At 62.0% G+C, this 109,104-nt stretch carries 126 protein-coding genes, 6 tRNA genes, 2 pseudogenes and 1 riboswitch (2 of these 135 only partly in view); of the genes and pseudogenes, 89 read left to right on the forward strand and 45 right to left on the reverse strand.

Features of this window, described 5'->3' with window-relative positions; genetic code table 11:
• The 3 genes from DS839_RS02435 to DS839_RS02445 all read left to right on the forward strand — a co-directional run.
• A protein-coding gene (locus DS839_RS02435; RefSeq protein WP_119268678.1) for a PLP-dependent cysteine synthase family protein crosses the window boundary here: on the forward strand, positions 1–200 show its final stretch. Its footprint begins 730 nt before the window's first position; the window shows 200 of its 930 coding nt (coding positions 731–930); its start codon lies off the left edge, out of view; the stop codon is at positions 198–200.
• Between the two features lie 125 nt (positions 201–325).
• Positions 326–751 (forward strand): YybH family protein, encoded by a 426-nt coding sequence (locus DS839_RS02440; RefSeq protein ID WP_119268679.1) that lies wholly within the window; start codon positions 326–328, stop codon positions 749–751.
• Between the two features lie 122 nt (positions 752–873).
• Complete coding sequence (locus DS839_RS02445; RefSeq protein WP_119268680.1) at positions 874–1,137, forward strand: hypothetical protein; 264 nt, start codon at positions 874–876, stop codon at positions 1,135–1,137.
• A 160-nt stretch (positions 1,138–1,297) separates the two neighbouring features.
• On the opposite strand, the gene DS839_RS02450 is transcribed toward DS839_RS02445, so the two are convergent.
• The 3 genes from DS839_RS02450 to DS839_RS02460 form a co-directional block, all read right to left on the reverse strand.
• Entirely contained in the window at positions 1,298–1,846 is a 549-nt protein-coding gene (locus DS839_RS02450; RefSeq protein ID WP_162918244.1) for a hypothetical protein, read from the reverse strand.
• 400 nt (positions 1,847–2,246) lie between these two features.
• Positions 2,247–2,495: a hypothetical protein gene (locus DS839_RS02455; RefSeq protein WP_119268682.1), complete on the reverse strand. Its 249-nt coding sequence runs from the start codon at positions 2,493–2,495 to the stop codon at positions 2,247–2,249.
• Between the two features lie 380 nt (positions 2,496–2,875).
• Positions 2,876–3,118, reverse strand: a complete 243-nt coding sequence (locus DS839_RS02460; RefSeq protein ID WP_119268683.1) for a hypothetical protein — start codon at positions 3,116–3,118, stop codon at positions 2,876–2,878.
• A gap of 262 nt (positions 3,119–3,380) precedes the next feature.
• On the opposite strand from DS839_RS02460, the gene DS839_RS02465 reads away from it, so the two are divergent.
• The 4 genes from DS839_RS02465 to DS839_RS36255 all read left to right on the forward strand — a co-directional run bounded on the left by DS839_RS02465 (position 3,381) and on the right by DS839_RS36255 (position 5,227).
• Positions 3,381–3,572, forward strand: a complete 192-nt coding sequence (locus DS839_RS02465) for a hypothetical protein (protein WP_119268684.1) — start codon at positions 3,381–3,383, stop codon at positions 3,570–3,572.
• A gap of 31 nt (positions 3,573–3,603) precedes the next feature.
• Entirely contained in the window at positions 3,604–3,840 is a 237-nt protein-coding gene (locus DS839_RS02470) for a hypothetical protein (protein WP_162918245.1), read from the forward strand.
• 121 nt (positions 3,841–3,961) lie between these two features.
• On the forward strand, positions 3,962–4,864 hold the full coding sequence (locus DS839_RS36250; RefSeq protein ID WP_162918246.1) for a hypothetical protein: 903 nt from the start codon (positions 3,962–3,964) through the stop codon (positions 4,862–4,864).
• Between the two features lie 153 nt (positions 4,865–5,017).
• Positions 5,018–5,227, forward strand: coding sequence for a hypothetical protein (locus DS839_RS36255; RefSeq protein ID WP_162918247.1), 210 nt, complete (start codon positions 5,018–5,020; stop codon positions 5,225–5,227).
• A gap of 297 nt (positions 5,228–5,524) precedes the next feature.
• On the opposite strand, the gene DS839_RS36260 is transcribed toward DS839_RS36255, so the two are convergent.
• The 3 genes from DS839_RS36260 to DS839_RS02485 all read right to left on the reverse strand — a co-directional run bounded on the left by DS839_RS36260 (position 5,525) and on the right by DS839_RS02485 (position 7,031).
• Entirely contained in the window at positions 5,525–5,752 is a 228-nt protein-coding gene (locus DS839_RS36260; protein WP_162918248.1) for a hypothetical protein, read from the reverse strand.
• Between the two features lie 38 nt (positions 5,753–5,790).
• Entirely contained in the window at positions 5,791–6,363 is a 573-nt protein-coding gene (locus tag DS839_RS02480; protein ID WP_119268687.1) for a KTSC domain-containing protein, read from the reverse strand.
• A gap of 592 nt (positions 6,364–6,955) precedes the next feature.
• A tRNA-Asn gene (locus DS839_RS02485) sits at positions 6,956–7,031 on the reverse strand.
• A 174-nt stretch (positions 7,032–7,205) separates the two neighbouring features.
• Here DS839_RS02485 and DS839_RS02490 point away from each other — a divergent pair.
• Together DS839_RS02490 and DS839_RS02495 are read left to right on the forward strand one after the other, a co-directional pair.
• Positions 7,206–7,421 (forward strand): PGPGW domain-containing protein, encoded by a 216-nt coding sequence (locus DS839_RS02490; RefSeq protein WP_438816489.1) that lies wholly within the window; start codon positions 7,206–7,208, stop codon positions 7,419–7,421.
• 73 nt (positions 7,422–7,494) lie between these two features.
• The gene (locus tag DS839_RS02495; RefSeq protein WP_119268689.1) at positions 7,495–7,713 is read left to right on the forward strand and encodes an amphi-Trp domain-containing protein; all 219 of its coding nucleotides are present in this window, start codon (positions 7,495–7,497) and stop codon (positions 7,711–7,713) included.
• Positions 7,714–7,837: 124 nt separating this feature from the next.
• Here the strand turns inward: DS839_RS02495 and DS839_RS02500 are convergent.
• Positions 7,838–7,911: transfer RNA gene (locus tag DS839_RS02500), tRNA-Cys, on the reverse strand.
• Between the two features lie 92 nt (positions 7,912–8,003).
• Between DS839_RS02500 and DS839_RS02505 the strand changes: the two genes are divergently transcribed.
• The 3 genes from DS839_RS02505 to DS839_RS02515 all read left to right on the forward strand — a co-directional run bounded on the left by DS839_RS02505 (position 8,004) and on the right by DS839_RS02515 (position 10,993).
• Positions 8,004–8,660: a protein-L-isoaspartate O-methyltransferase family protein gene (locus DS839_RS02505; protein WP_162918250.1), complete on the forward strand. Its 657-nt coding sequence runs from the start codon at positions 8,004–8,006 to the stop codon at positions 8,658–8,660.
• 110 nt (positions 8,661–8,770) lie between these two features.
• Positions 8,771–10,114, forward strand: a complete 1,344-nt coding sequence (locus DS839_RS02510; RefSeq protein WP_162918251.1) for a TolC family outer membrane protein — start codon at positions 8,771–8,773, stop codon at positions 10,112–10,114.
• A 162-nt stretch (positions 10,115–10,276) separates the two neighbouring features.
• Positions 10,277–10,993 carry a DUF2497 domain-containing protein gene (locus tag DS839_RS02515; protein ID WP_119268692.1) on the forward strand — a complete coding sequence of 239 codons (717 nt, stop codon included), beginning with the start codon at positions 10,277–10,279 and terminating at the stop codon, positions 10,991–10,993.
• A 4-nt stretch (positions 10,994–10,997) separates the two neighbouring features.
• On the opposite strand, the gene DS839_RS02520 is transcribed toward DS839_RS02515, so the two are convergent.
• From DS839_RS02520 to DS839_RS02530, 3 genes are read right to left on the reverse strand one after another with little or no spacing between them, the layout of a single operon-like run.
• Positions 10,998–12,290: a c-type cytochrome gene (locus DS839_RS02520; protein WP_119268693.1), complete on the reverse strand. Its 1,293-nt coding sequence runs from the start codon at positions 12,288–12,290 to the stop codon at positions 10,998–11,000.
• Positions 12,287–12,856, reverse strand: coding sequence for a (2Fe-2S)-binding protein (locus DS839_RS02525; protein WP_119268694.1), 570 nt, complete (start codon positions 12,854–12,856; stop codon positions 12,287–12,289). The genes DS839_RS02520 and DS839_RS02525 overlap by 4 nt, the downstream gene beginning before the upstream one ends.
• Positions 12,853–15,675 carry a xanthine dehydrogenase family protein molybdopterin-binding subunit gene (locus tag DS839_RS02530; RefSeq protein WP_119268695.1) on the reverse strand — a complete coding sequence of 941 codons (2,823 nt, stop codon included), beginning with the start codon at positions 15,673–15,675 and terminating at the stop codon, positions 12,853–12,855. Before DS839_RS02530 ends, DS839_RS02525 begins: the two co-directional genes overlap by 4 nt.
• Before the next feature lie 196 nt (positions 15,676–15,871).
• Here DS839_RS02530 and DS839_RS02535 point away from each other — a divergent pair, with 196 nt between their 5' ends.
• The gene (locus DS839_RS02535) at positions 15,872–18,544 is read left to right on the forward strand and encodes a valine--tRNA ligase (RefSeq protein ID WP_119268696.1); all 2,673 of its coding nucleotides are present in this window, start codon (positions 15,872–15,874) and stop codon (positions 18,542–18,544) included.
• Here the strand turns inward: DS839_RS02535 and DS839_RS02540 are convergent, their stop codons facing one another.
• Genes DS839_RS02540 through DS839_RS02555 form a run of 4 tightly spaced genes read right to left on the reverse strand, consistent with a single transcriptional unit; the run spans position 18,545 to position 20,098 of the window.
• Positions 18,545–18,943 carry a hypothetical protein gene (locus tag DS839_RS02540; RefSeq protein ID WP_119268697.1) on the reverse strand — a complete coding sequence of 133 codons (399 nt, stop codon included), beginning with the start codon at positions 18,941–18,943 and terminating at the stop codon, positions 18,545–18,547.
• A 1-nt stretch (position 18,944) separates the two neighbouring features.
• Positions 18,945–19,250, reverse strand: coding sequence for a hypothetical protein (locus tag DS839_RS02545; protein WP_119268698.1), 306 nt, complete (start codon positions 19,248–19,250; stop codon positions 18,945–18,947).
• Positions 19,237–19,632 (reverse strand): phage holin family protein, encoded by a 396-nt coding sequence (locus tag DS839_RS02550; RefSeq protein WP_119268699.1) that lies wholly within the window; start codon positions 19,630–19,632, stop codon positions 19,237–19,239. Before DS839_RS02550 ends, DS839_RS02545 begins: the two co-directional genes overlap by 14 nt.
• Positions 19,633–19,642: 10 nt before the next feature.
• Positions 19,643–20,098: a hypothetical protein gene (locus tag DS839_RS02555; RefSeq protein ID WP_119268700.1), complete on the reverse strand. Its 456-nt coding sequence runs from the start codon at positions 20,096–20,098 to the stop codon at positions 19,643–19,645.
• Between the two features lie 161 nt (positions 20,099–20,259).
• Here DS839_RS02555 and DS839_RS02560 point away from each other — a divergent pair, with 161 nt between their 5' ends.
• On the forward strand, positions 20,260–20,862 hold the full coding sequence (locus tag DS839_RS02560; RefSeq protein WP_119268701.1) for a DUF1989 domain-containing protein: 603 nt from the start codon (positions 20,260–20,262) through the stop codon (positions 20,860–20,862).
• A gap of 200 nt (positions 20,863–21,062) precedes the next feature.
• Here the strand turns inward: DS839_RS02560 and DS839_RS02565 are convergent, their stop codons facing one another.
• Positions 21,063–22,673 carry a DUF1254 domain-containing protein gene (locus DS839_RS02565; RefSeq protein WP_119268702.1) on the reverse strand — a complete coding sequence of 537 codons (1,611 nt, stop codon included), beginning with the start codon at positions 22,671–22,673 and terminating at the stop codon, positions 21,063–21,065.
• Positions 22,674–22,736: 63 nt separating this feature from the next.
• Here DS839_RS02565 and DS839_RS37190 point away from each other — a divergent pair.
• Together DS839_RS37190 and DS839_RS02575 are read left to right on the forward strand one after the other, a co-directional pair.
• Positions 22,737–22,947, forward strand: a pseudogene (locus DS839_RS37190) (IS481 family transposase); the annotation flags it as partial.
• Between the two features lie 375 nt (positions 22,948–23,322).
• Entirely contained in the window at positions 23,323–23,964 is a 642-nt protein-coding gene (locus tag DS839_RS02575) for an integrase arm-type DNA-binding domain-containing protein (protein WP_119268703.1), read from the forward strand.
• Here DS839_RS02575 and DS839_RS02580 read toward each other — a convergent pair.
• Together DS839_RS02580 and DS839_RS02585 are read right to left on the reverse strand one after the other, a co-directional pair.
• Positions 23,961–24,350, reverse strand: a complete 390-nt coding sequence (locus DS839_RS02580) for a hypothetical protein (protein ID WP_119268704.1) — start codon at positions 24,348–24,350, stop codon at positions 23,961–23,963. The genes DS839_RS02575 and DS839_RS02580 overlap by 4 nt on opposite strands.
• 644 nt (positions 24,351–24,994) lie before the next feature.
• Positions 24,995–25,069 (reverse strand) — tRNA-Thr (locus DS839_RS02585).
• Positions 25,070–25,189: 120 nt separating this feature from the next.
• On the opposite strand from DS839_RS02585, the gene nadE reads away from it, so the two are divergent.
• Positions 25,190–26,020 carry an NAD(+) synthase gene (gene nadE / locus DS839_RS02590; RefSeq protein WP_119268705.1) on the forward strand — a complete coding sequence of 277 codons (831 nt, stop codon included), beginning with the start codon at positions 25,190–25,192 and terminating at the stop codon, positions 26,018–26,020.
• On the opposite strand, the gene DS839_RS02595 is transcribed toward nadE, so the two are convergent.
• Together DS839_RS02595 and rlmB are read right to left on the reverse strand one after the other, a co-directional pair.
• Positions 26,012–27,241, reverse strand: a complete 1,230-nt coding sequence (locus DS839_RS02595; RefSeq protein ID WP_368911072.1) for an MFS transporter — start codon at positions 27,239–27,241, stop codon at positions 26,012–26,014. The two genes, nadE and DS839_RS02595, sit on opposite strands and share 9 nt — an antisense overlap.
• 63 nt (positions 27,242–27,304) lie before the next feature.
• Positions 27,305–28,054 carry a 23S rRNA (guanosine(2251)-2'-O)-methyltransferase RlmB gene (rlmB, locus tag DS839_RS02600; RefSeq protein ID WP_119268706.1) on the reverse strand — a complete coding sequence of 250 codons (750 nt, stop codon included), beginning with the start codon at positions 28,052–28,054 and terminating at the stop codon, positions 27,305–27,307.
• A 160-nt stretch (positions 28,055–28,214) separates the two neighbouring features.
• Here rlmB and DS839_RS02605 point away from each other — a divergent pair.
• The 12 genes from DS839_RS02605 to rpoC all read left to right on the forward strand — a co-directional run bounded on the left by DS839_RS02605 (position 28,215) and on the right by rpoC (position 41,516).
• Positions 28,215–28,299: transfer RNA gene (locus DS839_RS02605), tRNA-Tyr, on the forward strand.
• A gap of 65 nt (positions 28,300–28,364) precedes the next feature.
• A tRNA-Gly gene (locus DS839_RS02610) sits at positions 28,365–28,438 on the forward strand.
• A 39-nt stretch (positions 28,439–28,477) separates the two neighbouring features.
• The gene (gene tuf, locus DS839_RS02615) at positions 28,478–29,668 is read left to right on the forward strand and encodes an elongation factor Tu (protein WP_119268707.1); all 1,191 of its coding nucleotides are present in this window, start codon (positions 28,478–28,480) and stop codon (positions 29,666–29,668) included.
• Positions 29,669–29,682: 14 nt separating this feature from the next.
• A tRNA-Trp gene (locus tag DS839_RS02620) sits at positions 29,683–29,758 on the forward strand.
• A 22-nt stretch (positions 29,759–29,780) separates the two neighbouring features.
• Positions 29,781–29,975 (forward strand): preprotein translocase subunit SecE, encoded by a 195-nt coding sequence (gene secE, locus DS839_RS02625; protein WP_119268708.1) that lies wholly within the window; start codon positions 29,781–29,783, stop codon positions 29,973–29,975.
• A gap of 4 nt (positions 29,976–29,979) precedes the next feature.
• The gene (gene nusG / locus DS839_RS02630; protein WP_119268709.1) at positions 29,980–30,513 is read left to right on the forward strand and encodes a transcription termination/antitermination protein NusG; all 534 of its coding nucleotides are present in this window, start codon (positions 29,980–29,982) and stop codon (positions 30,511–30,513) included.
• Positions 30,514–30,595: 82 nt separating this feature from the next.
• On the forward strand, positions 30,596–31,030 hold the full coding sequence (rplK, locus tag DS839_RS02635; RefSeq protein WP_119268710.1) for a 50S ribosomal protein L11: 435 nt from the start codon (positions 30,596–30,598) through the stop codon (positions 31,028–31,030).
• Position 31,031: 1 nt separating this feature from the next.
• Positions 31,032–31,727: a 50S ribosomal protein L1 gene (gene rplA, locus DS839_RS02640; protein ID WP_119268711.1), complete on the forward strand. Its 696-nt coding sequence runs from the start codon at positions 31,032–31,034 to the stop codon at positions 31,725–31,727.
• A gap of 326 nt (positions 31,728–32,053) precedes the next feature.
• Positions 32,054–32,572: a 50S ribosomal protein L10 gene (gene rplJ / locus DS839_RS02645; protein ID WP_119268712.1), complete on the forward strand. Its 519-nt coding sequence runs from the start codon at positions 32,054–32,056 to the stop codon at positions 32,570–32,572.
• Between the two features lie 52 nt (positions 32,573–32,624).
• Positions 32,625–32,999 (forward strand): 50S ribosomal protein L7/L12, encoded by a 375-nt coding sequence (rplL, locus tag DS839_RS02650; RefSeq protein WP_119268713.1) that lies wholly within the window; start codon positions 32,625–32,627, stop codon positions 32,997–32,999.
• A gap of 142 nt (positions 33,000–33,141) precedes the next feature.
• Positions 33,142–37,239 carry a DNA-directed RNA polymerase subunit beta gene (gene rpoB, locus DS839_RS02655; protein WP_119268714.1) on the forward strand — a complete coding sequence of 1,366 codons (4,098 nt, stop codon included), beginning with the start codon at positions 33,142–33,144 and terminating at the stop codon, positions 37,237–37,239.
• 107 nt (positions 37,240–37,346) lie between these two features.
• The gene (gene rpoC, locus DS839_RS02660; protein ID WP_119268715.1) at positions 37,347–41,516 is read left to right on the forward strand and encodes a DNA-directed RNA polymerase subunit beta'; all 4,170 of its coding nucleotides are present in this window, start codon (positions 37,347–37,349) and stop codon (positions 41,514–41,516) included.
• Positions 41,517–41,860: 344 nt separating this feature from the next.
• Here rpoC and DS839_RS02665 read toward each other — a convergent pair whose 3' ends face one another.
• Positions 41,861–42,592, reverse strand: a complete 732-nt coding sequence (locus DS839_RS02665; protein WP_119268716.1) for an SDR family oxidoreductase — start codon at positions 42,590–42,592, stop codon at positions 41,861–41,863.
• A gap of 140 nt (positions 42,593–42,732) precedes the next feature.
• Positions 42,733–43,554, reverse strand: coding sequence for a class I SAM-dependent methyltransferase (locus DS839_RS02670; protein WP_119268717.1), 822 nt, complete (start codon positions 43,552–43,554; stop codon positions 42,733–42,735).
• A 77-nt stretch (positions 43,555–43,631) separates the two neighbouring features.
• On the opposite strand from DS839_RS02670, the gene DS839_RS36855 reads away from it, so the two are divergent.
• The gene (locus DS839_RS36855) at positions 43,632–43,871 is read left to right on the forward strand and encodes an SDR family oxidoreductase (protein ID WP_368911075.1); all 240 of its coding nucleotides are present in this window, start codon (positions 43,632–43,634) and stop codon (positions 43,869–43,871) included.
• Positions 43,872–43,883: 12 nt separating this feature from the next.
• Here DS839_RS36855 and DS839_RS02680 read toward each other — a convergent pair whose 3' ends face one another.
• The 7 genes from DS839_RS02680 to DS839_RS02710 form a co-directional block, all read right to left on the reverse strand.
• Positions 43,884–44,609: a haloacid dehalogenase type II gene (locus DS839_RS02680; RefSeq protein ID WP_119268718.1), complete on the reverse strand. Its 726-nt coding sequence runs from the start codon at positions 44,607–44,609 to the stop codon at positions 43,884–43,886.
• 75 nt (positions 44,610–44,684) lie between these two features.
• A complete protein-coding gene (locus DS839_RS02685) occupies positions 44,685–45,413 on the reverse strand; it encodes a helix-turn-helix domain-containing protein (protein WP_119268719.1) in 729 nt (242 codons plus the stop codon).
• A 39-nt stretch (positions 45,414–45,452) separates the two neighbouring features.
• Complete coding sequence (locus tag DS839_RS02690) at positions 45,453–46,205, reverse strand: sulfite exporter TauE/SafE family protein (protein ID WP_119268720.1); 753 nt, start codon at positions 46,203–46,205, stop codon at positions 45,453–45,455.
• Positions 46,206–46,216: 11 nt separating this feature from the next.
• Entirely contained in the window at positions 46,217–47,521 is a 1,305-nt protein-coding gene (locus DS839_RS02695) for an aspartate aminotransferase family protein (RefSeq protein WP_119268721.1), read from the reverse strand.
• 123 nt (positions 47,522–47,644) lie between these two features.
• Positions 47,645–48,040: a VOC family protein gene (locus DS839_RS02700; protein ID WP_119268722.1), complete on the reverse strand. Its 396-nt coding sequence runs from the start codon at positions 48,038–48,040 to the stop codon at positions 47,645–47,647.
• Positions 48,041–48,147: 107 nt separating this feature from the next.
• Complete coding sequence (locus DS839_RS02705; RefSeq protein WP_368911077.1) at positions 48,148–48,543, reverse strand: PIN domain-containing protein; 396 nt, start codon at positions 48,541–48,543, stop codon at positions 48,148–48,150.
• Between the two features lie 12 nt (positions 48,544–48,555).
• Positions 48,556–48,822 (reverse strand): antitoxin, encoded by a 267-nt coding sequence (locus tag DS839_RS02710; RefSeq protein WP_119268724.1) that lies wholly within the window; start codon positions 48,820–48,822, stop codon positions 48,556–48,558.
• A gap of 369 nt (positions 48,823–49,191) precedes the next feature.
• On the opposite strand from DS839_RS02710, the gene rpsL reads away from it, so the two are divergent.
• The 32 genes and pseudogenes from rpsL (at position 49,192) to DS839_RS02870 (ending at position 67,912) form a co-directional block, all read left to right on the forward strand.
• A complete protein-coding gene (gene rpsL / locus DS839_RS02715) occupies positions 49,192–49,563 on the forward strand; it encodes a 30S ribosomal protein S12 (protein WP_119268725.1) in 372 nt (123 codons plus the stop codon).
• Positions 49,564–49,578: 15 nt separating this feature from the next.
• Positions 49,579–50,049, forward strand: a complete 471-nt coding sequence (gene rpsG, locus DS839_RS02720; protein ID WP_119268726.1) for a 30S ribosomal protein S7 — start codon at positions 49,579–49,581, stop codon at positions 50,047–50,049.
• Positions 50,050–50,070: 21 nt separating this feature from the next.
• Positions 50,071–52,143 carry an elongation factor G gene (fusA, locus tag DS839_RS02725; protein WP_119268727.1) on the forward strand — a complete coding sequence of 691 codons (2,073 nt, stop codon included), beginning with the start codon at positions 50,071–50,073 and terminating at the stop codon, positions 52,141–52,143.
• Between the two features lie 30 nt (positions 52,144–52,173).
• Positions 52,174–53,364, forward strand: a complete 1,191-nt coding sequence (gene tuf / locus DS839_RS02730; RefSeq protein WP_119268707.1) for an elongation factor Tu — start codon at positions 52,174–52,176, stop codon at positions 53,362–53,364.
• 13 nt (positions 53,365–53,377) lie between these two features.
• The gene (gene rpsJ, locus DS839_RS02735) at positions 53,378–53,686 is read left to right on the forward strand and encodes a 30S ribosomal protein S10 (RefSeq protein WP_119268728.1); all 309 of its coding nucleotides are present in this window, start codon (positions 53,378–53,380) and stop codon (positions 53,684–53,686) included.
• Positions 53,687–53,709: 23 nt separating this feature from the next.
• Positions 53,710–54,426 (forward strand): 50S ribosomal protein L3, encoded by a 717-nt coding sequence (gene rplC, locus DS839_RS02740; RefSeq protein WP_119268729.1) that lies wholly within the window; start codon positions 53,710–53,712, stop codon positions 54,424–54,426.
• An 11-nt stretch (positions 54,427–54,437) separates the two neighbouring features.
• The gene (gene rplD, locus DS839_RS02745) at positions 54,438–55,058 is read left to right on the forward strand and encodes a 50S ribosomal protein L4 (RefSeq protein ID WP_119268847.1); all 621 of its coding nucleotides are present in this window, start codon (positions 54,438–54,440) and stop codon (positions 55,056–55,058) included.
• The gene (locus DS839_RS02750; RefSeq protein ID WP_119268730.1) at positions 55,055–55,348 is read left to right on the forward strand and encodes a 50S ribosomal protein L23; all 294 of its coding nucleotides are present in this window, start codon (positions 55,055–55,057) and stop codon (positions 55,346–55,348) included. Before rplD ends, DS839_RS02750 begins: the two co-directional genes overlap by 4 nt.
• Before the next feature lie 20 nt (positions 55,349–55,368).
• Positions 55,369–56,193 (forward strand): 50S ribosomal protein L2, encoded by an 825-nt coding sequence (gene rplB / locus DS839_RS02755; protein WP_119268731.1) that lies wholly within the window; start codon positions 55,369–55,371, stop codon positions 56,191–56,193.
• Between the two features lie 11 nt (positions 56,194–56,204).
• On the forward strand, positions 56,205–56,501 hold the full coding sequence (gene rpsS, locus DS839_RS02760) for a 30S ribosomal protein S19 (protein ID WP_119268732.1): 297 nt from the start codon (positions 56,205–56,207) through the stop codon (positions 56,499–56,501).
• Positions 56,498–56,887, forward strand: a complete 390-nt coding sequence (rplV, locus tag DS839_RS02765) for a 50S ribosomal protein L22 (RefSeq protein WP_119268733.1) — start codon at positions 56,498–56,500, stop codon at positions 56,885–56,887. Before rpsS ends, rplV begins: the two co-directional genes overlap by 4 nt.
• Positions 56,887–57,600: a 30S ribosomal protein S3 gene (gene rpsC / locus DS839_RS02770; RefSeq protein WP_119268734.1), complete on the forward strand. Its 714-nt coding sequence runs from the start codon at positions 56,887–56,889 to the stop codon at positions 57,598–57,600. Before rplV ends, rpsC begins: the two co-directional genes overlap by 1 nt.
• Before the next feature lie 18 nt (positions 57,601–57,618).
• Positions 57,619–58,032, forward strand: coding sequence for a 50S ribosomal protein L16 (rplP, locus tag DS839_RS02775; protein WP_119268735.1), 414 nt, complete (start codon positions 57,619–57,621; stop codon positions 58,030–58,032).
• 12 nt (positions 58,033–58,044) lie between these two features.
• A complete protein-coding gene (gene rpmC, locus DS839_RS02780; protein ID WP_119268736.1) occupies positions 58,045–58,245 on the forward strand; it encodes a 50S ribosomal protein L29 in 201 nt (66 codons plus the stop codon).
• 12 nt (positions 58,246–58,257) lie between these two features.
• Positions 58,258–58,506 carry a 30S ribosomal protein S17 gene (rpsQ, locus tag DS839_RS02785; protein WP_119268737.1) on the forward strand — a complete coding sequence of 83 codons (249 nt, stop codon included), beginning with the start codon at positions 58,258–58,260 and terminating at the stop codon, positions 58,504–58,506.
• 63 nt (positions 58,507–58,569) lie between these two features.
• Complete coding sequence (rplN, locus tag DS839_RS02790) at positions 58,570–58,938, forward strand: 50S ribosomal protein L14 (protein WP_119268738.1); 369 nt, start codon at positions 58,570–58,572, stop codon at positions 58,936–58,938.
• Positions 58,939–58,943: 5 nt separating this feature from the next.
• Positions 58,944–59,261: a 50S ribosomal protein L24 gene (gene rplX, locus DS839_RS02795; protein WP_368911105.1), complete on the forward strand. Its 318-nt coding sequence runs from the start codon at positions 58,944–58,946 to the stop codon at positions 59,259–59,261.
• Positions 59,254–59,829: a 50S ribosomal protein L5 gene (gene rplE / locus DS839_RS02800; protein WP_119268740.1), complete on the forward strand. Its 576-nt coding sequence runs from the start codon at positions 59,254–59,256 to the stop codon at positions 59,827–59,829. The genes rplX and rplE overlap by 8 nt, the downstream gene beginning before the upstream one ends.
• A gap of 26 nt (positions 59,830–59,855) precedes the next feature.
• Positions 59,856–60,161: a 30S ribosomal protein S14 gene (rpsN, locus tag DS839_RS02805; protein ID WP_119268741.1), complete on the forward strand. Its 306-nt coding sequence runs from the start codon at positions 59,856–59,858 to the stop codon at positions 60,159–60,161.
• 25 nt (positions 60,162–60,186) lie between these two features.
• On the forward strand, positions 60,187–60,585 hold the full coding sequence (rpsH, locus tag DS839_RS02810; RefSeq protein ID WP_119268742.1) for a 30S ribosomal protein S8: 399 nt from the start codon (positions 60,187–60,189) through the stop codon (positions 60,583–60,585).
• A 10-nt stretch (positions 60,586–60,595) separates the two neighbouring features.
• A complete protein-coding gene (gene rplF / locus DS839_RS02815; RefSeq protein ID WP_119268743.1) occupies positions 60,596–61,129 on the forward strand; it encodes a 50S ribosomal protein L6 in 534 nt (177 codons plus the stop codon).
• A gap of 11 nt (positions 61,130–61,140) precedes the next feature.
• Entirely contained in the window at positions 61,141–61,503 is a 363-nt protein-coding gene (rplR, locus tag DS839_RS02820; protein ID WP_119268744.1) for a 50S ribosomal protein L18, read from the forward strand.
• Positions 61,504–61,524: 21 nt separating this feature from the next.
• On the forward strand, positions 61,525–62,091 hold the full coding sequence (gene rpsE, locus DS839_RS02825; protein ID WP_119268745.1) for a 30S ribosomal protein S5: 567 nt from the start codon (positions 61,525–61,527) through the stop codon (positions 62,089–62,091).
• A gap of 12 nt (positions 62,092–62,103) precedes the next feature.
• A complete protein-coding gene (gene rpmD, locus DS839_RS02830; RefSeq protein WP_119268746.1) occupies positions 62,104–62,298 on the forward strand; it encodes a 50S ribosomal protein L30 in 195 nt (64 codons plus the stop codon).
• Positions 62,299–62,310: 12 nt separating this feature from the next.
• A pseudogene (gene rplO, locus DS839_RS02835) lies at positions 62,311–62,793 on the forward strand (50S ribosomal protein L15); the annotation flags it as partial.
• Positions 62,794–63,002: 209 nt separating this feature from the next.
• Complete coding sequence (secY, locus tag DS839_RS02840) at positions 63,003–64,334, forward strand: preprotein translocase subunit SecY (RefSeq protein WP_119268748.1); 1,332 nt, start codon at positions 63,003–63,005, stop codon at positions 64,332–64,334.
• The gene (locus tag DS839_RS02845; RefSeq protein ID WP_119268749.1) at positions 64,331–64,981 is read left to right on the forward strand and encodes an adenylate kinase; all 651 of its coding nucleotides are present in this window, start codon (positions 64,331–64,333) and stop codon (positions 64,979–64,981) included. Before secY ends, DS839_RS02845 begins: the two co-directional genes overlap by 4 nt.
• Positions 64,982–65,185: 204 nt before the next feature.
• Entirely contained in the window at positions 65,186–65,554 is a 369-nt protein-coding gene (gene rpsM / locus DS839_RS02850) for a 30S ribosomal protein S13 (protein WP_119268750.1), read from the forward strand.
• A gap of 9 nt (positions 65,555–65,563) precedes the next feature.
• Positions 65,564–65,953 carry a 30S ribosomal protein S11 gene (gene rpsK, locus DS839_RS02855; protein WP_119268751.1) on the forward strand — a complete coding sequence of 130 codons (390 nt, stop codon included), beginning with the start codon at positions 65,564–65,566 and terminating at the stop codon, positions 65,951–65,953.
• 92 nt (positions 65,954–66,045) lie between these two features.
• Complete coding sequence (locus DS839_RS02860) at positions 66,046–67,068, forward strand: DNA-directed RNA polymerase subunit alpha (protein ID WP_119268752.1); 1,023 nt, start codon at positions 66,046–66,048, stop codon at positions 67,066–67,068.
• Between the two features lie 19 nt (positions 67,069–67,087).
• Positions 67,088–67,522 (forward strand): 50S ribosomal protein L17, encoded by a 435-nt coding sequence (gene rplQ, locus DS839_RS02865; RefSeq protein ID WP_119268753.1) that lies wholly within the window; start codon positions 67,088–67,090, stop codon positions 67,520–67,522.
• Positions 67,523–67,609: 87 nt separating this feature from the next.
• Complete coding sequence (locus DS839_RS02870) at positions 67,610–67,912, forward strand: DUF6958 family protein (protein ID WP_119268754.1); 303 nt, start codon at positions 67,610–67,612, stop codon at positions 67,910–67,912.
• 17 nt (positions 67,913–67,929) lie between these two features.
• Here DS839_RS02870 and DS839_RS02875 read toward each other — a convergent pair whose 3' ends face one another.
• Positions 67,930–69,711, reverse strand: a complete 1,782-nt coding sequence (locus DS839_RS02875; RefSeq protein ID WP_119268755.1) for a tetratricopeptide repeat protein — start codon at positions 69,709–69,711, stop codon at positions 67,930–67,932.
• Between the two features lie 272 nt (positions 69,712–69,983).
• Between DS839_RS02875 and DS839_RS02880 the strand changes: the two genes are divergently transcribed.
• The 3 genes from DS839_RS02880 to DS839_RS02890 all read left to right on the forward strand — a co-directional run bounded on the left by DS839_RS02880 (position 69,984) and on the right by DS839_RS02890 (position 73,303).
• Entirely contained in the window at positions 69,984–70,421 is a 438-nt protein-coding gene (locus tag DS839_RS02880; RefSeq protein WP_119268756.1) for an Lrp/AsnC family transcriptional regulator, read from the forward strand.
• Between the two features lie 9 nt (positions 70,422–70,430).
• The gene (locus DS839_RS02885; RefSeq protein ID WP_119268757.1) at positions 70,431–71,828 is read left to right on the forward strand and encodes a DegQ family serine endoprotease; all 1,398 of its coding nucleotides are present in this window, start codon (positions 70,431–70,433) and stop codon (positions 71,826–71,828) included.
• A 161-nt stretch (positions 71,829–71,989) separates the two neighbouring features.
• Complete coding sequence (locus DS839_RS02890) at positions 71,990–73,303, forward strand: replication-associated recombination protein A (protein ID WP_119268758.1); 1,314 nt, start codon at positions 71,990–71,992, stop codon at positions 73,301–73,303.
• Positions 73,304–73,318: 15 nt separating this feature from the next.
• Here DS839_RS02890 and DS839_RS02895 read toward each other — a convergent pair whose 3' ends face one another.
• Positions 73,319–74,053 (reverse strand): SDR family NAD(P)-dependent oxidoreductase, encoded by a 735-nt coding sequence (locus DS839_RS02895; RefSeq protein WP_119268759.1) that lies wholly within the window; start codon positions 74,051–74,053, stop codon positions 73,319–73,321.
• Between the two features lie 390 nt (positions 74,054–74,443).
• Here DS839_RS02895 and DS839_RS02900 point away from each other — a divergent pair, with 390 nt between their 5' ends.
• Genes DS839_RS02900 through DS839_RS02910 form a run of 3 tightly spaced genes read left to right on the forward strand, consistent with a single transcriptional unit; the run spans position 74,444 to position 77,553 of the window.
• Complete coding sequence (locus tag DS839_RS02900) at positions 74,444–75,409, forward strand: hypothetical protein (protein ID WP_162918252.1); 966 nt, start codon at positions 74,444–74,446, stop codon at positions 75,407–75,409.
• Positions 75,410–75,442: 33 nt separating this feature from the next.
• Entirely contained in the window at positions 75,443–76,282 is an 840-nt protein-coding gene (locus DS839_RS02905; RefSeq protein ID WP_119268761.1) for an NAD(P)H-binding protein, read from the forward strand.
• Between the two features lie 2 nt (positions 76,283–76,284).
• Positions 76,285–77,553 carry an MFS transporter gene (locus tag DS839_RS02910; protein ID WP_119268762.1) on the forward strand — a complete coding sequence of 423 codons (1,269 nt, stop codon included), beginning with the start codon at positions 76,285–76,287 and terminating at the stop codon, positions 77,551–77,553.
• Between the two features lie 4 nt (positions 77,554–77,557).
• Here the strand turns inward: DS839_RS02910 and uvrA are convergent, their stop codons facing one another.
• Positions 77,558–80,485 (reverse strand): excinuclease ABC subunit UvrA, encoded by a 2,928-nt coding sequence (uvrA, locus tag DS839_RS02915; RefSeq protein ID WP_119268763.1) that lies wholly within the window; start codon positions 80,483–80,485, stop codon positions 77,558–77,560.
• 617 nt (positions 80,486–81,102) lie between these two features.
• Complete coding sequence (locus DS839_RS02920) at positions 81,103–82,266, reverse strand: MFS transporter (protein ID WP_119268764.1); 1,164 nt, start codon at positions 82,264–82,266, stop codon at positions 81,103–81,105.
• Positions 82,267–82,353: 87 nt separating this feature from the next.
• On the opposite strand from DS839_RS02920, the gene DS839_RS02925 reads away from it, so the two are divergent.
• A complete protein-coding gene (locus tag DS839_RS02925) occupies positions 82,354–82,980 on the forward strand; it encodes an AraC family transcriptional regulator (RefSeq protein WP_162918253.1) in 627 nt (208 codons plus the stop codon).
• Here the strand turns inward: DS839_RS02925 and hisD are convergent.
• From hisD to gcvA, 3 genes are read right to left on the reverse strand one after another with little or no spacing between them, the layout of a single operon-like run.
• Positions 82,977–84,302, reverse strand: a complete 1,326-nt coding sequence (gene hisD, locus DS839_RS02930) for a histidinol dehydrogenase (protein ID WP_119268766.1) — start codon at positions 84,300–84,302, stop codon at positions 82,977–82,979. The two genes, DS839_RS02925 and hisD, sit on opposite strands and share 4 nt — an antisense overlap.
• Positions 84,299–84,676, reverse strand: a complete 378-nt coding sequence (locus DS839_RS02935; protein WP_119268767.1) for a YkgJ family cysteine cluster protein — start codon at positions 84,674–84,676, stop codon at positions 84,299–84,301. The genes hisD and DS839_RS02935 overlap by 4 nt, the downstream gene beginning before the upstream one ends.
• A gap of 3 nt (positions 84,677–84,679) precedes the next feature.
• A complete protein-coding gene (gcvA, locus tag DS839_RS02940; protein WP_119268768.1) occupies positions 84,680–85,606 on the reverse strand; it encodes a transcriptional regulator GcvA in 927 nt (308 codons plus the stop codon).
• A gap of 121 nt (positions 85,607–85,727) precedes the next feature.
• Between gcvA and DS839_RS02945 the strand changes: the two genes are divergently transcribed.
• Positions 85,728–85,871, forward strand: a complete 144-nt coding sequence (locus DS839_RS02945) for a hypothetical protein (RefSeq protein ID WP_162918254.1) — start codon at positions 85,728–85,730, stop codon at positions 85,869–85,871.
• A 168-nt stretch (positions 85,872–86,039) separates the two neighbouring features.
• On the opposite strand, the gene DS839_RS02950 is transcribed toward DS839_RS02945, so the two are convergent.
• A complete protein-coding gene (locus DS839_RS02950; protein WP_162918255.1) occupies positions 86,040–86,435 on the reverse strand; it encodes a RidA family protein in 396 nt (131 codons plus the stop codon).
• Between the two features lie 75 nt (positions 86,436–86,510).
• Between DS839_RS02950 and DS839_RS02955 the strand changes: the two genes are divergently transcribed.
• Positions 86,511–87,536 (forward strand): S1 family peptidase, encoded by a 1,026-nt coding sequence (locus tag DS839_RS02955; protein ID WP_119268771.1) that lies wholly within the window; start codon positions 86,511–86,513, stop codon positions 87,534–87,536.
• Here the strand turns inward: DS839_RS02955 and DS839_RS02960 are convergent.
• Complete coding sequence (locus tag DS839_RS02960; RefSeq protein ID WP_162918256.1) at positions 87,487–88,368, reverse strand: IS1595 family transposase; 882 nt, start codon at positions 88,366–88,368, stop codon at positions 87,487–87,489. The two genes, DS839_RS02955 and DS839_RS02960, sit on opposite strands and share 50 nt — an antisense overlap.
• A gap of 196 nt (positions 88,369–88,564) precedes the next feature.
• Here DS839_RS02960 and DS839_RS02965 point away from each other — a divergent pair, with 196 nt between their 5' ends.
• From DS839_RS02965 to DS839_RS02985, 5 genes are all read left to right on the forward strand, one after another.
• Positions 88,565–89,053: a single-stranded DNA-binding protein gene (locus tag DS839_RS02965; protein ID WP_119268773.1), complete on the forward strand. Its 489-nt coding sequence runs from the start codon at positions 88,565–88,567 to the stop codon at positions 89,051–89,053.
• Between the two features lie 81 nt (positions 89,054–89,134).
• The gene (locus DS839_RS02970) at positions 89,135–89,467 is read left to right on the forward strand and encodes a type II toxin-antitoxin system RelE/ParE family toxin (protein WP_119268774.1); all 333 of its coding nucleotides are present in this window, start codon (positions 89,135–89,137) and stop codon (positions 89,465–89,467) included.
• A complete protein-coding gene (locus tag DS839_RS02975; protein ID WP_119268775.1) occupies positions 89,460–89,771 on the forward strand; it encodes a helix-turn-helix domain-containing protein in 312 nt (103 codons plus the stop codon). Before DS839_RS02970 ends, DS839_RS02975 begins: the two co-directional genes overlap by 8 nt.
• A gap of 148 nt (positions 89,772–89,919) precedes the next feature.
• On the forward strand, positions 89,920–91,701 hold the full coding sequence (locus DS839_RS02980; RefSeq protein WP_119268776.1) for an adenylate/guanylate cyclase domain-containing protein: 1,782 nt from the start codon (positions 89,920–89,922) through the stop codon (positions 91,699–91,701).
• A gap of 57 nt (positions 91,702–91,758) precedes the next feature.
• The gene (locus DS839_RS02985; RefSeq protein WP_162918257.1) at positions 91,759–92,049 is read left to right on the forward strand and encodes a hypothetical protein; all 291 of its coding nucleotides are present in this window, start codon (positions 91,759–91,761) and stop codon (positions 92,047–92,049) included.
• Here DS839_RS02985 and DS839_RS02990 read toward each other — a convergent pair.
• The gene (locus DS839_RS02990) at positions 92,027–92,350 is read right to left on the reverse strand and encodes an antibiotic biosynthesis monooxygenase family protein (RefSeq protein WP_119268778.1); all 324 of its coding nucleotides are present in this window, start codon (positions 92,348–92,350) and stop codon (positions 92,027–92,029) included. The two genes, DS839_RS02985 and DS839_RS02990, sit on opposite strands and share 23 nt — an antisense overlap.
• Positions 92,351–92,447: 97 nt before the next feature.
• Here DS839_RS02990 and DS839_RS02995 point away from each other — a divergent pair, with 97 nt between their 5' ends.
• From DS839_RS02995 to DS839_RS03005, 3 genes are all read left to right on the forward strand, one after another.
• Positions 92,448–92,990 carry a pyridoxamine 5'-phosphate oxidase family protein gene (locus DS839_RS02995; RefSeq protein WP_119268779.1) on the forward strand — a complete coding sequence of 181 codons (543 nt, stop codon included), beginning with the start codon at positions 92,448–92,450 and terminating at the stop codon, positions 92,988–92,990.
• 228 nt (positions 92,991–93,218) lie between these two features.
• Entirely contained in the window at positions 93,219–95,945 is a 2,727-nt protein-coding gene (gyrA, locus tag DS839_RS03000) for a DNA gyrase subunit A (RefSeq protein ID WP_119268780.1), read from the forward strand.
• Between the two features lie 40 nt (positions 95,946–95,985).
• Positions 95,986–96,624, forward strand: a complete 639-nt coding sequence (locus DS839_RS03005; protein WP_368911087.1) for a class I SAM-dependent methyltransferase — start codon at positions 95,986–95,988, stop codon at positions 96,622–96,624.
• On the opposite strand, the gene bluB is transcribed toward DS839_RS03005, so the two are convergent.
• On the reverse strand, positions 96,608–97,327 hold the full coding sequence (gene bluB, locus DS839_RS03010; RefSeq protein ID WP_119268781.1) for a 5,6-dimethylbenzimidazole synthase: 720 nt from the start codon (positions 97,325–97,327) through the stop codon (positions 96,608–96,610). The two genes, DS839_RS03005 and bluB, sit on opposite strands and share 17 nt — an antisense overlap.
• Before the next feature lie 46 nt (positions 97,328–97,373).
• A riboswitch (cobalamin riboswitch) is annotated at positions 97,374–97,638 on the reverse strand.
• A gap of 90 nt (positions 97,639–97,728) precedes the next feature.
• On the opposite strand from bluB, the gene DS839_RS03015 reads away from it, so the two are divergent.
• Positions 97,729–98,337, forward strand: a complete 609-nt coding sequence (locus tag DS839_RS03015; RefSeq protein ID WP_119268782.1) for a LysE family translocator — start codon at positions 97,729–97,731, stop codon at positions 98,335–98,337.
• Between the two features lie 56 nt (positions 98,338–98,393).
• On the opposite strand, the gene DS839_RS03020 is transcribed toward DS839_RS03015, so the two are convergent.
• On the reverse strand, positions 98,394–98,816 hold the full coding sequence (locus DS839_RS03020; protein ID WP_119268783.1) for a VOC family protein: 423 nt from the start codon (positions 98,814–98,816) through the stop codon (positions 98,394–98,396).
• Positions 98,817–98,901: 85 nt separating this feature from the next.
• Here DS839_RS03020 and coaD point away from each other — a divergent pair, with 85 nt between their 5' ends.
• Genes coaD through DS839_RS03055 form a run of 7 tightly spaced genes read left to right on the forward strand, consistent with a single transcriptional unit; the run spans position 98,902 to position 103,624 of the window.
• Positions 98,902–99,405 carry a pantetheine-phosphate adenylyltransferase gene (coaD, locus tag DS839_RS03025; RefSeq protein ID WP_119268784.1) on the forward strand — a complete coding sequence of 168 codons (504 nt, stop codon included), beginning with the start codon at positions 98,902–98,904 and terminating at the stop codon, positions 99,403–99,405.
• 36 nt (positions 99,406–99,441) lie between these two features.
• Entirely contained in the window at positions 99,442–99,984 is a 543-nt protein-coding gene (locus tag DS839_RS03030) for a peptidylprolyl isomerase (protein WP_119268785.1), read from the forward strand.
• Positions 99,984–100,457 (forward strand): peptidylprolyl isomerase, encoded by a 474-nt coding sequence (locus DS839_RS03035; RefSeq protein WP_119268786.1) that lies wholly within the window; start codon positions 99,984–99,986, stop codon positions 100,455–100,457. Before DS839_RS03030 ends, DS839_RS03035 begins: the two co-directional genes overlap by 1 nt.
• Before the next feature lie 7 nt (positions 100,458–100,464).
• A complete protein-coding gene (locus DS839_RS03040; RefSeq protein WP_119268787.1) occupies positions 100,465–100,869 on the forward strand; it encodes a hypothetical protein in 405 nt (134 codons plus the stop codon).
• A 13-nt stretch (positions 100,870–100,882) separates the two neighbouring features.
• Entirely contained in the window at positions 100,883–101,956 is a 1,074-nt protein-coding gene (gene queA / locus DS839_RS03045) for a tRNA preQ1(34) S-adenosylmethionine ribosyltransferase-isomerase QueA (RefSeq protein ID WP_119268788.1), read from the forward strand.
• Positions 101,953–103,080, forward strand: a complete 1,128-nt coding sequence (gene tgt, locus DS839_RS03050; protein WP_119268789.1) for a tRNA guanosine(34) transglycosylase Tgt — start codon at positions 101,953–101,955, stop codon at positions 103,078–103,080. Before queA ends, tgt begins: the two co-directional genes overlap by 4 nt.
• A gap of 37 nt (positions 103,081–103,117) precedes the next feature.
• Positions 103,118–103,624: an SRPBCC family protein gene (locus DS839_RS03055; protein WP_119268790.1), complete on the forward strand. Its 507-nt coding sequence runs from the start codon at positions 103,118–103,120 to the stop codon at positions 103,622–103,624.
• Here DS839_RS03055 and DS839_RS03060 read toward each other — a convergent pair.
• Genes DS839_RS03060 through DS839_RS03080 form a run of 5 tightly spaced genes read right to left on the reverse strand, consistent with a single transcriptional unit; the run spans position 103,621 to position 107,752 of the window.
• Positions 103,621–103,815: a hypothetical protein gene (locus tag DS839_RS03060; protein WP_119268791.1), complete on the reverse strand. Its 195-nt coding sequence runs from the start codon at positions 103,813–103,815 to the stop codon at positions 103,621–103,623. The two genes, DS839_RS03055 and DS839_RS03060, sit on opposite strands and share 4 nt — an antisense overlap.
• A gap of 6 nt (positions 103,816–103,821) precedes the next feature.
• Positions 103,822–104,637: an ABC transporter permease gene (locus DS839_RS03065; protein ID WP_119268792.1), complete on the reverse strand. Its 816-nt coding sequence runs from the start codon at positions 104,635–104,637 to the stop codon at positions 103,822–103,824.
• Positions 104,627–105,532, reverse strand: coding sequence for an ABC transporter permease (locus DS839_RS03070; RefSeq protein ID WP_438816492.1), 906 nt, complete (start codon positions 105,530–105,532; stop codon positions 104,627–104,629). The genes DS839_RS03065 and DS839_RS03070 overlap by 11 nt, the downstream gene beginning before the upstream one ends.
• Positions 105,533–105,570: 38 nt before the next feature.
• Positions 105,571–106,584, reverse strand: a complete 1,014-nt coding sequence (locus DS839_RS03075; RefSeq protein WP_119268794.1) for an ABC transporter ATP-binding protein — start codon at positions 106,582–106,584, stop codon at positions 105,571–105,573.
• A 43-nt stretch (positions 106,585–106,627) separates the two neighbouring features.
• Positions 106,628–107,752 carry an ABC transporter substrate-binding protein gene (locus DS839_RS03080; protein ID WP_368911107.1) on the reverse strand — a complete coding sequence of 375 codons (1,125 nt, stop codon included), beginning with the start codon at positions 107,750–107,752 and terminating at the stop codon, positions 106,628–106,630.
• Positions 107,753–108,023: 271 nt separating this feature from the next.
• Here DS839_RS03080 and DS839_RS03085 point away from each other — a divergent pair, with 271 nt between their 5' ends.
• Together DS839_RS03085 and DS839_RS03090 are read left to right on the forward strand one after the other, a co-directional pair.
• On the forward strand, positions 108,024–108,809 hold the full coding sequence (locus DS839_RS03085; RefSeq protein WP_119268796.1) for an ABC transporter ATP-binding protein: 786 nt from the start codon (positions 108,024–108,026) through the stop codon (positions 108,807–108,809).
• Between the two features lie 110 nt (positions 108,810–108,919).
• Positions 108,920–109,104, forward strand: the 5' end (the start) of a protein-coding gene (locus DS839_RS03090) for a transporter substrate-binding domain-containing protein (protein WP_119268797.1). It continues 607 nt past the right edge of the window; 185 of the gene's 792 nt are visible here — the first part of the coding sequence; its start codon is at positions 108,920–108,922; the stop codon falls past the right edge of the window.

Consider the following 109,104-nt stretch of genomic DNA (forward strand, 5'->3'; position numbering starts at 1 on the left):
CGATCTCGGCCACGACCGAGGAGGCCGTGCTCATGTGCCGCCGCCTGGCGCGGGAGGAGGGCATCTTTGCCGGCACATCGTCAGGGCTCAATGCGATCGCGGCGCTGCGCGTGGCCGAACGCCTCGGCTCCGATGCGACCGTGGCGACGATCATGATCGATTCCGGTCTCAGATATCTGAGCACGGATGTCTATCGGTAAGAGGAACCGGCAATGCGGCGCCACGACCTGTGCGATCTTGCAAATTCGGGCTGCAAGATTGCGCTCTCCTCTAACGTTCATTCGTCTCCTATCTTCCGGGCATCACTGCAAGATGGAGGTAAATCATGGGTGCTCCTTCTCCCGAATTTTCCAATCTATGGCTGGCGCGCGCGTTCAATGCGCAAGATGTCGAAGCGGCGGCGGCGCTCTATCATCCGGACGCCGCGATCGTTCAGGTGGACGAGGTCCATGGCGGCACCGTCATTGCGCGCGGCGCCGACGCCATCCGCGCAACCATGGCCGCCTATATCGACCTGAAGCCGCATATGGACGTCATTACCCACCACGTCACGATCGCCGGCGACTTCGCCATGACGCGCTCGCAATGGCTGATCACCGGCGAGCACAAGGACGGCAAGCCGATCGAAGTCCATCATCACGGCATGGAGGTGCACCGGAAGGGTGCCGATGGCAGCTGGTACTTCTTCATGGATCATCCGTTCGGCGCCGACGCCGACTGGGCCGTCGCGCGACCGCCGCGCACCGATTGAGCTCGTCGGTGGAGAAATACCTGCCGGCCCATCGTCGGTACTGACGATCTGTAAGCTATTCGTAAGTCCAGCTCCATCACGCTTCGTCCGGTATGGACCCCGATGAGCGAAAGGATAATGCGATGAGCACGACGACCCGAACCCGAGGCGGCGTCTGCCAGGACTGGAACAACCGGATTCAAGCCGAAAGGCGAGAGCTCGATCGATTGCAGCGTGAGCTCGACGGCAACGTTGCCCGTCTCAAAGAGCTGGAGCAGGCGCCCCATCCGGACCTGGCCCAGATCGCGGCGCTGAAAGCGCGGATCACCGTGCTCAAAGCCCGGGTCGAGGAATTGACCGCCGGCATTGTTGCCGAGGAAGCGGACTACGAATTCTTCTGCGGTTAAGTCACATGCGGGGCGCGCTCGGCTCGTCCGGCGATAAGGTGCGTTCCGCTGCTCAGTCCCGCCGGTCCGACAGCCGGCGGGGTTTTTCTCGGAAAGCTGCCCGAAAATAACTGTGGCGAGGGCAGGCGCGACGCCTGACCCTTCATCTCGTCGTGGTTCCTCAGAACCGCTGCCCGAGCTTGCTCAGCATCCCTTTGCAGCTGGGAGACAAGTCAGGAGCGTGCGACACGAGGCAGGACAGTGCGCCACCCCCGAGGATGCGTATGCCGGCGCAGAACTTGCGATAGTCGCCGCCGCAGGCCTCGCGCATGACGAGGAGTTCCTGGCCTGGCTCCAGCACGATGACGACCGGCTTCGACTGGCTGCCGGTAGTCGCCTGTGGGGCTGCTGCTCCGCCGCTGCCGCCTGACGTCGTTGCGGAGCTGCTGGGCGCCGCAGCGCCGTTGCTACCGCCCGAGGTCGATGCCGATCCGCCGGTCGCCGCCTTCACCGCCTGCTGGCAGGAGGCGGAGAGGCTGGCGATGTTCTTTTCCAGACACTGAAGCGCGGCCGCTCCGCCTGTCGGGACGCTGGCGCAATAGGTGCGGTAGTCGCTCTGGCACGACGCGCGGATCGCCTGCTGCTGGGCCTGTGTCGGCGTCGCTTGCGCCTCAGCGATACCGCTCAGCATGGACGCGGCCGCCAGCATGATGACAATAGAGTTCCTCAAGGCTTCCTCCCTCTGGAAAGGCATGAATTGGAAGTGGTTGCGGCTCGGCCGAGGACGCGGGCGACCACTGGCCGGCGCAGCCAGACTGCACTTCTTACGTTGCGGAAGCAATACTGGATTGAGATTCAATGCTTGGAAATTTTCGGGGCGTCGCGCCGCCGCAAGGAGCAAGCTTGAAGTGAATGTTGCAGTGGTGCGGCAAAGGCAGAAATTCTCGCCGGCATCGATCTGCCTGTCCTGTGCGTTGCTCTCCGAACGACAGGCCGGAGCCGAGCTTCGGATCATCAGACAGCGCACTGACAAGTCAATCAGCGTCGGTTCTTCTGTCACAAGCGAGAAGACGGATGACGAAGAGCTCGTTTTCCCCGCCTCAGCCAACCTAATCTCGTGATGCTGCCCTCTAAGGCTGGGTCGTAGACGGCTGAGTGGTGGACGGTTGAGTGGTTGTGGTGCCCTGTTCGGTGGTCGATGGTTGGGCGGGCTGCTCGGTCGTGGTCGATGGCTGGGCCGGCTGCTCAGTCGTGGTCGTTGCGGGTGGCGCCGTTGCTTCTCTCGTGCCGCCGAACCAACCTGCGGGATAGCCGATGATGAGCAACAGGACGATGACGACAATGACGCCAATCACGATATTTCGCGTGTTAGGGTTCATGGGCTCAACTCCCTCCGTTCGCCTAACGTGACGTGAGCATTGTGGCGTTTTTCAAGTCGGCCAAGGTCCCCCCTGAACTTTTTCGTTCTCTATACGTTCTTCTGATGCTCTCTGCTCTTTCAAAACCCTGAGGCAAATAGAAAACCCCGCCGAGGGGACAGGCGGGGTTTTCCTTGTAGGGTTCCGCTCGCTTCGGGGAAAAGCTTGCGGTCGGGATTGCATAGTAACTGTAGTGCCGACGAAGAATGGGGAGATTCTTGTCCGTCAGCGTCTGGATGTTACCGAGCTTGGGATCGATATCAAACTGGACCTTGGATCGCTTTACTAAACCTTCGGATAGGTCTGACGAGGGGCCGGGAGTATGGCGGGCCAAACCCAAGTCACGATGGGTCGTCCTCGTCCGATGATGCGCGCTCCAGAGCGTTCAATATCTGCTCCATATCGGAGAGGTCGTCAGTTTGAGTGGTCTCGAGATCCTGAAGGATGCATTCCGCTTCGGTCGGGTCCTTGCCCATGGCTACCAGCGCGGCAACGATCTGCTTTTGCGCTTCGACATAAGCTGCGCTTTGCTTGGCGTGCCGCTGCGCCGCTGCCAAATACTCAAGCAGAACTGCTCTTTGCATGCGCCGGCCCTGACAGCGAGGCTCGCCAGCAACGGCCGACCGGATACGGCGCGATCCGGCGAGCCTGGCCTTTCCCGCGATCCCCGGAGAGGGATCATGTCCGGGGAATGTGAGACTGGGCGCCCTAAGGGAAGGCTGCCTTAGCATAGGTGAATCGCAGGTCCGAAATTTCGCGCCGAAGATCCGCACATGGCGCGAAGCATATTTCGGAACTTCTCGAGGAGCCATCGCGTTGGCGCACGCACGAGGGAGGGGTTGCGCCATGCATCTCACAGATGTTTCCGCAGAAGACAGCAGGCAGCTCTTGGCGGCACCCAATGCCATGTCGATTGTCGCGCTGGAGCGCCAGAACCTACATGAAAAAATCGTTCGCCTGCGCGCGCTCCGGGAAGCGGCAGGGGCCGAGGCGGAAAAGGGGCTGACGGACGAGAAAGTTTCAGTGCGCCGTAGGTGAACCGGCATCCTACCGGGGGAAGCGGCGGACCTTGAAATTCGTCACGCTGACGCCTGATGGTGTGTCGATGATTACTCGACAGGCCGACCCGATCACAACAGTCTCCGTAAATCAAGGCGTGCTCAGCGCCTCGTTTTTCCGGTCGGCTTTCGTCCGGTTCGAGCAGCGTCATGGCGAGGGTGAAGCCGATCTTGGGCACGCCGGCTGTGATCGCACCGTCGACGACGTTGCCGTGGAGCAGGGAGAGGCACGAAAGGCTGGAAGCTAGGCTGGCCAACACAAACGGTATATCGAAGAGCCCCGTCGGCCACGGCCGGCGGGGTTTCTCGTTTACCAGGCAACGGTGTAAAAGGAGGTTCTCCGGTGGCGCGTAACTCTCTGGCATCAGGATGACACTGGTCCTCACCATACAAGGACGGGAAGCGGTTTGGCTCCTTGCCGATCGCCGCCTCTCATTTGCGGGCCGACTGCCGCGGGATGACGGTCGAAAAGTGATGTGTCTCGAGACGTCCGATGGCGTCGCTATTGTCGGTTATGCCGGTCTTGGGAGCACAACTCTTGGGACAGAGCCTGCCGATTGGATGGTTTCAGTATTGAGGGGGCGCAATCTGCCGCTCGAAGAATCGCTCGGTACAATTTCGAGAGCAGTCAGGGAGCAGTTTCCGCGTCATCTACAAAATATTCCAAAGCGCTTTCCAGCGAAGCACGCGATAGTCGCAACCGCATTCGTGGGTGACCAAGTTCGCTGCTATTCGATCGAAATTGAACTTCGTGCGAGCGGTGAACCGTATTTTCTTTTTACCAGGCACATGAAAGCGAATGCCGAAGTTCCTGTGGTTGGCGTCGCCGGCAGTGGAATGCCCTATATTTTGAGGTCCGGCCCGTGGCGCCGTCCTTTGCTGAGACTGGTGCGCAGCTATGACAAGGGCAAAGTCCATGCGCGGACCGTTGCGGATCAATTGGCTAAATTGAATGACGAAGTTCACAATGGAACCCCGGATGGAACGGTTGGCCCCAGATGCGTTGTTGTGTGGCGCAATCGCGTGGATGGCATATACCAAGGTGGCGGAGGCCATCAATTTTTTATATCAGGCAAGCGCGAACGGGAGAAACCGCCGCTTCCATCGATTTCGTGCGGCATGGATGTAGAGGCCGTGTTTAATGCGCTCCTGCCCCACATGAAAGAACATCTTTCTGCGGCGCTGAAAGGTAAACCAACAGCCGTGGATGAGGCGCAAATTCATGCAGACTTAGCCAAGTTGCCTGACAAGCCTGACGAGCGCTTGCGATAGCAGAGACTGCATATGGGTATTGTGTCATCGAACGTTGGCAAACAATACTGATCACAACGCGAACGGGCAAGAGTCAAATAAATCCGTAAGCTGAACTATCTTTCTTACACTTGGCGTGCTTAGAACCGATCTCCACAACAGATCGAGGTAAACATGAAACTCGCATCCTTCGAGGTGCCAGCCAATGTTGATGTCATTCTTTGGCTCATCCACAAATGCCCTGGACTTTCTGAAAGCGAGATTGCGGACCGCCTTTTTGGTCGGGATGTACAGCAGCTTGTAAATGGCGATGTTCGCCTGCTGCTCAACAAGGAACTGATCGAACGGAGAGGTGAAGGGCCGTTTCGGCTATATCCCGTCTAAGCATCACGCTTACTAAGTCCGTCGGTTCAGTCTTCGCTTGGCGGGCTTTCTACATGAAAAAACCGTTCGCCTGCGAGCGCTGCGGGAAGCGGTAGAAGCGGAAAAGGGGCTGACTGAGAAATTGGGTTCGAGAAAAAGTGCTTGAAAAAGGTGGCTCCCCTGGCCGGACTCGGAGAGACCAGAATTCAGCATATTAACACTATCGGATACTCTGCGTGCAATTTGCCTCTATGCGTGCCCCGCACCACCTTCTTTGGCATTCAAGTCCCCTCACTCTGCTCAGCAGATTGTGTTCACTTACCCATTGCCAACGTGTCCACCTTCCGCCTTGAGTGCTTCGAGGAACTTGCTTGCTTCTTTCAAGAAGTGATGCCAGTTCGGCACTGTCTTGCCAGCGGCTTGTATGGCGATCTCACCCGTACGAATTGCGTCGACTTCACCAATACTGTCTCCATATGGATCATGGCCAGCTGCACGGCGTAGAGCTTTGGCGTCCTTCGAGACTGCCTGATCATGGCTTGTCATGCCTCACCTCTTTTCCATTGCTCATTTCCGCCCCTTCTTTAGCCCAAGCTCAACCAGCCGGCTACTCGCCGCGCCCCACAATCGAACGGACCACGTTTACCGGTACCTCGAATTCTCTCGCTGTAAAACTTGCTCATGTACTGCGCGGAGAGCAGGCCGTTCGGTATGCTGGCGCCAACCCGACAGTAGAGTCTGTAAGTGCCGTCCTGGAAGCCAAGCAGCATGCGGCGACTGCCGGCGTCATAACAGACGCGGGTGATGAACCCACTTCCAGTGTCATTCTGGCATTCGTACGGGGCGAGATCGACTTTGCCTCGGTCCGTCATAACGACAGGGTCTCTGTTGGCTGAAGGCGCACACCCGGCGACCGCGAGCGCAGCCGCAACGATCAACTGACCTCTCAATGTCGCTAGCGCTGTCATCGTTTCCCCTTCTTCAGGCACCCAACCGACCGGCCTGCGGATGCTTCCCGGACCAAGAAAGCCCAAATCCAGGCCCGTGGTCAATGGAAGGCAGCTCCCCGGGAAGGGAGGCGCTTGACGAAAAAACCAAAGAAGCAGAACGTGCCGGGCAGAGCGTGACAACTCCCGCGGATGGCCTTGCCGGGCCATTTGCACCACGGCATGGGCGGGGCGGATCCTTGCCAGGATCCAATTCTGACTACTGAAATGACCGTGCCGTTGCCGCACGCGCCAACTCGCCAACAAATTCCAAGATGGCCAGGACCGCGGCGCGGAAAGCCGGCGGAAGGCCGAGGCGTTCACAAGCGATCGACGACTTCGCGGAAGTGCTGACTGGCGATTAGGAATACTTCTGGCTGAAACCGCCGAGCTATTCGACTAGCTAGACCAGCGCTGGCGGTGCTTTCCGCGGTGCTCAACTATGGTTGCGCGCCAGCCGGGCCCTCATCGGCGCACACTGATATGGCAGCATCCTGACCCTCGTCCCTGCAGACAGAAAGGTCGGTCAGATCCGTGGGCAGGCCGTTATGCGCTTCGACCAGTTCGATAAGGTTTGGGGTTTCGTTGGAATCCATGGGTGCTCCCTCCGCCACTCGTCGTTACCATAGCATAGGCGCTCAAGGTATCAAATCCGCGCACTACCCGCGCACCTTCGCCGCCAAGCGAAATGCGAGTGCGTACAACTGGCGTACAACGACCGAATTTGGGGCCAGTAAAAGAAAAACTAAGTGCTTGAAAAAGGTGGCTCCCCGGGCCGGACTCGAACCAGCGACCCAGCGGTTAACAGCCGCTTGCTCTACCGACTGAGCTACCGGGGAATGGCGCCGCTATAGCAGAGGTTTTTCCCGGCTTCAAAGTCTTTTTGACGGCCATCGAAAAGGCGTCATGGCGACCCTATATTTCTCCCGCCAACAGACGGGTCCAGGATGCAAATCATTAAATTCGGTGGGCGGTCAATTCCTCTTCCCGGCCATCCGGTGATCAGAATCCTATTGGGATGCCTGCTCCTCCTCGGCGGCGTCCTGGGCTTCCTGCCGGTTCTTGGCTTCTGGATGGTGCCGCTCGGCCTCGTCATCCTCGCCGTCGACATCCCGATGGCCCGCCGCCTCAAGCGGCGCGTCGATGTGCGGCTCGGCCGCTGGCTGGTCAAGCGGTCGCCCAAATGGGCGCGCCGCTTCGGCTTCTCCATCGGGCAGAGGCCCGTGTGAGTTTCCCACTTCGCACAAGTATCATCGATGCGCCTCTATCCTCGCTGCGTCGCCGGATATGCGAAGGATGCCCATGAAAACCGACCGCGATATCGACAAGACCTATCCGCGTTCCGAGTTCATCGCCAAGCTCAGGCGGCTGGCCGATGCGCTGGAGGCCGATGAGCCGTTCGAAATCCAGATTGCCGGCGAGCGAATCCATGTGCCGGCGCGCGCGGTCGTCTCGATCGAGCATGAGCGCGGAGAGGGGGCTGAGGAGATCGAATTCCAGTTGCGCTGGCAGCCCTTATGAACCTGCGTGTCTGCAAGGCACCTGACGTGCACGTCGTTCTCCGACGCATGCCGGAACAGCCTTCGCAGCACTTCAGGCGTTGCTGTCACGGGACCGATGAAGTTACTGGCGTGAAAGGGGAATTTGGAGGCCTCGCCCGGAATCGAACCGAGGTACACGGATTTGCAGTCCGCTGCGTAACCACTCCGCCACGAGGCCTTGGCCGGGGCTTATAGTCGAAGCCCGCGACAACTACAATGTGTTACGATTGGCAGATGGACAGACACGACCTATTTGGTTATCAGCAGCTTATGACCGATTTTGCTCTCGCCCGCTCGAAAATGATCGAATCGCAAGTGCGGCCCAACGGCATCACCGACGGCCGCATCATCCAGGCGATGGCGTCACTGCCGCGCGAGATCTTCGTGCCGGAAGCACATCGCGGCCTTGCCTATATGGATGGGGATATCGCGATCGGCGCCGGGCGCTCCCTGATGGAGCCGATGGCACTCGCCAAGCTCGTGCAGCTCGCTGAAATCGAGGCTGGCGACCATGTCCTCCATGTCGGATGCGGGACCGGCTATGCGACGGCGCTGCTTGCCGCCCTCTGCAAGTCGGTGGTCGCCATCGACGAGGATCACGCTTTCGTCGAAACCGCGCGCGCCAATCTCGCGCGTCTGGGCATCGCCAATGCCGAAGTCCATCAGGCGCCGCATGCGGCCGGCTGGAGTGCCGGGCAGCCTTATGACGCCATCCTGATCGATGGCCGCGTGCCGATCGTTCCGCCCGCACTGTTCCAGCAGTTGCGGGATGGCGGGCGGCTGGTCGCCGTGGTCGGTGACAATGACGTCGCCACCGCGACCGCCTATAATCGTCATGATGGGGCAATCAGTTCATGGCCGGCCTTCGAAGCTTCGATCGGACGCCTGCCAGGGGTCGTTGTGGACAGGCCGGCCTTTGTCTTTTGATTGGGGTCCGATCTTGCGCTAAGATCGAAAGTCGGGCTCGAAGGGAACATAAAGTGAGTTTTGGGCAAATGGGGCGTAAGCGGGGAGTTGCGTGGGGAATCGCGGGGATCGTGGCCCTGCCGCTGTTGTTCGCATCTCCTGCCGTCAGCGCCGAAACTCTAGCCGAGGCTCTCGCCAGCGCCTATTCCGGCAATCCCACCTTGCGGGCCGAACGGGCCCGCCAGCGGGCGACGGATGAACAGACCGCGCAAGCGCTCTCCGGCTGGCGACCGCGCATCGATGCCGGTGCCGATGTCGGCGTCACCAAGACCGATACCGACCCCAATCCAACCGGAACGCAGACCGGGACGGAATATCCGGCCGATTTCTCCATCACCCTGACGCAGCCGGTATTTCGCGGCTTCAAGACCGTTAAGGGCGTCAAGCGGGCCGAAGCGACGGTCGAAGCGGGCCGGCAGAATCTGCTCGCCGTCGAGCAGCAGACCCTGTTCGATGCGGTGCAGGCCTATATGAATGTGATCCGCGACCGGCGCATCCTGGCGCTCCGCCAGCGCAATGTGACGGTGCTGCGCGAGCAGCTGCGCTCATCGCAGGAGCGCTTCAATGTCGGCGAGGTCACCCGCACCGACGTGGCCCAGTCCCGCGCGCGGCTCGCCCTCTCGGAATCGACGGTGGCGGAAGCCAAGTCCAATCTGGCTGCCAGCATTGCGACCTATGCCAGGATCATGGGCCATTCGCCGGGTTCGCTCAAATATCCGAAGCTGCCGAAGTTGCCGAAGAGCCTCGAAAGCGCCAACGCCACTGCCGAGAAGATCAATCCCAACATCCTCGCCGCCGCCTTCACCGCCGAAGCGGCGCGGTACAATGTCGGCGTGGTCAAGGGCGACCTCTTGCCGACGGTGACCCTTCAGGCCGCCGGAACGCGGACCATCCAAGACCTGGAACATGTCGATGAGGGGAATGTGAACCAGTTGAGCCTGTTTGGGCAGGTGACCGTGCCGCTCTATGAATCAGGCAGCGTTTATTCGGCGGTGCGCGAGGCCAAGCAGACCGAAAGCCAGCGGCGCATCGAAATCATCGGCGCCGCCCGCACGGTCAGGGAAGCCGTGGTCACGGCCTGGAACTTCCTGATCGCCTCGCGCGAGACCATCGTCTCGTCCAAGGCTCAGGTCTCGGCCAACGTCCTCGCGCTCGACGGCGTCAAGCAGGAATATCTGGTGGGATCGCGCACCACGCTCGACGTCTTGAATGCCGAGGCCGAGCTTCTCAATTCGCAGGTCATCCTGGCGCAGGCCGAGCGCGACCAGATCGTCGCGGCCTATCAGATCCTGGGCTCGATCGGCCAGCTGACCGCCCGCCAGATCGGCCTCGGCGTCGATTATTACGACCCGATCGAGAATTACGACAATGTCCGCGACAAGTGGTTCGGGACGGGCGTCAAAACGATCGATTGACCCTCCTTCGCTAAAGCTTCGGAGGGTTCCCCCCTTCAATCCTGCGAAGCGCGTTAGCGCGAAGCTGGATAACTTGCGGGCCTAATTTGCATGGGCGGTTGATTTGGGCAATCTTGCCCATGCGTCGGCGCAAAGTGAGTCGCCGGCGACGGGATCATTTCAATGAAGCACGGGCAGAAGCCGGTGGAGCCCAGAATGGAAGATGTGCTCGCTTCCATTAGGCGGGCCATAGACGAGAACGCGCATGGCCAAGCCCAGGACCGCCTCGGTGGATCGATGGCGGAGTTCAGGGTGAAGTTCGACAAGCCGGCCAATCAGGAAACCCGCACGCGGCGCAGCTATGATCCTGCCCCTGCGGCCGGCGCCTCCCAGCCGCAAGGTTTTGCCGGCATATTGAGCGGCAGCAGGAAGAGCTATGGTGAGCTCAGTCCCCCACGCGAGACCTTTAAGCCTTATCAGCCGATCAAGCGGCCGGAGCCTACCGCTGCGCCAAGCGCCGATGAGGGCCAACGCGTGTATGATGGCTATTATGGCGCACAGCTCGAGGAGTATCCGGAGCCGGAACCTTACCAAGCTCCCGCGCCGATAACCCCACCGCGTTATTCGCCACCGCCGCCGGCAGTCATTGCCGATCATCGTCAAAACCTCTCCCAGCCTGCAGGACTGATGTCGGAGGCGAGCAGTGACGCGACCCAGGCCGCCTTCGGCCGATTGGCCGAGACGCTCACCCGGCGCGCCCTTGGCGAGCGCCCGATCGCCGACGTGACCCAGGAGCTGCTCAAGGGCATGCTGAAACAGTGGCTCGACGAAAATCTGCCGAAGATCGTCGAACGGCTGGTGCGCGAGGAGATCGAGCGGGTCGTGCGGCGGCCGCGTTAGTCTCTTACATGCCCGCACGCAATGCGGAGACATCCTCAGGCTTCACGGCCGGCTCCTGTCCACCCCACCTGGCGCGCATCCAATTGGCGAGATCGGCCAGCTGGCGGTCGTCCAGGCGCGCTGCGAAGCCCGGCATGGGCTGCATACGCTCGAGTCCCGGGAAACGCTGGGCCGGGATACCGTTGAGCACCGTCTGAATCAGGTTGCGGGCGCTGGCGAGCCGCAGCGACGCATTGGTGGTCAAGGGCACAACCACATGCGGAATGCCCTGACCTTCGACGCCGTGGCAGCCTGAGCACAAAGCCAGATAATTGCTGCGCGCTGCCGCTTCGACCTCGGCGGCGACAGCGACCGGCTTGGGTGGCTCGGCTTCGGCGGGCTTCTCCGGCAGCTTATCGAGATCGAACAGATAGGCCGAGAGGGCCGTGAGATCGTCATCGCTCATGTATTGCGTCGAGAAATGCACGACCTCGAACATCCGGTTGGTCATGGCGCCCTGCGCCGAGATACCGGACTTCATGAAAGACGGCAGAAGAAAGGGATCGAAGCCCATGCGCTCGAGGCCCTCCTTGGTGATATCGGGCGCGACCACACCCTCGAGCACCGCGCCTTTGAGGTATTCGCGCTGATTCATCCCTTGCAGGGCGTTGCGCGGCGTGTGGCACTCGCCGCAATGGGCAAGGGCGTCGACGAGATAGCGCCCGCGTGTCCAGGTCTGCGAGCGGTCGGGGACCTTTGTCGCGGTGTCGCCCGGGAGGTTGAAGAGGTTCCAGAAGGTCAGGCTCTGCCGGATGTTGAAGGGAAAGGGCAGGTCGTTCGCCTTGTTCTGAACCTTCATCGGCTCGCGCGTCATGAGATAGGCATATACGGCATCGACATCTTCCGGAGTCATCCCGCGATAGGATGCATAGGGCATGGCGGGGTAGAGATGGGTGCCGTTCTTGCCGATGCCGTCACGCAGCGCGCGATGGAAGTCCGCCCGGCTCCAGTTGCCGATGCCATCGTCCTTGTCGGGCGAGATATTGGTCGCATAGATCGTGCCGAACGGCGTCTCGAAGGCGAGGCCGCCGGCCCAGGGAGCGCCACCCTTGTCGGTGTGGCAGGCATAGCAATCGGCGGCGACCGCGACATAGGCGCCGCGCTCGGCCAGCGCCTTCATCTGGGCTAGCGGCAAAGGCTGCTCGACATCCTTCGCCACCACGCTTCGCTCGAACAATCCGGCGAAGACGCTGCCGACAGCGACGAGAACGAGGACGACGAGCGCGATCCCGATCCACAGCAAGGTGCGTTTGTTCATGTCGACGTGCGCTTTATCGAGGGTGCCCGGACCAAGCCGGGTGTCTTCAGCACGAGGTCGCGGACCGCCTCGTAATAGCGCACATAGCCGGTGCAGCGGCAGATATGCCTGTCGAGCGCATTGGTGATGGCTTCTTCCAATTCGGCGCGGGCCACGGGCTTGCGCTTCAACTCGTCCATGAGAACGGTGGCGCCGGTGACGAATCCCGGCGTACAGTAGCCGCATTGGAAGGCGAAATGCTCGATGAAGGCCTGCTGGACCGGCGACAGTTGTGTGATCGTGCCCGTCGCATCGCGCGCCGCAAGGCCTTCGATCGTGCGCACCTTCTTGCCTTCGAACCAATGCGCGCCGGTGATGCACGTGCGCATTTCCTCGAGCGTCCCGTCGTCCTTCTCGACGATCACGGTGCAGGCATGGCAGATGCCCTGGCCGCACCCCATGCGCGATCCGGTGAGATTGAGATATTCAAAGAGGAAATCCTGCATCATCATCGTCTCGGGCACATCGACGGGTTCGATCGGCTTGTCGTTGACGGTGAGCGAGAGTTTCTTCGTAGGCGTCGTCATGCCAGCGCCTCCAGTATCTTCTCCGGCGTGATCGGCAAGTCGTAGAAGCGCTTGCCGATGGCGTGGGCCACGGCATTGGCGATCGCCGGCACGACCGCGATCATGACCACCTCGGCAATGCCCTTAGGCGCATCGGTCGCGGAAAGGGGGGCCAGGATCTCCGCCGTCTGCGACCACACCGCCACGTCCTTGGAGCGCGGCAATTCATAGCGGTTCCAGTTCCAGGTGCCGTCGCCCGGACCGTCTTCGTAGAGCGGCAGATATTCCTTGAGTGCGTGCCCGACGCCCATGGCGATGCCGCCCTGGATCTGCCCCGAGACCAGGTCGGGAACGACCTGGGTGCCGCATTCCATGATCGAATGATGCGACAGGAGCGTCACGTCGCCCGATCCCGTGTCGACGACGATCTCGGCCAGCGTCGCCATGGGAGCGTAATAAGTCACCCCGGCATTGTTGCGCTGGGTCGGCGGGTAATGGACGGTGGCCCGGTCGATAAAGTGCCAGCCGTCCAATGTCATGAGCGCTTTGCGCTCGGCCGGTGCGCCGTCGCCATATTTCACGGCGAGGGCGTCGATGGGCAGTCGGCGGCGGCCCGCGCCCTGGATGTCGAACTCGGCCTCCGCCCATTGCCAGCGATTGAAAGTGTGAACGGTGACGCCGGTGACGAGGCCTTGGGTGTGCGCTTCGGCCGCAACCTGCGCGAAAGGCAAAGGCGGCATGCCGCCGGCATTCACCATGCCCTGCGCCAGGCGCAATTCCTCGCGCCGCACGGTATAGGGCGCCAAGGCGCCGCCGCCGATGCCGCGCGACCAGAGCGCCTGCGCCGCCGGCCAAATCGCGAGATCGAGCAATGCGCGCGCCGCTTCGCGCGTCGCGTGACCCAGATAATAGACGCTGTTGGTGGCGCTCATGGGCGAGGTGAAGCTCGGCGTCCAGCGCGGATTCTGCCGGCGCTTGTCTTCCTCCTCCTGTGGCATCGTATAGGGCTCTTCGGTGGTCTCGAGCGGCATTTGCGGCCACTCGACCTTGGCGAATTCGGTCTCGTCCGGCACCCGGCCCAGAATATTGCTCACCATGATGGCCTGGGAGGTCGTGGTGCCGGTGCCGATCTCGTGGGCGACATGGGCGAAACGGAGACGGCCGGCCGCATCGAACTCGATGGTGGCGAGCGCCGCCTCGGCGCCGGTGCCATAGTCCTTCTGCACATGGCCGTAGCCCACGCCATAGCGCTTGCCGGGATTGGCGGCATCGAACTCCGCCTTCTTCGCCGCGCGTCCGGCCCACAGCGGATGCTGGCGGGCTTTAAGCAGGACCTCCTCATTGCGCAGCGCGCCCGCGGGGATGGCGCCTTGCGTGTTCTTCATGCCCGACTTGAAGACATTCTTGAGCCGGAGATCGATGGCGTCCGCACCTAAGAGCTCGGCCGCCTCATCGACCATCATCTCGGTCGCCGACATGGCCTGCAGCGTACCATAGCCACGCGTCGAGCCCGCATCGACGGCGCGCGAGGCGAGGGCGGCGGCCGAAAAGTCGCTCTTCGGCAGATAGTAGATCGATTGTGCCGCCGTCGCCCCGACAAAGGCGACGGAGAAGGAGAAGTTGGCGCGCCCGCCGCCGTCATTCTTGAAGTGGCCGGTCATGGCGCGGAATTTGTGGCTGGCGCGGTCGACCACCAGCACATTGTCCATCCAGAAAGCGTGCCGCTTGAGTCCCATCTGGAACTGCTCATAGCGGTCATTGGCGAGCCTCACCGGCCGGCCGTCGCCATAGAGGCCTGCCAGGACGCAGAAGAACGGGAAGATCGAGTGATCCTTGGTGCCGTAGCCGACGGTATAGCCGGACTTGAGGTCGACCTTGGTGAGCTTGAATTTCGATTTCGAGACGAGGATCGCCGAGACCTCGGCGACTTCATAAGGTGACTGCGTCGCCATCATGGCATGCAATATGCCGCTTGCGGGATCGTACCAGACATTGCCGTTGTCGGCTTCCATGGCCGAGGCATCGACCGACTGCGAGAAATATTTGTGCCGCAGCACGAGCGCATCGGGTCCCGTGGCGGCGATCTCCTTCTCGATCTCGCCGGCGGCCCTCATGCCGCGGGCCACCGCATCACCATCGCCGGCCGGCGGCCAGGTTGGGTCGTCGCCCCTGAAGCCGCCATAGATCACAGCGTCCTTGAGCGGCGAATAGCGGTCCTCGGCAAAGGGATCGCCGCCGTCGATGCGTACATAACGGGCAGCGCCATAATGCGCCGGATGCGAGTAAGGCGCCTTACGACCGTAGCGCACGATCGTGTCGTCGAAATGCAGCAGGCGCTTGGCGGCATCGTAGCGAGCGAAATCACGATAGACGAGCAGCGCCACCGGCTGGCCGAGGAGGCGCGGCGTCTCGCCCTTGGGCACGAAGAAGACATCGCCATAGAAGCCCGGCACGGGGATGGCGATGCCGTCGGCGACGAGATCTTCCTGGAGCACGAGCCGGTCGGGCTTGAGATCATCGCCCAGCGGTCCCAGATCGATGCCCTCGAAGATCCGGTCCGCCTTGGTCGCATGGAGCAGGAAGGCGTGCGACTGTTCCTTCGGCCATCCGTCGAGATCGCGGGCGCGATAGTCGCGGGCGAAGGTCTTCTCGCCCGTGACCTTGGCGACGGCATCGAGCCGGTATTTCGGGCTGCCGTCCGGTTTCAGCCAGTCGGGGCCGGGAAGTGGCGGTGTCTCGATCAACTGGGCTTCCGCCCAGGGCGCCGGGAAAGTTACGTTGATGGCAACCCCGGCGGCGATGCCGGTCTTGAGAAAATCCCTGCGGGAAACCCTTGTCATTATCGCTCTATTCTCCCTTCGGTCGGGATGCCTGCGTCGGAGCGCGATAAGATGTTGTCGCGATTCCGAGTATCGGTCCATTTGCCGGGCGAGGCAACCGCACCGACGCTACCCGCTCCACCGCGACACGCCTGTTGAAACCCGGGACGCACTAGTGTTTAAAGCCCGCGAATATCCTCCAGAACTTCAGAAAATCATGCTCGACAAAACCTATATCCCTGCCGAAATGGAAGCCCGCCTCTACGAGGAGTGGGAAAAGGGTGGCTATTTCAAGCCGGGGCGGAGCCCCAAGGCCAAGCCCTTCACCATCGTCATCCCGCCCCCCAATGTGACGGGCTCGCTCCATATGGGGCACGCCCTCAACAACACCATCCAGGACATATTGTGCCGTTTTGAAAGGATGCGTGGGCGCGACGTGTTGTGGCAGCCCGGCACCGACCATGCCGGCATCGCCACCCAGATGGTGGTCGAGCGCCTGCTCCAGAAAGAGAACAAGACCGACCGCCGGACCATGGGGCGCGAGGCCTTCCTGAAGCGCGTCTGGGCGTGGAAAGAGGAATCGGGCGGGGCCATCTCGCGCCAGCTCCGCCGCCTCGGCGCCTCCTGCGACTGGAGCCGCGAGCGCTTCACCATGGATGAGGGCCTGTCGCGGGCCGTTCTCAAGGTCTTCGTCCAGCTCTTTCGCGACGGGCTGATCTACAAGGACAAGCGGCTGGTCAACTGGGATCCCAAACTGCTGACCGCGATCTCCGACCTCGAAGTCGTGCAGAAGGAAATCAAAGGCCATCTGTGGCACCTCAAATATCCGATCGAGGGAACAGAAGAGCACATCATCGTCGCCACCACGCGGCCCGAGACGATGCTGGGGGACTCGGGCGTTGCCGTCCATCCCGATGACGAGCGCTACAAGCATCTCCAGGGCAAGAATGTCGTGCTGCCGCTGGTCGGCCGTCGGATCCCGATCGTTGCCGACGACTACTCCGATCCCGAGAAGGGGACCGGCGCCGTCAAGATCACGCCGGCGCATGACTTCAACGACTTCGATGTCGGCAAGCGCCACGATCTTGCCCAGATCAATGTGCTCGACCAGTTCGGCAAGATGCTGCTTCAGGACAATGAGGACTTCCTGCGCGACGCCGAAGACCCGCCCGCGACCCTGGCCTTGCACGGCCTCGACCGTTTCGAGGCCCGCAAGCGCATCGTCGCGATGCTGGAAGAGCAGGGGCTCGTCGACAAGATCGAGCCGCATGTCCACCAGGTCCCGCATGGCGACCGTTCGGACGTGGTGATCGAGCCCTGGCTCACCGAGCAGTGGTATGTCGATGCCAAGACGCTGGCCAAGCCCGCCATCGAAGCGGTCGAGAAGGGCGACACGGTCTTCGTGCCGAAGAACTGGGAAAAGACCTATTACGAATGGATGCGCAACATCCAGCCCTGGTGCATTTCGCGCCAGCTGTGGTGGGGGCATCAGATTCCCGCCTGGTACGGGCCCGACGGCGAGATCTTCGTCGAGGAATCGGAGGACCTGGCGCTGGCCGCGGCGCAACGCCATTACGGCACGCGCACGCTCCTCACGCGCGACGAGGATGTGCTCGACACCTGGTTCTCATCGGCGCTGTGGCCGTTCTCGACCTTGGGCTGGCCCGATGCGACACCCGAGCTCAAACGCCACTATCCGACCGACGTGCTGGTCACCGGCTTCGACATCATCTTCTTCTGGGTCGCCCGCATGATGATGATGGGGCTCCACTTCATGAAGGAGAAGCCCTTCCACACCGTCTATATCCATGCGCTGGTCCGCGACGAGAAGGGCCAGAAGATGTCGAAGTCGAAGGGCAATGTCATCGACCCGCTCGATCTCATCGACCAGTTCGGCGCCGATGCGCTGCGCTTCACGCTCGCCGCCATGGCGGCGCAAGGGCGCGACATCAAGCTATCGACCCAGCGGGTCGAGGGCTATCGCAATTTCGGCACCAAATTGTGGAACGCGGCACGCTTCTGCGAGATCAACGGCGCCAGGCGCGATCCCGATTTCGACCCGATCGCGGCGCGCGTCACCGTCAATCGCTGGATCGCGGGCGAAGTCGCGCGTACCCGCGATGAAGTCACCAAGGCGATCGAGGAGCATCGCTACAACGACGCGGCGGGCAGCCTCTATGGCTTCGTGTGGAACGTGTTCTGCGACTGGTATCTGGAACTGATCAAGCCGGTTCTCGCCGGCAGCGACGAGGCGGCCAAGGCCGAGACGCAGCATTGCGCGCAATGGATCCTCGATCAGATCCTCCTGCTGCTTCATCCCTTCATGCCGTTCGTCACCGAGGAACTGTGGCAGAAGACAGAAGCCGCGGGCATGCTCATCGCCGCCGAATGGCCGAGCTACAAGGGCCTTGGCGATGCGAAAGTCGATGCCGAGATGAACTGGGTCGTCGACTTCATCTCGCAGGTCCGCTCCGTCAGGTCGGAAATGAACATTCCGGCCGGCGCCCGGATCGATTGCGCGATCGTCGGCGCCAATACGGAATCGCGCCGCCGGGCGGCGACCTGGGAGCAGGAGATCATGCGGCTCGCCCGGCTCAAGGCGATCACCTTCGAGGACAAGGTGCCGGCCTCCTCGGCGCAAATGGTCCTGGGCGAAGCCACACTGGCTTTGCCGCTCGAAGGCGTCATCGATTTCGCCGCCGAGCGGGCAAGGCTCGGCAAAGAGCTCGAAAAGGTCGAGAAGGACATCGCCGTGATCGAGGCCCGCCTCGGCAATGCGGGCTTCGTCGCCAAGGCGCCAGAAGAGGTGCTGGAGGAGACGCGCGAGCGCAAGACGGCGCTCGCCGCCCAGCGCGACAAGCTCAAGGAAGCCTTGAAGCGGCTGAAGTGATCAGCCGGTTGCCGCCGTTCCGTTCTTCTTGCGCCGGCGGCGCCGCGACTTGACGGGCGCCGGAGATGCGACAGGAGCACGCCGGCCGGCGGACGTGGTTCTATTCATGCCGCGCGGGAAGAGCGTGCCAATGGCGACGCCGAGGCCCAGGCCCACCGCACCCAAAAGGAGCGGGTTGGCTTCCGTCAAATGCGCAATATCGCTGCGCCGCGGCATGCGCAAATGCCCGAGATGGGCGCCTTCCGCGGTGTCGTGGGCCCAGCCATAGGCGCGGCTGATCGTCTCCCGGCCGCGGCGAAGAGCCATGCCGGCATTGCTCTCGAGGAACTGCGCGGCCGTGGTCCTGCCGGTCTTGCGTCCGGTCTTGCTTGCTTTGCGCTTTCTCGTGGTTTTCATCATGTCATTCCTTCTTCTGCGATGCGATGAGGGATCTGCCCTTGCCGCGTTTGAGGCGCGGCCGCTTGGCGGGCTTTCGTACATTGAGGGCGAGCCAGCCGAGGCCGAGAAGCAGCGGCATGACGGGCAGCGGATTTTCGCGCAGCGAGTGGCCGACGGCGTTCATCGCCTGGCCGTGCGGATCGAGCTTGCGCAGGCCGGCGTCGGCAAGGCCCAAAGGCGTCAGCTTGCGCTTGAGCTTGCGCAGGCTCTCGGCAAAATTCGCGCGCCGACGATCGGCTTCGGCCTCGAGCGCGTCAATTCGGTTCATTGAGGGCGCTCCGAATGACTTTTGCGTGGCTCCGCACCCGTCCGCTCAGCTCCTTCGGGTGCAGCAGCGACTTGACCCAGACGATGAGAAGCGCGCCGGCGATGAGCAGGATGATGGCGACAAGGAGGCTTGCCAGGACCGGGCCGAAGGGGGGCGTCAGCATATGCACCAGCATGTTGGCCAGGGTGATCGCGGCCGCGACAGTGACCATCAGTGCGCCGACGGTGAGGAGGGCGGCAAGCTCCACGCGCCGCACGCCGTTTCTGAGACGGGCCTGCAGCAAGTCCTGCTCGGCCGAAAACCAGGCGGCGCCGTCGCGTTTCAGCTGCTCGAAGGCGGCGCTCAGAGTTTCATCGCCCGGCTTGCCGTCGTCCTTCGCCATGGCCCGGCTCCTAGTTCACAGTCTTGCGCCGCCGGCCTCGTCGCTTGACCCGCCCGTTGGTTGCCGCCCGGCGGGCCTTCATCGGCACCGGCCAGCCATGCATCAACTGGGTGAAGGCGAGACCGGCCGCGACACCCAGCGTCAAAGTGGCCACCGGCTGGCGCTTGGCGAAGCCGGCAAAGTCATCGAGCATGTCGGGAAGGTCGGTTCTGGCGATGTAATCGGCGAGGTCGTCGAGACTGGCGGCGGCCTGGTCGCTGTAATGGCGCAACTGCGGGAACTCATCGAGACTCGCGCCGAATTCGCGTGTCGCGGAAGCAATCTCGACGATGCGGTCAGCACCGGCGCGCTTGCGGCTGTCGGCCAGGGTCGAGGCGAGCGAGAGTGCGTCGTCAAAGAGGCGGTTGGCAGTGGGCTTGTGGTAGCGGCTCGCCCGCTTCGGGCGCCCCCTTTTTGCTTTTGCCACGGAAAACCTCGCATTTCAGGTTGCTGTCGATGCGGGATTGAACGTTTTGCGACGGTGAAAGTTCCATCGCTCCTGCCGTAACGGCCCTGCTGCGGCTGGATAAAAGCCCGAAATATCGATAGGCCGGATGCCGGACATGCTGCTTTCGCGAAAGGTTATCCATGACTGGACCACGCCGCGTCACGATCGCCCCGCAATCGGGCCAAGCCATCCGCGTCAAGCGCGGCGACATGATCCGGATCATCGATCCGAAAGGCCAGCAGGTCGCCGATCTCTGGGCCTTCGCGCTCGATAGGCCCAAGCTCGAGTGGCTCTCGACCTCGCAGACACGCAACGCAACCGAGCGCTTGTTTCCGCTGGTCGGCGAGAGCTTCTATAGCATGAAAGCCGAACCGATGCTTACACTGATCGAGGATGCATCGCCAGGTCCGCATGACATGCTCTATCCGGCTTGCGATCAGGCACTCTACGATCACGTCGGACTGCCCAACCATCCCAATTGCCAGGACAATCTCATCACCGCCCTGGCGCGCGAGAACATCTCGATCGATTTCGTGCCCGATCCGGTCGATCTCTTTCAAAACTCCCTGCCGCAGCCCAATGGCCGCATCGACGTCCTGCCCTCGATCAATCCGCCAGGTGCTTATGTGAGGCTCAAGGCCGAGCGCGACATCTTGCTCGTGATCACCGCCTGCGCGGTCGATTTCCATCCCACCAATGGCGGCCGATGCACCGAGATCGAAGTCGAGGTCGTGCCGGAATGACCGGGTCAGCCGGCCGCAGCGTTGGCCGCGAGCTGCGGGACAATGCGCTTTGCCGCGTCATTGTCCATCGTCGTGATGGTCTCGTAGAATTTCACGATCGCATCGCATAGCCGCGAATTGTCCAAGTTCCTCGCCGGCTCGTCGACCAATTTGAGACCGGCGTCCGTCCTGAGCTGTTGCTGCCGTCGTCGTATTTCAGCTCACTTGACCGCCTCGATTTCGCTTGGACGCCAGGTCTTGTCGAAGAAGGACGGCAGCGGGCTGTAGAGTCGCAGGATCGTGAACCAGCCCTTTTGGGGATCGGTCTGAATCCAGTTACTGCGAGCGACCCCTTCAGGTTGGGCGGGGCCGAAATACACTGTAGTGCTGCCGTCGCTGGCGGCCTCGGCGGCTGGTGAAGGGTAGCTCTGGCTACCGGCGCGCGGGTACTTCTGCGGCGTTTGCAGCATCGAGCGCGTCTGGTTGTCATAGAGCGTGAAAGACCAGAACGCTGCCGCCGGCACGTCCTTGGGCAGGGTCACCTTGTAGGTCCTCGCTCCGTCGAACGGCTTGCCGTCGGAGTCGAGAAACCCCATCAGATACTGCGAGCCGACGCCGGGGATGCGCATGATCATGCCCGGCGAATCGAGCGTGTAGCCATAGTAGAAGGCGGTACGCGAATCCAGGGTACGGGCGCCGGTCGGTGGCAGCGGCTTGAACATGCCGCCTTCGAACACCGGCGGCGGCGTCTCGAAGAAGGCTCCGCCTTCCCACAACATGTTGCCCCAGTGCGAGCCTTCGTAATAGGCCCATTCCGGATGCTTCATCGCATAGCGCCAGTTGAGCGCTCGGCCCGACGCCTGTCCGACCGCGGCTGCATCCGACAGGATCTTCTTCATCCGATCGTCCGGCTTGAACGGCTTGCCGTGTACGATGCCGATCGCGGCGAGCTGGCCGGCCAGCTCCACGTCGTAGCTGGTGGCGGGCTCGTTCTGGACGTTCTCGTTGATCAGTTCGAAAAAGCCGAAGTCACTGGGCGGGATCGTGTTGAACGAACGTCCGGTAGCTTCGATGAACTTCATCTCGGGAATCTTCGGCTCGCCGGCAATGCGCACGGTTCCGTCGAGAGCCTGGGCGATGCTGGAGCCGAAAGAGCCAGGCTCGTAGGGATAGACCTTCATGCTGCGCTTGATGTTCTCGACAGCCGGCTTCGGGTCGTTGCCGACCAGGTTCGCGCGCGCGGCATAGAGCGCGAAATTGGTCTTCGCATGGGCAACAAAGTAGCCGCCCTCGGGCAGCGGCCCCTTATAGTCCGGTCCTACGATCAGGTACTTTCCGCCAAGCCCGCGATCCGGCCCCGGCGCGCCAATGTCGACGACCCAGGAGAACCACATGTCGTTAATCGTGCCGATGCCGCCCGACGGCTGCTCGATCACTACCGGGCCCTTGCTCAAGTCGAGTCCCGTCATGTAGTAGACCGTGTCGGCATTGGCGGTCAGGAACAGCGAAGTCGAGTCCATAAGTTCGGAGAAGATGACCACTTCGCCGGGCTTGGCGCCGATCTCCTCGAATCCCTTGACAAGGGCTAGCGCGGACGCTCCCCGGAAACTGTTATTGTAGACGTTGAGCGCGTTGGTGAAATCCAGCGTGTCGTAGACCTTCTGCGCGGCTTCCTCCGTCGGCACCCCGTTCCAGAAATCGAGCTTGCCCGCCCGCGTTTCGATTACGTCGGGTGCCGATAGAGATTCCACTGTTTTAGCGGGTACGTCGGACAAAGCCGGGCCTGCCGCGAGGACGAAGGCAACGCTGCTGATCAGGATTCTGCGGATCATTGTTCAGTCCTCATGGGTTCGTGATGATGATAATTGGACCATGAAAGCGTGCCGATTTCTTTGCATTTCGCGCCAATCCTGGTCACCGCCTACGATCGCCTTTGCAACGTCTCTAACGTACCGGCCGGCCAGAAACCAGGCATCAAGCAGTGGCGACAAGGGCATTTGGCTCGTCTCGTTCATGAGCCATGATCTTGGATGTATCGATTTGGAACAGAAGATCTTGCAGGTGATCGACAACCCGTTCGGCTCGAGGTTGTCACCTATGTCTTAGGTACGTTCTGTCACCCATGTGTCCGGGTCGGACACCGGCTGGACAGACTGAAGATGGTGCCGGAAGAGGGGATTGAACCCCCGACCTTCGGTTTACAAAACCGCTGCTGACGGTCGCTTCGCTCCCTGGTGCGGTTCGCTTCGCTCACCTTTTCTACCACTTCGCTGTCATTATTCGACAGTAATTACAGGCGTTTAACGGGCTATTTGATCCATCCATCCCTTTTTCTCCCACCTTCGGTTTGGTCATTACATCGCCGCTTTCTCATTACATGGTCATTACATTTCCTACCCATTCAATCGCCGCTAGGGGCTTCCCTATCATCGTGTTGGCGAATGTGGAGGGGAGGACGACAGCAAAGGAGGCGGAGGAACCATGCTAGAGACGATCACACTCAAGACGATTGCAAAGGCCCAGAAGGCTGGGGAACCGGTCTACATCTGGGACACACAACTCTCCGGCTTTGGGGCGTATGTAACCGCCAGGGGCACATCCTGGCTGATCCAGAAGTGGCAAGGGGGGAGGGGCGGCAAAGCCCAGCGGGTTGTTATCGGATCGACAAAGAACGGAATGGCCCTGGATGACGCTAGGAAGGCTGCCAGCATAGCCCTGGGCGAGGTATCCAACGGCAAGAACCTGGCTACTCACAAAAGGGAGCAAAGGTCAAAGCTTCGGGACGATCTGAACAACACCTTGCTTTCCGCCAAGACTGCGTACCTGGATCAGGCAAAGCCATCCACCGGAACGGTTTACTACCAGGATATCGAGACTACCCTTGACTGGGCTATCTCCGAGCTGGGCAACTCAACTCCCATCTCTGGTGTCACGAAAGCAGATATCCGAAAGCTGCTCAAAGGAAAGGCAAGGCAACGCAATCGCTTCGCTATCCTTCGTCCTTTCTTCAAGTGGTGCGTCTCGGAGGACTTGATTACCGTCTCGCCAATGGCTTCCCTGCCGTCTCCAAGGCCTCCAGCCTCAAGAGACCGCCTACTGGCTGACGATGAGATCAAAGCCTAGGCGAGATAGTAGCGTGCCTCGTCACAAGTAGCTTCGTCGCGGTTTGCAATATCTCCATACTGCTCAACCAGTTGGCCGGTCATTTTCTTTCCGATGCTTTCCATCGTGACAACCAGCGCTTGGAGTGCGCCGGAGGTACGGTAGTGCGCCGGCGTTCCATTCAGATCCGCAATCGCTTCCAGGGATTTCCAGTAGCTCTTTGTCGCAACAAGCTTGTTGTGGAAGTACACAAAGTAAAAAAGAGGACCAGCCTTAAACTCCTTAATAGCGTATTCAGGCAGCAATCGTTCGCTGAACTGGGCGAAGGCCGTTTTTAATGCGTTCTTGCGCTCATCTGTCTGTAAGAACCAATCCGCGAGTATCGTCGTCTCTATGAAAGCTCGCATCCAACAAGACTCCTAGCGATGGATTAAGATGCTGACCTCTCCGGGTTTGAAGTTGGGAAAGTGCTGGTTTAGTTCATTAGCAATGGTACCGCACCGATCCCAAAGCGTGAAGGCTGGGTCGTATCGAATTTCGATCGTTGACTGGGCGAGATCAAATTGCCCGATCTCAATCATGTTCACGCTCAGGGGTCATTCGGTTGTCCTTACCTTAGGTTATCTAGTCATGGGCGACAAGCCGTTTAAGTCATCGATTTATTGCCGACAAACCGACGAAAGCCCAGAGGGGAAGCCGTTCTAGCGCTATTATGCGTCGGGAAATTTAATCCGGAATTTCTATGCGGGGATTTTTTCGATCCTTTCATCCCCAAAGGAGACCCCCCGTCACCCCTTGCACCCGGGTCCCCCGGGGGGTAGCTAGGAAAAATCTGTACACTGACGGTTCAGCCTACTGATCAGCCATGTTGTCAAAGGGAAACTTCGCTACTGATGTAGCCGGGCAGGGTGCAGGGGGTCAGGATCAGGCAGGGAGAAACCAAGGAGGGGTCGCCCCTCAAGCTTTCCCTTTTGGTCATTACAGGGTCATTACATTTCCCTGTGACTTCCCCTGAGAGGCAGCCTTAGCCCCAGCTAAGCCCTTGAAAAGATGGTGCCGGAAGAGGGGATTGAACCCCCGACCTTCGGTTTACAAAACCGCTGCTCTACCGCTGAGCTATTCCGGCAACGCGTCAGGCATATAGCGGGCAGCGTTTCACCACGCAATGTCCCCGTGGATCCGGCGCCTTTGGTGGGGCGGCCAAACAGGGTACTGATTGCTGCCGGTGTAGATAGGGGGCAGGGAGATGCTCGATCAGCAAATCAAAATCGCGCGGGATCTTGGTGTAGCGGCGACGTTCGACATCGAAGCCGAGATCGCAAGACGCATCGCCTTTCTCGGCGATTATTTGCGTGCCGCCAGGGGCCGCGCCTATGTCCTTGGCATCAGCGGCGGGGTCGATTCCCTCACCGCTGGACTCTTGGCCCAGGCGGCGGTGGAGCGGTTGCGGGCAACCGGCTATGACGCGACATTCGTGGCGATGCGGCTCCCTTATGGCGAGCAGCGCGACGAGAGCGATGCGCAGAAGGCCTTGGCCGTCATCAAGCCCGACAGGATCGTCACGGTCGATATCAAACCCGCGACCGATGCGATGTCAGCCCAGATCGTGTCCGAAGCCGCTGACATATTTGACCACCCGCGCCGGGATTTCCACAATGGCAATATCAAGGCGCGCCAGCGGATGGTCGCGCAATTCGCGTTGGCCGGCGCAATGGGTGGGCTGGTCATCGGCACGGACCATGCCGCCGAAGCATTGATGGGCTTCTTCACCAAATTCGGCGACGGGGCGGCCGATGTCGTGCCGTTGACCGGACTCAACAAGCGGCGCGTCAGGGCCATCGCCCGCCATCTCGGCGCGCCGCCTGCGCTCGTGCTCAAGACGCCGACCGCGGATCTTGAAACGGAAGCGCCGCTGAAGCCCGATGAAGACGCCCTTGGCGTCAGCTATGACGACATCGATGACTTCCTGGAAGGCAAGGAAATCAGGCCCGCCGCGCGGCAGCGCATTCTGTCCATCTATCTCGGCACCGCCCACAAGCGGACGCTGCCCGTCGCCCCGGGTCAAGGATCAGGCTGAAGCCTTTGCTTTCGACCGGCTGCCCTCGATATTGGGCAGGAACCAGGTCACGAGTCCGATCAAGGGCAGGAAGGAGCAGATCTTGTAGACATAGCCGATGCTGGTCCAGTCGGCGATCTCGCCCAGTATCGCAGCGCCAAGGCCTCCCATGCCGAAAGCCAGGCCGAAGAACAGGCCGGCGATCATGCCGGTGCGGCCCGGCACCAGCTCCTGCGCATAGACGACGATCGCCGAGAAGGCCGAGGACAGGATGAGGCCGATGATGATGGCGAGCACCAAGGTCCATTCGAGATTGGCGTAAGGCAAGAGCAGCGTGAACGGCACAGCACCGAGGATCGAGAACCAGATCACATATTTGCGGCCGAAATAATCGCCCAAGGGCCCGCCGAGAAAAGTGCCGGCGGCAACCGCGGCCAGGAAAACGAACAGATAAAGTTGCGAGTTGTGGACGGACACGCCGAAGGTCTCGATCAGGTAGAATGTGAAGTAATTGCCGAGGCAGGCCATATAGACGAATTTCGAGAAAACCAGCGCCACCAGCACCGCAATCGAGAGGGCGATGCGGCGTTCCGAGAGATGCGCGATATGGGTGCGCTTCGACGTGCTCGCGATCCGCGCGCGCCCATGTGTCGAATACCAGCGGCCGACAAAGGTCAGGAGGCCCATGGCGACAATGCCCGCGGCCATGAACCAGGCGACGCTTTTCTGGCCGTAGGGCAGGATGATGAGCGCGGCGAGCAGGGGGCCGATGGCCGAGCCGATATTGCCGCCGACCTGGAACAGCGACTGGGCGAAGCCGTGGCGGCCGCCGGAGGCGAGCCTCGCCACACGCGATGATTCGGGATGGAAGATGGACGAGCCGACGCCGACGCAGGCCGCCGCCACGAGCAGCAGCAGATAGGAATCGGCAGTCGAGAGCAGGCCCAGCCCCACGACGCTGACGCCCATGCCGACCGCCGCCGAATAAGGCTGCGGATAGCGGTCGGTAACGATCCCGACCACGGGCTGCAACAGCGAGGCCGTCAGCTGAAAGGCCAGCGTGATGAAACCGATCTGGCTGAAATCGAGCTGATAGCTGTCCTTGAGAATGGGATAGATCGAGGGCAGCAGCGACTGCATCATGTCATTGAGGAGATGGCAGATGCTGAGCGCGCTCAACACCGCGATGACGGTGTCGTGATGGGATGGGGAGTTGGTGTTGGCGTTCTCGGCAGTCGTCACGGCTGGATTCCTAAGTGTGGAACCTTCGTCCTAGCTGATCCAACCCCTCCAGGCTCACGCTTTTTAGGAAGGAGAGCTTCCCGACCGGTGCAAGGCGTAAAGGGCGATGGCCGCGGCATTCGACACGTTGAGGCTCTTGATCTCGCCCGGCATGTCGAGTCTCGCCACGGTATCGCAGGTCTGCCGCGTCAATTGCCTCAAGCCCTTGCCCTCGGCCCCGAGGACGAGTGCCAAGGGGCGGGAAAGCCGGGCATCGCCAATATCCGCCTCCGCCTCGCTGTCGAGGCCGAGGAGCAGGAAGCCGTAGCCGCGCAGTTCCTCCATGGCACGAGCGAGGTTGGTGACCTTGGAAAAGGGCACATGCTCATAGGCGCCGGAGGCCGATTTGAGCAGAACGCCCGAGGCTTCCGGGCTGTGCCGGGCGGTGGCGATGAGGGCCGTCACCCCGAAAGCGGCACAGCTCCTCATGATGGCCCCGACATTATGGGGGTCGGTCACCTGGTCGAGAAGGACAACCACGCCCTGGCGGGGGATCTGGTCGAGCCTGGGCTGGCGCAAGGGCTTGCAGTCGAGGACGAGACCCTGGTGGACGGCCTCGGGTCCCAGAAGCCGGTCGAGCTCGCGCGGCAGCGCCGGCTCCGGCGTGACGCCGGCCTCAGCGATCTCGGCCGCCAGGCGGTCGGCGGCGTTCTTGGTCGCGAGCAGCCTGATAAACTTGCGTTTCGGGTTCTTGAGGGCCTCGGCGACGGTGTGAACGCCGTAAAGGCGCTCAATTTCATCGCCCGCCGGCGGGGGCTTCTGGTGATCGGCCATGGGCGACCTTATATAGAAAGTCCGTTGCCGCTCAATCCTTGTAAGAATTGGATTAATTGAGGTTGACAGCCTTTGGTGTGACGCGCATAAAGCCGCCACTCAAGGGCCCGGGCAACCCCCGGGCTCGTTGGCGTTTGGCTCAAGCTCAATACGGTGATTCGGGGGAATGTCCCGAGCGGCAAAGGGGGCGGACTGTAAATCCGCTGGCTTCGCCTTCGTAGGTTCGAGTCCTACTTCCCCCACCATCGCTTTGGGGGCAGGGCCTGAACGCCGACTGAGTGGCCGAGGTCTGAGGAGTTCGAGTTCCCGGGCGGGTGTAGCTCAATGGTAGAGCAACAGCCTTCCAAGCTGATGACGGGGGTTCGATTCCCCTCACCCGCTCCAAATTGTTGAAGTCAGAGCCGTAGAACAGGGTTTGTAGAAATGGCCAAAGAGAAGTTCAACCGCGACAAGCCGCATTGCAATATCGGTACGATCGGTCATGTCGATCATGGCAAGACGTCGTTGACGGCGGCGATCACCAAGGTTTTGGCCGAGACGGGTGGTGCGACCTATACGGCCTATGATCAGATCGACAAGGCGCCGGAAGAGAAAGCGCGCGGCATCACCATTTCGACCGCTCACGTCGAGTACCAGACGAAGAACCGGCACTATGCCCATGTCGACTGCCCTGGCCATGCCGACTATGTGAAGAACATGATCACCGGTGCCGCCCAGATGGACGGCGCCATTCTGGTGGTTTCGGCTGCCGACGGCCCGATGCCGCAGACCCGCGAGCACATCCTGCTGGCCCGCCAGGTCGGCGTTCCGGCGCTGGTGGTGTTCATGAACAAGGTGGACATGGTGGACGATCCGGAGCTTCTGGAACTGGTGGAGATGGAAGTCCGCGATCTTCTGACGTCGTATCAGTTCCCGGGCAATGAGATCCCGATCATCAAGGGTTCGGCTTTGATGGCGCTCGAGGGCAAGAACCCCGAGCTTGGCCATGATGCGATCCTGAAGCTGATGGAAGCGGTGGACAGCTATATCCCGCAGCCCGAGCGTCCGAAGGACCAGCCGTTCCTGATGCCGATCGAGGACGTGTTCTCGATCTCGGGCCGCGGCACGGTTGTGACGGGCCGTATCGAGCGCGGCATCGTCAAGGTCGGCGAGGAAGTCGAGATCATCGGCATCCGTCCGACGACGAAGACGACGGTTACGGGTGTTGAGATGTTCCGCAAGCTTCTCGACCAGGGCGAGGCTGGCGACAATGTCGGCGCGCTGTTGCGCGGTGTCGACCGCACGGGTGTTGAGCGTGGGCAGGTCCTGGCGAAGCCGGGTTCGATCACGCCGCACAAGAAGTTCAAGGCCGAGGCCTATATTCTGACGAAGGAGGAGGGTGGCCGTCATACGCCGTTCTTCACCAACTATCGTCCGCAGTTCTACTTCCGCACGACCGATGTGACCGGGGTTGTTTCGCTGCCTGAGGGCACCGAGATGGTTATGCCTGGCGACAATGTGACGATGGATGTGGAGCTGATCACGCCGATTGCGATGGAAGAGAAGCTGCGTTTCGCGATCCGCGAAGGCGGCCGAACCGTCGGCGCCGGCGTCGTCGCCAAGATTGTCGAGTAAACGGAGGCAGGATTAGGGGTGTAGCTCAGTTGGTAGAGCGGCGGTCTCCAAAACCGCAGGCCGGGGGTTCGAGACCCTCCGCCCCTGCCAGTCTCTGAAAGCGAAAGAACAGATGGCCAAGACAAACCCACTCGAATTCCTTCAGGAAGTCCGCCAGGAGGCCAGGAAGATCACCTGGCCGACGCGGAAAGAGACGATGATCACGACCGTCATGGTGCTGATCATGGTGGTCCTGGCCTCCGTCTTCTTCCTGGTCGTCGATGCCGTCCTCAAATGGGGCGTCGAGAAGATGCTGTTCGGGATGTGAGCCGATGACAAAGCGCTGGTACATCGTTCACGCTTATTCGAATTTCGAAAAGAAAGTCGCCGAATCGATCAAGGAACAGTCGGTGGCGAAGGGCCTGGGCGAGCTGTTCGAGGCGGTCCTGGTGCCGACCGAGGAAGTGGTCGAGATCCGCCGCGGCCGCAAGTTCAAGAGCGAGCGCCGTTTCTTCCCAGGCTATGTGCTGGTGAAGATGGAGCTCACCGATCAGGCCTATCACCTGATCAAGAATACCCCGAAGGTGACGGGGTTCCTGGGATCGGACAACAAGCCGATCCCGATCACCGATGCCGAGGCCGCCCGCATCCTGAACCAGGTTCAGGAAGGGATCGAGCGGCCGAAGACATCGATCAGCTTCGAGGTCGGCGAGCAGGTTCGCGTCGCCGACGGCCCGTTCGCTTCCTTCAACGGTCTCGTCGAGGAAGTGGACGAGCAGCGGGAACGGCTCAAAGTGGCGGTTTCCATTTTCGGCCGGCCGACGCCGGTCGAGCTCGAATACGGGCAGGTCGAGAAGATTCGTTGACCTACCTGTTAACGGTGGGAGGCCTCGAAAGCCGGACCACTAACCTCAACTGCCTTCCCAAAAGGAAGGCGAGGGAAAGCAAATGGCTAAGAAAGTAGTCGGATACGTAAAATTGCAAGTTCCGGCGGGACAGGCCAATCCGTCCCCGCCGATCGGTCCCGCGCTCGGTCAGCGCGGCCTCAATATCATGGAATTCTGCAAGGCCTTCAATGCGGCCTCGCAGGGTATGGAGCCGGGCTCGCCGGTGCCGGTGATCATCACCGCCTACCAGGACAAGTCCTTCACCTTCGAGATGAAGGCGCCGCCGGCGTCCTATTTCCTGAAGAAGGCGGCGAAGATCAATGCGGGCTCCAAGGAGCCGGGCAAGGGCGCGCCGGCGGGCCGGGTGACCATGGCCCAGTGCCGTGAGATCGCCGAGAAGAAGATCAAGGGCATGAATGCGCGTGAGCTCGATGCTGCCGCGCGTGAGATTGCCGGTTCCGCCCGCTCGATGGGCCTCGAAGTGGTGGGTGACTGATATGGCCAAGATAGCCAAGCGCATCAAGAAGACGACCGAAGGCCTGAGCCGCGAGAAGTTCTATGGCCTGGGTGAGGCTGTGAAGCTGGTGAAGTCCCGCGCCATCGCCAAGTTCGACGAGACGATCGAGGTCGCGATGAATCTCGGCGTCGATCCGCGCCATGCCGACCAGATGGTCCGCGGCGTGTGCAACCTGCCGAACGGTTCGGGCCGCAAAGTCCGCGTCGCCGTCTTCGCCAAGGGCCCCAAGGCCGAGGAAGCGAAGAAGGCAGGAGCCGACATCGTCGGTGCCGATGATCTCTTCGAGACCGTCAACAAGGGCACGATCGAGTTCGACCGTTGCATCGCGACCCCCGACATGATGGGCCTCGTCGGCCGTCTGGGTAAGGTGCTCGGCCCGCGCGGCATGATGCCGAACCCCAAGGTCGGCACCGTGACCATGGATGTGACGGCAGCCGTCAAGGCGGCCAAGGGTGGTGCTGTCGAGTTCCGCGTCGAGAAGGCCGGCATCGTCCAGGCCGGCGTCGGCAAAGCGAGCTTCTCGGAAGAGCAGATCGCCGGCAACGTCAAGGCCTTCTACGACGCCGTGGTCAAGGCGAAGCCGCAAGGCGCCAAAGGCACCTTTGTCAAGAAAGTGTCCATTTCTTCGACTATGGGCCCCGGCCTCAAGCTCGATATTGCGAGCCTGACGGTCTGACGAGAAACGAGTTTCCGGCTGAAAAGCGAAAATTTTTCAGCCGGTTAGCAGGAAATCTTCGGATTTCTTGCGAACCTGTCCGAGATTGCAGGCGTGGGGATTTTCCCCACTTAAACGTGAAAGCCCGCATGAGATGGGTGTCAAAGAGATCAAAGTTCCCTCTCGGGAACGGAGATCGGTTTGAACCTAGAGACCTCCGTTTCGGCGGAGGGGACAGGCAAATGAGCGCCGCTGAAGCTCATCTGCCGCGTGCAGCCAGGTTTCGGCGGTTGGTCCACCGGCGCCTTCATCCTTGAGGGATGAGGCGTCAACTGAGGAGAGAGCAAGTGGAAAGAGCTGAAAAGAAAGAGCTCGTCACAACGCTCAACAAGGTGTTCCAAACCACCACTGTTGTCGTTGTGGCCCACAATAAGGGCCTCACTGTCAACCAGGTCAATGACCTGCGCGGCAAGATGGCCCAGGCGGGCGCGACCGTGAAGGTCGCGAAGAACCGTCTCGCAAAGCTTGCTCTGGATGGCACGCCCGCAGCCGGGATCAAGGACCTGTTCACCGGTCCGACGATGGTGGCCTATGCCGCCGATCCGGTCGCGGCGCCCAAGGTCGCGGCCGAATTCGCCAAGGGGAATGAGAAGTTCGTCATTCTCGGCGGCGCGCTCGGCAAGACCATCATGGACGCCGCTGCGGTCAAGGCTCTCGCGGAATTGCCCTCGCTCGACCAGCTGAGGGCAAAGCTCATTGGCATGATCCAGACGCCGGCCACCCGCATCGCGGGCGTGGTCCAGGCGCCTGCCGGCCAGTTGGCGCGCGTGATCAACGCCTATGCCACCAAAGACAAGGCTGCCTGACGGCTCGCCTCGAACAAACCTGGTTCAAACCGATTGAAAGTGAGAAAGTAAAATGGCTGATTTGTCGAAAATCGTTGACGAGCTGTCGAGCTTGACGGTCCTCGAGGCCGCCGAGCTGTCGAAGCTCCTGGAAGAGAAGTGGGGCGTCTCCGCCGCAGCACCTGTGGCGGTTGCCGCCGTGGGTGGCGCCGCTGCCGCCGCTCCGGTCGAAGAGAAGACCGAGTTCACGGTCGTCCTCGCCAAGACCGGCGACAAGAAGATCGAAGTCATCAAGGAAGTCCGTGCGATCACGGGCCTTGGCCTCAAGGAAGCCAAGGACCTGGTCGAGGGCGCGCCCAAGCCCGTCAAGGAAGGCGTGAACAAGAAGGACGCCGAAGAGATGAAAAAGAAGCTCGAAGCCGTGGGGGCTTCCGTCGAGCTCAAGTAATGACTATATCACGGGGTCCGGTGATGCGGACCCCGTGATCCAAAACTGGTGTGTGGCAACAGCTTTCTTGAAACCCTGAAAGAAGGGTTTGAAGTAAGCTGTTGAATTGGCTTGTAAAAGCTTTACTTACGAAGGAAGAAACATGGCTGAAGCGCAGACTGTCGCAAGTCGCAAGAGGGTTCGTAAGTTTTTCGGCAAGATCGCGGAAGTCGCGGAAATGCCGAATCTCATCGAAGTTCAGAAGGAATCCTATGATCAGTTCCTTCAGGTAAAGGAACCTGCCGGCGGGCGGGCCAATGAAGGCCTGCAGGCCGTTTTCAAATCGGTTTTCCCGATCAGCGACTTCACCGGTCAGGCCATGCTTGAATTCGTCCGCTACGAGTTCGAGCCGCCGAAATACGACGTCGATGAATGCCAGCAGCGCGGCATGACCTATGCGGCGCCGCTCAAGGTGACGCTGCGTCTGATCGTGTTCGAGGTCGACCAGGACACCGGCGCCAAGTCGGTCAAGGACATCAAGGAGCAGGACGTCTATATGGGCGACATGCCCTTCATGACGTCGAACGGCACCTTCGTCGTCAACGGCACCGAGCGCGTCATCGTCTCCCAGATGCACCGCTCGCCGGGCGTCTTCTTCGACCACGACAAGGGCAAGACCCATTCCTCGGGCAAGCTGCTCTTCGCGGCGCGCATCATCCCCTATCGCGGCTCCTGGCTCGATTTCGAGTTCGACGCCAAGGACATCATCCATGTGCGCATCGACCGCCGCCGCAAGCTGCCGATCACCACGCTGCTCTATGCGCTGGGCCTCGATAGCGAGCAGATTCTCAACTATTTCTACAAGACCGTTCCTTATACCCAGACCAAGGACGGCTGGCGCACGCCCTTCGACCCGCAGCGTTATCGCGGCCAGAAGCCGTCGGTCGACCTCATCGACGCCAAGACCAAGCAGGTCGTGGTCGAGGCCGGCAAGAAGATCACCCCGCGCCTTGCGCGCAAGATCGCCGAGGACGGCGTCAAGGAGCTCTTGGTGCGCGATGAGGATCTCTACGGCCTCTATCTCGCCAAGGAACTGGTCGATGACAGCACCGGTGAGATCTTCGCCGAAGCGGGCGACGAGATCACCGAGAAGCTGCTGAAAGGCCTGACCGAGGCCGGCTATGCCGAGCTCGACATCCTCGACATCGATCACATCAATACCGGCGCCTATATCCGCAACACGCTGAAAGCCGACAAGGTCGAGAGCTACGAGCAGGCGCTGATCGAGATCTACCGCGTGATGCGCCCCGGCGAGCCGCCGACGCGCGAAACGGCCGAAGCGCTGTTCAACGGCCTGTTCTTCGATCCCGAGCGCTACGACCTCTCGGCCGTCGGCCGGGTGAAGATGAACATGCGCCTCGAGCTCGACGCCGCCGACACGGTCAGGGTGCTGCGCCGGGAGGACATCCTCGCGGTCATCAAGACGCTGCACGAGCTGCGCGACGGCAAGGGCGATGTCGACGATATCGACCATCTCGGCAACCGCCGGGTGCGCTCGGTCGGCGAGCTCATGGAGAACCAGTATAGGCTCGGCCTGGTGCGCATGGAGCGCGCCATCAAGGAGCGCATGTCGTCTGTCGATATCGACACCGTCATGCCGCATGACCTGATCAACGCCAAGCCCGCGGCTTCGGCGGTGCGGGAATTCTTCGGCTCCTCGCAGCTGTCGCAGTTCATGGACCAGACCAACCCGCTCTCCGAGATCACCCACAAGCGCCGCCTCTCGGCACTTGGCCCGGGCGGCCTCACCCGCGAGCGCGCCGGCTTCGAAGTGCGCGACGTGCATCCGACCCATTACGGCCGCATCTGCCCGATCGAGACGCCGGAAGGCCCGAATATCGGCCTCATCAATTCGCTCGCGACCTATGCGCGGGTGAACAAATACGGCTTCATCGAGACGCCCTATCGCAAGGTGACGAACGGCAAGGTGACCGACGAGGTGATCTATCTCTCGGCCATCGAGGAGGGCAAGCACCACATCGCCCAGGCCAACGTGCCGCTCACCAAGGACGGCACGTTCGAGGAAGAGCTGGTGGTGGCGCGCCATCACGGCGACGTCCTCACCGTGCCGCGCGAGAAGGTCGACTTCGTCGACGTGTCGCCGAAGCAGCTCGTCTCGGTCGCGGCCGCGCTCATTCCGTTCCTCGAGAATGACGACGCCAACCGCGCGCTGATGGGCTCGAACATGCAGCGCCAGGCGGTGCCGCTGGTGCGCACCAACGCGCCGCTCGTCGGCACCGGCATGGAAGCAGTGGTCGCGCGCGACTCGGGTGCCGCCATCACGGCGCGCCGCACTGGCGTCGTCGACCAGGTCGACGCCAAGCGCATCGTCATCCGCGCCACGGAAGAGACCGATCCGACCAAGTCGGGCGTCGACATCTACACCTTGGCGAAGTTCCAGCGCTCGAACCAGAACACCTGCATCAACCAGCGTCCGCTGGTGCGTGTGGGCGACCAGGTGAAGGCGGGCGACATCATCGCCGACGGTCCCTCGACCGATCTTGGCGACCTGGCGCTCGGCCAGAACGTGCTGGTCGCGTTCATGCCATGGAACGGCTACAACTTCGAAGACTCGATCCTGCTCTCCGAGCGCATCGTGAAGGACGACGTGTTCACCTCCATCCACATCGAGGAATTCGACGTGATGGCGCGCGACACGAAGCTCGGCCCCGAAGAGATCACGCGCGACATCCCGAATGTCGGCGAGGAAGCGCTGAAGAATCTCGACGAAGCCGGCATCGTCTATATCGGCGCGGAAGTGAAGCCGGGCGACATCCTGGTCGGCAAGATCACGCCCAAGGGCGAAAGCCCGATGACGCCCGAGGAGAAGTTGCTACGCGCTATCTTCGGCGAGAAGGCGTCCGATGTCCGCGACACCTCGCTCAAGCTGCCGCCGGGCGTTTCCGGCACCGTCGTCGAAGTGCGCGTCTTCAACCGCCACGGCGTCGACAAGGACGAGCGCGCGCTCGCCATCGAGCGCGAGGAGATCGAGCGTCTCGCCAAGGACCGCGATGACGAGCTCGCGATCCTCGACCGCAACTCCTATGGCCGCGTGCACGACTTCCTGGTCAACAAGCCGGCGACCGGCGGGCCCAAGGGTCACAAGCTCGAAGGCAAGATTACGCCGAAGAACCTCGAGGATATTCCGCGCTCACAGTGGTGGAACATCGCGCTGTCGAACGAGAAGTCGATCGCCGAGCTCGAGGCGATGAAGCAGCAATACGAAGAGTCGAAGAAGCGCCTGGAAAACCGCTTCCTCGACAAGGTCGAGAAGCTGCAGCGCGGCGATGAGCTGCCGCCCGGCGTGATGAAGATGGTCAAGGTCTTCGTCGCGGTGAAGCGCAAGATCCAGCCGGGCGACAAGATGGCCGGCCGGCACGGCAACAAGGGCGTGGTGTCGAAGATCGTCCCGATCGAGGACATGCCGTTCCTCGAGGACGGCACGCATGTCGACATCGTGCTCAATCCCTTGGGTGTGCCGAGCCGCATGAATGTCGGCCAGATCCTCGAGACGCATTTGGGCTGGGCCTGCGCCGGTCTCGGCCGGCAGATCGGCCGGATGCTCGAAGTCTATCGCGAATCGGGCAAGGCCAAGCCGGTGCGCGATCATCTCCACGAGATCTACGGCAAAAACGAGGAGATCGATGGGCTCGACGACGATCAGGTGATCGAGCTCGCCGGCAACCTGACCACGGGTGTGCCGATCGCCACCCCGGTGTTCGACGGTGCGCGCGAGGAAGATATCGCGCATCTGCTGAAGGAAGCGGGTCTGTCCACATCCGGACAGGTCAGGCTGTTCGACGGCAGGACCGGCGAGCCGTTCGATCGCCAGGTGACGGTGGGCTATATCTACATGCTCAAGCTGCATCACCTTGTCGACGACAAGATCCATGCCCGCTCCATCGGCCCCTACAGCCTCGTCACCCAGCAGCCTCTGGGCGGCAAGGCGCAGTTCGGCGGCCAGCGCTTCGGCGAAATGGAAGTGTGGGCGCTCGAAGCCTATGGCGCCGCCTATACCTTGCAGGAAATGCTCACCGTCAAGTCGGACGACGTGGCGGGCCGCACCAAGGTCTATGAGGCGATCGTGCGCGGCGATGACGCGTTCGAAGCCGGCATTCCGGAGAGCTTCAACGTGCTGGTCAAGGAAATGCGCTCGCTGAGCCTCAATGTGGAGCTGCAGAACTCGCAGCAGCAAACGTAATCAATGGGGCAGGGCGGTCACGCCGCCCTGCCACCCTTCAAGTTTCGTCGCGTTCAGACAATCACCCTCGGCGGGGAGGCAAGCCCGCGAAAAGGAGAACAGTGTCCATGAACCAAGAGGTCATGAACATCTTCAACCCGGCTTCACCGCCGCAGACATTCGATCAGATCCGCATCTCGATCGCATCGCCCGAAAAAATCCTGTCCTGGTCTTTCGGCGAGATCAAGAAGCCGGAAACCATCAACTACCGCACCTTCAAGCCGGAGCGGGACGGGCTGTTCTGTGCCCGCATCTTCGGCCCGATCAAGGATTATGAGTGCTTGTGCGGCAAGTACAAGCGGATGAAGTACAAGGGCATCATCTGCGAAAAGTGCGGCGTCGAGGTGACGCTGTCGAAGGTCCGGCGCGAGCGCATGGGCCATATCGAGCTCGCCGCACCCGTCGCCCATATCTGGTTCCTGAAGTCGCTGCCCTCGCGCATCGGCCTCCTGCTCGATATGATGCTCAAGGACATCGAGCGCGTGCTCTATTTCGAGCAGTATATCGTGCTCGAGCCCGGCCTCACGCCGCTCAAGCCTTACAGCCTCCTGACCGAGAGCGAATATCTCAAGGCCCAGGAGGATTACGGCGAGGATTCGTTCACCGCCGGCATCGGCGCCGAAGCGGTGCGCGAGATGCTGATGTCGATCAATCTCGAGAAGTTGCGCGATGAGCTGCGCGAGGAGCTCAAGGTCGCGACCGGCGACCTCAAGCCCAAGAAGCTCGCCAAGCGCCTCAAGATCGTCGAGTCCTTCATCGAATCCGGCAACCGTCCGGAATGGATGATCCTGACCGTCGTGCCGGTCATCCCGCCGGAACTGCGCCCGCTCGTGCCGCTCGACGGCGGCCGCTTCGCGACCTCCGACCTGAACGACCTCTATCGCCGCGTCATCAACCGCAACAACCGCCTGAAGCGGCTGATCGAGCTCAGGGCGCCCGACATCATCGTGCGCAACGAGAAGCGCATGCTGCAGGAAGCGGTCGACGCCTTGTTCGACAACGGCCGGCGCGGCCGCGTCATCACCGGCGCCAACAAGCGCCCGCTGAAGTCGCTCGCCGACATGCTGAAGGGCAAGCAGGGCCGCTTCCGCCAGAACCTGCTCGGCAAGCGCGTCGACTATTCGGGCCGCTCGGTCATCGTGGTCGGCCCCGAGCTCAAGCTGCATCAGTGCGGCCTGCCGAAGAAGATGGCGCTCGAGCTGTTCAAGCCGTTCATCTATTCGCGCCTCGACGCCAAGGGCCTCTCGGCCACCGTCAAGCAGGCGAAGAAGCTGGTCGAGAAGGAGAAGCCGGAAGTCTGGGATATCCTCGATGAGGTCATCCGCGAGCATCCGGTGCTCTTGAACCGCGCGCCGACGCTCCACCGTCTCGGCATCCAGGCCTTCGAGCCGGTGCTGATCGAGGGCAAGGCGATCCAGCTCCATCCCCTGGTCTGCGCCGCCTTCAACGCCGACTTCGACGGCGACCAGATGGCCGTGCACGTGCCCTTGTCGCTGGAAGCCCAGCTCGAAGCGCGCGTGCTCATGATGTCGACCAACAACATCCTGCATCCGGCCAATGGTCAGCCGATCATCGTGCCGTCGCAGGACATCGTTCTCGGCCTCTACTATCTGTCGATCATGCGCCAGAACGAGCCGGGCGAGGGCAAGGCCTTCGGCTCGATCGCCGAGATCGATCATGCCCTGTCGGAAGGCGTCATCACGCTGCACACCAAGATCAAGGGTCGCGTCAAGGAAATGAACGCCGACGGCGAGATCAGGACACGCATCGTCGAGACCACGCCCGGCCGCATGAAGATCGGCGAGCTCCTGCCCAAGAACAAGGGCGTCAGCTACGACCTGTGCAACCGGCTGATGACCAAGCGCGACATCTCGCGCATGATCGATGCCGTCTATCGCCATTGCGGTCAGAAGGAAACGGTCATCTTCTGCGACCGCGTCATGGGCCTCGGCTTCTACAACGCCTACAAGGCGGGTATTTCCTTCGGCAAGGACGACATGGTCATCCCCGGCACGAAGGAGAAGTTCGTCAACGAGACGCGCGAGCTCGCGACCGAATACGAGCAGCAGTATATCGACGGTCTCATCACCCAGGGTGAGAAGTACAACAAGGTCGTCGATGCCTGGGCCAAGTGCACCGATCGCGTCGCCGACGAGATGATGAAGCAGATCTCCTCCGTGCAGGTGGACAAGGAGTCGGGCCGCGAGAAGCCGATCAACTCCATCTACATGATGAGCCATTCGGGTGCGCGCGGCTCGCCGGCGCAGATGAAGCAGCTCGCCGGCATGCGCGGCCTGATGGCGAAGCCGTCGGGCGAGATCATCGAAACGCCGATCATCTCCAACTTCAAGGAAGGCCTCACCGTTCTCGAGTACTTCAACTCGACTCACGGCGCCCGCAAGGGCCTCGCCGACACGGCGCTCAAGACGGCCAATTCCGGCTATCTGACCCGCCGCCTCGTCGACGTGGCGCAGGACTGCATCATCACGACGGAAGATTGCGGCACCAAGTCCGCGATCACCGCGCGACCGATCATCGATGCGGGTGAAGTCATCGCCTCGCTCGGCCTGCGTATTCTCGGCCGCACCGCGGCGGACGACATCAAGGATCCGGCGTCGGGCGATGTCATCGTCCCGGCGGGCGAGGAGATCCTCGAAGCCCATGTCGAGCAGATCGAGAAGGCCGGCATCCAGGAAGCCCGCATCCGCTCGGTCTTGACGTGCGAGACCAAGTTCGGCGTGTGCGCCAAGTGCTATGGGCGCGATCTCGCCCGCGGTACGCCCGTCAATATGGGTGAAGCGGTCGGCGTCATCGCCGCCCAGTCGATCGGCGAGCCGGGCACCCAGCTCACCATGCGCACCTTCCATATCGGCGGCACGGCGCAGGTGCTCGACCAGTCCTTCGTCGAGTCGAACCACGAGGGCAAGATCAGGTTCCGCAACAAGAACGTGGTCAGGGACTCGTCTGGCAAGCTCATCGTCATGGGCCGCAACGTCGCCATCGTCATCGAAGACGCCAAGGGCAACGAGCGCGCCGTCCACAAGGTGACCTATGGCACGCGGCTGTTCGTCGATGAGGGCGATCAGGTCAAGCGCGGCACCAAGCTCGCCGAGTGGGATCCCTATACGCGTCCGATCATGACCGAGGCCGACGGCACGGTCGAGTTCGAGGACGTCGTCGAGGGCGTGTCGGTGAACGAAATCGCCGACGAGGCGACCGGCATCACCAACCGCGTGATCATCGACTGGCGCAGCAATCAGCGGGGCTCCTCGCTGAAGCCTGCCATCGTGATCAAGGACGCCGACGGCAAGGTGGCGAAGCTCGCCCGCGGCGGCGAAGCCCGCTATCTGCTCTCGGTCGATGCCATTCTGTCGGTCGATCCGGGCGCCAAGATGAAGGCCGGCGACGTGCTCGCGCGCATCCCGCTCGAAAGCGCCAAGACCCGCGACATCACCGGCGGTCTGCCGCGTGTCGCGGAGCTGTTCGAGGCGCGCAAGCCCAAGGACCATGCGATCATCGCCGAAATCTCGGGCCGCGTCGAATTCGGGCGCGACTACAAGAACAAGCGGCGCATCCGCATCGTCCCGCAGGACGACTCGGTCGAGCCGGTCGAGTATCTGATCCCCAAGGGCAAGCATCTGCCGGTGCAGGAAGGCGACTTCATCGAGAAGGGCGAATACATCCTCGACGGCAATCCCGCACCGCACGACATCCTGGCGATCAAGGGCGTGGAGGAACTCGCCTCCTACCTCGTCAACGAGATCCAGGAAGTCTACCGGCTGCAGGGTGTGAGCATCAACGACAAGCACATCGAGGTGATCGTCCGCCAGATGCTGCAGAAGGTCGAGATCACCGCCACGGGTGAATCGACGCTGCTGCCGGGCGAGCAACTCGACCAGGTCGAGCTCGACGACATCAACGACAAGCTGATCGCCGAAGGGCGCAAGCCCGCCTCCGGCGTCCCGGTGCTGCTCGGCATCACCAAGGCGTCGCTGCAGACCCGCTCGTTCATCTCGGCGGCGTCGTTCCAGGAGACGACCCGCGTGCTGACCGAAGCCTCGGTCGTCGGCAAGGTCGACACGCTCGAAGGCCTCAAGGAGAACGTCATCGTGGGCCGCCTCATCCCGGCCGGCACCGGCGGGATGCTGTCGCGCTTCAAGCAGGTGGCCGACCGGCGCGACACGCTCATCCTCGAGGAGCAGGCCAAGGGCAACGAGGTCCTGCCCGCCGCCGAATAAGCGGCGCGCGATACGAAATCAAAAGCCCGGCGGAGCGATCCGCCGGGTTTTTTATTTGAAGAGCCTGAGTCCGTTCTCGCCCCAGGGTGCAGTGCAGCAAAGAACAGGGATTATCAGGGATTATCAGGGAATTTTTTCGAAAAGGATTCCGATCCCAGCAATATCAATGAGTTGGAAAACCGATCAGGGAATTTTGCATCACGGAGCAGGGAATTTGGCCGGGAACTTCAGTGGTTCATCGTGTGTCCCGGGACGACCCTCGGCGTGCACCTTCCCATCGTGACATTTCCCAAATCCCACGGCTTGGCCCACGATTGCAAGCAAAGAATTTCCAGCGGGCTTCGCTAAAACGCTCCACCGCCGGCTCCGATATTCTGTCCGGTGATCCAGCGCCCGGCCTCGCTTGCCAGGAACACGGCCACATCGGCAATATCCGATGGATCGCCGATACGATTGAATGGCGATATGGCGGCTGCTTTCTCGCGATAGCGGTCCTGCATCATATCCGTCTCCGTCGGGCCGGGGGAGATGATGTTCACCGTGATGTTCCGTTTGCCCAGCTCCCATGACAGGCAACGCACGAACTGCTCCACGGCACCTTTGCTGCCGAGATACAGCGACTGATCGGGGAAGAACATCCTGGTTCCACCCGTCGAAGTGACGATGATGCGCCCGCCGTCTCTCAGCCGCCTTGCCGCTTCCTTCAGCGTGAAGAACACGCCCTTCGCGTTGGTGTCGAAGATCCGGTCATAGTCCTCTTCGCTGCAGTCCATGAGCGGCTTGACGATGATGTCCGCGGCATTGGCCACCACAATGTCCAGGATGCCGACCGTTTCCTGGGCCTCGTCGAACAGGCGCGCCACTTCCGCCGGCCGCGACAGATCCGCTTTGATCGCCACGGCCTTTCCCTTCGCGGCGGCAATCGTTCGCACGACCTCCTCGGCACGCGAGGCGTTTCTGACATAACCGATCGCGACCTTTGCGCCATGAGTGGCCAGCCCGATCGCGACCGCGCGGCCGATGCCGCGAGATCCGCCAGTAACCAGGGCATTCTTATCCCGGAGCGGGCCTTGCATGTCCGAGCCCCTTGCTTCTGCGGCTCTCGCCGTTCACGAACGTGCTGAACGCTCGCCCATTCCCGCGTGCCAGTCAATGCCACGGCTGGCCGTGCGATCGTCTCGACGAGCGTAGTTTCGATTTGCCGTAGCCTACTGGGTTATGGCTGGATCCGCACCCACGCGCCAATTTCCGAGCGGCCAACAACGATGCCGCCGCCGATCGCGACCTCCTGGACCAGACGATCGGCGAGCGTATCGATGCCGATCTCGGCGGCAGTCGCCACGCCCTGTTTCTCCATTGTCGGCGCCATAACGAGGGCAAGGTCGGCCATTGCGCGCAACCATTCGGCAGCGCTCACGGCGTCGCCGATAACGGCCTGCATGCGCATCGTCGGCGGGGGCAGGCCGGCGTCGACGAAGGCACGGTGCAATCGAGCGCTCATGTCTATGTTCGTGCCGGCGCGGTCGAAGGTGTCGCTGATCCAGCGGCAGCAGCGATCATAGGTGGGCGCGGCGGGAACCGAGCGCACGAAACTCCAATCCATCTCGTGAAACACAATCACGCCGCCCGGACGCAGATGCCTGGCGAGCTTGCGCAGCATGGCATCGGGATCGGCCTGGCACCACAAGACATAGCGGCCCACGATCGCATCGAATGGGCGTTCGAACTCCATATCCGCGGGATCGCCCTGGCGAAACACCACTTGCGCAAGACCACGCGCAGCAGCAGCCTCGTTTGCTGTCGCCACGGCCGTCGGCGCTAAATCGGTTCCGACTACTTCCCCGGACGGTCCCACCAGTTCGGCAGCGAGGAAGGCAACAACGCCCGTCCCGCTGCCGACGTCGAGCACGCGCATGCCCGGCAAGATGTTAGCGTGGTGGAAGTAGTCGCGCGTTGTCGGACCTATAAGGCGTTCCTGGCGAGCTAAGCGTTCCAGCTCGAACGCTGAATGCCCGAGTACGTAGTCAGGATTCGTCATGGCTGCCGCCTTCCCCACAGGATAGTGCTCCCCATCCTATCTTGGCACGGACTCTTGCCACACGCACTCGCGAAGCGATGGGATCCACTCGTCATGCGCTACGGCTTTCACCCAAGCGTGCTCTACGATCCGGCGGCGAAATCGATACGCCCATGACCGCCGCCGGCATTGCCCACCGCTACCGCGGGCTCGCTCAGGAGCAGGGCCTGAAGCATCCCGACGAGATCGCCAACGCGGTGCTGTTCCTCGCCTCCGACGACTCGTCGTTCATGACCGGCGCTATGATGTCCGTCGATGGCGGCAGCACGGCGGCGTAGATGTTACGCCGATCAGGCGCCTTTCTCCTTGCGATGCGCCTCAGCCAGTTCAGCCAGGCTCTTGAAATGGAAATCGACCGTGGGCGGCTTTGCCACCTTCGCGGTGGCGCCGCTGCCCTGCTTGCCATAGCGCCGGTCGATCCAGGCGCGGGCGAGGCCGGCCTTCTCGGCCGGGACATGGTCATGATGCAGGCTCTGGGCGGTGTGTAGGATCTCGGCTTTGCGGATGTCGAGGTCGGCTTCGACATGATCGATCAGGTAGGCAAAATTGCGCGGGTCCGGCTTGTAGGAGCCGACATCCTCGGCGGTGTAGACGGCATCGAAGGTCACGCCGAGCTTCTTGTTGCTGGTGGCGAAGCTCTTGCGGTCGACATTCGACAGGATGACGAGCTTGAAGTGGCGCTTGAGATAGGCGAGCGCCTCCACGGAATCGGGGAAGGCCGGCCAGTCAGGGATCGAATCGCCAAAGCGGTCATGCAGGTCGGCATGCGTGTGGACGCCCCATGACTTCGCCATGCGCGAATGGATCACCGCGAGCAAGGTCGAATAGCGCAGCGACGGGGTTTCCAGCTCTTGTTCGGTCTCCAGGCGGCCGAAGATGTCGAGTGCTTCCTCGCGGCCAATATCCAGCCGGCCGGCGGTCAGGAGCGGCTGCAGTGCGTTCCACAATCCAGTCTCCCAGTCGATCAGCGTTCCATAGCAGTCGAATGTCAGCGCCTTGAAATCGCTCAGCTTCATTTCGCGATCCTCCTCATGAAGACGGCAGAGTAGCGCAAGTCCCGCCGTCTGTGATGAGCCGAAGCTCCGGCGGGCTTAGCTTAAGCTGCGACGGCCGGTGCGAAACTCGGACGGCGTCACGCCGAAGCGCTGCCGGAACAGCCGGTTGAAGGAGGAGACATTCTGGTAGCCCAGACCATAGGCGATCTCGGCGATGGGATCGGCTGTGGTGACAAGCCGGTCGACGGCGCGGTCGAGCAGCTTGCTCAGCCGATATTGCTTCGGCGATTGCCCGGTCGTCGCGCGGAACAAGGCGTGGAACTGGCTTTGACCCAGGCCGGCGGCGCGCGCCATCTCCGCCACGCCGGTCTCCTCTTGCCCTTGGGCAACGGCGAGAATGCGTTTGTCGGCGGGCGGAGCGGAAGTGGGCTTGACGAGCTGCAGGCTGGTAAGCGCCAGGCGCGCGACATCATCGGCCCGCCGCGCATCGGCCTCGACCTCGGCGCCGAGCTGGCGGAACAGACGCCACAGCCAGGGCTCCAGGCGCGTGACGATGGGGCCCTCGCCCTTGAGAACGGTGGGCAACGCGCCCTGGGCGAGCGTCGCTGCCTCGACGTCGAGCACGAACATGTTGCAATCGGCGCTCGGCATGAAGTCATGCACGCTCTCTTGTGGGATGACGGCAAGGCAATGGCTCGATACGACGCCCGACCGGCCTTCGATGTCGATGCGCATCGAACCTTTGAGCGGCACCAGGAACTGGCAATAGTCGTGGCGATGCCGGTCGCCGCCGGCATACTGCCTGATCTCGAGCTGGGCTGACATGTGGCTTCCCTGTCTTTACCGACTTGGGTGGTATTTAGCTCAAACAGCCGCGTTCCAATAAGCGGCGATGCCTTTGGCGGCGGAGAGGACTGCCAGCACGGCAAGGAGGATGAGCACCCATTTGCGGAAGCTGGCGGGATCGGCCGATTTGAAGCTGCGGGCGCCCATCCAGTTGCCGATGATGAGGGCCGGCAGGAAGAGCAGCGCCAGATAGACCGTGTCCCAGGTGATCAGGGCCTCTTGGCTCAAGAAGGCGAGGCCGATCAGATCGGTCATCAGGAAATAGGCGATGAGCGAGGCGCGGCCGGCATCATGCCCGGCGGGCGAGGCGAAATAGAACAGGATCGCCGGCGGGCCGCCAATGCCGAAGGCGCCATTGGCGAGACCTGATGCCGCGCCGACCGTGCCCGAAGCGGCGGTGCCCGGCATCGTCTTGAGCGCAAATCCCCGGAACAGGAACCAGACGGCGGTCAGAACGAAGAGAGCGAGCGCCACTTGCATCGGGGGTGCCGGCATGTTGGCAAGAAGCCAGACGCCGAGCGGCGTACCGATGGCGCAGCCGATGATCAAAGGCGCCAGCGAGCGCCAGTGGATGTCCTTCCAGATTCCGGGGAGGAGATGCAGGCTCGCCGCGATTTCAAGCATGAAGATCGCCGGGATGAAGGTCGCGGGCGCCATCAACAGGGACAGCGCGGTGATCACCAGGAGGGAGAAGCCGAAGCCCAAATAGCCGCGCACGATGGCGGCCAGGAAGACAAAGAATGACCCCAGGCCGAGGACGAGTGGTGACATGGGGGACGGGTTCAGTAGCCGGCGAAACAGCGGTCGAGCGCGTCCTCGACCAAGGCGACGTCTTCCTTCGTCACGCACATCGGCGGCACCATGCGCAGGATGTTGCGGTTGGCGCCCGACTTCGACACCACGATGCCGTTCTCGCGAGTCTTCTCGAAGATCTCGGCCGTCTCCTTGGTCGCCGGCGTCTTGCTCTTGCGGTCGGTGACGAGCTCGATCGCCAGCATCAGGCCATGGCCGCGAACATCGCCGATGATCTCATATTTCTGGTGCAGACGGTGGAGCACCGATTTGAGCTCGGCGCCCACCGTCCTGGAATTCTGCTGCAGCTTCTCCTCGTCGATGACTTGGAGCACGGCACGGCCCGCGGCACAGGCCATGGGACTTGCGCCATAGGTGTTGAAGAAGAATTTTTTGGCCAGGCTCTCGGCGACATCCCGGCGCGCCACCACCGCGGCGAGCGGGAAGCCATTGCCGATGCCCTTGGCCATGACGACGATCTCGGGGAGGACGCCGTGATGCTCGAAGGCCCAGAAATTGTCGCCGGTGCGCCCGAAGCCCGACTGCACCTCATCGATGATGCACACGCCGCCGGCATCGCGCACCTTGCGCACGGCCGCCTTGAGATAGCCTTCCGGCAATTCGACGATGCCGCCATAGCCCTGGATGGGCTCGACGATGATGCCGGCGAGCTTGCCCGGCGTCGCAAATTGGATGGTGCGGTCGATCTCGGCGAGATAGGCCTCTGTGTCGTCGTCGAAGATGCCGCGATAAGGATCGGGATTGGCGATGTGGTGGATGCCGCCGAGGAGGGGGATCGAATGGCGGAAGCCCGAGATGCCGGTCAGCGACTGGGCGCCGATCGTGGCGCCGTGATAGGCGTTGCGCAGCGCCAGCATGTCGATATTGCCGGTAAAGGTCTGGGCCATGATGAGAGCGAGATCGATGGCCTCGGTGCCGCTATTGGTGAAATGCACCACCCAGTCCTGGCCCTTGGGCATGCGTCCCGCCAGTTCCTCGGCGAAATGGGCCGGCACGGGGTGATAGAACATCGTCGTACAATGCTGGAGTGCCCGAATCTGCTCCTCGACGGCCCGAGTCACGGTAGGGTGGGCATGGCCGACCGAAATGCAGACATTCATGCCGAGGAGGTCGAGATATTTCCTGCCCTTCTCGTCCCAGAGATACTGGCGCTCGCCACGCGCGAAGATGAGCGGCGTCTTATAGGGGACGAAGGCGCGCTGCGAAGCGGCGTAATATTTGTCCCGGCGGGCGATGATTGCATCGCCCGACCAATCGGTAGCGAGTTCTGCCATGGAGACCTCCCGGATCTTGGAGAGGCAGTCTTTGCCGATTTGCGTAAGGATTCTAGGGCCAGCGTGAAATGAAAACGGGGCCATACGGCCCCGTGTTATGTTGCCTTTACGTAAGAAATTGTGTCAATTGGCCGCCACGATCGCAGCTTCGGGCTCGATCAGGCCAATGAGGGCCCCCGCTGAATCGGTCACGACCGCAAGCTTGCCGACACCCGGAACGAGGGCCGAGGCGCGCATGACCTCGCCGCCTTCGCGGACCGTATCCTCTTCGGCTTTTTCGATGTCGGCCACCGTCAGATAGGTCATCCAGTGAGACGGAATGTCGGAGAATTGGGGGGAGGTGAGCTCGAAAATGCCGCCTACAGGCTTGTTATCCTTGCGGGCGATCCAATAGCTGCCGCCATCGGGAAGCGTCGTCGAATCGAATTTCCACCCTAGGGTGCGACCATAGAAGGCGAGTGCGACTTCGGGTTCCCAGGTATTGAGTTCATGCCACCAGGCGGGCTGCGCCAGCATCATCGATAATCTCCCTCTCGAAGGTCTGGTTCCGCCGTCCGGAAGTGATCATGGCGGGGGGAATGGGCGAAGATGTGGCACGATCGGGGCAATTTACCCGTTCTGCCTACTCATTTCGCCCAGTTGACGATCGCCAATGGGGGCTTTAGCCGCTCATAGTGGCGGCTGTTGTTCGTGACGAGGACAGCTCCCGCCGCCAGGGAATGAGCCGCTATCATCATATCCAGCTCGCCGATCGGCTGACCGCTGGAGATCAGCCGGTGGCGGATATCGGCGTAATTATCGGCAGCGTCAGATCCCCAAGAAAACACTCGAATCATTTGCAGAAACCGATGTACGCCAACTTGCAGCCTGTGGCCGGATTCGAGCCGCTTCAGGCCGTAGAGCAGCTCCGCACGGGTGATGACAGAGATGCAAATGTCGGTTGGCGGTAACGCAGTGAGCTTTTCGATGATCGCGAGCGAACGTCCCTTGATGACGTAGCTCGCCATATCGGTGTCGAGCATGTGAAGCATGGTTCAGTCTTCGGCGAGGACATTGCGCTCGACAGGCAGGGTGTTCATCGGGCGTTCGGCCATGAAATCTTCCGGAACATCAATAGTCTTCATCAGTTCAAAGAAATCGGCCCAAGCATGAGCGCCGGGGCGCGCCGAAAGAATGACATCCCCGGTGCGCTCATCACGGCTGATATAGACCTCGTCACCTTCGAAGCGATAATCGGCCGGCAGCCTGACCGCTTGGCTGGCGCCGTTCTTGAAGAGCTTGGCTGTTCTGATTTCCGTCATCTGAAAATCTCCTCCATGGAGTATATACTCATGTATATACTCTCGATCCGCGACAGCTTCAATGACCAGCGGAGCCTGCGGCATAAATAGCGTAATTTTCTTGCTTTCGGGGGTTGACGGGGTGGGAGCGCGCCAGTATGTTCCGCGCGTTTTCAGGCGGCAGGCAGTAGGTGCTTCGCGCACCTAAACGCTGGCGGAAAACACACTTTGAACATTCAAGGTCAAGACCACAAGGCCTGCCGGCTGTGGTCCTCTGGTTTTGAGGCGCTGTGCACCTTCATGAGCCCGGTGCGCCAGCGCTTTTGGTCATGCGCGATGGCTACATCGTTCGGGCTCAGAACAGTTTTGCGAAGGTAGAGACAAGGCCCGATGCCGACGATCAACCAGCTCATCCGCAAGCCGCGCTCCGCGCCCACTTATCGGAGCAAGGTGCCAGCGATGCAGTCATGCCCGCAGAAGCGCGGCGTCTGCACGCGCGTCTACACGACCACACCGAAGAAGCCCAACTCGGCTCTCAGGAAAGTGGCGCGCGTCCGCCTGACCAATGGCTTCGAAGTCACGAGCTACATCCCGGGCGAGGGTCACAATCTGCAAGAGCACTCGGTGGTCATGATTCGCGGCGGCCGCGTGAAGGACCTTCCGGGCGTTCGCTATCACATCATCCGCGGCGTGCTCGATACCCAAGGTGTCGTGAAGCGCCGTCAACGCCGTTCGAAATACGGCGCCAAGCGTCCGAAATAAGGGGAGATCCAGACCATGTCGCGCCGCCATCGCGCTGATAAGAGAGAGATCAACCCGGATCCGAAGTTCGGCGATCTCATCGTTTCCAAATTCATGAACAACCTGATGTATGAAGGCAAGAAGTCGGTCGCCGAATCGATCGTCTACGGGGCCTTCGACAAGATCCACGGCAAGACCAAGCAGGATCCGCTCACCGTCTTCCACCAGGCTCTCGACAATGTGAGCCCGGCGATCGAAGTGCGCTCCCGCCGCGTCGGCGGCGCCACCTACCAGGTGCCGGTCGAAGTGCGCTCCGAGCGCCGCCAGGCCCTCGCCATCCGGTGGATCATCATTGCCGCGCGCGCCCGCAACGAGAACACCATGGTCGACCGCCTGTCGGGCGAGCTCATGGATGCCGCCAACAACCGCGGCACCGCCGTCAAGAAACGCGAAGACACGCACCGCATGGCTGAAGCGAACCGCGCCTTCTCGCACTATCGCTGGTAAGCCACCCGAGGAACCAAGATCATGCCCCGCACGCACGCCATCGAAGACTATCGCAATTTCGGCATCATGGCCCACATCGACGCCGGCAAGACGACGACGTCCGAGCGCATCCTTTATTATTCGGGCAAGAGCCACAAGATCGGCGAAGTGCACGACGGCGCCGCGACCATGGATTTCATGGAGCAGGAGCAGGAGCGCGGCATCACCATCACGTCGGCCGCCACGACGACCTTCTGGAACGGCAAGCGCCTCAACATCATCGACACTCCGGGCCACGTCGACTTCACCATCGAGGTGGAGCGCTCGCTGCGCGTGCTCGACGGCGCCGTATGCGTGCTCGATTCGAACCAGGGTGTCGAGCCGCAGACCGAGACGGTCTGGCGCCAGGGCGACAAGTACAACGTGCCGCGCATCGTGTTCTGCAACAAGATGGACAAGACCGGCGCCTCCTTCGAGCAGTGCATCAAGGACATCAAGGAACGTCTCGGCGCCAAGCCGGTTCCCATCCAGCTCCCCGTCGGCTCGGAAGCCAATTTCAAGGGCATCATCGATCTCGTCCGCATGAAAGCGGTGATCTGGGAAGAAGAGTCCCTTGGCGCCAAGTACAATGACGCCGAAATCCCGGACGACCTCAAGGATGCCGCCGAAGCGGCTCGCGCCGAGATGATCGAGGCCTGCGCCGAGCTCGACGAGCAGGCGACCGAGGATTTCCTCAACGGTAAAGAGATTTCCAACGAGACGATCAAGAAGCTGCTGCGCAAGGCGGTGGTTACCGGCGCCTTCTTCCCGGTGCTGTGCGGATCGGCCTTCAAGAACAAGGGCGTCCAGCCGCTGCTCGACGCCGTCGTCGACTATCTGCCTTCGCCGCTCGACCGTCCCTCGATCAAGGGCATCGACGTCAAGACCGGCGAAGAGACCGTGCGCAAGGCGTCGGATTCCGAGCCCCTGTCCATGCTCGCCTTCAAGCTCATGGACGACCAGTATGGCGTCCTGACCTTCTGCCGCCTCTATTCGGGCTCGCTCTCCAAGGGCACATCGCTCCTCAATTCGACCCGCGAGAAGTCCGAGCGCGTCGGCCGCATGGTGCTCATGCATGCCAATACGCGCGAGGAAATCTCGGAAGCCTATGCCGGCGACATCGTGGCACTTGTCGGCCTCAAGGACACCCGTACCGGCGACACGCTGTGCGATCCGGCGAAGGCCGTCATCCTCGAGAAGATGGAATTCCCCGATCCCGTCATCGATATGTCGATCGAGCCCAAGACCAAGGGCGACCAGGAGAAGATGGCAATCGCGCTGCACAAGCTCGCGGCCGAGGATCCGTCTTTCCGGGTCACCACCGATGCCGAATCGGGCCAGACCATCATCAAGGGCATGGGCGAGCTTCATCTCGATATCAAGGTCGACATCCTGAAGCGCACCCACAAGGTCGAAGTGACCGTCGGCGCCCCGCAGGTGGCCTATCGCGAAACCATCACCCGCAAGGCGGAAGTCGACTACACCCACAAGAAGCAGACCGGCGGCACCGGCCAGTTCGCGCGCGTGATCCTCGAGATCGAGCCGAACGAGAAGGGCAAGGGCTACGAGTTCGAATCCAAGATCGTCGGCGGCTCGGTGCCGAAGGAGTTCATCCCCGGCGTCGAAAAGGGCCTCAACTCGGTCATGTCCTCGGGCGTGGTCGCGGGCTTCCCGGTTCTCGACGTGAAGGTCGCCCTCACCGATGGCGCCTATCACGAGGTCGACTCGTCTGCGATCGCCTTCGAAATCGCCGCGCGCGCCGCTCTGCGCGAGGGCCTGCAGAAGGCGGGATCGGTCCTGCTCGAGCCCGTCATGAAGGTCGAGGTCACGACGCCGGAGGAATATCTCGGCGGCGTCATCGGCGACCTCAATTCCAGGCGTGGCCAGATCATCGGCACCGGTAATCGCGGCAATGCGCAGATCGTCAATGCGATGGTCCCGCTCGCCAACATGTTCGGCTATGTCAACAACCTGCGCTCGATGAGCCAGGGACGCGCCAGCTACACGATGCAGTTCGACCACTATGAGCAGGTGCCGCAGGCGGTTGCTCAGGAAGTCCAGAAGAAATTCGCTTAATCAAGTTAAGATCCAAGACGGAGTAGTCCGATGGCCAAAGAGAAGTTCAACCGCGACAAGCCGCATTGCAATATCGGTACGATCGGTCATGTCGATCATGGCAAGACGTCGTTGACGGCAGCGATCACCAAGGTTTTGGCCGAGACGGGTGGTGCGACCTATACGGCCTATGACCAGATCGACAAGGCGCCGGAAGAGAAAGCGCGCGGCATCACCATTTCGACCGCTCACGTCGAGTACCAGACGAAGAACCGGCACTATGCCCATGTCGACTGCCCTGGCCATGCCGACTATGTGAAGAACATGATCACCGGTGCCGCCCAGATGGACGGCGCCATTCTGGTGGTTTCGGCTGCCGACGGCCCGATGCCGCAGACCCGCGAGCACATCCTGCTGGCCCGCCAGGTCGGCGTTCCGGCGCTGGTGGTGTTCATGAACAAGGTGGACATGGTGGACGATCCGGAGCTTCTGGAACTGGTCGAGATGGAAGTCCGCGATCTTCTGACGTCGTATCAGTTCCCGGGCAATGAGATCCCGATCATCAAGGGTTCGGCTTTGATGGCGCTCGAGGGCAAGAACCCCGAGCTTGGCCATGATGCGATCCTGAAGCTGATGGAAGCGGTGGACAGCTATATTCCGCAGCCCGAGCGTCCGAAGGACCAGCCGTTCCTGATGCCGATCGAGGACGTGTTCTCGATCTCTGGCCGTGGCACGGTTGTGACGGGCCGTATCGAGCGCGGCATCGTCAAGGTCGGCGAGGAAGTTGAGATCATCGGCATCCGTCCGACGACGAAGACGACGGTTACGGGTGTTGAGATGTTCCGCAAGCTTCTCGACCAGGGCGAGGCTGGCGACAATGTCGGCGCGCTGTTGCGCGGTGTCGACCGCACGGGTGTTGAGCGTGGGCAGGTCCTGGCGAAGCCGGGTTCGATCACGCCGCACAAGAAGTTCAAGGCCGAGGCCTATATTCTGACGAAGGAGGAGGGTGGCCGTCATACGCCGTTCTTCACCAACTATCGTCCGCAGTTCTACTTCCGCACGACCGATGTGACCGGGGTTGTTTCGCTGCCTGAGGGCACCGAGATGGTTATGCCTGGCGACAATGTGACGATGGATGTGGAGCTGATCACGCCGATTGCGATGGAAGAGAAGCTGCGTTTCGCGATCCGCGAAGGCGGCCGAACCGTCGGCGCCGGCGTCGTCGCCAAGATCGTAGAATAACGGATACTGGAAGATGCAAACGAACAACATCCGCATCCGTCTCAAAGCGTTCGATCATCGTATCCTCGATACGTCGACGCGCGAGATCGTGAACACGGCTAAGCGTACGGGCGCGCAGGTGCGCGGGCCCGTTCCGCTGCCGACCCGCATCGAGCGTTTCACGGTGAACCGCTCGCCGCATGTCGACAAGAAGAGCCGTGAGCAGTTCGAGATGCGGACGCACCGGCGTCTTCTGGATATCGTGGATTGGAATCCGCAAACGGTCGATGCGCTGATGAAGCTCGACCTGGCAGCGGGTGTGGACGTCGAGATCAAGCTCTGATCGGGCTTATGAGGAGTGAAGCGATGCGTTCTGGCATCATCGCACAGAAATTGGGCATGACCCGCATTTACACGGATGAAGGCACCCAGGTGCCGGTCACCGTGCTGAAGGTGGATAATTGCCAAGTGGTCGCCCACAAGACCGCCGAGAAGCACGGCTATACCGCGCTGCAGCTCGGCGTGGGCACGCCCAAGATCAAGCGCTTGACGGCGGCTCAGCGCGGCCATTTCGCCGCGCAGAAAGTCGAGCCGAAGCGCAAAGTGCAGGAGTTCCGCGTCAGCCCCGATAACGTGATCGCGGTTGGTGCTGAAATCACCGTCGACCATTTCGTCCCGGGGCAGTTCGTCGACGTGACGGGCACCTCGATGGGCAAAGGCTTCGCCGGCGGCATGAAGCGCTGGAACTTCGCCGGCTTGCGGGCCACGCACGGCGTCTCGATCAGCCACCGCTCGATCGGTTCGACCGGCAACCGCCAGGACCCGGGCAAGGTGTTCAAGAACAAGAAGATGCCGGGCCATCTCGGCGCCGAGCGGGTGACGACGCAGAATATCGAAGTCGTCAAGACCGACAAGGATCGCGGCCTGATCATGGTCAGGGGCTCGGTCCCGGGCGTCAAGGGCGGCTGGGTGTCGGTGCGCGATGCGGTCAAGCGCAAGCTGCCGCAGCAGGCGCCCAAGCCCGGCGCGTTCAAGGCTCCGGTCCAACAAGCTCCCGCGGCTGAAGCCGCGGCCAAGGAATAAGGATGCCTGTCATGAAAGCCGACATCCAAACCATCGAAGCCAAGAAGGCGGGATCGGTCGACCTCGCCGAGCATATCTTCGGTCTCGAGCCGCGCGCCGATATCCTGCATCGCGTCGTTCAGTGGCAGCTCAACAAGCGCCAGGCCGGCACGCACCAGGCCAAGACCCGTGGCGAGATCAACCGCACCGGCAAGAAATATGGCAACCAGAAGGGCTCCGGCGGCGCCCGCCACGGTTCGCGTCGTTCCGGCATCTTCGTCGGCGGCGGCAAGGCCTTCGGCCCGCGCTCGCACAGCCACGAGACGGATCTGCCCAAGAAGGTGAGGGCGCTCGGCCTGCGTCATGCGCTCTCTTCCAAGGTTAAGGCTTCCGAGCTCGTCATCCTCGACAAGGCGGAAGTCGGCGAGGCCAAGACCAAGGCGCTGAAGTCGGCCTTCGTCAAGCTCGGTCTCGACAATGCGCTGATCATCGACGGCGCCGAAGTGAACAAGGGTTTTGCCGCCGCGGCGCGCAACATCCCGAATATCGACGTGCTGCCGGTGCAAGGCATCAATGTCTATGACGTGCTGCGCCACAAGAAGCTCGTGTTGACGAAAGCGGCCGTCGAAGCGCTGGAGGCGCGGTTCAAATGAGCAAGGAACATTTCTTCGACGTGATCCGGGGTCCGGCGATCACCGAAAAGGGCACGCTGGTTTCCGAGAAGAACCAGGTCGTCTTCAACGTGGCCTCGACCGCGACGAAGCCGCAGATCAAGGCCGCCGTCGAAGGCCTCTTCGGCGTCAAGGTCAAGGCCGTGAATACGCTGGTGCGCAAAGGCAAGCTCAAGAATTTCAAGGGCAAGGCCGCGCGTCTCAGCGATGTCAAGAAAGCCTTCGTGACGCTGGCCGAAGGCCAGAAGCTCGATGTGACGACGGGTCTCTAAGGTTCAAGGATTGCTGAAACATGGCACTCAAAACATTCAACCCGACTAGCGCCGGCCGCCGCCATATGGTGATGGTCGACCGCAGCCATCTGTGGAAGGGCAAGCCGGTCAAGACCCTGACCGAAGGCCTGACCAAGAGCGGTGGCCGCGGCAATTCGGGCCGCATCACGTCGCGCCGCAAGGGCGGCGGCCACAAGCAGGCCTATCGCCTGGTCGACTTCCAGCGCGGCAAGGCCGATGTCGCCGCGACCGTCGAGCGTCTCGAGTATGATCCGAATCGCACGGCTTACATCGCGCTGATCAAGTACAGCGATGGCGAGCAGGCCTATATCCTGGCGCCGCAGCGTCTCGCCGTCGGCGATACTGTGATGTCGGGCGCCTCGGTCGACGTGAAGCCCGGCAATACCATGCCGCTCTCGGCCATGCCGGTCGGCACCATCATCCACAATATCGAGACCAAGCCCGGCAAGGGCGGCCAGCTCGCGCGTGCCGCCGGCACCTATGCGATGCTCGCCGGCCGCGACCAGGGCTATGCGCTGCTCAAGCTCAAGTCGGGCGAGACCCGCATGGTGCGCGCCGAATGCAAGGCGACCGTCGGCGCCGTCTCCAATCCCGACCATGTCAACGAGATCGTCGGCAAGGCCGGCCGCGCCCGCTGGAAAGGCGAGCGTCCGGTTTCGCGCGGCATCGCCCGCAACCCGGTCGACCATCCGAACGGTGGCCGCACCAATGGCGGCAAGCACTGGGCCACCCCCTGGGGCAAGCCGACCAAGGGCAAGAAGACCCGCAACAACAAGGCGACGCAGAAATTCATCCTGCGCAGCCGTCATGCCAAGAAAGCTTAAGAGGTAGTCCGGTGTCACGCTCGCTATGGAAAGGCCCGTTCGTCGACGGGTATCTCTTGAAGAAGGCGGATGCGGCGCGTTCGAGCGGCCGCAACACTCCGGTCAAGACCTGGAGCCGCCGGTCGACCATCCTGCCGCAATTCGTGGGCCTGACCTTCCAGGTCCATAACGGCAACAAGTTCGTGCCGGTGCTCGTGTCGGAAGACATGGTCGGCCACAAGCTCGGCGAATTCGCGCCGACCCGGATTTTCCACGGCCACAGCGTCGCCGACAAGAAGGCGGCGCCAGCTAAGGACGCGAAGAAATGAGCAAGAAAGCCAGAAAGCGGTCGCTTGCCGAGAACGAGGCGCGGGCAGTCACCTGCTCGATCCGCATCTCGCCGCGCAAGCTCAATGACGTCGCGGCCGGCATTCGCGGCATGAAGGTCGACAAGGCGTTGGCGCACCTCACCTTCTCGCGCCGCCGCATCGCCGGCACGATCAAGAAGACGCTCGAATCGGCGATCGCCAATGCCGAGAACAACCATGACCTCGACATCAATCAGTTGGTCGTCTCCGAGGCCCATGTCGGCAAGAATCTCGTGATGAAGCGGTGGACGCCGCGCGCCCGCGGCCGCGTCGGCCGCATCGAAAAGTTCTTCAGCCAGCTGACGATCGTCGTGCGCGAAGTGCGTGAAGAGAAGGAGGCCGCCTGATGGGTCAGAAAGTCAATCCGGTCGGCTTTAGGCTCGGTATCAACCGCACCTGGGATTCGCGCTGGTTCGCCAACCGCCGCGAATACGGCAAGCTGCTGCATGAGGACATGAAGATCCGCAACTACCTGCGCGAGCAGCTCAAGCAGGCGGGCGTCTCCAAGGTCCTGATCGAGCGGCCGCACAAGAAGTGCCGGGTCACCATCTTCTCGGCGCGCCCCGGTGTCGTCATCGGCAAAAAGGGCGCCGACATCGAGAAGCTGCGCAAGAAGGTCGCCGAGATGACGAGCTCGGAAGTGCACCTCAACATCGTCGAGGTGCGCAAGCCCGAGATCGACGCGACGCTGGTGGCCGAGAACATCGCCCAGCAGCTCGAGCGCCGGGTGGCGTTCCGCCGCGCCATGAAGCGCGCCGTGCAGTCGGCGCAGCGCATGGGTGCGGAAGGCATCAAGATCACCTGCGCCGGCCGTCTCGGCGGCGCGGAAATCGCGCGCACCGAGTGGTACCGCGAGGGCCGCGTGCCGCTGCATACGCTGCGCGCCGATGTCGACTACGGCACCGCGACCGCCATCACCGCCTATGGCACCAACGGCGTCAAGGTGTGGATATTCAAGGGCGAGATCCTCGAGCACGATCCGATGGCGCAGGACAAGCGCAATGCGGAGAGCCAAGAGGGTCAGCGTCCGCGCCGCGAGCGCGAAGCGACGGCGGCCTGAGGATTAAGGTAACGAACCATGCTGCAACCGAAACGTACTAAATTCCGCAAGGCCCATAAGGGCCGTATTCACGGCAAGGCGACGAGCTGCGTCAATCTGGATTTCGGCGCTTACGGCCTCAAGGCCCAGGAGCCGGATCGCCTGACCGCGCGCCAGATCGAAGCGGCCCGCCGGGCGCTGACGCGCGGCATGAAGCGCGCCGGGCGCGTGTGGATCCGCCTCTTCCCGGACGTTCCGGTGTCGAAGAAGCCGGCCGAAGTGCGCATGGGCTCGGGCAAGGGCTCGACCGAATACTGGGCCTGCCGGGTGAAGCCGGGCCGGGTCCTGTTCGAGGTCGACGGTGTGAGCCGCCAGATCGCCGAGGAAGCGCTGGCGCTGGCCGCGGCGAAGCTGCCGATCAAGACGCGCTTCGTGGCGCGGCTCGGCGAGTAAGGGGAGGGCGCCATGAAGAACAGTGACGTGAAAGCCATGACCCCGGACCAGCTCAAGGACGAGCTGATCAAGCTGAAGAAAGAGCAGTTCAACCTGCGCTTCCAGAAGGCCACGGGCCAGATCGAGAACACCGCCCGCGTCCGTCAGATCCGCCGCGACATCGCCCGGATCAAGACGTCGCAGCAGCAGCGCGCCCAGAGCGCGGCGAAGTAACGGAGAGATGTGATGCCGAAACGCGTCCTTGAAGGCGTTGTGGTGAGCGACAAGAACGACAAGACCATCGTGGTCAAGGTCGAACGGCGTCTGACCCATCCGGTTCTGAAGAAGACGGTGCGCCTGACCAAGAAGTACCATGCCCATGACGAGAAGAACACCGCCAAGGTCGGCGACGTCGTGTGGATCGAAGAGACCAAGCCTTTGTCCAAGCAGAAGCGCTGGCTTCTGGTGGAGAAGACCGGCCAGGCCAAGGGTTGAAGATTGGATCGATAAGGGAATTGGGCGCGAGTTTGCTCGGCGCCAAGGAAAACAGGTGAAGCCATGATCCAGCAAGAAACAAATCTCGACGTTGCCGACAACTCCGGCGCGAAGCGCGTGCAATGCATCAAGGTGCTGGGCGGCTCGAAGCGCAAATACGCGCATGTCGGCGACGTCATCGTCGTGTCGGTCAAGGATGCCATCCCGCGCGGGCGCGTGAAGAAGGGCAATGTCATGAAGGCGATCGTCGTCAGGACCGCCAAGGACATCCGCCGTCCGGACGGTTCGGTCATCCGCTTCGACCGCAATGCGGCAGTGTTGATCAACAACCAGGGCGAGCCGGTCGGCACGCGCATCTTCGGACCGGTGCCGCGCGAACTGCGCGCCAAGAACCAGATGAAGATCATTTCGTTGGCGCCGGAGGTGCTGTGATGGCGTTGAAACTCAAAATCCGCAAGGGCGACAGGGTGGTCGTCCGCACCGGCCGCGACAAGGGCAAGGTCGGCGAAGTGCTGCGCGTCTTCCCGGAAGACAACCGCGCGCTCGTCCAGGGCGTCAACCTCGTGCGCCGGCACCAGAAGCAGACGGCCGGCCAGGAAGGCGGCATCATCTCCAAGGAGATGCCGATCCATATCTCGAACATCGCGCTTCGCGATCCCAAGGACGGCAAGCCGGTCAAGGTCGGCTACAAGGTCCTGAAAGACGGCAAGAAGGTGCGGTTCGCCAGGAAATCCGGAGAAGTGATCGATGGCTGACAAATACACGCCGCGGCTCAAGCAGCATTATGACGAAGTGATCGTCAAGAAGCTCGTCGAGCAGTTCGGCTACAAGAACCCGATGGAAGTGCCGAAGCTCGACAAGATCGTGCTCAACATGGGCATTGGCGAGGCGACGGCCGATTCCAAGCTGGTCCCGGTCGCGGTGGCGGAGCTCGAGAAGATCGCCGGCCAGAAGGCCGTGATCACCAAGGCCCGCAAGGCGATCGCGACCTTCAAGATCCGCGAGAACCTCGCCATCGGCGCCAAGGTCACCTTGCGCAAGACGCGCATGTACGAGTTCCTCGACCGGTTGATCACCATAGCACTTCCGCGCGTGCGCGACTTCCGCGGCCTGTCGGGCCAGAGCTTCGACGGCAACGGCAACTATGCGATGGGCATCAAGGAGCACATCATTTTCCCGGAGATCGACTACGACAAGATCGATCGCGTCTGGGGTCTCGATGTGATCGTGTGCACCACGGCCAAGTCCGACGACGAGGCCCGCGCGCTGCTCGAGGCATTCAATTTCCCGTTCCGCAAGTCTGCCCGCAGGCAGGCGGCGTGACGGTCAAGCTAAACTGAGGTAGCCCAATGGCGAAGACGAGTTCGGTTGAGAAGAACGAAAAGCGGCGCAAGCTGGCGAAGAAATTCGCAAGCCGGCGCGCGCGTCTCAAGGCGATCACCAAGAACCAGGCGCTTTCGATGGAAGAGCGTTTCGCGGCCCAGCTCAAGCTGGCGCAGCTGCCGCGCAACTCGGCGCCGAACCGCATTCGCAATCGCTGCGAGCTGACCGGGCGCCCGCGCGCCTATTATCGCAAGATGAAGATGTCGCGCATGGCTTTGCGCGAGCTTGGCAACAAGGGCCTGATCCCGGGCCTGGTCAAGTCGAGCTGGTAAGCGGGCGGAGAAGGAGAACAGGCAAATGAGCTTTACCGATCCGATCGGCGACATGCTGGCCCGCATACGCAACGCGCAGGAGCGCGGCAAGTCGAAAGTGACGACACCGGCTTCGCGGTTGCGCGAGCGCGTGCTGGGCGTGCTGCAGCAGGAAGGTTTCATCCGCGGCTTCGCCACCGTCCAGCATGAAGGCAGCAAGCCTGAGATCGAAATCGAGCTTAAGTATTTCGATGGAGCGCCGGTGATCCACGAGATCAGCCGGGTGTCGAAGCCGTCGCGCCGCGTCTATGTCTCGGTCGACGGGATTCCGACCGTCTATAACGGTCTCGGCATCTCCATACTTTCGACGCCGAAAGGCGTCATGTCCGATGCGGAAGCCCGCGCCCAGAACGTGGGCGGCGAAGTGATCTGCACGGTATTCTGAGGACTGAACGATGTCGCGCATTGGCAAAAAGCCTGTTCCGGTTCCGACGGGGGTCACCGTCAACCTCTCGGGACAGAATATTTCGGTCAAGGGCCCCAAGGGCGAGCTCAAATTCGCGCTGGTCGAGCATGTGCTGGCCAAGCTCGAGGACGGCAAGGTCGCGGTCAATCCGCGCGACCAGACGAAGCTCGCGCGCTCGTGCTGGGGCATGTCGCGCACCATGATCTCGAACATGATGAAGGGCGTGACCCAGGGCTATAGCCGCCAGCTCGAGATCAACGGCGTCGGCTACCGTGCCAACGTCCAGGGCAAGGTGCTGCAGCTCAATCTCGGCTACAGCCACGATGTAAACTACCCGATCCCGGAAGGCATCGAGATCAAGACGCCGAAGCCGACCGAGATCGTCATCAGTGGCATCGACAAGCAGCGTGTCGGCCAGGTCGCCGCCGAAATCCGCGAATTCCGCGGTCCCGAACCCTACAAGGGCAAGGGCATCAAGTATTCAGACGAACGCATCTTCCGCAAGGAAGGCAAGAAGAAGTAACGGGTGTCATCATGGCTTCCAAGCTCACAAAAATGGAATTCCGCCGCTCGCGCGTCCGCAAGGCGCTGAAGGCTGCCGGCAAGCTGCGCCCGCGGCTCTCGGTGTTCCGCTCGGCGAAGAACATCTATGCGCAGGTGATCGACGACCAGAAGGGTGTCACCCTCGCTGCCGCTTCGACGCTGGAAGAAGGCTTCAAGAAGGACGGCAAGACCGGTGCCGACAAGGCGGCGGCTGCCGCGATCGGCAAGCTCGTCGCCGAGCGCGCGGTGAAGGCCGGCGTCGCGGACGTCGTCTTCGATCGTGGTGCATATCTTTATCATGGCCGCGTCAAGGCGCTGGCCGACGGAGCCCGCGAAGGCGGTCTCAAGTTCTAATTTCGAGGAGCAGGCAGGATCATGGCACCGAGAGAACATGGCGGAGAGCGCGGCGGCAAAGACCGTGACGATCGCGATTCCGAGTTTCTTGACAAGCTCGTGCATATCAACCGCGTCGCCAAGGTGGTGAAGGGCGGCAAGCGCTTCGGCTTCGCGGCCCTCGTCGTCGTCGGCGACCAGAAGGGCCGTGTCGGCTTCGGCCATGGCAAGGCGCGCGAGGTGCCGGAAGCGGTGCGCAAGGCGACTGAGAGCGCCAAGCGTGGCCTGGTCCGGGTTCCGCTGCGTGAGGGCCGCACCCTGCATCATGACGTTGACGGTCGCTGGGGAGCGGGCAAGGTCGTGTTGCGTTCGGCCCCTCCGGGCACCGGCATCATCGCCGGCGGTCCGATGCGCGCGGTGTTCGAATCGCTCGGCATGCAGGACGTCGTGGCCAAGTCGAAGGGGTCTTCCAACCCCTACAACATGGTGCGCGCGACCTTCGATGCCTTGAAGAAGCAGGCGAGCCCCCGCGCGGTCGCCGCGCGGCGCGGCAAGAAGGTCTCCGACATCCTTTCCCGCCGCCGCGATCAGGATGCGACGGCCGAATAATCAGGTGTGACCATGGCGAAAGCAAAGACAGACAAGACCGTGACGGTCGAACAGATCTACAGCCCGGCGCGCCGTCCGGCCGAGCAGCGAGCAACGCTGATCGGCCTCGGCCTCAACAAGCGCCATAAGCGCAGCACCCTCCAGGATACGCCCGCAGTCCGCGGCATGATCGCCAAGGTCCAGCACCTTGTGCGCGTCGTCGAGTAAAGGATACCAGCGATGAGACTCAATCAGATTTCCGACAATGAAGGGGCACGCCGTCCGCGCAAGCGCCTCGGCCGTGGTATCGGTTCGGGTCTTGGCAAGACGGCAGGTCGCGGCGGCAAGGGCCAGACGGCCCGTTCCGGCGGCGCCAAGGCCGGCTTCGAAGGCGGCCAGATGCCGATCTATCGCCGCCTGCCCAAGCGCGGCTTCAAGAACCCGTTCCCGGTCGAATACAACGAGATCAATCTCGGCCGCATCCAGCAGGCGGTCGACGCCAAGAAGATCGATGCGGCGGCGCCCGTGACGCTCGACGTCCTGGTCAAGGCCGGGGTCGTGTCCAGGGCCCGCGCCGGTTTGCGCCTTCTCGGCTCAGGTGAGCTCAAGACCAAGCTTGCTTTCGAAGTGCATCACGCCTCCAAGGGCGCCGTTGCCGCGGTCGAAAAGGCAGGCGGCAGCGTCAAGATGCTGAAGCCGGTGAAGCCCGAGGAACCGGTGAAGGAGGCCAAGGCCCCGAAGGCTGAGACGAAGGCGCCGAAGGGCGAAGAGAAGGCCCCGAAGGAAGCCAAGGCCGCCAAGCCCGAAGCCCAGAAGGACGAAAAGCCGGCCAAGCCGGCCAAGAAAGAGAAGCCGGCCAAGCCGGAGTGAGGTTGCGGGCGTCCACCCCAGACCCCATCTAGGGGATTTGGGGCGGGGCTTAGGGAAAGCACATGGCATCGGCAGCTGAACAACTTGCAGCCAATATCAATTTCTCGGCGCTGGCCAAGGCCGAGGATCTCAAGAAGCGCATTTGGTTCACGCTCGGCGCGCTCGTCATCTATCGCCTCGGTACCTATATTCCCATCCCGGGCGTCGACACGCTCGAGCTCGCCCGCTTCGCCGCGCAGAATTCGACCGGCATCCTGGGCTGGGTCAACGGCCTCGCCGGCGGCGCCTTGGGCCGCATGGCGATCTTCGCCCTCAATATCATGCCGTATATCTCGGCATCGATCATCATCCAGCTCCTGACCACGGTTTCGCCCCATCTCGAGCAGCTCAAGAAGGAAGGTGAGTCGGGCCGCAAGAAGATCAACCAGTATACCCGCTACGGCACCGTGCTGATCGCGGCGCTGCAGTCCTATGGCATTGCCGTGGGCCTCGAAGGGCAGGGCAGCATCGTGCTCGATCCGGGCCTGTTCTTCCGGGCGAGCACGGTCATTACGCTCACCGGCGGCACCGTGTTCCTGATGTGGCTCGGCGAGCAGATCACCGCGCGCGGCATCGGCAACGGCACCTCGCTCATCATCTTCGCCGGCATCGTCGCCGGCCTCCCGTCCGGCATGGCGGCTCTGCTCGAACTCGGCCGCACCGGCCAGATGTCGACCTTCCTCATCCTCGCGATCTTCATCATCGCGCTCGCCGTCGTCGCCTTCATCGTCTTCGTCGAGCGCGCCCAGCGCCGCCTCTTGATCCAGTATCCCAAGCGCCAGGTCGGCATGAAGGTCACCCAGGGCGACAGCTCGCATTTGCCGCTCAAGCTCAACACCTCGGGCGTCATTCCGCCGATCTTCGCCTCCTCGCTGCTGCTGTTGCCGATCACGGTCGCCAATTTCACGCAAGGCCAGGGGCCTGACTGGCTCAACCGGATCACCGCCCTTCTGGGCCACGGCCAGCCGCTGTTCCTGGTCCTTTACGCGCTGCTCATCCTCTTCTTCGCCTTCTTCTACACCTCGATCATGTTCAACCCGAAGGACACGGCCGACAATCTGAAGAAATATGGCGGCTTCATCCCGGGCATCAGGCCGGGCGAGCGGACGGCGGAATATATCGACTATGTGCTGACCCGCATCACGGTGCTCGGCGGCCTCTATCTGGTGCTGGTCTGCCTTCTGCCTGAATTCCTCATCGGCTATGCCGCCATGCCGTTCTATTTCGGCGGCACCTCGCTCCTCATCGTGGTGAGCGTCACCATGGACACGGTGGCGCAAGTGCAGGGCCATCTCCTGGCGCAGCAATATGAAGGCCTGGTCAAGAAAGCGAAGCTCAGAGGTGCTCGCCGGTGAATCTGATTCTTCTGGGCCCGCCTGGTGCCGGCAAGGGCACGCAGGCGAAACTGATTGAGGAAAAGCGCGGGCTGAAGCAGCTCTCGACCGGTGACATGCTGCGGGGTGCCGTGGCCCAAGGCACCGAGATGGGCAAGAAGGCCAAGGCGGTCATGGATCGCGGCGAACTCGTCTCCGACGACATCGTCGTGTCGATCATCGCCGAGCGGCTGGACAAGCCCGACGTGAAGAAGGGCTTCATCCTGGACGGCTTCCCGCGCAACCAGGCGCAGGCGGAAGCCCTCGACCGGATGCTCGACGACAAGGGCCTCAAGCTCGATGCGGTCATCGAGATGAAGGTCGATGACGAGGCCTTGGTCGAGCGCATCGCCGGCCGTTATACCTGCGCCAAATGCGGCAAGGGCTATCACGACCGGTTCGAGAAGCCGAAAAAGGCCGGTGTTTGCGACGTCTGCGGGTCGACGGAGTTCGTCCGGCGCGCCGACGACAATGAGAAGACGGTCCGTGACCGCCTTCAGATCTACAATAAGCAGACCGCCCCGCTGGTCGACTACTATGGCCGGACCGGGGTTCTGCACAAGGTAAACGGTATGGCGGATATCGCTCAGGTGACCCGCCAGATCGAGGATGTGCTGGGACGATCATGAAGGTCAGGTGCGCTATCTAGGACGGTTGACGCCAGAGCGATTCAGCCCTAGATAACCCCCATTAGACCGACATGAAGGCTGGCTTCAGGAAGGGCAAACCCTCCCGGAGGCACGGCCTTGTGCCATTTAGGCGCCCGGTACTGCGTTCGAGTATAGGCGGAGAATTTGGGCGTAAGCCCTTGTAAGGCTTAGGAGAAAGACAAAGTGGCCCGCATCGCAGGCGTTAACATTCCGACCAATAAGCGCGTTGAAATCGCCCTTCGCTATATCCATGGCATCGGCCCGGTCAACGCCAAGGTGATCTGCAAGCAAGTCAGCATTCCGGCGTCGAAGCGCGTCAACGAGCTGTCGGACGCCGAGGTGCTGCAGATCCGCGAAATCATCGACCGCGACTATGTGGTCGAAGGCGACCTTAGGCGCGAAGTGGCCATCAACATCAAGCGGCTCATGGATCTCGGCACCTATCGGGGCCTGCGCCACCGTAAGGGCCTGCCGACGCGCGGCCAGCGCACCCACACCAATGCCCGCACCCGCAAAGGCCCGGCCAAGGCCATCGCCGGCAAGAAGAAATAAGGAAAATCCATGTCGAAAGAGCCTGTCCGTCCGCGCCGCAAAGAGCGCAAGAACATCACCTCGGGCGTCGTGCATGTGAATGCATCGTTCAACAATACGATGATCACCATCACCGATGTCCAGGGCAACACGATCTCCTGGGCCTCCGCCGGCAAGCTCGGTTTCAAGGGCTCGCGCAAGTCGACGCCCTATGCCGCCCAGGTCGCCGCCGAGCAGGCCGGAAAGTCGGCCATGGAGCACGGCATGAAGACCGTCGAGGTGGAAGTGAGCGGGCCGGGCTCGGGACGTGAATCGGCGCTCCGGGCGCTGCAGTCCTGCGGACTGCAGGTGACCGCGATCCGCGACGTGACGCCGATCCCGCACAATGGCTGCCGGCCGCCCAAGCGCCGCCGCGTCTGACGAGATTTTTTGGAAGCGACGATGCTTCCCCAAGCAAGTGAATAGTGACCCGACGCCGGTTGAGGCGTCACGGTTCTGAACAGGACGATACCATGCACGTGAATCAGAAGAACTGGCAGGAACTCATCCGTCCGAGCAAGCTCGAAGTCTCGGCCGGGCGTGAACGCAAGCGGGTGGCGACGCTGGTCGCCGAGCCGCTCGAGCGCGGCTTCGGCACGACGCTCGGCAATGCGCTGCGCCGCGTCCTTCTCTCATCGCTCCAGGGTGCGGCGGTGAGCTCGGTGCAGATCGACGGCGTGTTGCATGAGTTCTCCTCGATCGCGGGCGTGCGCGAGGACGTCACCGACATCGTCATCAATATCAAGGAAATCGCCATTGCCATGCATGCGGAAGGGCCGAAGCGGCTCGTGCTGCGCAAGGAAGGCCCGGGCGTCGTCAAGGCCGGCGACATCCAGCAAACTGGCGATATCCAGATCCTGAACCCCGAGCATGTCATCTGCACGCTCGACGAGGGTGCCGAAGTGCGCATGGAGTTCACCGTCAACACCGGCAAGGGCTATGTTCCCTCCGAGCGCAACCGTCCCGAGGACGCGCCGATCGGGCTCATCCCGGTCGACAGCATCTACAGCCCGGTGCGCCGCGTGTCCTACAAGATCGAGAACACCCGCGAGGGCCAGATCCTCGACTATGACAAGCTCATCATGACGGTCGAGACCAACGGCTCGATGAGCCCCGAGGATGCCGTCGCCTATGCCGCGCGCATCCTGCAGGACCAGCTCTCGGTGTTCATCAATTTCGACGAACCCTCGAAGATCGTGCACGAGGACGTCCGTCCCGAGCTCGAATTCAACGCGGCGTTGCTCAAGAAGGTCGACGAGCTCGAGCTTTCGGTGCGCTCGGCCAACTGTCTCAAGAACGACAACATCGTCTATATCGGCGATCTCATCCAGAAGAGCGAGGCGGAGATGCTCCGCACGCCGAACTTCGGGCGCAAGTCGCTCAACGAGATCAAGGAAGTGCTGGCCCAGATGGGCCTGCATCTCGGCATGGAAGTGCCGAACTGGCCGCCGGAGAATATCGACGAGCTCGCCAAGAAATACGAAACGCATTATTGAGATTTGAGGAGACGTCATCATGCGTCACGGATTTGCCGGCCGCCGGTTCAACCGCTCGGCCTCCCACAGGAAGGCGATGCTCGCCAACCTGGCTGCATCGCTGATCAAGCATGAGCAGATCGTCACCACGCTGCCCAAGGCCAAGGACCTGCGTCCGGTGGTCGAGAAGCTGGTGACGCTCGGCAAGAAGGGCGATCTCGCGGCGCGCCGCCAGGCGATCGCCGAGATCGGCGATGAGGCCCAGGTCAAGAAGCTCTTCGAAGTGCTCGCCAAGCGCTATGCCGAGCGCAAGGGCGGCTATACGCGCGTCCTCAAGGCGGGCTTCCGCCATGGCGACTCGGCACCGCGCGCGGTGATTGAATTCGTCGATCGCGACGTCAATGCCAAGGGCCAGGACTCCGGTCCGACGATGAAGACGGGCGAGGAAGCGACCGCAGAGAGCGCCGCCGCCTGATATCGGCCAGTTGTCGTATTGCGTAAAAGCGGGCTCATGGCCCGCTTTTTTGTTAGTATCGCTTCATCCGAGAGTTGGAGGAACGCCATGTCCCGCGACAGCTCTGAACGCGTTACCCTGGAAAATATCAACCATCCGGGCAAATCGCACAGCGCCGATGCCCGCCTGTATGAGGCGATGAAGCGCGCCGTCCTCAAGGTCCTGCCCAAGAAGGCGCCCGGCCTGACCGTCGCCGAACTGGAGGACCGTGTGCTGCCGCATCTGCCGCAGACGCTGTTCCCCGGCGGCGCCAAGGCCGGCTGGTGGACGAAAGCCGTCCAGCTCGACCTCGAAGCCAAGGGCATCATCACCCGGACGAAGACGTCGCCGCTCAGGCTGCATAAGAACTGAAGAAGGACAGCCGCCGTCTACTGGCTGGGCAGCTTGGCGAGGCGTTCGTCGATCACCTGCCGGCGGAGACCGGTGTCGAATTTGCGTGCCGTCTCGTAGTCCGAGCGAGCGCTCTCGAAATGACCGAGCGCGGCCTCGGCATCGCCGCGATACATGTAGAGTTCGGTTCTTTCATATATGTCGAACTTCAGCGCCTCGCTGAACCTCTGCATCGCGCGTTCCGGTCGATCCTGTGCGAGATCGGCGCGGCCCAGAGCCAAATACACAAGACCCAATCGCTTGTTCAATCTCAGGGCCAGATATGCATCTTCCTGCGCAGCCTCGGTTTTCTGCAAGGCGAGCTCCGCTATGGCGCGGCAGGCATAGGCGCCGGCAGTCGGTCTGATTGTCAGGGACCTGCTGCATTCCCTGATGGCCTCGGCAGACTTTTGATCCTCAAGCAGGGTCCAGCCCAACGCTGCTGCCGAGTAAGGAGACTGCGGCGTCAGGGTTACGGATTGCCGCACGTCGGTGAGCGCGTCCTGGATTTGCCCGGCGTTGAGGTGGATGTTGCTTCTTATCTCATAGGCATAGGCCGGATCGTTATTATCCGTGATCGCCCGATTCATCTCGTCAAGCGCCGCCTGAGTACGGCCGGCGAGTTGGAGCACGATTGCGCGCGTGGCCAGCAGATCAATATTCTTGGGATCGCGGGCGATCAGGACCGTCAGGTCGGCAATCGCGCCTTCATAGTCGCCAAGCCCGCGCTTGGCCTTGGCGCGATGGTCATAAGGCCAATTGGAAGTGGCGCCGAGCGCCAGAGCCCGGTCGACATCGGCAATCGTCTCTTGCCAATGTCCCAGGTCGAGATGCGCCCGGCTCCTTGCCTCGAGCGCCGATATGGTCAGGGGACCGTTGTGTTCGAGCGCCTGCAATTCGGCGAGGGCGCGTTCAGGCTCGCCGTCCTCGATCAGCAGCCAGGTTATTTCCACGCGGGCCGGCTCGTAATTCGGATCGGCGGCAATGGCGCGGACGAGGTCCTCGCGGGCCTTATCGGCGTTGCCGATCCGGACATGGGTGATGGCGCGATTGGTGAGGATGATGGGATTGTCGGGCTTCAGCGTCAGCGCACGATCGTAGTCGCCGAGCGCACTCTCATACTCACCCAGAGCATGACGAACCAGTCCCCGCTCGTTGAGATTGTCGGCGTGCCGCGGATCTTGCTCGATCGCCCGAGCGTAGTCCTCAGCGGCCTTTTCGTAATTGCCCAGTTGATAGCTGGCCCAGCCGCGATTGCCCAGCACCTCGGGCGTATCGTTGCCGTTTTTCATGGCGGTCGTGTAATTGTCGAAGGCTTCCTTGTATTTTCTGATTTCGATCTGCGCATCGCCGAGATTCGACCAATATACGCCCACCACGTTGTTCAACCGGGCCGCTTGCTCGAAATCCTTGGCCGCTTTCTCGTAGTCGTGGAGCGAATAATAGGACAATCCCCGCAGGTTCCAGTCCTCGGGGGTGGCGGCCTCCAATTCGATCAGCAAAGTCAGGCGATCGATCTGGACCTTCGGTTGATCATTCGCGGAAAGGTCGATCAACCTTCTGAGGGCGGTCGTGCGGAGCCCAACCGGCAGCTGATCATCGAAAGCGATCCGCTCGCATGCGGAAGTGGCGACGGGTCCGTTCGGCCCGGAGCAGATGAAGCCTCGGAAATAGCCGAGAGGGAGATGGCTATAATGCCAGGCCGCAAAGACGGCAGCGGCGGCGAAGAGCGCCATCGCGCTCCACACCCAGATCCAGGCGATTTTCTCGCCGCGTGTCATGGCTGTCCCCGGTTAGCGCCCCAGATGTCGCAAAACCGCGGCATAATGGCAATGATCACGTGAAGGGCAGGGGTGAGGCCCAAAATCGAAAAGCGGGCGCAAGGCCCGCTTTTCTCGTTTTTCGCCACCCTGCTTTTATAGGCACATTGCCCCGGCAACTGACGCAAAACTGGACAAACTTTCCTTCACGGTTGCGTCGGAGCGCAGACGGCGTTATGCAGCCGATTGCCGGTTTTGACGTCGAAATGACCAGTTTTCCGGCAAGGTGACGGATGGCGATACTGACCCAAAAAGACGAAGACTTGCTGGCTCTTCTGCGCCTCAATGCGCGCGAGCCCGTGGCCTCCCTGGCCCGGAAGCTGAAACTTTCCCGTACGACAGTTCAGGACCGTATCAGGCGACTGGAAGAGCAGGGGGTGATCGCCGGCTATTCGGTCAGGCTCGCAAGCCCGGTCGACAAAGCCAGCATTCGCGCTTATGTGACCATCGCGGTGGAAGCGCGCCGGCTGGTCGAGGTCGGGCGGGCCTTGAGCAAGCTGGCGCAGATCGAAGCGCTCCACAGCGTCGCGGGCAAGTTCGATCTCGTGGCCCTGGCCCGCACCTCCTCGGCAGAGGACATGGACCGGATGCTGGATGTCGTCGGACTTATTCCGGGCGTAACCCGGACAGAATCTGCCATTATTCTGTCGACCAAGATCGATCGGCGTTAGGATCAAAGAATGAAGTCGAAACTACTGGCCGCGGCCATCCTGCTCAGCTTTCTGGCACTGCCCGCCACGGCGGAAGAACGGACGGTGCCGAAGACGCGCGCCGACATACAGATGTCCTTCGCGCCCGTGGTCAAGGAAACCTCGCCCGCCGTCGTCAACGTCTATGCCAGGCGCCTCGTGGCGCAACGCGATCAGGGGCCCCTGTCGGACCCGTTCTTCCGCCGCTTCTTCGGTGGCGACGGGGTTTTCGGAGCGCCGCGCGAGCGGGTGCAGAACTCGCTGGGCTCGGGCGTCATCGTCGACGGCAAGGGCCTCATCGTCACCAACAACCACGTGATCCTGGGCGGCAGCGACATCCGCGTCGTGCTCGCCGACCGGCGCGAATTCGAAGCCAAGCTGCTCCTCGCCGACGAGCGCACCGACCTCGCGGTGCTCAAGATCGACACGGAAGACGAGGATCTGCCCGCATTGGCGATGGGGGATTCGGACGATCTCGAGGTCGGCGATCTGGTCCTCGCCATCGGCAACCCGTTCGGCGTCGGACAGACGGTGACGAGCGGCATCGTCTCGGCGCTGGCGCGCACCCAACTCGGCATCACCGACTATCAGTTCTTCATCCAGACCGATGCAGCGATCAATCCGGGCAATTCCGGCGGAGCTCTCATCGATCTCAACGGCAATCTCATCGGCATCAATACCGCCATTTTCTCGCGCTCGGGCGGCTCGATCGGCATCGGCTTCGCCATCCCCGTCAATATGGTGAAGACCGTGGTGCAGTCGGCCGAAACGGGCGGGCGCATCCAGCGGCCGTGGATCGGCGCCGAGACGCAGGACGTCACGGCCGAGATCGCCGATTCGCTCGGCTTCGCGCGGCCGGAAGGCACCCTCATCGCCGGCCTCCATCCGAACAGCCCGCTGGCGGTCGCCGGCCTCAAGCGCGGCGATGTCATCTTGGGCCTCGACGGCAAGCCGGTCGAGAACGCCAAGGAGCTCTCTTACCGCGTCGCCACGGCGCAGGTCGGCTCGTCGGCCATCGTCGAATATCAGCGCGGCACCGAGCGGCGCGAGACCCGCATCAAGCTCATCGCCGCACCCGAGACCACGGCCCGCGACGAGACGCTGATGAAGGGCAATACGCCCTTCACCGGCCTCATCGTCGCCAATCTGTCGCCCGCCGTTGCCGATGAGCTCGGGCTTCCGTCCGGCTCGACCGGTGTCGTCGCGTCCGCCATCAAGGGCGGACCGGCGCGGCGGCTTTTCCGCAAGGGCGATGTCATCCTGGAAGTGAACGGCGTGGTGATCGATTCGGTCGACACGCTCAACGAGGCGATCAACAAGGGCGACGGCTTCTGGCAGTTCGCCATCAATCGCAGCGGGCGTGTCATCCGCATGCAACTAGGCGGCTAGTGTGCTGAACGCGAAGTTCCTGAAATCTGGCGGCCCGCGCCGACAGGAACTTCGCGTTCAAAAGCACACTAGCATCATTTAAGTTTTCTAGTGTCCTTTCGGTTCGCAAGTTCGCTCGGAGGGACGGTACAAGTCAGCGAACTTGCGAACCGGGACACTAGATGGCCAATCTCTTCCAGGCGGCGGGGCTCGAGAAGGACGCGCCGCGGCCGCTCGCCGACCGCCTGCGGCCGCAGAAGCTTTCCGACGTCGTCGGCCAGGAGCACATCACCGGTCCGGAAGGTGTTCTTACCCGTATGATCGCGGCCGGGCGCGTGCCCTCGGTCATCTTCTGGGGACCGCCCGGCACCGGCAAGACCACGATCGCGCGCCTCCTCGCCGGCGCCACGGGCCTCGTCTTCGAGCAGATGTCGGCGATCTTCTCAGGCGTCGCCGATCTCAAAAAGGCCTTCGAGGTGGCGCGCGCGCGGCGCGAGCAGGGGAAGGGCACGCTGCTTTTCGTCGACGAGATCCACCGCTTCAACCGCTCGCAGCAGGACAGTTTCCTCCCCGTCATGGAGGACGGCACCATCACGCTAGTCGGCGCGACCACGGAGAACCCGTCCTTCGAGCTCAACGGCGCGCTCTTGTCGCGCGCCCAGGTCCTGGTGCTCAACCGGCTCGATGCCGCGGCCCTCGAGGCGCTCATCGCGCGCGCCGAAATGCATGAGAAGCGGGCGCTGCCGGTCAATGAGGAAGCGCGGCAGATCCTGACCAACCTTGCCGACGGCGACGGGCGCTATCTGCTCAATTTGGTGGAAGACATCTTCGCCACCGTGCCGGAAGGCGGGGCACCGCTCGATCCGGCGAAGCTCGCCGAGGTCGTGCAGAAGCGCGTGCCGCTCTATGACAAGTCGCAGGACGGCCACTACAACCTGATCTCGGCCCTCCACAAGACGGTGCGCGGCTCCGATCCTGACGCCGCCCTTTATTATCTCGCGCGCATGCTGACCGCGGGCGAGAACCCGCTCTATATCGCGCGCCGGATGGTGCGGATGGCAATCGAGGACATCGGCCTTGCCGATCCGCAGGCGCTGCAGCAGGCGCTCCTGGCCAAGGAGACCTATGATTTCCTCGGCAGCCCCGAGGGCGAGCTCGCTCTGGCGCAAGCGATCATCTATCTCGCGACCGCGCCCAAATCGAATGCCGGCTATGCCGCCTTCAAGATGGCGATGAGCCGGGCGAAGGAGACAGGATCGCTGTCGCCGCCCAAGATTATCCTCAACGCGCCGACGCGCCTGATGAAGGAGCAGGAATATGGCGCCGGCTATCAATATGACCATGACGAGCCCGATGCCTTCTCGGGCCAGAATTATTTCCCCGAGCAGATGAAGCGGGAACGCTATTACGATCCGCCGGAACGCGGCTTCGAGCGCGAGATCCGCAAGCGGCTGGAATATTGGGCCAAGCTCAGGCGCGAGCGCGGGGAAGGGTGATCAAAGAAAGTGTGATCACCAGGGAATAGCCTGGCCGTCGCGGAAGAAACCGCCGGTCGGGCCGTCAGGCGGCAGCGTCGCCGCCCAGACGATGCCGGCAGCACCCTCGGCGACATCGCGCGTGGCGCCTGGCCCGCCCATGTTGGTCTTGACCCAGCCCGGACATACCGAATTCACCAGGATGCCGCGCGGCCGCATCTCGTAAGCGAGCGTGCGGGTGAAAACATTGATGCCGGCCTTGGAGGCGCGATAGCCGTAATAGCCTGGCCCCATCTCGCCGAGCGAGGCCATGCTGGAGGACACATTCACGATGCGGGCGCCGCGCGCCAGATGGGGCGCCAAGGCGCGAGTCACGCTCCAGGTGCCGATCATGTTGATGGCGATCGTGTCGGTGACGTTCCGCTCAGGGCTGCGCAGGACACTCGCATTCGAGCCGATGTCGGTTTGAACTTCGTCGTCATTGCCGGCCTCATACATGACGCCGGCGCAATTGATCAGGACGTCGATGGGTGCGTCCTTCTTCTTCACCTCATCGACGAGCGTCTGGATCGAGTCCTGATCCTGCATGTCGAAGGCGTGAAAGCTGACGAGATGGCCTTCGGCGCGCAGGGACTGCGCCGCCTGCTCGAGACGAGGAACGGTGCGGCTGGCGATGAACAGCCGGTAGCCGAGCTTTCCCAATTGGCGCGCTGTTTCAAAACCGAGACCCCGAGAACCGCCGGTAATCAAGGCGAGAGGCAGACTGGACATGCAAAGCAATACCCCCGAAGCCGTAGGTTCAGCCAGTGATAATCCCGGTCGTAGGGCTGAAACCCAGAATAGGTTTTACGCAGAAACCACTGAAAAGTTGCAAAGACTTTCGAACAAATTTCCGAGAACTTCCAATTAAATATGTGAGTTATATCATACCGAATGACTTTAATCACGAGATGGTGATCGGAATACGGCCGCCCACAGAAAGACACCTTTGCCCAGGCAAATGCCTTGTAACAGCTTCATGACGCGGGGTTTTCAAGGCAATTGGTTGATCTGACATCGAAAATCGCCCCAACTGAAAACCTCGATGAGCACTCTGGCGGGTTCGGCCCGCCCCTTGTCGTGCTGGCCGCCACAGTGTGTGTCCTCGGTCTGTGGGCGGCCTTGGAATACATCCTATGGTCGGTGCCGGTGCTGCCCAATAAAGCGCCGGACCTCGATCTCTACGCCTTCGGACGATCGGTCTTCACGGCTCTGTTGTCTCTCGTGGTCCTTGCGGCCTTCGTGGGTTGGACTCGAGCGCCAAGAGGGAGGCCGCTCACCATCGGGCAGACGGCCGCCGTCGCTCTGTCGCTGGCGCTTCTCAGTGTGTTCCTGGCGGTGTTCCTGCTGACGCCCACGACCTTCAGCCGGATGAGCCGCGAGGACGGGTTCGTCGAATGGGCATCGGCACTCCTGCCGATCGCGGCAAGCTTTCTCCTGCTCCGGTGCTGGGCCCGCACTGTCATGCGGGGCGGGAAGGCGATCTCCTGGATCGGCACGGCGCTGCTTCTCAGCGCCGGACTCCTGTTCGCGCTCGGCATGGAAGAGATATCCTGGATGCAGCGGATCTTCGGTTTCCCTACGCCAGAGGCGCTCAGCGGCAATATCCAGCACGAGCTCAATCTGCACAATCTCGCGACCAACCAGGTCGGCACCTTGCACAAGCTCGTGGGCTTCGCCTTTCTGGTCCTCCTGCCTTTCATCCATGCCACGCTGCCGCAGGCCATGAGGATTGGAGACCTCACTCCCCTCATCCCAAGCCGTTGCGTCGCCCTGGTTGCCGCACCCCTGGCGGCCCTGAATTACAATGGCTGGGATTTACTGGCGATGCAGATGACGACCTATCTGACGGTCGGTATCGTCCTCTATTTTGCCTGGCGGGCCTGGCGCGACAAGTACCCGGCCGAGGCGATTCTCTGTGCGGGCCTCGGGATCGCGATCATTGTGGCGCAGATCCTGTTCATTGCCTTCGGCGACAGCTTCGAGCGCATCTGGGATATCACCGAATATAAAGAGCTCTTCATCGCCCTCGGCCTGTTCGTGTGGGCTGTCGAAGTGTTCATGTTGCGGAAAGTGGAAAAGGACTAAAAAGCGCACTGAGCATTTCAGGAAGAAGAACGCATGATCGTCGTCACGGGGGCCAGCGGCTACATCGGAAGCAGGGCCGTATCTCGTCTGTTGGACCTCGGACTTCCGGTAACCGCGATGGGCCGCAATGCGGAACGTTTGCGGCAAGCGGTCCCGCCCGGCGTTCCCACGGTCATCGCCGACTATGACGATCCGCTCAGCCTTGACCGGGCGTTTGCCCAAGCGACGAAGCTGCTGTTCATTGCCGGCGACGGCTTTGCCGCGGACATGCTGCGCCAGCACGCCAATGTGATCGCCGCGGCAAGTCGCAGCGCGGTCGTGCAAGTGGTGTTCACGAGCATCGTCGATGTCGCGGATAGCTCGCCTTTCTATTATGCGCCGGTCTATCGTGACGCCGAGCAGCAACTGAAGGCTTCGCGATTTTCATCGTCGGTCATCCGCTGCGGTCTTTACTCCGATTTCATCACCCGCCATTGGCTCGATGACGAGCAGATTTCGCTGCCGCTCGGAAACGCACGCATCGCTCCCGTAGCGCGCGATGATGTGGCTGCCGCCGCCGTTCATGCCGTGCTGCACGATGTGGAGCCGATCTGGGCACTGACCGGTTCCGAATCCTATTCCATGGACGAGATCGCCGCGGCGGCGAGCCGGGTCATGGGCAAGATGTTCACTTATCGACCATGCGCGTCGGAAGACTACATGAAGCGGCTCCAGGCGGAGATGGAAGAGCCCTGGCCCGTGGCATTCTCGTCCTTGTGCGCGTCCATAGAGGAGGGGCGGTATGCCGACACCTCGGATCGCTTCGTGGATCTGATGTCGCGGCCCCCGGAGCGTTTTGAAGACTTCCTGAAGCGGCACAATACCTTGTCCTGAAGATGAAGATCGATCTCGGCGCTGGTCCGCTCAGAGCCTTTCGAAACCGGAATTTCCGCCTCTTTGCGTCGGGCCAGGTTCTGAGCCTTGCCGGATCGCGCATCCATGACGTGGCGGCCGGCTGGCTGATGTGGCAGCTGACCGGATCCGCCACCTGGCTGGGCGTGCTGGCCCTCGCCGAGATCCTGCCGCGCCTCCTGCTCTGGCCGATATCCGGCCTCGTCGCCGACAGCCTGGATCGCCGGCGGGTCGCGCTGATCTTCCAGACGCTGGCGGCGCTCGAAGCGGGCCTGCTCGCCGTTCTGCAGGCACTGGGCCTGGTGAATGAATGGATCCTCGTGCTGGCGACGGCGCTTCTCGGATTGAACAGCACCTTCTGGCAGCCCGTGCGTCAGACCCTCATCCCGAAGCTCGCACCGCCGCAAGATCTGCCCAATGTGATCGCCTTGACGTCCGTGCTCGCCAATGTCGCGCGGATCCTCGGTCCAATGATCGCCGGCCCCGCCATCATATGGGGCGGCATCAGCACGGCCTTCGCCCTCAATGGCTTGAGCTTCGTTGCCGTCGTCGCAGCGCTCCTCATGATGGATCTTACGGCCGGCGACACATCGCCGCCGCGCCAGAAATCGAGGGGTGGCGTCTGGCAGGGGATCGCGGTCGTCGCCGCACATCCGGGCATGCGGCCGCTTTTCATCCTGATCGGCATATTCGCGATCACCGTGCGCCCCCTGGCCGATCTTTTGCCGGCCTTTGCGGCAGGCGTGTTCGACAAGGGCCCGGGCGGCTTCGCGGCGCTGATCTCGGCCATGGGTGCGGGCGCACTCTCAGTCGGATTGCTGCTTTCCTGGCGTCAGCAATATTCGGGGCTGACGACCATCCTCGCCGGCTTCGGCTTGATCGGCGCGACTGCAACGGCACTTTTCGCGCTCAGCACCAATTCGATCATAGCACTCGTCCTGATGTTCCTGGTGGGCGTCGGGGTCACGGGCAAGAACATCGTCGCCCAGACCCTGGTCCAGTCGGGGCTCGATGATGCGGTACGGGGGCGCGTCCTCAGCTTCTATTCGGTGATATTCAATGCGGCACCCTCGGGTGGCGCGCTGCTGCTCGGCTATATCGGCGATCTGGTCGGCATTCGCTGGCCAGTGGTCGTCGCGGCGATGATCGGATTGGCGGTGTCGTTCATGATTTTCATGCGCCGCAAGCGCCTTGCTCCCTATCTGGAGGTCACTCCAGGCCGGGTTTCCGAAGTGCAGCAAGGAAGCAAGTAGGTACTTACTCCGCTGCTTCGGTCTTCGTCCGCCCACGGCGCAGCACATCCTTGAGGAACTGGCCCGTATAGCTCCTAGGCGCCTTCACGCAGTCCTCCGGCGTGCCGGCGAAGACCACCTCGCCGCCGCCATCGCCGCCTTCGGGACCCATGTCGATGATCCAATCGGCGGTCTTGATCACTTCGAGATTGTGCTCGATGACCACGACCGTGTTGCCCTGGTCGACCAGCTCGTGCAGCACTTCGAGGAGCTTGCGCACATCGTGGAAATGGAGGCCCGTCGTCGGCTCGTCGAGCAGATAGATGGTGCGCCCGGTGGCACGCTTCGACAATTCCTTGGCGAGCTTGACCCGCTGCGCCTCGCCGCCCGAAAGTGTCGTCGCCTGCTGGCCGATATGGATATAGCCCAACCCCACGCGCTGCAGCGTCTCGAGCTTGTCGCGCACCAAAGGCACGGCGCGGAAGAACTCGGCCCCTTCGGCCACCGTCATGTCGAGCACGTCGGCGATCGACTTGTCCTTGAACTTGATCTCCAGCGTCTCGCGATTGTAGCGCTTGCCGTGGCAGGCATCGCAGGTGACATAGACGTCGGGCAGGAAGTGCATCTCGATCTTGATGACGCCGTCGCCCTGGCAGGTCTCGCAGCGCCCGCCCTTCACATTGAAAGAGAAGCGGCCGGGTTCATAGCCGCGCGCCTTGGCCTCAGGGAGGCCCGCGAACCAGTCGCGAATGGGCGTGAAGGCGCCGGTATAGGTCGCGGGGTTCGAGCGCGGCGTCCGGCCGATCGGCGACTGGTCGATGTCGATGATCTTGTCGAGATATTCGAGGCCCTCGATCTTGTCGTGCTCGAGCGGCGCCTCGCGCGTGCCCATGAGCTTGCGGGCGATGGCGCGGTAGATCGTGTCGATCAGAAGCGTCGACTTGCCGCCGCCCGACACGCCGGTGACGCAAGTGAAGACGCCGAGCGGGATCTCCGCCGACACGTTCTTCAGGTTATTGGCGCGGGCGCCCGTCACCTTGATGCGGCGGCCTTTCTCCGGCTGGCGCCGGCGCTGGGGCAGGGGAATCTGCTGCAGACCGACGAGATACTGGCCCGTCAGCGAGCGCGGATTGGCCATGACCTGCTCAGGGCTGCCCTGCGCCACGATCTCGCCGCCATGGACGCCGGCGCCGGGACCGATATCGACGACGAAATCCGCGAGCCGGATCGCATCCTCGTCATGCTCGACGACGATGACGGTGTTGCCGATGTCGCGCAAATGGATGAGCGTCTCGAGAAGGCGGGCATTGTCGCGCTGATGCAGCCCGATCGAAGGCTCGTCCAGCACATAGAGAACGCCGGTCAAACCTGAGCCGATCTGGGAGGCGAGCCTGATGCGCTGGCTCTCGCCGCCCGAAAGCGAGCCCGAGACGCGCGACAAGTTGAGGTAATCCAAGCCGACATCGACCAGGAATTTGAGGCGGGCACGGATCTCTTTCAGGATGCGATGGGCGATCTCGCGGTCCTTGGGCTTGAGCTTGGGCTCGAGCCTGCCGAACCAGTCATTGGCGGCGCGGATCGACATATCGGAGACCTGGCCGATATGGAGCTTGTCGACCTTGACGGCGAGCGCCTGGGGTTTCAGGCGATAGCCGCCGCAGGCATCGCACGGATGGTCCGACTGATAGCGCGACAGCTCCTCGCGCATCCATTGCGAATCGGTCTCGCGCCAGCGCCGCTCGATATTGCCGATGACGCCCTCGAAGGCCTTCTTGGTCTTGTAGGTGCGAAGCCCGTCGTCATAGACGAAAGTGATCTCGTCATCGCCGGTGCCGAAGAGCACGGCGTCCCGCGCCTTCTTCGGCAGGTCCTTCCACGGCGCCGTCATCGAGAATTTGTAGTATTTCGCCAGCGCCTCGAGCGTCTGGGTGTAATAGGGCGAGGTGTTGCCGGTCTTGGCCCAGGGCAATATCGCGCCCTCGCGCAGCGATAGCGTTGGATCGGGCACGACGAGATCCGGCTCGAACCGGAGCTCGGTGCCGAGGCCGTCGCATTTGGGGCAGGCGCCGAAGGGATTGTTGAAGGAGAAGAGGCGGGGCTCGATCTCCTCGATGGTGAAGCCCGAGACGGGGCAGGCGAATTTCTCCGAGAAGAGAAGGCGCTCATGCGTCTCGTTCTTCGATTTGTTGGCGCTCTCCTCGCTGGTGCGCGAGGGCGGCAGGGGCTTGTCGGCATATTCGGCGATGGCCAAGCCGTCGGCGAGCTTGAGCGCCGTCTCGAAACTGTCGGCGAGGCGGTTGCCGAGATCGCTCCTGACCACGATGCGGTCGATCACCACATCGATATCGTGCTTGAACTTCTTGTCGAGGGCGGGAACCGCGTCGATCTCGTGGAACTTGCCGTCGACCTTGACGCGCTGGAAGCCCTTTTTCTGGAGATCGGCGAGCTCCTTGCGGTACTCGCCTTTGCGGCCACGGACGATCGGCGCCAGAAGATAGAGGCGGGTGCCCTCGGGGAGGTCCATGATCCGGTCGACCATCTGGGTCACCGTCTGGCTCTCGATGGGAAGGCCGGTGGCGGGCGAATAGGCGACGCCGATGCGGGCGAAGAGCAGCCGCATATAATCATAGATCTCGGTGACGGTGCCGACCGTCGAGCGTGGATTGCGGCTGGTCGTCTTCTGCTCGATGGAAATGGCGGGCGAGAGGCCGTCGATCTGGTCGACATCGGGCTTCTGCATCATCTCGAGGAACTGGCGGGCATAGGCCGAAAGGCTTTCGACATAGCGCCGCTGGCCCTCGGCATAGATCGTGTCGAAGGCAAGCGAGGATTTGCCGGAACCGGAAAGCCCGGTGAAGACGATCAGCCGGTCGCGCGGCAGCTCGAGCGAGATGTTCTTCAGATTGTGCTCACGCGCGCCCTGAATAGCGATGATTTTCTTGTTTTCAGCCATGGTGGTTGACTAGACCAAAAGGGGAACGGGGGCAAGCTCGGCGAGCACCCAGTCCACATGCTGCATCTTTCAAGCGCCAGAACATGTCAGCAGCTTGACCGCTGTCCACAGCCGTTGGCGGAAGCCGCAAGCTCGTAAGGGGAACCCTGTCACTGCAACGTCAGAGAAGCGAGGCCGCGACGGTGTGGTACCCGGCGCGATGCTGCATATTGGTCACAGTTCAGGCTTTTCAAGATGTGGAGGCCAAGGGCTGGCCCTTTTGACTTGACATCGAAGGCAGGAGGACCAAGATAAAATCATTCATCGATCGCAGGGTCGGTGACGGAACATAAACAAGAAGAGGAGGGAGGCATGAATCCACCGGGCTACCTTCTTCGACTGCGGCAAGTTCCGCAGTCACGGTCCTGACAGCGCGCTGCAGCACAAAACGTCACTGATCAGGCCGCTCATCCTACAATTTGAATAGCTCACGCGAGAGCGAGACACCGATAGCTGGGTCGTCTCAGAGTCTCGAAAATCCTCCGGTGATGAGCACCGGAAACAGACTTCGAAAAATCTCGAATGATCGAGTGCCCCGCCGGCGCCAGATGAGCGCGGCGGGGTTTCGATTCAGGTCGTCATCTGACGGCATAACGGAAGCCCAGCGCACAGGCGAGGAGCAGCACGCCACACGCCGCGGTGAGAGCGAGGACGGGCGCAAAGCCTGAGCCCTGATCATAGAGCGCGCTCATTATGGGAATGGCCGCCGCGCTGTCGACGAAGCCGACGAAATAGCTGATGCCATAGGCGCGTGCCCGCAAGTGCCCGGGCACGAACCGCGCCACGATGGCGTCGTCGACGACCACCTGGCCGTAGATCGCCGCCATGGTCAGCGCCAGGCCGACAAGGAGCAGGGGACCCGTCGAGAGCCACGCCAGTGCCAGGCCGGTGAGCTGAAGCCCGGCAAGGGCGACGAATAAGGAGGTGAGCGGCAGACGGTCGACGAGACGGCCGATGGCGAGTTGCATGAGCGTGCCGCAGACCAGGATGATGGTCGCAAGTGCTCCGGTTCCGATCAGCGGCAATTCGCTGTCAAACTGCTCGTCGACGATCTTGGGCAAGGCCACGGTGACGATGGTGTAGGTCATGCCGCCGGCGATGAAGGCAAGGATGACGACACACGCCGCGAGGATGGGGCTTTTCACCGCGAGGCCAGGCGAAGAAGCCGTCGTCGCGCGCGCCTCTCCGACGGTTGATGAGCGGCGCATCGTAACGATGAATAGAATGCCGAGGGTCAAGGCCGCCATGCCCGGACCGATGAACGCCCAACGCCAGCCGAAAGCCCATGCGAAAAAGGCCGTCCCCGCGGCGGCCAGCGCGGCGCCGATATTACCGCAGACTCCATTGACGGCGAGATCCTGCCCGAGGCGTGAAGAAGTGGAGGCAAGAAGGGTGAGCCCGACCGGATGATAGATGGCTCCGGCGGCGCCGAGGAGCAGCAGCCCGAGGCCGAGCATGAGCCATGTCGCCGATGCCGCAATGAAAAAGCAGGCCAGTCCGGTGCAGATGAAGAAGACGGCGAGAAGGCGCTCCGCGCCCACGATATTCACCAACCACCCAACGGGAAGCGACAGCACGCCAAAGGCGACGAAGCAGCCCGTCGCGAGCGGGATCAGTTCGCCATAGTCGAGCTTCCATTCGGCGCCGATCGCGAGCACGGCGGTCGGAAAGATCAGGATCGCATAATGGACGAGCGCATGGGCGGCATTGACGAAAAGGATGGTGCGGCGGGTGTCGGTCATTGTCGTGGGTCCGAGGGCAGTTGCACGCACCGTACTTGGCCCGATATAAAGGATGGGGCCAAAGAGGGGATAATTCGGGCCAATTGCATGGATGATTTCGAGCTGGGCACGCGCCTCGTCACGATCCATGCCCAGCCTTATGCGGATGGCGAGCACACCGGCTGGCACCGTCATGTACGCGGACAGATACTCACAGCTTCCGAGGGGCTGATGGTCGCGACGACCGAGCTCGGCGCCTGGTATGTGCCGACCGGCCATGCGCTATGGATCCCGCCCGGTCTCGAGCACGATGTCGCCATGCGGGGCGCGGTGACGATGCGCAGCGCCTATGTGGAGAGCGCTGCCGCGGCGAGCCTTCCCTCAAGCTGCAAGGTCATCGTCACCTCGGCCTTGCTGGCGGCGGCGATCGAGGCGCTCGCGTTGGAATCCGCTCGTTATGCCGAGCACGATCGCGGCGGCCATCTCGCCGCGCTCATCGTCGATGAGGTCGCCCATGCGGCAGACGCAAGCCTCGCTCTGCCGATGCCGCGCGATGCCCGGCTGGTCCGCCTCTGCAACGCCATCCTGGCCCGAGGCGAGCGCCGCGGACTTGACGGCTGGGCCGAACATATCGGCATGAGCCGGCGCAGCCTCACGCGCCATTTCCGCGCCGAAACAGGTTTGTCGCTTCTCGCCTGGCGCAAGCGGGCCGCGGAGCTTGCCAGCCTCAGCTAGTTCTTCAGGAGGTTCCGGCGCAGCTCCGACACCGCATTGGCATGCGCATCGAAGCCTTCATATTTGGCAATGATGCGGGCATGGGGGGCCAGCCTCTCATAGCCTTCGCGCGTCACCTGGCCGATCGAGGTGCGCTTCATGAAATCGAACACCGACAGCGGCGAAGCGGTCTTGGCCCAGCCGCCCGTCGGCAGCACGTGGTTAGGGCCGAGCACGAAATTGCCGAGCGTCGAAGGCGTATATTCGCCGAGCAAAATCTCGCCGGCATTCTTGAACGAGCCGAGCCAGGCCATGGGCTCGCGGCTCATGATCTGCAGATGCTCCGGCGCATAGTCGTTGATGAAAGCGATAGCGCTTTCGGCATCGGGGCAAAGCATGATGCCGCCTTGCGGGCCTTGGAGCACGGCCTCGGCATAGCCCACACGCTCGGCGCTCATTTCCTTGAAGAACCCGGGCAGGGCCGCAAGCGCCGCCGCGACGACCCGGGCATCGGGCGTGACCAGCCAGGCGGATGAATCGGCGCCATGCTCGGCCTCGATCAGGAGATCGAGCGCACAGAGCCGGCCGTCCACTGTGCCATCGGCGAAGATGATGCTCTCGCTGGGGCCCGCGGGCGGGCCGGTGTCGATGAGATCGGCGACGAGGCGCTTGCCGGCGACGACCCAGGGGCTGCCAGGACCCACGATCTTGGCGCATCTGGGCACGCTCTCGGTGCCATAGGCGACGGCGGCGACCGCCTGGGCGCCGCCGCATTTGAAGATCCGCGAGACGCCAGCCGCCTCGGCGGCGACGAGGGTCGCGTCATCGATATTGCCGTCGGGGCCGGGCGGGGTGACGATGACAATCTTCTCGACGCCCGCGACCTTGGCCGGGATGCAGGTCATCATCACCGTGCTTGGAAACGAGCCCTTGCCCCTCGGCACATAGCAGGCGACCGAAGGAATGGGCGTCATCCGGTCGCCGGCGAAGGCGCCAGGGCTCACCTCATGCAGCCACATCTCCTCAGGCTTCTGGTCCTCATGGAAGCGGGTGATGTTCCGGGCCGCGAAAGCGATGGCCTCGATGAGGTCGGGCGCCAGAGTTTTCCGCGCGCGGATGAAATCTTCACGAGTCGCGGCGAGCCTGTCGGCCGTCACCGGCGCCTTGTCGAACTGGCGAGTGAAGCGGGCGAGGGCCTCATCGCCTTCCTCGGCGACGGCGGCGACGATGGGCTCGACCTTCTCGAGATAGGGCCCGAGGTCGCTTTCGGTGCGCTTGAGGCAGCGCTCGCGCTCTTCCGGCGAAAGCTCGGCCAGCTTTACGATATTGACGGACGCCGTCATCTTTCGATGTGATAGGTGGTCGAGACGTAGGTCTCGTCTTCCTGGGCGTTACGCTCGAAAGCGAGGAAGTCCCAATAGCCGCAATTGTCCTTGCCGGGAAAATCGCGGCAGGCCCAGGGCCTCGCCTCATAGATGGTGCAGCGGCGCGCCTCGGTGTCGAAGAATTGGCAGATGCGGCCGTAATATTTGTCCTTCTTGCGCCGCATCACGCGCTTGTAGCCGTGCGAGGACTTGAAGAACTTCTTCTCCGCCTTTTCGAGCGGCAGGTCGAAATGCTTGGCGATGCGCGCCGCATCGCGGTCCTTCACCTCGATCACCGGATAGGAGCAGCAGTAGCCGGGGCACTTCAGGCAGTCATATTTCTTTCTGGGCATGGCTTACTTCTTTGCAGATGCGCTTTTGATGCTCGCAAACTTCCGCTGGGTCTCGGCCATCTCGGCCTGCAGCCATTCGCGGAAGGCGCGCGCCGGGGCCGACTCCTTCGAACCCTTGGCGCGCACGATGAAGTAGCCGCCATGGTCTCTGATGTCGAGAGCAAAGGGGCGCATGAGCCGGTCCTCGAGCATGGCATCGGTGCACAGGATCATGTCGCCGAGCGCGAAGCCCTGGCCGGCTTCCGCCGCCTCGATGGCGAGATGGCCCTGGAACACGGTGCCGCGCCAGTCCTCCACGCCCTTGATGCCGGCGGCCGCGAGCCAATCGGTCCAATATTGCTTGCGGCTCTCATGCAGCAGATTGTAGTTCGCGAGATCAGCGGGGACGAGCGGCCCTGCATCCTTGATGAGCCGCGGGCTGCAGACCGGAAAGATATCGACATCGGAGATGAGCTTCTGGATCTCGACATCGGCCCAGCGACCCAGCCCGTAGCGGATGCCGAGATCGGCCTTGTCGGAGCGGAAATCGACCAGCCGGTTGTCGGGATCGATATTGAGCTCGATATCGGGATGGAGGTCGTTGAAGCGCCCGAGCCTGGGGACGAGCCAGCGCGAGGCGATCGAGGGCTCGACCGAGACATTGAGGCTCCTGACCGTGCCCTGAGCCGCCGCATCGCGGGTCGCTTCCGCCATATTGTCGAAGAGGGGGGTCAGCCGGCTGCCGAAGCGCCGGCCGGCATCGGTCAGGACGACGCCCCGGCCGGTGCGGGAGAAAAGCTCGGTGCCGAGCCATTCTTCCAATTCGCGGATATGGCGGCTGATCGCGGCATGGGTGACGAAAAGCTCCTCCGCCGCCGCCGTGAAGCTTTCATGGCGGGCGGCGGCCTCGAAGGCCCGTAGCGCATTCAGCGAGGGCAGGCGCCGCGCCATAGGGTGTCCTGTAAGTTTTCCTTACAGGTAGCGTAGGATAATGCCGTTTGTGATGCAAGTGCGAATTGACTATCTTCCAACCATCCAAGGAATTACCGAGACGAAAGAAAGGAGATTGGTCATGAACTGGATTTTTGAAGCTTATTCAAATGTTTACAACGCGGCCATGATGCAGGACCAGTCCCGCCCGAGCCATATTGCAACTGCGAAGAACAGCACCGAATCGAAGCGCTTCACCCTGTTCAAGCCCTTCCTTAACGGCTGATCTTCTAGACAAGTCTCGACATGGCCGGTCGCGCCCGGCCATGAAGTTTCAGCGGCCTAACGCGCATCTCGGCCAAGTGGGATTACTTCGCCGGGAGGATGCGCGCCAGTCAATATTGGAGCAAATCCTTATCGCCAAAGTCTGCAACTTTGGCGGGATTTGCTCCGGCTACTTGCCTGGGGCCGCAGCTATGACGGTGACCTCCATCACCAGCCGGGGATCGGCGAGCCCTGCGACCACCAGAAGCGTCGCCGCCGCCTTGTGGCCCTTCAGAACCTCATCGCGAACCTGCCGGTAAAGCCCGACCTGCGAGCGGTCGGTGATGAAGACCCGCGCATCCACGATATTGCGATGGTCCATGCCGGCGGCCTTCAGGATGCCCAGCACATTGCCCCAGGCGAGGCGGTGCTGCTCTTCGGCGCTTTCCGGGATCTTGCCCGTGGCGGGATCGGCACCGACCTGGCCGGCAACGAAGAGATGACGTGTCCCAGTCGCGACCTCGATCGCCTGGGCGTAGTTGGAAAAAGGTTTGGGAGCGGCGTCGGTCGCGATTTCTTTCAGCATGGGGACCTCTTTTGGGGAAAGGCGCACTATAGCGCTTGCGTGTTTATCCCTTGACAGCAAGTAGGAACATGCAAGATGATAGAGGTCCATCCTTCTTTCGTCTTTGGGCCAGAAATGCGTATCAAAAATGTCGATGCCGTTCGAGAGGGCATTGTCTACATCGGCACTGAAGCTAACGGGCAATTTAGCCCCAATGGAACGGGATTCATCGTTAGCCACCCACTGGAGGAAAGCTATCGGATCCTTTTCGTCATAACAGCCGCTCACGTAGTCAAAGAGATAGCTGGCGACACGATTTATGTGCGCCTCAACAGAAAATCGGGGGGAGCGGAGTCAATTCCGATCCACGAAAAGAAGATTCTTGAGTGGAGCGCCAATGACGTTGCAATCTTCCCGCTCAACATTGGCGCTGATGTGTACCACTATCGAGCCCTGAATTTCGATGAACGGCAGCTTAAGCACGCACAGGCCCTCTTTGAGGGCATTTCTTATGGCGATGACGTTTATGCGGTCGGCCTTTACACATCGCACTATGGTTTAACCAAAAATATTCCGGTCGTGAGAAGCGGCCATGTTGCGCTCTTACCTGGAGAGGAACCTGTAAGAGGCCCTGAGGGCAATTATCTAGACGCGTATCTAGTCGAATTGAGAACGATTGCCGGGTTAAGTGGATCGCCGGTTTTTCTTAATCCACCACAGATGCGATCCAGAGATGGCAAGGTAGAACACCTTGAGGGTGACCACTACCTACCTATTGGCGTCCTAATAGGCTATCATGTTGTCGAGAGTAAGCAGGATCAGGTTCTCGTGCCACAGTGGCAGACAAGCGACCCTGACGCCGATCCGCCCGCCTCGCTAAGTCTGGACGAACGGAACACAGGCTTTGGGGTGGTGGTCCCGATAGAGAAGGTTTTCGAGATGATTAAGAACATGGAACCGGCGCTCAAAGCGGCGCTTGAAAGGCACAAAAGCCAGTCCAGATTTAGACCCGCTTCCGCTTCCGGTGTGGCCCCTCCCGACAGCGGCGAGAACCCCACTCACCGAGAGGATTTCAATCGTCTGCTAGACGCGGCAGTGCAAAAGCCGAAACAAGACCCTTGAACATGCCATCGTGCGATGAGCGGTGATTGTAGCGGTAGTTAAATTCCGCCGCATACTTCCACAGGTGCTTGCCTGAGATATGGACATGCGTTCCCAGAACAGCGCGCTTGAAGTGTCCCCAATGTCCTTCAATCGTGTTCGTGTGATGAATGCCGCGCACGTATTCTTTGTGCTTGTGCTCGACAACGCCATGAGTGTAGGTGCGCCCTAGATTGCCGTAGCCGCGCCAAGCGTCGCTGCTAATCGTGCTACCCCAAGTCACGTTCTCAAGAATGATAGGCTCAAGAGTGTAGGAGCTTTCATCAGGAACGGGGCCAGCGCGAAGTTTGCCACCGCGCTCCACCATGCCGAACAGGGCGGACTTGCGGGAACGGTGACGGCCTGAGCCATGCCCCGTCACCTTTCCGCCGATCAGAGTTTCGTCAACTTCAACATGGCCGGATAGAGGGCCACGGTAGTCCGCGCTCGCCATCAGCTTGCGAAGCTCGTGGCAGATGCGCCAAGCGGTCTTATAGGTGACGCCGGTTTGGCGCTGTACTTCCTTGGCCGCGACGCCGTGGCGGGTGCTGGTCATTAGGTACATGGAAAAGAACCAGATCGTCAGTTTGGTGGGCGACTTGTGGAAGATCGAACCAGCGCAGGGGTAAATATGGTGGCCGCAATCCTTGCAGGCGAACGCCCGGCGATTGGTCATCAGGTGGAAGGTGGTCTCGGTCCCGCAAGAGGGGCAAACGATCTCGGTCCCGCCGTGGCGGATTTCCATGAGCTTACGAAGGCAGGCTTCATCGTCCGGGTATTCGGTCTGGAACTGCTTGAAGGTGTACTTTGCCATCGCCATCCCCTATTTACTGAGGGGATAATGGCATAGATGCTACTTGTCGTCAAGGGATAAACACGTAGCGCTTGCTTTCGGAACATAAAGAGAACATATTTGCGGGGGATAAAAGTCGATCCGCAGTGGATCGGAAGACAGGTTTGGTGGATTGACCAGACCTGAGTTTAGTGCCCGGAAAGCAAGGAGAGCGGATATGGCCGGATCAGTGAACAAAGTCATCCTGGTGGGAAATCTTGGCAAGGATCCGGAGGTGCGCCATACGCAGGACGGCCGCCCGATCGTCAATCTGAGCGTCGCGACCTCGGAGAACTGGAAGGACAAGCAGACGGGCGAGCGCAAGGAGCGCACCGAGTGGCACCGCGTCGTCATCTTCAATGAAAACCTGGCGAAGGTCGCCGAGCAGTATCTGAAGAAGGGGGCCAAGGTCTATCTCGAGGGCCAGTTGCAGACGCGCAAATACACCGACAAGGACGGGGTCGAGAAATATTCGACCGAAGTGGTGCTGCAGCAATATCGCGGCGAGCTCACCATGCTCGATGCCCGCGGCGGCGGCGGTGACTCGGGCTTTGCCAATGGCGGCGACAGTTTTGGCCAATCGAGCCCGATGGACCGGCCGCGCAGCGGCAGCGCGAGGCCGCAACAGAATTTCGCCCGCGATCTCGACGACGAAGTTCCGTTCTGAGGGGGGCGCCACGCTTAAGCAGTGACGATTCCGGAAACCGCTTCGGTATTGCAAAGTATATAAGTTAACGTATACTCGACAATGAGACCTGTCGGATGGATAGGGCGTTCCCGGGAGGAAATAAGAGAGTTTCCTGAAGACGCTCGACGTCATGCGGGTCAGGAACTCTCACGGGTTCAGCGTGGCTTGGAACCTTTCGATTGGAAGCCAATACGCTCGATCGGTCCTGGTGTTTCCGAGATTCGCGTCCGTGACTCGTCTGGTGAATATAGGGTCGTCTATGTCGCGAAATATGCGGAAGCAATTTATGTCCTGCATTGCTTTCATAAGACGACACAGAAGGCGGAACAGCACACCATTGAACTGGCGCGTCGTCGATTCAGGCAATTGATACAAGAGCGTGTACATGGCTAAGAAGCTAAAACTATATGATAGCGTGTGGGACGCCATCGAGGATGATCCGGTAGAAGCCGCCCGGATGAAGCTTCGTTCCGATCTCATGATCTCGCTTGAGCAGAAAATCACAAGGTCAGGATGGACCCAGAAGGAGACTGCCAAACGCCTGGGCATCTCCCAGCCGCGTGTATCAGATTTGCTGCGCGGAAAGATCAATCTGTTTTCGGTCGATAATCTCATCGATCTTCTGGCCAAGGCGGGCATGCAAGTCGATGTGAAAGTGAGAGCGAGAGGCAAAGCCAGAGAGAAACAGGCCGCTTGACTGTCAAAGGTCCGTATACTGGCCAGCGATATCGGTCATACAGGCGCTTGGGCCGACGGCAGTTTTTTGGGGCGGACAAGCCGAATAGACTTGGAAACGGTGCACCCCTAAAAGACTGCTTGGCGCATGCCAGGAAGCACTTGCACTGATGTCCAAAGCCCCCATCCAGCGTCGGCTCGTCGCCATTCTCGCTGCCGACGTGGTCGGTTACAGCCGACTCATGGAGCAGGATGAAACATCCACGCTGACCGAACTGAAGCTGCGGTGGAACGAGGTGGTGGAACCCCTCGTCGCCCAACATCAGGGCCGTATCTTCAAGAGAATCGGCGATGGGATGCTGGTCGAGTTCGGCAGTGCCGTCGCCGCGGTCGAATGCGCGGTCGAGGTGCAGAAGGCGATGGCCGCCGCGAACGACAATGCCGCCGCGGATCGGCACATCGTGCTGCGCATCGGCGTCAATCTCGGCGATGTCATGGTCGACGGCAACGATCTCTATGGAGCCGGAGTCAATGTGGCATCCCGCATGGAGGCGCTGGCCGATCCGGGCGGGGTGGCGATCTCGAATGCCGTGTACGAGCATGTGCAGGGCCGCCTCAGCATCGATTTCGTCGACGGCGGCAGCCACGAGGTCAAGAACATCGAACGTCCGCTGCACATCTGGACCTGGTCGCCAGGCGCCGGCACGGCGGCGGCCCTCGAAGCGGCAAGCGGCGCGCCGCAACCGCTGCCGAACAGGCCGTCGATCGCCGTCCTGCCCTTCAACAACATGTCGGGGGATCCCGAGCAGGGCTATTTTGCCGACGGGATCACCGAGGACATCATCACCGATCTGTCCAAGGTCTCGGGTCTCTTCGTCATCGCGCGGAATTCCTCCTTCGCCTATAAGGGTCAGGCGCCGGACATTCGCAAAGTGAGTCGGGAGCTCGGCGTCCGCTACGTCCTCGAGGGCAGCGTGCGCCGGATCGCCAGCCGGGTTCGCATCACCGCGCAGATGATCGACGGTACGAGCGGCGGCCATCTCTGGGCCGAGCGCTACGACCGCGATCTCGAGGACGTCTTCGCGGTCCAGGACGAGGTGACCCGCACGATCGTCGATGCCCTCAAGGTCAAGCTTACCGCCGGAGAAGAAGCGCGGCGCGAACACCGCGGCAAGATCGATCCGGAAGCCTATGACCTCATCGTCCGCTCGCGGCAGACGTCATTGCAGCTGCGGCCCGAGGCGGCCATAGAAGCGCGCCGGATGCTCGAGCGCGTGATCGAGATCGACCCCAAGCTGGCCATTTCCTATGCGCGGCTCTCGATCATCAGTTTCGCCGAATTTGCCAATCAATGGAACAATGCGACGGCCGAGAACCTGACACGGGCGCTGGATCTGGCGCGCAAGGCCATCGAAACGGACGAGACCGAGCCGCAAGGCCATATCTCGCTTGCCATCACGCTGTGCTGGATGCGCCAGCTGGACGAAGCCGAACGGGCCGCCGAGCGGGCCCTCGCACTCGCGCCCAATCTGGCCGACGCCTATACCGGCCTCGGCAACATAAGAGACTTCCAGGGGCGGCACGAAGATGCCATAGCGCTCTTTACGCGGGCCTATCGCCTCGATCCGCAGTTCGACATGTCGCTGCATTTCCTGGGGCGGGCTCTGCTCGCCCTCGGCCGATACGATGAGGCCGAGATCGCCTTCAAGCGGCGATTGACGCTGATGCCGCGTTCCGACATGTCGCGCTTCTATCTGGCCTGTCTCTATGGCCTCACCGGGCGCCATAAAGAGGCGCGCCGCTATTGGCAAGAGACGCTCGAGGTCAATCCCAATTTCTCAATCGACCACCAGAGGCGGACCTTGCCTTACAAGGATCCCGCGGTGCTCGATCGGATGGTGGAGGGACTGCGCGCCGCCGGCATCGCCGTCGCATCGGCTGGAGAGAGGTGAGCGAGAAGGGCTCGCGCAATGTGCAGAGAGGCATTCATCATGCGACTGAGACATCTCTTGCTCGCCGGCGCAGTTATTTTTGCGGTCGTCCCGGAGTCTTGGGCCGCGCTCCCACCCAATTACCAACGCATTGCCGAACTGCAGGCGATCCTTTCCGACTCTGCGGTTGTCGAAACCTTCAAAGTCAAACAGCCGATAGACCGGATCGAATTCGTCAAGACGGATCTCTATCGCGTCACGGCGGGCGCCTGTCATGTCGATGTTGCCATCGTCGACAAGCCGGGCGAGAAGCGTCCCGGTCCGCGTCAGTTCACGGTCAAAGTCATTACCAGGACTTGCCCGGATTAAGCTGGTCGAGCGCCAGAAGGTGGACGTCGCTGACCTCGGTAGATTGCTCGCCGGCCAGCAGATCGGCTGCCAGGATGCGCTCGACCGTCGCCTGATAGGAAGGCGAGTGCTTCAGCGCTTCGAGCGCGGCCGCGTCACGCCAGAAGGTGAGGACGAGTGCCTGATCGTCACGATGGCTCATGACGCAGCCGAGAAAGCCGTCCTGTACACGAAACATCGGGAGCGAAATTTCCCGCGCGAAGGTCTCATACGCGACCTCGCGTCCGGGTTTCAGGCCGGTTCTCCATAAGCGGGCGATCATGTACGGTTCCCTATAGCCTGTACCTGGTTAATAAGGCTGCTGACATGCCTTGGCGTCGGCGATCTTAGACTGGTCCTCTCGGCAAGAGGAGGCTCGCATGGCCATGGGATCGAAACTCAATCGCACGCTCATGGACTTCATCGAGCGCCAGCCGCTGTTCTTCGTGGCGACGGCGGCGCCCGAGGGCCGCGTGAACCTGTCGCCCAAGGGCCTCAAGACGCTCAAGATCATGAACGAGAGCCGCATCGTCTGGCTGAGCCTCTCGGGCAGCGGCAATGAGACGGCGGCCCATCTCGCCGAGACTGACCGCATGACCTTGATGTTCTGCGCTTTCTCGGGCGAGGCGATGATCCTCAGGGTCTATGGCCATGCGAAAGTGGTCCATCCGCGCGCCGATGCCTGGAGCGAACTCGCCCGCCTGTTCCCGCCCATGGCCGGGTCGCGGCAGATTTTCGACCTCGAGATCGACTTGGTGCAGACCTCCTGCGGCTCCGGCGTGCCGCTCATGGATTTCCAGGCCGAGCGCGGGACGGCTGAGCTTCTGCCCTTCTACGAGGCCATGGGGGATGAGGGCGTGCGCGACTATTGGCGGCGCAAAAACATGCTCAGCATCGATGGCAAGCCGACCCATGTATTGTGAGCGGCGGAGCCTCTTGCGCAAGGCTTTTCAGCCATCTTGCAAGGCTTTGATTTCAGGGCATGATTTCCGCCGTCAAGAATCGCATTTTTCCTACTCTTTTCATGCGCTTGGCATTGAATCCGGCAGGCCGCCCGAGTAATATGTTCCGCCGATCGAATCGTTGCAAAACAGGGACCTCCCAGGACCCGCTCGAACGGTTCAAGAAGCTCCAATCCAATCAGGTTTTCCGTGGCCGACAACGACGACAATAACGATCCCAATTCCTCCGGCAATCCGGGTGAAATCGCCCCCATCTCCATCGAAGACGAGATGAAGAAGAGCTACCTCGATTACGCGATGAGCGTGATCGTGTCGCGGGCACTCCCCGATGTGCGCGACGGGCTCAAGCCGGTGCACCGGCGCATCCTCTATACGATGCATGAGAACGGCTTCACGCCGGACAAGGCCTATAAGAAGTCGGCGCGCGTCGTCGGCGACGTCATGGGTAAATATCACCCGCATGGCAATCTCGCGATCTATGACGCGCTCGTGCGCATGGCGCAGGATTTCTCGCTCAGGCTGCCCTTGATCGACGGCCAGGGGAATTTCGGCTCGGTCGACGGCGACCCGCCGGCGGCCGACCGCTATACCGAAGCGCGCCTTGCCCGCTCCGCCATGCCTCTGCTCGATGATCTCGACAAGGACACAGTCGAGTTCGTCGCCAACTATTCCAACGAGTTCCAGGAACCGTCGGTCCTGCCGGCGAAATATCCCAATCTCCTGGTCAACGGCTCGGGCGGCATCGCGGTCGGCATGGCCACCAACATGGCGCCGCATAATCTGGGCGAGGTGATCGACGGCTGCATCGCGGTGATCGACAATCCCGGCATCTCGATCGATGAGCTGATCGGCATCGTTCCCGGTCCCGACTTCCCGACCGGCGCCATCATCCTCGGCCGCGCCGGCATCAAATCGGCGATGCATACCGGGCGCGGCTCGATCGTCATGCGCGGCAAGGTCACGACCGAGGAATTGCGCAAGGAGCGCGAGGCGCTCATCATCCACGAGATCCCCTATCAAGTGAACAAGTCGGCGATGATCGAGAAGATCGCCGAGCTGGTGCGCGAGAAGAAGATCGATGGCATTGCCGACATCCGCGACGAAAGCGACCGGCATGGCATGCGGGTGGTGGTCGAGCTCAAGCGCGACGCCATGGCGGATGTGGTGCTGAACCAGCTCTACCGCTTCTCGCCCTTGCAGACCACCTTCGGCGTCAACAATGTCGCCCTGATCGGCGGCCGGCCCGAGCTCCTCAATCTCAAGGACCTGATCCAGGCCTTCGTCGCTTTCCGCGAAGAAGTGGTCACCCGGCGCACTAAGTATCTCCTCAACAAGGCACGCGACCGCGCCCATATATTGGTCGGCCTCGCCATCGCGGTCGCCAATATCGACGAGGTGATCGCGCTCATCCGCCGCTCCAAGGACGCGGCCGAGGCGCGCGAGGCCTTGATGGCGAGGGCGTGGCCCGCCAAGGACATGGCGCCGCTCATCGCGCTCATCGCCGACCCCCGCCACAAGCTCAATGCCGACGACACCTACAAGCTGTCGGACGAGCAGGCGCGGGCGATCCTGGAACTGCGCCTGCAGCGCCTGACCGCGCTCGGCCGCGAAGAGATCGCCGAAGAGCTCGAGAAGCTGGCGAAGGAGATCTCCGATTATCTCGAGATCCTGCGCTCGCGGGCGCGCGTCCTCGGCATCATCAAGGACGAGCTCGCCGCCATCAAGGCGGAGTTCTCGACGCCCAGGCGCACCGAGATCGTCGACAATGAAGGCGAAGTCGAGGACGAGGACCTCATCCAGCGCGAGGACATGGTGGTGACGGTGAGTCACACGGGCTATGTCAAGCGCGTACCGCTCTCGGCCTATCGCGCGCAACGACGCGGCGGCAAGGGCCGGGCCGGCATGCAGACGCGCGAGGAGGATTTCGTCACCAAGCTCTTCATCGCCAATACCCACACGCCGATCCTGTTCTTCTCCTCGGCCGGCATGGTCTATCGCATGAAAGTGTGGCGGCTGCCGGTCGGCAATCCGCAGGCGCGCGGCAAGGCGCTCATCAACCTGCTGCCGCTGGCGCAGGACGAGCGCATCACTACGGTGATGCCGATGCCCGAGGATGAATCGACCTGGGGCTCGCTGCAGATACTGTTCGCGACCAAGAGCGGCAATATCCGGCGCAACGAATTGTCCGATTTCGAGAGCATCAACCGCAACGGCAAGATCGCCATGAAGCTCGACCAGGGCGACCAGATCGCCGGCGTCGATATCTGCACCCAGGCTGACGATGTCCTGCTGACGACGGCGCACGGCCAATGCATCCGTTTCGCGGTCGGGGACGTGCGCATCTTCAAGGGCCGCGATTCGACCGGCGTGCGCGGCATCAAGCTCGAGGACGGCGATCACGTGATCTCGATGGCGCTCTTACGCCATGTCGAGGCGAGCGCCGAGGAGCGTATCGGCTATCTCAAGATGGCACGCGCCGTTTCCGGCGATGAGGTGGACGAGAACGGTAACGGCAATGGCAATGGCGAAGAGGAGACGACGCAGGAGGCGATCCTCACGCAGGAGCGCTATGCCGAAATGGGCGCTGCCGAGCAGACCATCCTGACGGTCTCTTCCAACGGCTATGGCAAGCGCACGTCGAGCTATGAGTACCGCATCACCAATCGCGGCGGCAAAGGCATCGTGGCGATGGCGGTGAACGACCGCAACGGTCCGCTGGTGGCCTCCTTCCCGGTCGAGGACGAGGACCAGATCATGCTGGTGACCGATGGCGGCCAGCTCATCCGCTGCCCGGTCCACGACATCCGCAAGGCCGGACGCTCGACCCAGGGCGTCATCGTCCTCGACACCGCCGAAGACGAACATGTCGTCTCCGTCGAGCGGATCAGCGAGGAAGAAGAGGGGACGGAAGACTAGCGCATCGGCTATCCGGAAACCGTGGGTACTTTCGGGCTGGATGCTCCAGACCTATATTTTCCCGATGGAGACGCGCGCCCACTGGGACAACACCTACACGACAAAGTCTGATACCCAAGTCAGCTGGTATCAGCCGGTGCCGGAGCGCTCTCTTGCTCTCATCACTTCGGCGGCGCCCGATCCTTCGGCTGCGATCATCGATGTCGGCGGTGGAGCATCGCGGCTCGTCGATGCGCTGTTGGCAGAATACTATGCCGATATCACCGTGCTCGATGTTTCCGAGGTGGCCCTCGGCCGCTCGCGGGAACGGCTTGGCGACGCTGCCGAGAAGATTACCTGGATCACGGCCGACATAACGCGCTGGCAGCCGCAGCGGACATGGGATGTCTTGCATGACCGCGCGGTCTTCCATTTCCTGACCGACAAAACGGCACAGGACGCCTATGTCGCGGCGCTCATGGCGGCGACGAAAGCCGGCTCGACCATCATCATCGCGACCTTCGCGCTCGATGGTCCGGAACGCTGCAGCGGGCTTCCGGTGCAGAGATACAGCGCCGAGACCCTGGCGGCGCGACTGGGGCCTGACTTCTCGCTTTACGCGGCGTCGAAAGAAACACACCCCACACCTTTCGGGACGACCCAGCAATTCTCTTATGCCGCCTTCAGACGCCGGTCCTGATGAGGCTCTTGAGAGCCTCTTCGCCGGCATTTGCCCATGTTTCGCTGGCGATCAGATCGGCGAGACTCAGACGCTCGCGCCAGCCTTTGCTTTCAAGCTCGGGCTTCTTGGCGAAATCGGCCACATAGCCGAGGCATAGATAAGCGACGGGAACCACATGCGCCGGGATGCCGAGCAGGGTTTTCAGCGCGTCCTTGTCGAGAATGCTGACCCAGCCCATGCCGATGCCCTCGGCCCTCGCCGCAAGCCACAGATTCTGGACGGCGCAGACGGTGCTGTAGAGATCCATCTCGGGATTGTGCCAGCGGCCGAGCGGAGAGTTTTCGGCCCGGGTTCTGTCGCAGGTCACGCAGAGATTGACCGGCGCCTCCAGGATGCCTTCGAGCTTGAGGTTGCGGTAAAGGTCTTGCTGTTGACTATCGATATGACGGACTTCCTCACCTCGCGCCTTCATGACCAGGTCGCGGATTTGCGCCCTTCTCTCAGGGGTGCGGATGACGATGAAGTTCCAGGGCTGCATGAAGCCTACCGACGGCGCGTGATGCGCAGCGCTAAGAAGCCGTGCCAGGATCTCGTCAGGGATAGGTTCTTTGAGGAAAGATCCGCGGATGTCGCGCCGCGTGAAGATGGCGCGATAGACGGCGGCGCGGGCCGCTTCGTCGAAATCGTTCGGAAATGACGAATCCTGGTGCAAAGCCTGCATCGCTGTTCCCCTTTGCGCTGCATCGCTGCCGCGCGCCTGACCAAGCGCGAGACCTTCCTGCCGGGCCGGTCTTCTGGCTCGAGTTCGTCTTTCTTCGGCGCCTTCCCGGCCTTGTTTGGGCGCTTCCTTATCGCGAAAGTCGAACAACTTTCGCGGGAAGCGCCTAGACCAGTGGCTCAATGTTCAAAGCTAACGCCTTGAACAGCCGAAGAAATCCCTCTTACAGCGTTGGGCACGCCACGGTATCGCACCGTGTTTCCGATTCTCCCTTGCGGGGCAAGCGCAAGGGCACCAGGCAGTGACCGGAAATTAGGAGAGACGGTGCTCGCTGTCCAGAATCCGCTTGCGCGTTTCGACAAGCCTATGGCTTGCTCATGCCCTGTCGAATGAGGAGGGTGCCCATGACGCTCGAAGCCTATATCGCCTTCTGCCTTGCCGCCATCGCCATTGTCATCGTGCCGGGACCGACGGTCACGGTGGTGATCGCCAACAGCCTCAAATACGGCCAGCGCGCCGGCCTCCTCAATGTGGCGGGCACCCAGGCGGGTCTCGTCGTGTGGATGGCGGTCGCCATTCTGGGCCTTGCTTCCGCCATCACCTTGATGGGCGTGTGGTTCGACGTGATCCGCATCGCGGGCGCCGTCTATCTGATCTGGCTCGGCATCAAGCTCCTGCGCTCCAAGGGCGAGCTTCTGGCGGCCGCGGCTTCAGCGCCGAAAGGCGGCTTCTTCCTGCAGGGCTTCGTCGTCATCCTGTCGAACCCCAAGGTGCTGCTCGTCTTCGGCGCGCTCATCCCGCAATTCATCTCACCCAATGGCGACTATCTGCAGCAGCTCCTGCTTCTCGGCATCAGCTTCATGGTCATCGCCACCGTTTTCGACAGCCTCTATGCCTTCGCCGCCGGTAATGCGGGCTCGTGGCTGTCCAAGAGCCGGGTGCGTTTCGTCGAAGTGTCGAGCGGCCTGTGCCTGATCGGCGGCGGACTCTGGATGGCACTGCGCGGCAGGTAAGGCTTATTTGCGCATGGCCTTGTCCGAAAAGTCGAGCAACTTTTCGGGGCCATGCGTCAACCCATACCCAGTTTCTTCGCGAGCGCCTCGTCCCAGAAAGCGGCCTCTATCTTGTGGCCGTCGAGGTCGCGCAGGAAGCAGCCATAATAGGGTTCGCCATAGTCCTCGCGGGCGCCCGGCTTGCCGTCATCCGTGGCGCCGGCGGCGATGGCCGCCTTGTAGAAGGCATCGACGTCCGCTTTTGATCCGGCGACGAAGCCGAAATGGATGCCGTTGCCAGTCTGGGCCTTCTCTCCATTATAGGGCTCCTGCACCCAGAATTCGGGAAACTGCTTGCCGAAGGCGGTGGCGCCCGGATGTTCCATGATGATCTTGCAGCCGAGCGTCGCCAGCACTTTCTCGTAGAATGTCCTGGCTTCGGCGAACCGGTTGGTGCCGACCGAGACATGCGAAATGATCGAAGGGTTGTCGTTGGCCATAAGACGTCCTCCCATTGGTGAAAACCAGACTACCGCCATCTCCTGACAGGTTGCGGCAGGAGCGTGATCGGGCTATGGCTTGCCCATGGCGCGCACAGGCTTCTATCCCGGCAGCTTCGACCCCGTAACCTACGGGCATCTCGACATTATTGCGAGATCGGCGCGGCTCGTGGACAAGCTGGTCTTGGGCGTCGGCACCCATCACGGCAAGAAGTCGCTGATCGACGCCGAAACGCGCGTCAAGTTGCTGGAAACCGTGGCGGCGCCGATCGCCGAGCATACCGGCATCACGATCGCGGTCGAGACCTTCGACGATCTCGCCGTCGATGCGGCGCGGCGCGCCCATGCCGGCCTCATCATAAGGGGCCTGCGCGATGCCAGCGACTTCGACTATGAAGTGCAGATGGGGCAAATGAACGGGTCGATGGCGCCCGATATCGAGACGGTATTCCTGGCGGCAAGCCCCGCGACCCGCATGATCGCCTCCTCGCTCGTCAAGCAGATCGCCGCCATGGGCGGCGATGTCACATTGTTCATCCCGAAGGAAGCGCTGGCGGCGGTCAAGGCCGCCCTGAAAAAGCCAGCCTGATCTTCAAAACCGTTCCCGCAACCCAAGGAGACCCGAATGACATCAAGACTGGCCCTGATCGGCCTCATCGGCGCCGTGGCTTTTGCCAGCCTGCCCGTCAAGGCGCAGAATCTCGACCCCGAAAACACACTGGTGATCACCACGTCCGACGGCTGCAAGATCACGGCGGGCCTCAGACCCGATCTGGCGCCCAAGCATGTGGCGCAAATCAAGAAGCTGGCGCGCGCCGGCTTCTATGACGGCATCATCTTCCATCGCGTGATCGAAGGCTTCATGGCCCAGACGGGCGATCCGACCGGCACCGGCACGGGCGGCTCGAACGAGCCTGACCTTCCGGCCGAATTCAGCAAGGCGCATTTCGATCGCGGCACGCTCGGCATGGCGCGCGCGCAAGACCCGAACAGCGCCAATTCGCAGTTCTTCATCATGTTCGCCGACGGCGGGTTCCTCGACGGCCAGTATACGGTCTTCGGCGGCGTCGCCTCCGGCATGGACTGCGTCGACAAGATTGCCAAGGGCGAGCCGCCGGCCAATCCGAGCAAAATGGTTTCCGTGAAAATATTGAAGGATACTCAATAATGGCCACCGATCTCGAAAACACCCTTTATATGGACCTTGCCAAGGGCCGGGTGACGATCGAGCTTCGCCCCGACCTCGCCCCCAATCACGTGGCGCGGATCAAGGAGCTGGCGCGCGAAGGCTTCTATGACGGCGTTGTCTTCCACCGCGTCATCGAAGGCTTCATGGCGCAAGGCGGCGATCCTTCCGGCACCGGCATGGGCGGGTCGAAGAAGCCCAATCTCAAGGCGGAATTCTCGCGCGAGCCACATGTGCGCGGCGTATGCTCCATGGCGCGCTCGTCCAATCCGGACTCGGCCAACAGCCAGTTCTTCATCTGCTTCGGCGATGCGACCTTCCTCGACAAGCAATATACGGTGTGGGGCAAGGTGGCATCCGGCATGGAACATGTCGATGCCCTGAAGCGCGGCGAGCCGGTGCGCGATCCCGACAAGATTGTGAAGATGCAGGTCGCGGCGGACGCGAAGGGCTGAGCATCCCATGGGACCTGCTGGAAGATGGGCGGCGGCGGCCGCCGCCCTGATTTCCTCCGCCAGCGCGGCGCTGGCGACGGAGAATATCATCTGCAGCTCAGCGGATGAGAAGGCGGCCATGGCTTTTCTGGTCGGCACGACGCCAGGGCTCAACCCCTTGAGCCTCACCATGGACGCCAATGGCAAGAGCTGGGCGACGAAGCCGGAGGGAAAACAGACGGCCATCCTCATCGCCCAGGCCTTCTCCGATGACGAGGGCATGAAGATCGACATTACCGACGACAATGCCGAGCGCATCATCGCGAAGCTCAGAGTGACCCGCGGGCATGATGAAGGCAGCGAGCCCGTCACGGCGGGCACTCTCATGATCGTCGGAGAGGGTGCCTGGCCGGTAACCTGCTCGGGCGAGTAGCGCTGGGCGCCCGATGCGTGTCGCCGATTTCGACTTCGAACTGCCGGAAGGCCGCATCGCGCTCAGGCCGGCGAAGCCGCGCGATGCGGCAAAACTCCTCATCGTCGAGCCGCAGCGTCTCCAGGATCGCAGCGTGCGCGACCTGCCGTCGCTGCTCACATCCGGCGATGTGCTGGTGTTCAACAAGACCAAGGTCATTCCGGCAGCGCTGAGCGGGAAGAGAATAGGGCGCGGCGATGCCGAGCCTCATATCGAGGCTCTGCTGCATCAGCGCCTCGACGGCTCGCGCTGGAAGGCCTTTGCCAAGCCGGGAAAACGGCTCGCGGTCGGCGACCGGATCCGCTTCGGCGCCGAGGGCCGCGTCTGCCTGCTCGGCACGCTCGATGCGCGGGTCGAGGAAAAGGGCGAGGGCGGCGAGATCACGCTGGCTTTCGATTTTCACGGGCCGATCCTCGATGAGGCCATCGCCACGCTGGGCGACATGCCACTGCCGCCCTATATCGCCGGCAAGCGCGAGACGGATGAGCAGGACCGCGAGGATTACCAGACCATCTTCGCCGAGGAGGAAGGAGCGGTGGCCGCTCCCACGGCCGGCCTCCATTTCACCCCCGACTTGATGAAGTCACTGCAAGCCAGTGGAATTAAAGTAGAATTTGTGACGCTTCACGTCGGCGCGGGGACCTTCCTGCCAGTCAAGGTGGAAGACACGCAAGAGCACAAGATGCATGCCGAATGGGGCGACGTGCCGGAGGATGTGGTGGTCAGGCTGAAGCAGGCCAAAGCCAATGGCCACCGGGTCATCCCGGTGGGCACAACCTCGCTCAGGCTGCTCGAAAGTGCCGCCGCCTCGGGTGAGCTCGCGCCATTCAGAGGATCGACGGACATCTTCATCACCCCCGGCTACCGCTTCCGGGTCGCCGATCTCCTTTTCACCAACTTCCATCTGCCGCGTTCGACGCTGTTCATGCTCGTCTCCGCCTTTTCAGGGCTCGAGCGGATGAAGGCGGCCTATGCCCACGCCATCGCCAACGACTATCGGTTCTATTCCTATGGCGATGCGAGCCTGCTATTCCCGCAGGCCACATGAGCGAGGGCTTTTCCTTCACACTGCTGGCGACCGACGGCGCGGCGCGGCGCGGCACGCTGTCGACCGGGCGCGGCGAGATCCGCACCCCGGCCTTCATGCCGGTCGGCACCGCAGGGACCGTCAAGGGGCTCTATGCCGATCAGGTGCGTGAGACCGGCGCCGACATCATCCTCGGCAATGTCTATCACCTGATGCTGCGGCCGGGCCCGGAAGAGGTCGCCAAGCTCGGCGGCCTGCACCGTTTCGCCAACTGGCCCTATCCGATCCTCACCGATTCCGGCGGCTTCCAGATCATGTCGCTCGCCAAATTGCGCAAGATCTCCGAGAAGGGTGCGGTCTTCCAGTCGCATATCGACGGGCGGAAATATGAGCTGAGCCCGGAGCGCTCGATGGAGATCCAAAGGCTCTTGGGCTCCGACATCCAGATGCAGCTCGATGAATGCCTGATGTATCCCCATACCGACAAGGATGCCGAGCGCGCCATGCAATTGTCGCTGCGCTGGGCCGAACGCTCGCGCCAGGCCTTCGGCAAGCAGCCGGGCCGCGGCAATTTCGGCATCGTGCAAGGCGGCGTCAATGAACGCTTACGGCGCATCTCGGCCGAAGGCCTCACCGCCATCGGCTTCGAGGGCTATGCGATCGGCGGCCTCGCGGTGGGCGAGGGCCAGGCGCTCATGCTGCAGACGATCGAGAAGACCGTGCCTTATCTGCCCGCCGACCGCCCGCGCTATCTCATGGGAGTGGGCACGCCCGAGGACATCATCGAGGCGGTGGCGCGCGGCGTCGACATGTTCGACTGCGTGATGCCGACGCGCTCCGGCCGCCATGGCCAGGCCTTCACCCGCTTCGGCAAGATCAATCTGCGCAACGCCAAGCATGCCGACGATCCGCGCCCGCTCGATCCGGAAAGCCCGTGTCCGGCCTTATCGCTGTATTCGCGGGCTTATCTGCATCATCTCATCCGGTCGGGCGAGCTCCTCGGCATGATGCTGCTCTCCTGGGCCAATGTCGCCTATTATCAATCGCTGATGGGGGGTATCAGGGAATCTATTGCCCAAGGGCGCTTCGAGGACTTCCGGCGTGCGACCAAGGAACAGTGGAAGCGGGGGGATGTTTCCGCTTAAGTTTCGGGCAACACAGCATCCTGGAGGCGGAATTCCCATGAAAATGAGTGGCGAAGAGGTCATCGCGGCGGCGCGTGAGACGGTTTGGAAAGCGCTGAACGACCCCGACATCCTCAAGCAGTGCATCCCCGGCTGTGAATCGATCACCAGGCATTCCGACACCCAGCTCGAAGCCCGGGTGATCGCCAAGGTCGGACCGGTCAAGGCCGGGTTCACCGGCATCGTCAATCTGACCGATCTCAACCCGCCGTCCAGCTACCGCATATCGGGCGAAGGCAAAGGCGGCCTTGCCGGCTTCGCCAGCGGCGGCGCCGATGTGCGGCTCGAGGATACCGATGGCGGCACCAAGCTCTCCTATGACGTCGATGCGCAAGTCGGCGGCAAGCTCGCCATGCTGGGCTCGCGCCTCATCGATTCGACGGCGCGCTCCATGGCGACCCAGTTCTTCGAGAAATTCGCCGACATCGTCGGCACCATGAAGCCGGAAGCGGCCAAGACGCCCGCGAAGAAAGTCGCCAAGAAGGCGGCGAAGAAGAAGGTCTAGAGCCTGTAGCCGAAGAGATGCAGCGCGACGAAGACGGCCGCGAAGATGACGGCATAAGCGAGCGCGCCATAGAAGATCACAAGGTGCAGGATCCTGAGCCAGGGTGGGGCGGCCTCAAAGCGATGTTTGAGCCGCAAGAGGAGTGAGACCAGCACCACGGCCAAAGCGACGATCAGGAGCCTGATCAGCATCGGCGCTCACTTCCCGCCGCCGGCCACGTGCTCGCCGTCGCGGGTCAGATAATAAGCGCCGAGGATCGGCAGGAAGGTGACCGCGATGACGAAGATCGCGACCACATTGGTCACCGGCCGCTGGCGCGGGCGGATGAGCTCGGTCAGCATCCAGATCGGCAAAGTCGCCTGCTGGCCCGCGGTGAAGGTGGTGACGATGACCTCGTCGAAGGAAAGCGCGAAGGACAGCATGCCGCCGGCTAGCAAAGCGGAAGCGATATTGGGCAGGACGACATGGCGGAAGGTCTGGAAGCCGTCGGCGCCCAGGTCCATGGACGCTTCGATGAGATTGCCGGAGGTGCGGCGGAAACGCGCCAGCGCGTTGTTGTAGACGACGACGATGCAGAAGGTCGCGTGACCGAGCACGATCGTCCAGAAGGAAAAATCGAAATTGAGGATGTTGAAGGCCGAGCGCAAGGAGATGCCGGTAATAATGCCGGGAAGGGCGATCGGCAGGATGAAGAGCAGCGAGATGTAGTCGCGCCCGAAGAAGCGGGCGCGCGAGACGGCCGCCGCCGCGCAGGTGCCGAGCACCAGGGCGATGGCGGTGGCGATGGCGGCGACCTTCACCGAGAGCCAGATCGCGTTCCAGATGTCCTGGCGTTCCCAGGCGATGGCGAACCATTTGACCGTCAGTCCGGGCGGCGGGAATTGATAGCTCTTCTCCTCGGTGGTGAAGGCATAGAGGAAGATGAGGAGCAGGGGCAGGTGCAGGAACAACAGTCCGGCAATGGCGGCGATGCCCAATCCGCGCGGCGCTCTTTCACCTCGCTCAGAGCGCATCGAAGGCCCCCATGCGCTTGGCGATGGTGAGATAGATGGCCATGATCACGATCGGCACGACGGTGAAGGCGGCGGCGAGCGGGATGTTGCCGGCCGTGCCCTGCAACACGTAAACCGCCTGGCCAAGGAAGTAGCTCGACGTGCCGACGATCTGCGGGATGATGTAGTCCCCGAGCGTCAGCGAGAAGGTGAAGATCGAGCCGGCGATGAGGCCGGGGAGCGCCAGGGGGAAGACCACCGTCCAGAACGTCTGCCGCGGCAGGGCGCCCAGATCGGCGGAAGCCTCGATGAGGTTGGCGGGAACGCGCTCGAGCGCCGCCTGCGTCGGCAGGATCATGTAAGGCAGCCAGACATAGAGGAAGACGAGGAACGTACCGATATAGCTGATGCTGAGCGACGGTCCGCCGATGATCGGGATGGCGAGGATCGCATCAAGGAGCCAAGTCAGATAAAGCTTGTCGGCGAGCCAGGTGATGATCCCTTCCTTGGCGAGGATGAGCTTCCAGGCATAGACGCGGACCAGATAGCTCGACCACAAGGGCAGCATCACCGCCAGATAGAAGAAGGCCTTCAGGCGGCCCTTGGCATAGCGCGCCGCATAATAGGCGATGGGGAAGGCGATGAGGGCGGCGGCCAGCGTCACGGCGATCGCCATCGAGAGGCTGCGCCAGATGATGTCGAGATTGGCGAGGCTGAGCAGCTCGCGATAGGTCGAAAGCGTGAATTCGCGATTGATCAGCCCCGAGAACTCGTCGATCGAGAAGAAGCTTTGCGCGAGCAGAGCGAGCAGCGATCCCAAATAGACGATGCCGAGCCAGAGCAGGGGCGGCGCCAGCAGCAGGGTCAGGAGCAGGAACGGGCTCCGGAACAACGCATCGGAGATCTGTCGCAACAAGCCGCCGCGCTCCTCCCGGGCGAGCCCGGTCGCGGTGCTCACGCTTCGTCCTCCATGGCGTGGAGGGCGCTGAGCGGCCAGGAAAGGCTGACTGTCGCGCCGATGTCGAGCCCGGCCAGCGAAGAGGGCGCGGAAACGGCAAGCTCCTGGCCGGAGGCTTCCGTGTTCACACGCGTGATCGCGCCCTGATAGTGAACCGAGGTGACCTTGGCGGTCACGCCATGGCTGCCCGCCGGCGGCTTCGCCGCGCCGGCGGCGATCGCGATCTTCTCGGGCCTGAGCGACACCCATCTGGCGGGACCGCCGGTGCCCGCGACGAAATCGGGCGGCAGGACGTTCGATGAGCCGACGAAATCGGCCACGAAACGGGTGCGCGGCCGCTCATAGATCTCCTGCGGGGCGCCGACCTGGACGATCCTGCCCTGATTGAAGATGGCGACACGGTCGGCCATCGACAGGGCCTCTCCCTGATCATGGGTGACGAAGACGAAAGTGATGCCGAGATTGCGCTGCAAGGTCTTGAGCTCGACCTGCATCTGCTCGCGCAGCTTGAGATCGAGGGCGCCCAGAGGTTCATCGAGCAGCAGCACCTTGGGCTCGTTCACCAAAGCGCGGGCCAAGGCGACGCGCTGGCGCTGGCCGCCGGAGAGCTGCGACGGCCGCCTCGCGTCGAAGCCTTTGAGCTCGACAAGATCGAGGGCGTCGAGCGCCTTCTTCTGGCGGGCGGCCCGCGGCACGCCCTTGACCATCAGCCCGTAGCCGACATTCTCCAGAATGGTCATATGCGGGAACAGCGCATAGTCCTGGAAGACCGTGTTCACGTTGCGCCGATAGGGCGGCAGGCCTTCGGCGGTCTCGCCGAAAATCTCGATATGGCCGCTCGTCGGCTGCTCGAAACCGGCGATGAGGCGCAGGCACGTGGTCTTGCCCGAGCCCGAGGGCCCCAGCATGGCAAAGAATTCGCCCGGTGCGATGGTGAGCGTGACGTCATCCACCGCGCGGACAGGGCCGAAATGGCGCGAGACGTTCTGGAAGGAAACGGCTGTTGTCATGGGGAAAACTCCCGCCGGTCATAACCGGCGGGAGCAATTGCATTCAGCGTCCGCCCAGCACGGCGATATAGTCCGAGACCCAGCGGTAATAGGGCACGCAGCCGGCGCTCTGGCTCGCGCACTTGGCAACCGGAGTGCGCCAGAAATGTATCTTGTCGAAATTGCCGGCACCATTGGTCTCGCAGCCCGCATCGGTGAGAAGCGCGTTGCCCGTGCATGCGGCGGTCACCGCCGGCACCGAGCCGAACCAGGCGGCGAGATCGCCCTGCAGCTTCGGATTGATCGAATGCTCGAGCCACATATAGGCGCAGTTCGGATTGGCGGCCTCGGCATGCATCATCGTGGTGTCGGCCCAACCCGTGGCGCCTTCCTCAGGCACGGTCGAGGCGATGGGCTGCTTGTCGGCGATGAGCAGGTTGACCTGGAACGGCCAGGACGATGACGCCGCGACGCCTTCGTTCTTGAAGTCGTCGATCTGGATCATCGCATCGTGCCAATAGCGGCCGACCAGCTTGCGCTGTGCACGGAGCAATTCGAGCGCCGCCTTGTACTGGTCTTCGTTGAGCTCGTAAGGATCCTTGATGCCGAGGTCCGGCTTGTGCTTCATCAGATAGAGGGCCGCGTCGGCGATATAGATCGGGCCGTCGAAAGCCTGCACCCGGCCCTTGTTCGACTTGCCGTCCGGCAGCGTCTCTTCCTCGAAGACGACCTTCCAGCTCTTGGGCGCGTCCTTGAACACATTGGTGTTGTAGGCCAGCACATTGGCGCCCCATTGATAGGGAACGCCGTAATGCACGCCGTCGACCGTGTGCCAGGGCGCGTTCTGCAGACGCTCATCGACGGTCTTCCAGGAAGGAATGAGGTCGGTGTTGATCGGCTGCACACGCTTGCCCGAAACCAGCCTGAGCGATGCGTCGCCCGAGGCGGTGACGAGGTCGAAGCCGCCTTCGTTCATGAGGGCGACCATCTCGTCCGACGTGCTCGCGGTCTTCACATTGACCTTGCAGCTCGTTTTCTTCTCGAAATCGGTCACCCAGTCGTAATTCTTGTCGGTGTCGCCGCGTTCGATATAGCCGGGCCAGGCGACGATATTGACCTGACCTTCGCCGGCGCCGATTTCCTTCATCTGGGCGGAAGCACCGCCGCATAGTACGGCGATTGCCGCCATGGAAAGCAAAGTTCGCTTCACGGAATTCATGGGTCACCTCCCTGCGAGCCAATATATTCGGATGCGCGAAATCGGGCTCTGTTCAGCATCCTGCGCACCCCCTTGCCACGACGCTAGCTTGTCTCCCTGAGGAAGGGAAGTAGGCTTAAAGAATTGTGCGTGGGACCATCAGGGGGCCAGCCGGCGGCCCCCGCCAATGTTGGATTGACCAAATTTTTATTTGCGTGATAAGGTTTTGCATAAGAAGAACAAAACAAGGGAGCACCGTCAGGTGAGCAAGGGGAGTTCGAACGGGCAGCCCGCGGTCGTCGTGGAGGGGCTGCATAAGAGCTTCGGTGATCTCGAAGTCCTCAAAGGTGTGTCGCTGACGGCCCATGAGGGCGACGTCGTCTCGATGATCGGCGCTTCGGGCTCCGGCAAAAGCACTTTCCTCAGATGCATCAATTTCCTCGAGATGCCGACCCAGGGGCGCATCCAGGTGACCGGCGAGGACATCAGCCTCAAGACCGGCCATGACGGCAACCTCCATCCGACCGACCGCCGCCAGCTGGAGCGCATCCGCACCCGCCTCGGCATGGTCTTCCAGTCGTTCAATCTGTGGCCGCATCTCAACGTGCTGGAGAACGTCATCGAGGCGCCGGTACATGTGCTGAAAGTGCCGAAGGCCGAAGCGATCGAGCGCGCCGAAGGGCTGTTGCAGAAGGTCGGCCTCTATGAGAAGCGCACGCAATATCCGGCCTTCCTGTCGGGCGGCCAGCAGCAGCGCGCGGCGATCGCGCGCGCGCTCGCGATGAATCCGAAGGTCATGCTGTTCGACGAGCCGACCTCGGCGCTCGACCCCGAACTGGTCGGCGAAGTGCTGAAGGTCATTCGCGATCTGGCGCTCGAAGGCCGCACGATGATTCTCGTGACGCATGAGATGAAGTTCGCCCGCGACGTGTCGAGCCACGTGATCTATCTGCACAAGGGTCTCATCGAGGAAGAGGGGCCGCCGGCGCAGGTCTTCGGCGCTCCCAAGAGCGACAGGTGCAGGCAATTCGTCTCGGGGCTCCATTAATCCGTTGCGGGATTCGGAGGAGGCGGCTTAGGTTAGGCGGGTTCCGATCCGCGGCATCGGAATTTTCACAAGAACCGGATCGAATGGTCCGACTACCAGGGAGAAAAAGCATGAAATTCAATCGTCGTTTGATGATGGCCGTCGCGGCCGTGGCCATGTGCGGCTTCGCCGCCGAGGCCAAAGCCGACTTGAAATTCGGCGTGGCCGCCGAACCCTATCCGCCCTTCACCTCGAAGGACGCGTCCGGAAAATGGGTCGGCTGGGAGGTCGACTTGATGGATGCCGTCTGCGCCAA

This window comes from Taklimakanibacter deserti (assembly GCA_003574785.1).

Coding starts and splice junctions, on each gene's coding strand:
- DS839_RS02440 (WP_119268679.1), top strand. CDS start 326: ATGGGTGCTCCTTCTCCCGAATTTTCCAATCTATGGCTGGCGCGCGCG.
- DS839_RS02445 (WP_119268680.1), top strand. CDS start 874: ATGAGCACGACGACCCGAACCCGAGGCGGCGTCTGCCAGGACTGGAAC.
- DS839_RS02455 (WP_119268682.1), bottom strand. CDS start 2,495: ATGAACCCTAACACGCGAAATATCGTGATTGGCGTCATTGTCGTCATC.
- DS839_RS02460 (WP_119268683.1), bottom strand. CDS start 3,118: ATGCAAAGAGCAGTTCTGCTTGAGTATTTGGCAGCGGCGCAGCGGCAC.
- DS839_RS02465 (WP_119268684.1), top strand. CDS start 3,381: ATGCATCTCACAGATGTTTCCGCAGAAGACAGCAGGCAGCTCTTGGCG.
- DS839_RS36250 (WP_162918246.1), top strand. CDS start 3,962: ATGACACTGGTCCTCACCATACAAGGACGGGAAGCGGTTTGGCTCCTT.
- DS839_RS36255 (WP_162918247.1), top strand. CDS start 5,018: ATGAAACTCGCATCCTTCGAGGTGCCAGCCAATGTTGATGTCATTCTT.
- DS839_RS36260 (WP_162918248.1), bottom strand. CDS start 5,752: ATGACAAGCCATGATCAGGCAGTCTCGAAGGACGCCAAAGCTCTACGC.
- DS839_RS02480 (WP_119268687.1), bottom strand. CDS start 6,363: ATGGCCCGGCAAGGCCATCCGCGGGAGTTGTCACGCTCTGCCCGGCAC.
- DS839_RS02495 (WP_119268689.1), top strand. CDS start 7,495: ATGAAAACCGACCGCGATATCGACAAGACCTATCCGCGTTCCGAGTTC.
- DS839_RS02505 (WP_162918250.1), top strand. CDS start 8,004: ATGACCGATTTTGCTCTCGCCCGCTCGAAAATGATCGAATCGCAAGTG.
- DS839_RS02515 (WP_119268692.1), top strand. CDS start 10,277: ATGAAGCACGGGCAGAAGCCGGTGGAGCCCAGAATGGAAGATGTGCTC.
- DS839_RS02520 (WP_119268693.1), bottom strand. CDS start 12,290: ATGAACAAACGCACCTTGCTGTGGATCGGGATCGCGCTCGTCGTCCTC.
- DS839_RS02525 (WP_119268694.1), bottom strand. CDS start 12,856: ATGACGACGCCTACGAAGAAACTCTCGCTCACCGTCAACGACAAGCCG.
- DS839_RS02530 (WP_119268695.1), bottom strand. CDS start 15,675: ATGACAAGGGTTTCCCGCAGGGATTTTCTCAAGACCGGCATCGCCGCC.
- DS839_RS02535 (WP_119268696.1), top strand. CDS start 15,872: ATGCTCGACAAAACCTATATCCCTGCCGAAATGGAAGCCCGCCTCTAC.
- DS839_RS02540 (WP_119268697.1), bottom strand. CDS start 18,943: ATGATGAAAACCACGAGAAAGCGCAAAGCAAGCAAGACCGGACGCAAG.
- DS839_RS02545 (WP_119268698.1), bottom strand. CDS start 19,250: ATGAACCGAATTGACGCGCTCGAGGCCGAAGCCGATCGTCGGCGCGCG.
- DS839_RS02550 (WP_119268699.1), bottom strand. CDS start 19,632: ATGGCGAAGGACGACGGCAAGCCGGGCGATGAAACTCTGAGCGCCGCC.
- DS839_RS02560 (WP_119268701.1), top strand. CDS start 20,260: ATGACTGGACCACGCCGCGTCACGATCGCCCCGCAATCGGGCCAAGCC.
- DS839_RS02565 (WP_119268702.1), bottom strand. CDS start 22,673: ATGATCCGCAGAATCCTGATCAGCAGCGTTGCCTTCGTCCTCGCGGCA.
- DS839_RS02575 (WP_119268703.1), top strand. CDS start 23,323: ATGCTAGAGACGATCACACTCAAGACGATTGCAAAGGCCCAGAAGGCT.
- DS839_RS02580 (WP_119268704.1), bottom strand. CDS start 24,350: ATGCGAGCTTTCATAGAGACGACGATACTCGCGGATTGGTTCTTACAG.
- nadE (WP_119268705.1), top strand. CDS start 25,190: ATGCTCGATCAGCAAATCAAAATCGCGCGGGATCTTGGTGTAGCGGCG.
- rlmB (WP_119268706.1), bottom strand. CDS start 28,054: ATGGCCGATCACCAGAAGCCCCCGCCGGCGGGCGATGAAATTGAGCGC.
- tuf (WP_119268707.1), top strand. CDS start 28,478: ATGGCCAAAGAGAAGTTCAACCGCGACAAGCCGCATTGCAATATCGGT.
- secE (WP_119268708.1), top strand. CDS start 29,781: ATGGCCAAGACAAACCCACTCGAATTCCTTCAGGAAGTCCGCCAGGAG.
- nusG (WP_119268709.1), top strand. CDS start 29,980: ATGACAAAGCGCTGGTACATCGTTCACGCTTATTCGAATTTCGAAAAG.
- rplK (WP_119268710.1), top strand. CDS start 30,596: ATGGCTAAGAAAGTAGTCGGATACGTAAAATTGCAAGTTCCGGCGGGA.
- rplA (WP_119268711.1), top strand. CDS start 31,032: ATGGCCAAGATAGCCAAGCGCATCAAGAAGACGACCGAAGGCCTGAGC.
- rplL (WP_119268713.1), top strand. CDS start 32,625: ATGGCTGATTTGTCGAAAATCGTTGACGAGCTGTCGAGCTTGACGGTC.
- rpoB (WP_119268714.1), top strand. CDS start 33,142: ATGGCTGAAGCGCAGACTGTCGCAAGTCGCAAGAGGGTTCGTAAGTTT.
- rpoC (WP_119268715.1), top strand. CDS start 37,347: ATGAACCAAGAGGTCATGAACATCTTCAACCCGGCTTCACCGCCGCAG.
- DS839_RS02665 (WP_119268716.1), bottom strand. CDS start 42,592: ATGCAAGGCCCGCTCCGGGATAAGAATGCCCTGGTTACTGGCGGATCT.
- DS839_RS02670 (WP_119268717.1), bottom strand. CDS start 43,554: ATGACGAATCCTGACTACGTACTCGGGCATTCAGCGTTCGAGCTGGAA.
- DS839_RS36855 (WP_368911075.1), top strand. CDS start 43,632: ATGGGATCCACTCGTCATGCGCTACGGCTTTCACCCAAGCGTGCTCTA.
- DS839_RS02680 (WP_119268718.1), bottom strand. CDS start 44,609: ATGAAGCTGAGCGATTTCAAGGCGCTGACATTCGACTGCTATGGAACG.
- DS839_RS02685 (WP_119268719.1), bottom strand. CDS start 45,413: ATGTCAGCCCAGCTCGAGATCAGGCAGTATGCCGGCGGCGACCGGCAT.
- DS839_RS02690 (WP_119268720.1), bottom strand. CDS start 46,205: ATGTCACCACTCGTCCTCGGCCTGGGGTCATTCTTTGTCTTCCTGGCC.
- DS839_RS02695 (WP_119268721.1), bottom strand. CDS start 47,521: ATGGCAGAACTCGCTACCGATTGGTCGGGCGATGCAATCATCGCCCGC.
- DS839_RS02700 (WP_119268722.1), bottom strand. CDS start 48,040: ATGATGCTGGCGCAGCCCGCCTGGTGGCATGAACTCAATACCTGGGAA.
- DS839_RS02705 (WP_368911077.1), bottom strand. CDS start 48,543: ATGCTCGACACCGATATGGCGAGCTACGTCATCAAGGGACGTTCGCTC.
- DS839_RS02710 (WP_119268724.1), bottom strand. CDS start 48,822: ATGACGGAAATCAGAACAGCCAAGCTCTTCAAGAACGGCGCCAGCCAA.
- rpsL (WP_119268725.1), top strand. CDS start 49,192: ATGCCGACGATCAACCAGCTCATCCGCAAGCCGCGCTCCGCGCCCACT.
- rpsG (WP_119268726.1), top strand. CDS start 49,579: ATGTCGCGCCGCCATCGCGCTGATAAGAGAGAGATCAACCCGGATCCG.
- fusA (WP_119268727.1), top strand. CDS start 50,071: ATGCCCCGCACGCACGCCATCGAAGACTATCGCAATTTCGGCATCATG.
- tuf (WP_119268707.1), top strand. CDS start 52,174: ATGGCCAAAGAGAAGTTCAACCGCGACAAGCCGCATTGCAATATCGGT.
- rpsJ (WP_119268728.1), top strand. CDS start 53,378: ATGCAAACGAACAACATCCGCATCCGTCTCAAAGCGTTCGATCATCGT.
- rplC (WP_119268729.1), top strand. CDS start 53,710: ATGCGTTCTGGCATCATCGCACAGAAATTGGGCATGACCCGCATTTAC.
- rplD (WP_119268847.1), top strand. CDS start 54,438: ATGAAAGCCGACATCCAAACCATCGAAGCCAAGAAGGCGGGATCGGTC.
- DS839_RS02750 (WP_119268730.1), top strand. CDS start 55,055: ATGAGCAAGGAACATTTCTTCGACGTGATCCGGGGTCCGGCGATCACC.
- rplB (WP_119268731.1), top strand. CDS start 55,369: ATGGCACTCAAAACATTCAACCCGACTAGCGCCGGCCGCCGCCATATG.
- rplV (WP_119268733.1), top strand. CDS start 56,498: ATGAGCAAGAAAGCCAGAAAGCGGTCGCTTGCCGAGAACGAGGCGCGG.
- rpsC (WP_119268734.1), top strand. CDS start 56,887: ATGGGTCAGAAAGTCAATCCGGTCGGCTTTAGGCTCGGTATCAACCGC.
- rplP (WP_119268735.1), top strand. CDS start 57,619: ATGCTGCAACCGAAACGTACTAAATTCCGCAAGGCCCATAAGGGCCGT.
- rpmC (WP_119268736.1), top strand. CDS start 58,045: ATGAAGAACAGTGACGTGAAAGCCATGACCCCGGACCAGCTCAAGGAC.
- rpsQ (WP_119268737.1), top strand. CDS start 58,258: ATGCCGAAACGCGTCCTTGAAGGCGTTGTGGTGAGCGACAAGAACGAC.
- rplN (WP_119268738.1), top strand. CDS start 58,570: ATGATCCAGCAAGAAACAAATCTCGACGTTGCCGACAACTCCGGCGCG.
- rplE (WP_119268740.1), top strand. CDS start 59,254: ATGGCTGACAAATACACGCCGCGGCTCAAGCAGCATTATGACGAAGTG.
- rpsN (WP_119268741.1), top strand. CDS start 59,856: ATGGCGAAGACGAGTTCGGTTGAGAAGAACGAAAAGCGGCGCAAGCTG.
- rpsH (WP_119268742.1), top strand. CDS start 60,187: ATGAGCTTTACCGATCCGATCGGCGACATGCTGGCCCGCATACGCAAC.
- rplF (WP_119268743.1), top strand. CDS start 60,596: ATGTCGCGCATTGGCAAAAAGCCTGTTCCGGTTCCGACGGGGGTCACC.
- rplR (WP_119268744.1), top strand. CDS start 61,141: ATGGCTTCCAAGCTCACAAAAATGGAATTCCGCCGCTCGCGCGTCCGC.
- rpsE (WP_119268745.1), top strand. CDS start 61,525: ATGGCACCGAGAGAACATGGCGGAGAGCGCGGCGGCAAAGACCGTGAC.
- rpmD (WP_119268746.1), top strand. CDS start 62,104: ATGGCGAAAGCAAAGACAGACAAGACCGTGACGGTCGAACAGATCTAC.
- secY (WP_119268748.1), top strand. CDS start 63,003: ATGGCATCGGCAGCTGAACAACTTGCAGCCAATATCAATTTCTCGGCG.
- rpsK (WP_119268751.1), top strand. CDS start 65,564: ATGTCGAAAGAGCCTGTCCGTCCGCGCCGCAAAGAGCGCAAGAACATC.
- DS839_RS02860 (WP_119268752.1), top strand. CDS start 66,046: ATGCACGTGAATCAGAAGAACTGGCAGGAACTCATCCGTCCGAGCAAG.
- rplQ (WP_119268753.1), top strand. CDS start 67,088: ATGCGTCACGGATTTGCCGGCCGCCGGTTCAACCGCTCGGCCTCCCAC.
- DS839_RS02870 (WP_119268754.1), top strand. CDS start 67,610: ATGTCCCGCGACAGCTCTGAACGCGTTACCCTGGAAAATATCAACCAT.
- DS839_RS02875 (WP_119268755.1), bottom strand. CDS start 69,711: ATGACACGCGGCGAGAAAATCGCCTGGATCTGGGTGTGGAGCGCGATG.
- DS839_RS02880 (WP_119268756.1), top strand. CDS start 69,984: ATGGCGATACTGACCCAAAAAGACGAAGACTTGCTGGCTCTTCTGCGC.
- DS839_RS02885 (WP_119268757.1), top strand. CDS start 70,431: ATGAAGTCGAAACTACTGGCCGCGGCCATCCTGCTCAGCTTTCTGGCA.
- DS839_RS02890 (WP_119268758.1), top strand. CDS start 71,990: ATGGCCAATCTCTTCCAGGCGGCGGGGCTCGAGAAGGACGCGCCGCGG.
- DS839_RS02895 (WP_119268759.1), bottom strand. CDS start 74,053: ATGTCCAGTCTGCCTCTCGCCTTGATTACCGGCGGTTCTCGGGGTCTC.
- DS839_RS02905 (WP_119268761.1), top strand. CDS start 75,443: ATGATCGTCGTCACGGGGGCCAGCGGCTACATCGGAAGCAGGGCCGTA.
- DS839_RS02910 (WP_119268762.1), top strand. CDS start 76,285: ATGAAGATCGATCTCGGCGCTGGTCCGCTCAGAGCCTTTCGAAACCGG.
- uvrA (WP_119268763.1), bottom strand. CDS start 80,485: ATGGCTGAAAACAAGAAAATCATCGCTATTCAGGGCGCGCGTGAGCAC.
- DS839_RS02920 (WP_119268764.1), bottom strand. CDS start 82,266: ATGACCGACACCCGCCGCACCATCCTTTTCGTCAATGCCGCCCATGCG.
- DS839_RS02925 (WP_162918253.1), top strand. CDS start 82,354: ATGGATGATTTCGAGCTGGGCACGCGCCTCGTCACGATCCATGCCCAG.
- hisD (WP_119268766.1), bottom strand. CDS start 84,302: ATGACGGCGTCCGTCAATATCGTAAAGCTGGCCGAGCTTTCGCCGGAA.
- DS839_RS02935 (WP_119268767.1), bottom strand. CDS start 84,676: ATGCCCAGAAAGAAATATGACTGCCTGAAGTGCCCCGGCTACTGCTGC.
- gcvA (WP_119268768.1), bottom strand. CDS start 85,606: ATGGCGCGGCGCCTGCCCTCGCTGAATGCGCTACGGGCCTTCGAGGCC.
- DS839_RS02945 (WP_162918254.1), top strand. CDS start 85,728: ATGAACTGGATTTTTGAAGCTTATTCAAATGTTTACAACGCGGCCATG.
- DS839_RS02950 (WP_162918255.1), bottom strand. CDS start 86,435: ATGCTGAAAGAAATCGCGACCGACGCCGCTCCCAAACCTTTTTCCAAC.
- DS839_RS02955 (WP_119268771.1), top strand. CDS start 86,511: ATGATAGAGGTCCATCCTTCTTTCGTCTTTGGGCCAGAAATGCGTATC.
- DS839_RS02960 (WP_162918256.1), bottom strand. CDS start 88,368: ATGGCAAAGTACACCTTCAAGCAGTTCCAGACCGAATACCCGGACGAT.
- DS839_RS02965 (WP_119268773.1), top strand. CDS start 88,565: ATGGCCGGATCAGTGAACAAAGTCATCCTGGTGGGAAATCTTGGCAAG.
- DS839_RS02970 (WP_119268774.1), top strand. CDS start 89,135: ATGAGACCTGTCGGATGGATAGGGCGTTCCCGGGAGGAAATAAGAGAG.
- DS839_RS02975 (WP_119268775.1), top strand. CDS start 89,460: ATGGCTAAGAAGCTAAAACTATATGATAGCGTGTGGGACGCCATCGAG.
- DS839_RS02980 (WP_119268776.1), top strand. CDS start 89,920: ATGTCCAAAGCCCCCATCCAGCGTCGGCTCGTCGCCATTCTCGCTGCC.
- DS839_RS02990 (WP_119268778.1), bottom strand. CDS start 92,350: ATGATCGCCCGCTTATGGAGAACCGGCCTGAAACCCGGACGCGAGGTC.
- DS839_RS02995 (WP_119268779.1), top strand. CDS start 92,448: ATGGCCATGGGATCGAAACTCAATCGCACGCTCATGGACTTCATCGAG.
- DS839_RS03005 (WP_368911087.1), top strand. CDS start 95,986: ATGCTCCAGACCTATATTTTCCCGATGGAGACGCGCGCCCACTGGGAC.
- bluB (WP_119268781.1), bottom strand. CDS start 97,327: ATGCAGGCTTTGCACCAGGATTCGTCATTTCCGAACGATTTCGACGAA.
- DS839_RS03015 (WP_119268782.1), top strand. CDS start 97,729: ATGACGCTCGAAGCCTATATCGCCTTCTGCCTTGCCGCCATCGCCATT.
- DS839_RS03020 (WP_119268783.1), bottom strand. CDS start 98,816: ATGGCCAACGACAACCCTTCGATCATTTCGCATGTCTCGGTCGGCACC.
- coaD (WP_119268784.1), top strand. CDS start 98,902: ATGGCGCGCACAGGCTTCTATCCCGGCAGCTTCGACCCCGTAACCTAC.
- DS839_RS03030 (WP_119268785.1), top strand. CDS start 99,442: ATGACATCAAGACTGGCCCTGATCGGCCTCATCGGCGCCGTGGCTTTT.
- DS839_RS03035 (WP_119268786.1), top strand. CDS start 99,984: ATGGCCACCGATCTCGAAAACACCCTTTATATGGACCTTGCCAAGGGC.
- DS839_RS03040 (WP_119268787.1), top strand. CDS start 100,465: ATGGGACCTGCTGGAAGATGGGCGGCGGCGGCCGCCGCCCTGATTTCC.
- queA (WP_119268788.1), top strand. CDS start 100,883: ATGCGTGTCGCCGATTTCGACTTCGAACTGCCGGAAGGCCGCATCGCG.
- tgt (WP_119268789.1), top strand. CDS start 101,953: ATGAGCGAGGGCTTTTCCTTCACACTGCTGGCGACCGACGGCGCGGCG.
- DS839_RS03055 (WP_119268790.1), top strand. CDS start 103,118: ATGAAAATGAGTGGCGAAGAGGTCATCGCGGCGGCGCGTGAGACGGTT.
- DS839_RS03060 (WP_119268791.1), bottom strand. CDS start 103,815: ATGCTGATCAGGCTCCTGATCGTCGCTTTGGCCGTGGTGCTGGTCTCA.
- DS839_RS03065 (WP_119268792.1), bottom strand. CDS start 104,637: ATGCGCTCTGAGCGAGGTGAAAGAGCGCCGCGCGGATTGGGCATCGCC.
- DS839_RS03075 (WP_119268794.1), bottom strand. CDS start 106,584: ATGACAACAGCCGTTTCCTTCCAGAACGTCTCGCGCCATTTCGGCCCT.
- DS839_RS03080 (WP_368911107.1), bottom strand. CDS start 107,752: ATGGCGGCAATCGCCGTACTATGCGGCGGTGCTTCCGCCCAGATGAAG.